General features: G+C 62.6%; 104 protein-coding genes, 1 rRNA gene and 1 riboswitch (1 of these 106 cut by a window edge). Of the genes, 37 read left to right on the top strand and 68 right to left on the bottom strand.

All coding sequences use genetic code 11. The features are described 5' to 3' along the window. The 5 genes from thiC to GCN78_RS21775 form a co-directional block, all read right to left on the bottom strand. Positions 1-738 carry the 5' end (the start) of a phosphomethylpyrimidine synthase ThiC gene (thiC, locus tag GCN78_RS21795; protein WP_152253566.1) on the bottom strand. Its footprint begins 1,176 nt before the window's first position, so the window shows 738 of its 1,914 coding nt (coding positions 1-738); the start codon lies at positions 736-738; its stop codon lies off the left edge, out of view. Between the two features lie 78 nt (positions 739-816). Then, a riboswitch (TPP riboswitch) is annotated at positions 817-932 on the bottom strand. A 105-nt stretch (positions 933-1,037) separates the two neighbouring features. After that, positions 1,038-1,295, bottom strand: coding sequence for a hypothetical protein (locus GCN78_RS21790; RefSeq protein WP_152253565.1), 258 nt, complete (start codon positions 1,293-1,295; stop codon positions 1,038-1,040). Between the two features lie 54 nt (positions 1,296-1,349). Beyond that, positions 1,350-2,156 (bottom strand): response regulator, encoded by an 807-nt coding sequence (locus GCN78_RS21785; protein WP_152253564.1) that lies wholly within the window; start codon positions 2,154-2,156, stop codon positions 1,350-1,352. Positions 2,157-2,183: 27 nt separating this feature from the next. After that, the gene (locus GCN78_RS21780) at positions 2,184-4,427 is read right to left on the bottom strand and encodes a PAS domain-containing hybrid sensor histidine kinase/response regulator (protein ID WP_152253563.1); all 2,244 of its coding nucleotides are present in this window, start codon (positions 4,425-4,427) and stop codon (positions 2,184-2,186) included. Positions 4,428-4,470: 43 nt separating this feature from the next. Then, entirely contained in the window at positions 4,471-5,211 is a 741-nt protein-coding gene (locus GCN78_RS21775; RefSeq protein ID WP_152253562.1) for a Crp/Fnr family transcriptional regulator, read from the bottom strand. A 239-nt stretch (positions 5,212-5,450) separates the two neighbouring features. Between GCN78_RS21775 and GCN78_RS21770 the strand changes: the two genes are divergently transcribed. Then, a complete protein-coding gene (locus GCN78_RS21770) occupies positions 5,451-7,535 on the top strand; it encodes a putative bifunctional diguanylate cyclase/phosphodiesterase (RefSeq protein ID WP_152253561.1) in 2,085 nt (694 codons plus the stop codon). On the opposite strand, the gene GCN78_RS21765 is transcribed toward GCN78_RS21770, so the two are convergent. Together GCN78_RS21765 and GCN78_RS21760 are read right to left on the bottom strand one after the other, a co-directional pair. Beyond that, positions 7,532-8,587, bottom strand: coding sequence for a porin (locus GCN78_RS21765; protein ID WP_152253560.1), 1,056 nt, complete (start codon positions 8,585-8,587; stop codon positions 7,532-7,534). The genes GCN78_RS21770 and GCN78_RS21765 overlap by 4 nt on opposite strands. Before the next feature lie 484 nt (positions 8,588-9,071). Continuing rightward, positions 9,072-12,887, bottom strand: coding sequence for an SEL1-like repeat protein (locus GCN78_RS21760; RefSeq protein ID WP_152253559.1), 3,816 nt, complete (start codon positions 12,885-12,887; stop codon positions 9,072-9,074). 170 nt (positions 12,888-13,057) lie between these two features. Between GCN78_RS21760 and GCN78_RS21755 the strand changes: the two genes are divergently transcribed. The 4 genes from GCN78_RS21755 (at position 13,058) to GCN78_RS21740 (ending at position 19,379) form a co-directional block, all read left to right on the top strand. Then, complete coding sequence (locus GCN78_RS21755; protein ID WP_152253558.1) at positions 13,058-15,865, top strand: valine--tRNA ligase; 2,808 nt, start codon at positions 13,058-13,060, stop codon at positions 15,863-15,865. A gap of 114 nt (positions 15,866-15,979) precedes the next feature. Then, complete coding sequence (locus tag GCN78_RS21750) at positions 15,980-16,435, top strand: DUF2147 domain-containing protein (RefSeq protein ID WP_152253557.1); 456 nt, start codon at positions 15,980-15,982, stop codon at positions 16,433-16,435. A gap of 273 nt (positions 16,436-16,708) precedes the next feature. After that, positions 16,709-18,226, top strand: coding sequence for an ice-binding family protein (locus GCN78_RS21745; protein ID WP_152253556.1), 1,518 nt, complete (start codon positions 16,709-16,711; stop codon positions 18,224-18,226). A gap of 13 nt (positions 18,227-18,239) precedes the next feature. Further along, positions 18,240-19,379, top strand: coding sequence for an OmpA family protein (locus GCN78_RS21740; protein ID WP_152253555.1), 1,140 nt, complete (start codon positions 18,240-18,242; stop codon positions 19,377-19,379). A gap of 68 nt (positions 19,380-19,447) precedes the next feature. Here the strand turns inward: GCN78_RS21740 and GCN78_RS21735 are convergent, their stop codons facing one another. The 11 genes from GCN78_RS21735 to tyrS form a co-directional block, all read right to left on the bottom strand. Beyond that, positions 19,448-19,915 (bottom strand): YaiI/YqxD family protein, encoded by a 468-nt coding sequence (locus GCN78_RS21735; RefSeq protein WP_152253620.1) that lies wholly within the window; start codon positions 19,913-19,915, stop codon positions 19,448-19,450. A gap of 32 nt (positions 19,916-19,947) precedes the next feature. Continuing rightward, a complete protein-coding gene (ruvB, locus tag GCN78_RS21730; protein WP_152253554.1) occupies positions 19,948-21,003 on the bottom strand; it encodes a Holliday junction branch migration DNA helicase RuvB in 1,056 nt (351 codons plus the stop codon). A 6-nt stretch (positions 21,004-21,009) separates the two neighbouring features. Beyond that, positions 21,010-21,588: a Holliday junction branch migration protein RuvA gene (ruvA, locus tag GCN78_RS21725; protein WP_034784779.1), complete on the bottom strand. Its 579-nt coding sequence runs from the start codon at positions 21,586-21,588 to the stop codon at positions 21,010-21,012. Between the two features lie 42 nt (positions 21,589-21,630). Continuing rightward, complete coding sequence (gene ruvC, locus GCN78_RS21720; RefSeq protein ID WP_152253553.1) at positions 21,631-22,170, bottom strand: crossover junction endodeoxyribonuclease RuvC; 540 nt, start codon at positions 22,168-22,170, stop codon at positions 21,631-21,633. 99 nt (positions 22,171-22,269) lie between these two features. Continuing rightward, the gene (purH, locus tag GCN78_RS21715; RefSeq protein ID WP_152253552.1) at positions 22,270-23,856 is read right to left on the bottom strand and encodes a bifunctional phosphoribosylaminoimidazolecarboxamide formyltransferase/IMP cyclohydrolase; all 1,587 of its coding nucleotides are present in this window, start codon (positions 23,854-23,856) and stop codon (positions 22,270-22,272) included. Between the two features lie 102 nt (positions 23,857-23,958). Beyond that, positions 23,959-24,192, bottom strand: a complete 234-nt coding sequence (locus tag GCN78_RS21710; RefSeq protein ID WP_008445162.1) for a helix-turn-helix domain-containing protein — start codon at positions 24,190-24,192, stop codon at positions 23,959-23,961. A 168-nt stretch (positions 24,193-24,360) separates the two neighbouring features. Continuing rightward, on the bottom strand, positions 24,361-25,413 hold the full coding sequence (gene dusB / locus GCN78_RS21705) for a tRNA dihydrouridine synthase DusB (RefSeq protein ID WP_152253551.1): 1,053 nt from the start codon (positions 25,411-25,413) through the stop codon (positions 24,361-24,363). Positions 25,414-25,519: 106 nt separating this feature from the next. Continuing rightward, complete coding sequence (locus tag GCN78_RS21700; RefSeq protein ID WP_152253550.1) at positions 25,520-26,164, bottom strand: histidine phosphatase family protein; 645 nt, start codon at positions 26,162-26,164, stop codon at positions 25,520-25,522. Between the two features lie 3 nt (positions 26,165-26,167). Beyond that, on the bottom strand, positions 26,168-26,800 hold the full coding sequence (locus GCN78_RS21695) for a YbhB/YbcL family Raf kinase inhibitor-like protein (RefSeq protein WP_152253549.1): 633 nt from the start codon (positions 26,798-26,800) through the stop codon (positions 26,168-26,170). Between the two features lie 131 nt (positions 26,801-26,931). Continuing rightward, positions 26,932-27,378: a D-aminoacyl-tRNA deacylase gene (dtd, locus tag GCN78_RS21690; RefSeq protein WP_152253548.1), complete on the bottom strand. Its 447-nt coding sequence runs from the start codon at positions 27,376-27,378 to the stop codon at positions 26,932-26,934. Then, positions 27,375-28,640, bottom strand: a complete 1,266-nt coding sequence (tyrS, locus tag GCN78_RS21685; RefSeq protein WP_152253547.1) for a tyrosine--tRNA ligase — start codon at positions 28,638-28,640, stop codon at positions 27,375-27,377. Before tyrS ends, dtd begins: the two co-directional genes overlap by 4 nt. Before the next feature lie 154 nt (positions 28,641-28,794). Here tyrS and GCN78_RS21680 point away from each other — a divergent pair, with 154 nt between their 5' ends. Further along, positions 28,795-30,162, top strand: coding sequence for a M23 family metallopeptidase (locus GCN78_RS21680; protein WP_152253546.1), 1,368 nt, complete (start codon positions 28,795-28,797; stop codon positions 30,160-30,162). Between the two features lie 151 nt (positions 30,163-30,313). Next, positions 30,314-31,408: an anhydro-N-acetylmuramic acid kinase gene (locus tag GCN78_RS21675; protein ID WP_152253545.1), complete on the top strand. Its 1,095-nt coding sequence runs from the start codon at positions 30,314-30,316 to the stop codon at positions 31,406-31,408. Positions 31,409-31,573: 165 nt separating this feature from the next. On the opposite strand, the gene erpA is transcribed toward GCN78_RS21675, so the two are convergent. The 5 genes from erpA to rplM all read right to left on the bottom strand — a co-directional run bounded on the left by erpA (position 31,574) and on the right by rplM (position 34,553). Continuing rightward, on the bottom strand, positions 31,574-31,936 hold the full coding sequence (gene erpA / locus GCN78_RS21670) for an iron-sulfur cluster insertion protein ErpA (RefSeq protein ID WP_029496047.1): 363 nt from the start codon (positions 31,934-31,936) through the stop codon (positions 31,574-31,576). A gap of 98 nt (positions 31,937-32,034) precedes the next feature. After that, entirely contained in the window at positions 32,035-32,424 is a 390-nt protein-coding gene (locus GCN78_RS21665; RefSeq protein ID WP_131376556.1) for a bactofilin family protein, read from the bottom strand. Between the two features lie 90 nt (positions 32,425-32,514). After that, the gene (gene argC, locus GCN78_RS21660; RefSeq protein ID WP_152253544.1) at positions 32,515-33,552 is read right to left on the bottom strand and encodes an N-acetyl-gamma-glutamyl-phosphate reductase; all 1,038 of its coding nucleotides are present in this window, start codon (positions 33,550-33,552) and stop codon (positions 32,515-32,517) included. A gap of 170 nt (positions 33,553-33,722) precedes the next feature. Continuing rightward, positions 33,723-34,115 (bottom strand): 30S ribosomal protein S9, encoded by a 393-nt coding sequence (rpsI, locus tag GCN78_RS21655; protein WP_010393285.1) that lies wholly within the window; start codon positions 34,113-34,115, stop codon positions 33,723-33,725. A gap of 9 nt (positions 34,116-34,124) precedes the next feature. Continuing rightward, the gene (gene rplM / locus GCN78_RS21650) at positions 34,125-34,553 is read right to left on the bottom strand and encodes a 50S ribosomal protein L13 (protein WP_010393282.1); all 429 of its coding nucleotides are present in this window, start codon (positions 34,551-34,553) and stop codon (positions 34,125-34,127) included. A gap of 225 nt (positions 34,554-34,778) precedes the next feature. On the opposite strand from rplM, the gene GCN78_RS21645 reads away from it, so the two are divergent. Continuing rightward, entirely contained in the window at positions 34,779-35,201 is a 423-nt protein-coding gene (locus GCN78_RS21645; RefSeq protein ID WP_077399527.1) for an OsmC family protein, read from the top strand. Positions 35,202-35,239: 38 nt separating this feature from the next. On the opposite strand, the gene coq7 is transcribed toward GCN78_RS21645, so the two are convergent. Together coq7 and GCN78_RS21635 are read right to left on the bottom strand one after the other, a co-directional pair. Then, entirely contained in the window at positions 35,240-35,884 is a 645-nt protein-coding gene (coq7, locus tag GCN78_RS21640; protein ID WP_152253543.1) for a 2-polyprenyl-3-methyl-6-methoxy-1,4-benzoquinone monooxygenase, read from the bottom strand. Positions 35,885-35,971: 87 nt separating this feature from the next. Then, positions 35,972-36,403 carry a hypothetical protein gene (locus GCN78_RS21635; protein ID WP_152253542.1) on the bottom strand — a complete coding sequence of 144 codons (432 nt, stop codon included), beginning with the start codon at positions 36,401-36,403 and terminating at the stop codon, positions 35,972-35,974. A 148-nt stretch (positions 36,404-36,551) separates the two neighbouring features. Here GCN78_RS21635 and GCN78_RS21630 point away from each other — a divergent pair, with 148 nt between their 5' ends. From GCN78_RS21630 to GCN78_RS21615, 4 genes are all read left to right on the top strand, one after another. Further along, the gene (locus tag GCN78_RS21630; protein WP_152253541.1) at positions 36,552-37,331 is read left to right on the top strand and encodes an ATP-binding cassette domain-containing protein; all 780 of its coding nucleotides are present in this window, start codon (positions 36,552-36,554) and stop codon (positions 37,329-37,331) included. Positions 37,332-37,335: 4 nt separating this feature from the next. Beyond that, positions 37,336-38,532: an ABC transporter permease gene (locus GCN78_RS21625; RefSeq protein ID WP_152253540.1), complete on the top strand. Its 1,197-nt coding sequence runs from the start codon at positions 37,336-37,338 to the stop codon at positions 38,530-38,532. A gap of 192 nt (positions 38,533-38,724) precedes the next feature. After that, positions 38,725-39,618 (top strand): ABC transporter ATP-binding protein, encoded by an 894-nt coding sequence (locus tag GCN78_RS21620; protein ID WP_152253539.1) that lies wholly within the window; start codon positions 38,725-38,727, stop codon positions 39,616-39,618. Positions 39,619-39,628: 10 nt separating this feature from the next. Next, positions 39,629-43,207, top strand: coding sequence for an ABC transporter permease/M1 family aminopeptidase (locus GCN78_RS21615; protein WP_152253538.1), 3,579 nt, complete (start codon positions 39,629-39,631; stop codon positions 43,205-43,207). 53 nt (positions 43,208-43,260) lie between these two features. On the opposite strand, the gene GCN78_RS21610 is transcribed toward GCN78_RS21615, so the two are convergent. From GCN78_RS21610 to GCN78_RS21595, 4 genes are all read right to left on the bottom strand, one after another. Next, positions 43,261-43,644 carry a hypothetical protein gene (locus tag GCN78_RS21610; RefSeq protein ID WP_152253537.1) on the bottom strand — a complete coding sequence of 128 codons (384 nt, stop codon included), beginning with the start codon at positions 43,642-43,644 and terminating at the stop codon, positions 43,261-43,263. Between the two features lie 170 nt (positions 43,645-43,814). Further along, complete coding sequence (locus GCN78_RS21605) at positions 43,815-45,278, bottom strand: catalase (RefSeq protein ID WP_152253536.1); 1,464 nt, start codon at positions 45,276-45,278, stop codon at positions 43,815-43,817. 93 nt (positions 45,279-45,371) lie between these two features. Continuing rightward, positions 45,372-46,028 carry a DsbA family protein gene (locus GCN78_RS21600; RefSeq protein ID WP_152253535.1) on the bottom strand — a complete coding sequence of 219 codons (657 nt, stop codon included), beginning with the start codon at positions 46,026-46,028 and terminating at the stop codon, positions 45,372-45,374. A gap of 135 nt (positions 46,029-46,163) precedes the next feature. Next, positions 46,164-47,033 (bottom strand): MBL fold metallo-hydrolase, encoded by an 870-nt coding sequence (locus tag GCN78_RS21595; protein ID WP_193316821.1) that lies wholly within the window; start codon positions 47,031-47,033, stop codon positions 46,164-46,166. A 212-nt stretch (positions 47,034-47,245) separates the two neighbouring features. Here GCN78_RS21595 and GCN78_RS21590 point away from each other — a divergent pair, with 212 nt between their 5' ends. The 3 genes from GCN78_RS21590 to GCN78_RS21580 all read left to right on the top strand — a co-directional run bounded on the left by GCN78_RS21590 (position 47,246) and on the right by GCN78_RS21580 (position 50,965). Continuing rightward, positions 47,246-48,697 (top strand): alkaline phosphatase, encoded by a 1,452-nt coding sequence (locus GCN78_RS21590; protein ID WP_152253534.1) that lies wholly within the window; start codon positions 47,246-47,248, stop codon positions 48,695-48,697. Between the two features lie 29 nt (positions 48,698-48,726). Continuing rightward, positions 48,727-50,151 (top strand): alkaline phosphatase, encoded by a 1,425-nt coding sequence (locus GCN78_RS21585; RefSeq protein ID WP_413465226.1) that lies wholly within the window; start codon positions 48,727-48,729, stop codon positions 50,149-50,151. A 76-nt stretch (positions 50,152-50,227) separates the two neighbouring features. Beyond that, positions 50,228-50,965, top strand: coding sequence for a hypothetical protein (locus GCN78_RS21580; protein WP_152253533.1), 738 nt, complete (start codon positions 50,228-50,230; stop codon positions 50,963-50,965). Between the two features lie 70 nt (positions 50,966-51,035). On the opposite strand, the gene GCN78_RS21575 is transcribed toward GCN78_RS21580, so the two are convergent. The 3 genes from GCN78_RS21575 to dprA all read right to left on the bottom strand — a co-directional run bounded on the left by GCN78_RS21575 (position 51,036) and on the right by dprA (position 55,658). Then, positions 51,036-53,702 carry a DNA topoisomerase III gene (locus GCN78_RS21575; protein WP_152253532.1) on the bottom strand — a complete coding sequence of 889 codons (2,667 nt, stop codon included), beginning with the start codon at positions 53,700-53,702 and terminating at the stop codon, positions 51,036-51,038. A gap of 293 nt (positions 53,703-53,995) precedes the next feature. Further along, complete coding sequence (locus GCN78_RS21570) at positions 53,996-54,460, bottom strand: Smg family protein (RefSeq protein ID WP_152253531.1); 465 nt, start codon at positions 54,458-54,460, stop codon at positions 53,996-53,998. Between the two features lie 94 nt (positions 54,461-54,554). Continuing rightward, complete coding sequence (dprA, locus tag GCN78_RS21565) at positions 54,555-55,658, bottom strand: DNA-processing protein DprA (RefSeq protein ID WP_152253530.1); 1,104 nt, start codon at positions 55,656-55,658, stop codon at positions 54,555-54,557. 292 nt (positions 55,659-55,950) lie between these two features. Here dprA and def point away from each other — a divergent pair, with 292 nt between their 5' ends. Both def and fmt read left to right on the top strand, forming a co-directional pair. Continuing rightward, on the top strand, positions 55,951-56,493 hold the full coding sequence (def, locus tag GCN78_RS21560; protein ID WP_076568288.1) for a peptide deformylase: 543 nt from the start codon (positions 55,951-55,953) through the stop codon (positions 56,491-56,493). A 107-nt stretch (positions 56,494-56,600) separates the two neighbouring features. Next, a complete protein-coding gene (fmt, locus tag GCN78_RS21555; protein WP_152253529.1) occupies positions 56,601-57,557 on the top strand; it encodes a methionyl-tRNA formyltransferase in 957 nt (318 codons plus the stop codon). 78 nt (positions 57,558-57,635) lie between these two features. Here the strand turns inward: fmt and GCN78_RS21550 are convergent, their stop codons facing one another. Then, positions 57,636-60,113: an IPT/TIG domain-containing protein gene (locus tag GCN78_RS21550; protein WP_152253528.1), complete on the bottom strand. Its 2,478-nt coding sequence runs from the start codon at positions 60,111-60,113 to the stop codon at positions 57,636-57,638. Positions 60,114-60,755: 642 nt separating this feature from the next. Between GCN78_RS21550 and metH the strand changes: the two genes are divergently transcribed. Together metH and GCN78_RS21540 are read left to right on the top strand one after the other, a co-directional pair. Next, the gene (metH, locus tag GCN78_RS21545) at positions 60,756-64,550 is read left to right on the top strand and encodes a methionine synthase (RefSeq protein ID WP_193316820.1); all 3,795 of its coding nucleotides are present in this window, start codon (positions 60,756-60,758) and stop codon (positions 64,548-64,550) included. 120 nt (positions 64,551-64,670) lie between these two features. After that, entirely contained in the window at positions 64,671-65,042 is a 372-nt protein-coding gene (locus GCN78_RS21540) for an SPW repeat protein (protein WP_152253527.1), read from the top strand. 104 nt (positions 65,043-65,146) lie between these two features. Here GCN78_RS21540 and GCN78_RS21535 read toward each other — a convergent pair whose 3' ends face one another. From GCN78_RS21535 to rsmB, 8 genes are all read right to left on the bottom strand, one after another. After that, positions 65,147-66,427 (bottom strand): EAL and HDOD domain-containing protein, encoded by a 1,281-nt coding sequence (locus GCN78_RS21535; RefSeq protein ID WP_152253526.1) that lies wholly within the window; start codon positions 66,425-66,427, stop codon positions 65,147-65,149. A gap of 137 nt (positions 66,428-66,564) precedes the next feature. Next, positions 66,565-67,344: a class II glutamine amidotransferase gene (locus GCN78_RS21530; protein ID WP_152253525.1), complete on the bottom strand. Its 780-nt coding sequence runs from the start codon at positions 67,342-67,344 to the stop codon at positions 66,565-66,567. A 77-nt stretch (positions 67,345-67,421) separates the two neighbouring features. Further along, on the bottom strand, positions 67,422-67,679 hold the full coding sequence (locus GCN78_RS21525) for a BTH_I0359 family protein (protein ID WP_071079509.1): 258 nt from the start codon (positions 67,677-67,679) through the stop codon (positions 67,422-67,424). Positions 67,680-67,832: 153 nt separating this feature from the next. Next, positions 67,833-68,234 (bottom strand): CobW family GTP-binding protein, encoded by a 402-nt coding sequence (locus tag GCN78_RS21520; RefSeq protein WP_152253524.1) that lies wholly within the window; start codon positions 68,232-68,234, stop codon positions 67,833-67,835. Then, a complete protein-coding gene (locus GCN78_RS21515; protein WP_152253523.1) occupies positions 68,231-68,950 on the bottom strand; it encodes a response regulator in 720 nt (239 codons plus the stop codon). The genes GCN78_RS21520 and GCN78_RS21515 overlap by 4 nt, the downstream gene beginning before the upstream one ends. Before the next feature lie 98 nt (positions 68,951-69,048). Then, complete coding sequence (locus tag GCN78_RS21510; protein ID WP_152253522.1) at positions 69,049-71,346, bottom strand: sensor histidine kinase; 2,298 nt, start codon at positions 71,344-71,346, stop codon at positions 69,049-69,051. Next, positions 71,346-71,852 carry a DUF4390 domain-containing protein gene (locus tag GCN78_RS21505; RefSeq protein ID WP_226939765.1) on the bottom strand — a complete coding sequence of 169 codons (507 nt, stop codon included), beginning with the start codon at positions 71,850-71,852 and terminating at the stop codon, positions 71,346-71,348. Before GCN78_RS21505 ends, GCN78_RS21510 begins: the two co-directional genes overlap by 1 nt. A gap of 97 nt (positions 71,853-71,949) precedes the next feature. Further along, positions 71,950-73,371, bottom strand: coding sequence for a 16S rRNA (cytosine(967)-C(5))-methyltransferase RsmB (rsmB, locus tag GCN78_RS21500; protein WP_152253520.1), 1,422 nt, complete (start codon positions 73,369-73,371; stop codon positions 71,950-71,952). A 376-nt stretch (positions 73,372-73,747) separates the two neighbouring features. Here rsmB and argS point away from each other — a divergent pair, with 376 nt between their 5' ends. From argS to GCN78_RS21465, 7 genes are read left to right on the top strand one after another with little or no spacing between them, the layout of a single operon-like run. Continuing rightward, positions 73,748-75,457, top strand: a complete 1,710-nt coding sequence (argS, locus tag GCN78_RS21495; RefSeq protein WP_152253519.1) for an arginine--tRNA ligase — start codon at positions 73,748-73,750, stop codon at positions 75,455-75,457. Positions 75,458-75,477: 20 nt separating this feature from the next. Further along, positions 75,478-76,182 carry an SPOR domain-containing protein gene (locus GCN78_RS21490; protein ID WP_152253518.1) on the top strand — a complete coding sequence of 235 codons (705 nt, stop codon included), beginning with the start codon at positions 75,478-75,480 and terminating at the stop codon, positions 76,180-76,182. Positions 76,183-76,191: 9 nt separating this feature from the next. After that, a complete protein-coding gene (locus GCN78_RS21485; RefSeq protein WP_152253517.1) occupies positions 76,192-76,863 on the top strand; it encodes a thiol:disulfide interchange protein DsbA/DsbL in 672 nt (223 codons plus the stop codon). A gap of 37 nt (positions 76,864-76,900) precedes the next feature. Then, complete coding sequence (locus tag GCN78_RS21480; RefSeq protein WP_152253516.1) at positions 76,901-77,662, top strand: SDR family oxidoreductase; 762 nt, start codon at positions 76,901-76,903, stop codon at positions 77,660-77,662. A 10-nt stretch (positions 77,663-77,672) separates the two neighbouring features. Next, on the top strand, positions 77,673-78,467 hold the full coding sequence (locus GCN78_RS21475) for a biotin--[acetyl-CoA-carboxylase] ligase (RefSeq protein WP_152253515.1): 795 nt from the start codon (positions 77,673-77,675) through the stop codon (positions 78,465-78,467). Between the two features lie 4 nt (positions 78,468-78,471). Further along, positions 78,472-79,230 (top strand): type III pantothenate kinase, encoded by a 759-nt coding sequence (locus tag GCN78_RS21470; RefSeq protein WP_152253514.1) that lies wholly within the window; start codon positions 78,472-78,474, stop codon positions 79,228-79,230. Continuing rightward, entirely contained in the window at positions 79,224-79,922 is a 699-nt protein-coding gene (locus tag GCN78_RS21465; RefSeq protein ID WP_152253513.1) for an SPOR domain-containing protein, read from the top strand. The genes GCN78_RS21470 and GCN78_RS21465 overlap by 7 nt, the downstream gene beginning before the upstream one ends. Here the strand turns inward: GCN78_RS21465 and GCN78_RS21460 are convergent, their stop codons facing one another. The 6 genes from GCN78_RS21460 to GCN78_RS21435 form a co-directional block, all read right to left on the bottom strand. Then, positions 79,923-80,966, bottom strand: coding sequence for a septal ring lytic transglycosylase RlpA family protein (locus GCN78_RS21460; RefSeq protein WP_152253512.1), 1,044 nt, complete (start codon positions 80,964-80,966; stop codon positions 79,923-79,925). Then, on the bottom strand, positions 80,966-82,081 hold the full coding sequence (gene rodA / locus GCN78_RS21455) for a rod shape-determining protein RodA (RefSeq protein WP_152253511.1): 1,116 nt from the start codon (positions 82,079-82,081) through the stop codon (positions 80,966-80,968). The genes GCN78_RS21460 and rodA overlap by 1 nt, the downstream gene beginning before the upstream one ends. 8 nt (positions 82,082-82,089) lie before the next feature. Beyond that, positions 82,090-84,060 carry a penicillin-binding protein 2 gene (gene mrdA / locus GCN78_RS21450; protein ID WP_152253510.1) on the bottom strand — a complete coding sequence of 657 codons (1,971 nt, stop codon included), beginning with the start codon at positions 84,058-84,060 and terminating at the stop codon, positions 82,090-82,092. A 12-nt stretch (positions 84,061-84,072) separates the two neighbouring features. After that, complete coding sequence (gene mreD / locus GCN78_RS21445; RefSeq protein WP_099379984.1) at positions 84,073-84,585, bottom strand: rod shape-determining protein MreD; 513 nt, start codon at positions 84,583-84,585, stop codon at positions 84,073-84,075. Beyond that, positions 84,582-85,652 (bottom strand): rod shape-determining protein MreC, encoded by a 1,071-nt coding sequence (gene mreC / locus GCN78_RS21440; RefSeq protein ID WP_152253509.1) that lies wholly within the window; start codon positions 85,650-85,652, stop codon positions 84,582-84,584. The genes mreD and mreC overlap by 4 nt, the downstream gene beginning before the upstream one ends. A 106-nt stretch (positions 85,653-85,758) precedes the next feature. Then, positions 85,759-86,802, bottom strand: coding sequence for a rod shape-determining protein (locus GCN78_RS21435; protein WP_010393186.1), 1,044 nt, complete (start codon positions 86,800-86,802; stop codon positions 85,759-85,761). 351 nt (positions 86,803-87,153) lie between these two features. On the opposite strand from GCN78_RS21435, the gene gatC reads away from it, so the two are divergent. The 3 genes from gatC to gatB all read left to right on the top strand — a co-directional run bounded on the left by gatC (position 87,154) and on the right by gatB (position 90,529). Then, on the top strand, positions 87,154-87,456 hold the full coding sequence (gene gatC, locus GCN78_RS21430) for an Asp-tRNA(Asn)/Glu-tRNA(Gln) amidotransferase subunit GatC (protein ID WP_152253508.1): 303 nt from the start codon (positions 87,154-87,156) through the stop codon (positions 87,454-87,456). Between the two features lie 63 nt (positions 87,457-87,519). Next, on the top strand, positions 87,520-89,004 hold the full coding sequence (gatA, locus tag GCN78_RS21425) for an Asp-tRNA(Asn)/Glu-tRNA(Gln) amidotransferase subunit GatA (protein ID WP_152253507.1): 1,485 nt from the start codon (positions 87,520-87,522) through the stop codon (positions 89,002-89,004). A 49-nt stretch (positions 89,005-89,053) separates the two neighbouring features. Continuing rightward, positions 89,054-90,529: an Asp-tRNA(Asn)/Glu-tRNA(Gln) amidotransferase subunit GatB gene (gene gatB, locus GCN78_RS21420; RefSeq protein WP_226939771.1), complete on the top strand. Its 1,476-nt coding sequence runs from the start codon at positions 89,054-89,056 to the stop codon at positions 90,527-90,529. Between the two features lie 329 nt (positions 90,530-90,858). Here gatB and GCN78_RS21415 read toward each other — a convergent pair whose 3' ends face one another. Beyond that, positions 90,859-91,353, bottom strand: a complete 495-nt coding sequence (locus tag GCN78_RS21415) for a hypothetical protein (protein WP_152253505.1) — start codon at positions 91,351-91,353, stop codon at positions 90,859-90,861. Positions 91,354-91,589: 236 nt separating this feature from the next. Between GCN78_RS21415 and GCN78_RS21410 the strand changes: the two genes are divergently transcribed. Beyond that, positions 91,590-92,627, top strand: a complete 1,038-nt coding sequence (locus GCN78_RS21410; RefSeq protein WP_152253504.1) for an oxidoreductase — start codon at positions 91,590-91,592, stop codon at positions 92,625-92,627. Positions 92,628-92,648: 21 nt separating this feature from the next. Here the strand turns inward: GCN78_RS21410 and GCN78_RS21405 are convergent, their stop codons facing one another. The 5 genes from GCN78_RS21405 to GCN78_RS21385 form a co-directional block, all read right to left on the bottom strand. Further along, positions 92,649-92,978, bottom strand: coding sequence for a hypothetical protein (locus tag GCN78_RS21405; RefSeq protein ID WP_152253616.1), 330 nt, complete (start codon positions 92,976-92,978; stop codon positions 92,649-92,651). Continuing rightward, positions 92,978-93,442: a carboxypeptidase-like regulatory domain-containing protein gene (locus GCN78_RS21400; protein WP_152253503.1), complete on the bottom strand. Its 465-nt coding sequence runs from the start codon at positions 93,440-93,442 to the stop codon at positions 92,978-92,980. Before GCN78_RS21400 ends, GCN78_RS21405 begins: the two co-directional genes overlap by 1 nt. 65 nt (positions 93,443-93,507) lie before the next feature. Continuing rightward, positions 93,508-93,699, bottom strand: coding sequence for a YqaE/Pmp3 family membrane protein (locus GCN78_RS21395; protein WP_152253502.1), 192 nt, complete (start codon positions 93,697-93,699; stop codon positions 93,508-93,510). 95 nt (positions 93,700-93,794) lie between these two features. Then, positions 93,795-94,661 carry an alpha/beta fold hydrolase gene (locus GCN78_RS21390; RefSeq protein WP_152253501.1) on the bottom strand — a complete coding sequence of 289 codons (867 nt, stop codon included), beginning with the start codon at positions 94,659-94,661 and terminating at the stop codon, positions 93,795-93,797. Between the two features lie 21 nt (positions 94,662-94,682). Next, positions 94,683-95,576 (bottom strand): LysR substrate-binding domain-containing protein, encoded by an 894-nt coding sequence (locus GCN78_RS21385; RefSeq protein WP_152253500.1) that lies wholly within the window; start codon positions 95,574-95,576, stop codon positions 94,683-94,685. A 126-nt stretch (positions 95,577-95,702) separates the two neighbouring features. On the opposite strand from GCN78_RS21385, the gene GCN78_RS21380 reads away from it, so the two are divergent. Both GCN78_RS21380 and GCN78_RS21375 read left to right on the top strand, forming a co-directional pair. After that, complete coding sequence (locus GCN78_RS21380) at positions 95,703-96,446, top strand: sulfite exporter TauE/SafE family protein (RefSeq protein ID WP_152253499.1); 744 nt, start codon at positions 95,703-95,705, stop codon at positions 96,444-96,446. Next, on the top strand, positions 96,434-96,691 hold the full coding sequence (locus tag GCN78_RS21375) for a GNAT family N-acetyltransferase (RefSeq protein ID WP_193316819.1): 258 nt from the start codon (positions 96,434-96,436) through the stop codon (positions 96,689-96,691). Before GCN78_RS21380 ends, GCN78_RS21375 begins: the two co-directional genes overlap by 13 nt. A gap of 75 nt (positions 96,692-96,766) precedes the next feature. On the opposite strand, the gene pyrE is transcribed toward GCN78_RS21375, so the two are convergent. Further along, positions 96,767-97,429, bottom strand: a complete 663-nt coding sequence (pyrE, locus tag GCN78_RS21370) for an orotate phosphoribosyltransferase (RefSeq protein WP_152253497.1) — start codon at positions 97,427-97,429, stop codon at positions 96,767-96,769. A gap of 108 nt (positions 97,430-97,537) precedes the next feature. On the opposite strand from pyrE, the gene GCN78_RS21365 reads away from it, so the two are divergent. After that, positions 97,538-98,314, top strand: a complete 777-nt coding sequence (locus tag GCN78_RS21365) for an exodeoxyribonuclease III (protein ID WP_077399376.1) — start codon at positions 97,538-97,540, stop codon at positions 98,312-98,314. A 6-nt stretch (positions 98,315-98,320) separates the two neighbouring features. On the opposite strand, the gene GCN78_RS21360 is transcribed toward GCN78_RS21365, so the two are convergent. The 13 genes from GCN78_RS21360 to GCN78_RS21300 all read right to left on the bottom strand — a co-directional run bounded on the left by GCN78_RS21360 (position 98,321) and on the right by GCN78_RS21300 (position 111,093). Continuing rightward, complete coding sequence (locus tag GCN78_RS21360) at positions 98,321-99,220, bottom strand: pseudouridine synthase (RefSeq protein ID WP_152253496.1); 900 nt, start codon at positions 99,218-99,220, stop codon at positions 98,321-98,323. A 1-nt stretch (position 99,221) separates the two neighbouring features. Next, positions 99,222-100,124, bottom strand: coding sequence for a M48 family metallopeptidase (locus tag GCN78_RS21355; protein ID WP_152253495.1), 903 nt, complete (start codon positions 100,122-100,124; stop codon positions 99,222-99,224). Continuing rightward, positions 100,105-101,364: an AmpG family muropeptide MFS transporter gene (locus tag GCN78_RS21350; protein ID WP_152253494.1), complete on the bottom strand. Its 1,260-nt coding sequence runs from the start codon at positions 101,362-101,364 to the stop codon at positions 100,105-100,107. Before GCN78_RS21350 ends, GCN78_RS21355 begins: the two co-directional genes overlap by 20 nt. Then, positions 101,364-101,975, bottom strand: a complete 612-nt coding sequence (gene metW / locus GCN78_RS21345) for a methionine biosynthesis protein MetW (RefSeq protein WP_152253493.1) — start codon at positions 101,973-101,975, stop codon at positions 101,364-101,366. The genes GCN78_RS21350 and metW overlap by 1 nt, the downstream gene beginning before the upstream one ends. After that, positions 101,972-103,171, bottom strand: coding sequence for a homoserine O-succinyltransferase MetX (gene metX / locus GCN78_RS21340; protein ID WP_152253492.1), 1,200 nt, complete (start codon positions 103,169-103,171; stop codon positions 101,972-101,974). The genes metW and metX overlap by 4 nt, the downstream gene beginning before the upstream one ends. A gap of 135 nt (positions 103,172-103,306) precedes the next feature. Then, positions 103,307-105,049 carry a phosphoenolpyruvate--protein phosphotransferase gene (gene ptsP, locus GCN78_RS21335; protein ID WP_152253491.1) on the bottom strand — a complete coding sequence of 581 codons (1,743 nt, stop codon included), beginning with the start codon at positions 105,047-105,049 and terminating at the stop codon, positions 103,307-103,309. A gap of 44 nt (positions 105,050-105,093) precedes the next feature. After that, positions 105,094-105,363, bottom strand: a complete 270-nt coding sequence (locus GCN78_RS21330; RefSeq protein ID WP_010393142.1) for an HPr family phosphocarrier protein — start codon at positions 105,361-105,363, stop codon at positions 105,094-105,096. Between the two features lie 92 nt (positions 105,364-105,455). Continuing rightward, positions 105,456-105,860, bottom strand: a complete 405-nt coding sequence (locus GCN78_RS21325) for a PTS sugar transporter subunit IIA (protein WP_029496035.1) — start codon at positions 105,858-105,860, stop codon at positions 105,456-105,458. A gap of 14 nt (positions 105,861-105,874) precedes the next feature. Beyond that, positions 105,875-106,831 (bottom strand): glutathione synthase, encoded by a 957-nt coding sequence (gene gshB / locus GCN78_RS21320; protein ID WP_152253490.1) that lies wholly within the window; start codon positions 106,829-106,831, stop codon positions 105,875-105,877. Positions 106,832-106,928: 97 nt separating this feature from the next. After that, complete coding sequence (gshA, locus tag GCN78_RS21315; RefSeq protein ID WP_077399358.1) at positions 106,929-108,227, bottom strand: glutamate--cysteine ligase; 1,299 nt, start codon at positions 108,225-108,227, stop codon at positions 106,929-106,931. A gap of 204 nt (positions 108,228-108,431) precedes the next feature. Next, the gene (locus GCN78_RS21310) at positions 108,432-109,967 is read right to left on the bottom strand and encodes an ammonium transporter (RefSeq protein WP_152253489.1); all 1,536 of its coding nucleotides are present in this window, start codon (positions 109,965-109,967) and stop codon (positions 108,432-108,434) included. An 11-nt stretch (positions 109,968-109,978) separates the two neighbouring features. Beyond that, positions 109,979-110,317, bottom strand: coding sequence for a P-II family nitrogen regulator (locus GCN78_RS21305; protein WP_010393464.1), 339 nt, complete (start codon positions 110,315-110,317; stop codon positions 109,979-109,981). 11 nt (positions 110,318-110,328) lie between these two features. Continuing rightward, entirely contained in the window at positions 110,329-111,093 is a 765-nt protein-coding gene (locus GCN78_RS21300) for a TorF family putative porin (protein WP_152253488.1), read from the bottom strand. 269 nt (positions 111,094-111,362) lie between these two features. On the opposite strand from GCN78_RS21300, the gene GCN78_RS21295 reads away from it, so the two are divergent. From GCN78_RS21295 to GCN78_RS21280, 4 genes are all read left to right on the top strand, one after another. Continuing rightward, complete coding sequence (locus GCN78_RS21295; RefSeq protein WP_152253487.1) at positions 111,363-111,611, top strand: accessory factor UbiK family protein; 249 nt, start codon at positions 111,363-111,365, stop codon at positions 111,609-111,611. Between the two features lie 111 nt (positions 111,612-111,722). Beyond that, positions 111,723-113,243, top strand: coding sequence for a YifB family Mg chelatase-like AAA ATPase (locus GCN78_RS21290; protein ID WP_152253486.1), 1,521 nt, complete (start codon positions 111,723-111,725; stop codon positions 113,241-113,243). 74 nt (positions 113,244-113,317) lie between these two features. After that, a complete protein-coding gene (locus GCN78_RS21285; RefSeq protein WP_152253485.1) occupies positions 113,318-113,863 on the top strand; it encodes a hypothetical protein in 546 nt (181 codons plus the stop codon). Between the two features lie 180 nt (positions 113,864-114,043). After that, positions 114,044-114,388, top strand: coding sequence for a DUF1840 domain-containing protein (locus GCN78_RS21280; protein WP_034749443.1), 345 nt, complete (start codon positions 114,044-114,046; stop codon positions 114,386-114,388). Between the two features lie 60 nt (positions 114,389-114,448). Here the strand turns inward: GCN78_RS21280 and rrf are convergent. Further along, positions 114,449-114,561, bottom strand: a 5S ribosomal RNA gene (rrf, locus tag GCN78_RS21275). Between the last annotated feature and the right edge of the window lie 7 nt (positions 114,562-114,568).

Genomic DNA, 114,568 nt, shown 5'->3' with positions numbered 1-114,568 from the left:
CGAATTGCCGATGTTCGCATTGATTTTCACCAGGAAATTGCGGCCGATGATCATCGGTTCGACTTCCGGGTGGTTGATGTTGGCGGGAATGATGGCGCGGCCGCGGGCGATTTCCTCGCGCACGAATTCCGGCGTGATGTCAGCCGGGATGCTGGCGCCGAACGATTGGCCCGGGTGCTGGCGGCCCATCAGGTCGGCCAGGCGTTCGCCCATGGGGCCGGAAGCCTTGAGCTCGCGCAAGTACTCCTGGCGCCGCATGTTTTCGCGGATGGCGACGAATTCCATTTCCGGCGTGATGATGCCTTGGCGCGCGTAATGCATTTGCGTCACGTTCTTGCCGGCGATGGCGCGGCGCGGCTTGCGGTGCAGGTTGAAGCGCAGCTCGGCCAGCTTGGGGTCCGCCAGGCGGGCGATGCCGTAGTCGGAGGTGGGACCGGGCAATTCCTCCGTGTCGGCACGCTCCATGATCCACGGCAGGCGCGGCGTATCGAGGCCCGAGCGGATATCGATCTGCACGTCCGGGTCCGTGTAGGGGCCGGACGTGTCGTACACGTAGATCGGCGGATTCTTTTCGCCGCCGAACGACGCTTCCGTGTCGGACTGGCTGATTTCGCGCATGGGAACGCGGATGTCGGGGCGGCTGCCTTCAACATAGATCTTGCGCGAATTGGGCAGCGGCGCGATGGCGGCTTCGTCGACCGTGGCGGTGGCGGAGAGGAATTTCGGGTTGGCGTTCATTTTGGCTCCTTGGCTAGACTATTTTTAAGCCTGGAGCCAGCTAAGGAGGTTCGGCTGTGCGCACGCGGAAAAGCAGGTGCGTTCATCCTAAAGCTTCCCTTCGCTGGCATTATCCAGATCAGGTTCGGAGGGTATTTCTCACCCGCGCTTGCACTGTGTTTCCACAGCAAAAGGCAGGACCCCTAGCGTTTGCCGCCTTGCGGCAGCGAGCCAATTATACGCGGTTCACGCCGCGTGGCCAGATGATTTCTTGACGATGTCGTGTTTGTGCATCTGCTGCAATGCAGCAGATACGGCGCCTATTTTTTCTTGCCCCAGCGCCAGCCGGTCGGTTCCCCCTTCAGCCAGCACACGCCGACGAGCGCGCCGGCGATGACGACTTCATAGACGATGTACAGCGCCAGCGATTCTTGCGGCGGGAACAGGAAAGCGCCGCAGGCGAACAGCGCCAGCGCGGCCAGGAAGACCAGCCAGCCCTGCCAGGTGATGGGCATGCCCCAGCCCCAGCCATAGGTCTTGGCGGGGAACCAGTATTGCGGTGGTGATTTGTCGGCCATGATGCTTTCCTTGTCGATGTGGAGACCGACAAGTATAAATCAGCCCGTCACAAATCAAATCTTGCGCTGGCGCTCCGTGACGTCGAGGCCGATGCCGCGGTAGCCGATGAAGCGGCTGCCCGTGTCGAACATCGGTTCGCCGCTGACCTGCAGGTACTGCGTGCTGCCGTCGAGGTTGGCACGGCTGTAGATAAAATCGAGAAACGGTTCGCGCGCGGCAATTTTTGCATCGAGCAGCGCGCGCTCGGCCGCATTCCAGCGCTGCGGCTCTTCCTCGCTGCCGATGCCCAGCATTTCAGCCACGGGACCGGAAAAGCGCGTCAGATTGCCTTGCGCATCCTGTTCCCAGTACCAGTCGGACGACAGTTCCGTGAAACGCTGGAAGCGCGCTTCGCTTTCGCGCAACTCCGCCGTGCGCTCTTCCACCATCTGTTCCAGCGACTTGTTGTATTCGGCCAGCTTCTGGTACAGCAGGCGCACTTCCAGCATGTTGTGGATGCGCGTCTTGACTTCCACCAGGTCGAAGGGCTTGCTGACGAAATCCTTGGCGCCGGCCTGCAGCGCGCGCAGCTTGTGTCCGGGCTGGGCCGTGATCACCAGCACCGGCAGATAACTGCCCGCCTCGATGTCGCGCAAGCCTTCCATCACTTCGAAGCCATCCATTTCCGGCATCTGCAAGTCGAGCAGGATCAAATCGTAGCGGTGCTGCTGGTGCAGCGCGTGCACGGCTTGCGGGTCCATGGTGGACGTGATGCGCGTATAGCCGGCATTGCGTAGCACCTGTTCCAACAGCATGACGTTGGCCTCCTGGTCATCGACGATGAGGATGCTGGCGTTGAGGATCTCGGTGGCTTGAAGCATGGCGGTATTCCTAAAATAATTGCTGAATTAGCGTACTGCGTGAGTGTCGTCGGCCAGGCCATGCTCGGCAGCATGGTGCAGGGCCACGTCGAGCGCGTCCATGAATTCGACGACCTTGATCGGCTTGGTCAGGTAGCGGAAGAAACCCGCCTCCAGGCCTTTTTCGATGTCGCGCGGCACGGCGTTGGCCGACAGGGCCATGACGGGAATGTGGCTGGTGAGCGGATCATCATGCAGGATGTGCAGGGCGCCATAGCCGCTGATGCCGGGAAGGTTGATATCCATCAAGATCACGTCCGGCTGGTAGGTGCGCGCCAGGTCGATGCCCAGGTGCGCATCGATGGCCGTCAGCAGTTTCAAGTCGCTGCGGCGGGCGATCAATTGCTCGACCAGCGCCAGGTTGGCGGGATTGTCTTCCACGTACAGCAGAGTGCGCAGGCTTTCCTGGTTCTCTTGCGCCACGGACAGCACTTCGCCCTCGTCCAGATGCAGCTCAGGCGCGCGCGACGCCTTGAATTCCACCCAGAAGGTGGTGCCCACGCCGACCGTGCTGTCGACGCCGATGGTGCCGCCCATCAGTTCGACCAGTTGCTTGGTGACGACCAGGCCGATGCCCGTGCCCTCTTCCGTGCTGCTTTCCTGGCCCAGGCGGTTGAAGGGCTGGAACAGCTGACTCATCTGTTCGGCATTCAGGCCGGCGCCGCTGTCGGTGACACTGGTGCGCACGCGGTCGCCATTGCGGCTGCACTCGACCTTCACGCTGCCGCCGCTCTGGTTGTACTTGATGGCGTTCGACAGCAGGTTGATCATCACCTGCTTCACGCGCGTGCGGTCGGCGTGCACATAATAGGCTTTGCCGCAGCGGGGGAAATGCATGCTGATGCCGCGTTTTTCCGCCTGCGGCGCGATCATCGCCTGGCAATCCTGCAGCACGTCGAGCAAGGACATCGCCTCTTGCGACATGGTGACCTTGCCCGACTCGATCATGGCCAGGTCGAGGATCTCATTGATCAAGCGCAAGAGATACCAGCCGCCCTTGAGTATCTGGTCGATCGAACGCTGTTGCGGCAAGCTCGGCGCCGGCGTCTCGGAGGCCATCAGCTGGGCAAAGCCCAGCACGGCGTTCAAGGGCGTGCGCAATTCATGGCTCATGCTCGACAAGAATTCGGACTTCGCCAGGTTCGCCTTTTCCGCCGCCTGGCGGGCCTTTTCCATTTCGATGTTCGTGTCTTGCAAGGCTTGCTCGAACTGCTTGCGTTCCGTCACGTCGCGTGCGGCGGCAAACACGCCCTGCAGCTTGCGGTCGCGGTCGTGGAAGGTCGAGGCGTTGTACGACACCACCGTCTGCTTGCCGTCGCGCGCCAGGGCCGTCAGTTCGTAATTGGTCAACTTACCTTCGCGCAACACGCGCGCGATGGCTTCCTCGGCCCGTTCCGGTTCCGTAAAGTAGTTCTTGCACGGCGCGCCAATCAATTCGTCGCGCGTGCAGCCCGTCAGCGCTTCCATCTGCTGGTTGACGTCGCTGATGATGCCCCGCGGATCCGTCGTCATCAGGGCGTCGATATTCGATTCGATCAGCGAGCGCGTATAGAACTGCTGCTCGCGCAAGCGCTGGTCCAGCAGCGCCTGTTCCGCCTCGACCTGCTTGCGTGCCGTGTTGTCGGTGCCGATCAGCAAGTAACCGATGACCTTGCTCTGCGCGTCGCGCAGCGCCGTCACGGAGACCATGGCGGGGAAACGGCTGCCATCCTTGCGGATATACGTCAGTTCATAGACGTCGTCGATGCCGCGCGAGGCCTTGAACACGAGCGCTTCCACGCCCGGCGTGATGACGGTGTCGAGTTCCGAACTGAGGGCGGCGGCGCGCGCGATGATTTCTTGCGCATCAGAAATACCGGCCGGCGTCAGCTTGTCGACCACGTCGCTGGCTTCATAGCCGAGCATGCGTTCGGCGCCCACATTGAAAATCTGGATCACGCCTTGCGCATCGGTGGCGATGCACGAGAAATTGGGGCTGTTGAAGATCGCATCCTGCAAGGCGCCCGCCTTGAGCAGCTGGCGCGGCAGGCTGGCCGCCGAGGTGCGCCGGTACAGTGCCGCCAACAGCATCAGCAGCAGGAAGACCAGCGCGTCGATGACGCAGGCCGTCTCGAACGGCGCGCGCCAGGCCAGCACGCCGACGGCCAGCAGCGCAACGGCGCTGAACGAAAATGCCAGTGCCATGGGCCAGCGCGACGGCGCGCGCGGGGGGATGTTTTCGACAGATTGCATGATGAGCCTGGACAATGACAACGATAGGAAGGGGATTGCGGTATTAGGAACCCTGACGCTGGCGCACGTCCGACAGCAGACGCGCGAATTCCTTCTTGACCACGCCATAGCATTCGCACACATGGCCTTCGAGGCCGGCACGGTCCAGCACGGAGATATGGCCGCGCCGGTAACTGATGAAGCCGCGCTGCTGCAGGCGCCCGGCCGCTTCCGTCACGCCCTCGCGACGCACGCCCAGCATGTTGGCAATCAACTCCTGCGTCATGGTCAGCTCGCGATTCGGCAGGCGGTCCATGGTCAGCAGCAGCCAGCGGCACAGTTGCTGTTCCACCGTATGGTGGCGGTTGCACACGGCCGTCTGCGACATTTGCGTGATCAGGGCTTGCGTATAGCGCAGCAGCAAGCGCATGACGGGACCGGCACGGTCGAATTCTTCCATCAGCAGGTGGGCCTTGAGCCGGTAGCCGACGCCGCCCGTCTGCACGACGGCGCGGCTCGGTGTCGAGTTGCCGCCCATGAACAGCGACACGCCCACCATGCCTTCATTGCCGACGCCGGCGATTTCCGACGAGCCGCCGTTTTCCAGCAGGTAGTGAATGGAAACGATGGCCGTGGTGGGGAAGTACACATGCTGCAGCTTGTCGCCAGAATCGTAGATCACGTCACCGAGCAGCATGGAGACTTGCTCCAGGTGGGGGGCCAGGCGCGCGAAATCGGCGTCGAGCATGGCGGCGAGCAAATGGTTTTGATTCGGGTTGTGCAGCTGGGCATGCGGACTCGACATGGGCAGTTTTCCTGGTTTCCAGTCGTCAGCTAGGGGATAGAGGTAAGACGTCCGAACGAGGGGCGCCATATGCAGCAGCGTAACACAGCGACGGCACAATGACGCGACTATATTTCTTGTGGGCATGATTGTCCGTTCGCCAGCGAACGGACGGCCCTGTGCCGCGCGCCCTACAGTCGGCATCACTGCCAGGGCTGCCGGATCATGGATCGGCACCGGCACTGCCACCGGACGCCATCATGCAATCATTCTTCAAACGTATCTCCATTTCCGTTTCCACCTCGGCCCTGATCACTCTGGCGGTCGGACTGTGCCTGACGGCCCTGTGCTATGTCTCGGCGCGCCAGATCGAGTCGGAAAGCACCCGGCTGCTGCTGCAGTACCACGCCAGCGGACAGACGCTGCGCGCCGCCCTGCTGCCAGCCAACGGCATGAGCCTGGATGCGAACCATCGCGGCTCCCTGTACGTGCTGCTGGGCGGCCTGCTGTCGAGCCTGCTTGCAACGGCGTATGTCTTTCAGCTCGTGTCGCGCAATTCCGTGATTGCCCGCATCACGGGCGAGCGCACGGCGGCGCTGCAGTTCGCCAACCTGCGCCTGTCCGAAGACATCGCCGCGCGCATGCACAATGAGAAATCGCTGCGGCTGCGCGAACGCATCATCGAAGTGTCGGCCAATGCCATCATCCTGTGCAGCGCCGACGCGCCAGGCTACCTGATCGAATACGTCAATCCCGCCTTCGAGCGCATCACCGGCTATGCGGCCGAGGAAATCATCGGCCGGCGCCTGGAAGACTTGCAGGGTCCCGAGCAAGGACGGCAAGACATGCACGCCATCACGGCGGCCCTGCGCGAACAGCGCGAAGGCAAGGCCATCGTGCGCAATTTCCGCAAGGATGGCAGCTGCTACTGGAGCGAGCTGTTCGTCGCGCCCGTGCGCGACGATGGCGATGGCCCCGTCAGCCACTTTGTCGTGGCGCAATACGACATCAGCACCGTCATGCGCTTCGAACAAGAGATGGAATTCCAGGCCAGGCACGACATCCTCACGGGCCTGGCCAACCGGGCCCTGCTGCGCGAACGGCTGGAGCAGGCGATGGCCGTGACGCGGCGCAACGGCCTGCCCCTGTGGGTGGTGTTCATCGACCTCGACCGCTTTAAATTCGTCAACGACACGCTGGGCCACGATGCGGGCGACCAGGTACTGAAAAACGTGGCCGAGCGCCTGCGCGACGCCACGCGCGAAGTCGACACGGTGGCGCGACTGGGCGGCGACGAATTCGTGCTGCTGCTGCCCCAGCATGGCAATGGCGAACCGGGCGCCGCCATCCTGCAGCGCATTCAGGACGCCGTGGCGCAGCCGCTGCAACTGGGCGAATATGAATTTTTTCTCAGCTGCTGCATGGGCGTGGCCGTGTATCCCGACGATGGCCAGAATGCCGACACCTTGATCAAGCACGCCGACATCGCCATGTACCGCGCCAAGGAACAGGGACGGGGCCACTGGCAATTCTATGCGTCGGGCATGAATGCGGGCACCCTGGAGCGGCTGGGACTGGAAAGCGAATTGCGCCACGCCCTGGAGCGGGGGCAATTCCACCTCGAATACCAGCCCCAGCTGGACCTGGCCAGCGGCGTGGTGGTGGGCATGGAAGCGCTGCTGCGCTGGCAACATCCGCAACTGGGACGCATTCCACCGGCCAGCTTCATTGGCCTGGCCGAGGAAATGGGCTTGATCACGCAGATCGGCGACTGGGTCCTGCGCACGGCATGTGCCCAGACGCGCGCCTGGCAACTGGCCGGCCACGGTCCGCTGCGCCTGGCCGTCAACCTGTCGGCGCGGCAATTCAAGCAAAGAAATCTGCTGCACGCGGTGGCGCAGGCACTGGCCGAGACGGGCCTCGCCGCCGCCCATCTGGAACTGGAATTGACGGAAAGCATGGTCATGCATAACGTGGAGCAAGCCACGTCCATCATGGCCAAGCTGAAGGGACTGGGCGTGCAACTGTCCATCGACGACTTCGGCACCGGCTATTCCAGCCTGGCCTACCTGCGCCACTTCCCCATCGACGTATTGAAAATCGACAAAACCTTCGTCAGCGACATCACGCACAGCGACGACGATGCGGCCATCGTGCGCGCCATCATTTCGCTGGCGCACAGCTTGCGCCTGAAAGTGATCGCGGAAGGCGTGGAAACGGCGCAGCAGCTGGCCTTCCTGCGCCAGCACGGCTGCGACCAGATGCAGGGCTATTTGTTCAGCCGCCCCCTGGCCGCGCCCGCCTTCGAAGCGCTGCTGCGCGAAGGCAGCATGCTGCCCGCTTAAAACGCGTGGCGCAGACCGACGTTGAAGGCGCGGTTGCCGCTGCCCACTTCCGTCGCATTGCCCACCATATAGGCGGCGTCGTTGCGGTTACGGATGTGCGCGTAGGCGACATACACCTTGCTGCGCTTGGACAAGGCATACGTGGCGCCGATGGCCAGCTGCTGCGCATCGCGGTTGGCCGCATCGCGGTCATCCTTGCGCACATACGAGGCCAGCAGGGTCGTCGCGCCCAGCGGCACGGAGACGCCGACGATGGCGTCGCGGCTGTCGGTGGACTGGGCCGGCGCCTGCGCCGCGCCGTACGGATTTTCCGCAAAGAACATGGTGCTGCCATCGCCCGTGTTGCGGCCATAGCCGGCAAACGCCGTGGCCACGCCAAAGTTGTAGTTACCGGCCAGAATGGTGTTGTTGACGTCGGCCTTGCCCGGCTCGCCGGCACGGCTCTGGCGCGCCAGGCGCAAGGTCAGGGGACCGTTGACATAGCCGAGGGCCAGGCCCAGCGAACGTTGATCTGCCGCCATCCCCGTGTGCTCGCCGGCACCATACATCACCGTCGCCGTCACGCCGCGCAGCTCGGGCGAAGTGTAGCGCACGGTATTGTCGATGCGCGTGGCCGAATAGCCGGCCAGGTTGGTTGCCGCGCCGGCCAGGCCGCCTTCGAACGGGTCGGCCACGTCGGTCAGCGCCTGGCTTTGCAGGTTGTACTGGCGCCCCACGGTCAGCATGCCCAGCGGGCTGTCGATGCCGACAAAGGCCTGGCGGCCAAACAATTGCCCCGCCTGGTCGGAGCGGCCCGTGTCGCTCAGAACACCCGCTTCCAGGGTGAACACGGCGTGCAAGCCATTGCCCAGGGATTCCGTGCCGCGCAAGCCGAGACGCGAACCGGCCGACACGCCGCTGGTGAGCTTGCTGACGCCGCCTTCCTGCACCAGGCCCGCATCCATCAAGCCATATAGGGTGACGGAAGACGGCTCGACGGACGACTGGGCGTGTGCGGCAGGCAAGGCGCCCAGGGTGGTGGCAAGGCCGGCAACGATGGCGATTTTTTTCATGATGATTTCCTTGTAAAAGCGAAACCAGGAAAGCGGCGGCCACGGCAAAGCCACAAGCGGCAAGGCGCCATGCGGGGGATGCCGTATCAAAAAACGACGCGCCGGACAAAAGATCCTGGCTAAGCTGTGGCGGCAGCGGCGTGCAATGGACGTGCCGCTTTGATTCCGCCGTGAATGGTGCACCGCTGGCGGTGCGCGTGGCTCAGGCGCACCGCCCGAAGGGGACGCGCTGAAGGTGGCTGGCATCGCGGATGCGCTGGCCTTGAGACGCGGACGAGTGTTGGATATGAAACATTGATACCACCGCGTCTGCTGGCGCCGTCCGCAAGGATGAGGCAGGAGGCGCCGAGGCCGGCATTATAGCATCGGCAGCGCCGTCATCCCCGTTCTGTTGCAGTAAAACGACTCGCCAGGCCGCCAAAACACGGGCTTACACCCCCCTCCCGATGCCGGGGCGGCCGCCATGCCCAGGCGACGGTCGCGCTTACTTCACCCTGTCGTACAACAGCATTTGCCCGTCGCGATCCCAGGCCAGTTTGCCATCCTCGATGCCGATGACGGCGTGGAAATCGCGCATGCCCGGGCGCGGCGGATACAGCGCAAAACGCAACAGGCCTTGCCGGGCCGGCAGCACCACCGTGGCCACGCCCGTTTCCGGATGGGACAGCGCCAGATGCCGTAGCGGCCCGGCAAACGGCACCGGCCACGGCTGCTTGCCGCTGACGCCTTTGGCGAACGCGGGCGCATCGCCCAGCGCCGCCAGGCCGATATCGGGCACGGCCTCGTTGCGGTATTCGACGATGATGCGGGCCGGGCCGGTGGTGGCATCGCCCGGGCGCGGCGGCAGCAACGCAAATGGCGCATCGGGCGATGCTCCATCGCCCTGCAGCAGCAGCGCGCCGTCCAGCACCGACCAGCGCCCCTGCGCCGCTTGCTCATCGACGCCATACACCATCCCGTAGCTGAAACGCCCGTCGGCGCGCAGGACGATCTGCGATGCGACCTCGGTCTTGCGCCCCAGCGCATAGCGCCCCGGCAAACGCTGTTGCAGCGCCAGGTCGGCAGCCTTGTCCTTGTGTACGGGCGCGGGCGCAACCGCGGCCGGCGGCACCCGCCAGCCACCGGCCGCCAGGATGACCAGCATGTCGTCGCGCCCGGCGGCGCGCAGCGCGCTCCAGTCCTGCGGCGCGAGCTGCCGCAGGCCGCCGGCCAGGCGCGGCAGGCGCGCGGCAAAGCGCTGGCCCAGCCAGCCGGCCAGTATGCCCCCCGGTTCGTCGGCAAAGGCGGTGATCAGGCGCGGCGCCATGGCGTGCTCGCACTGTTGCGGCGCGACAGCAAAACCCTGCTTGAGCAGCAAGTTCCAATACACGTCCGATGCGTTCATGACGATGTTGACCAGGTTCGACGTATCCGGCAGGCACACCTTGTCCAGCGGCAGCGTCGAGCCGCGCGTGACGAGGGCCAGCATATCGGCGTCGAGGCTGGCGGCGGCCAGGTCCAGCGCGCTGCCCCATGCGTGCTCCGTGCTTTCATCGATCCGCGCGCCGCGCGCGATGAACAGACGCACTGCCTCGGTCTCGCCGCTGACGATGGCCTGCTCCAGCGCGCTCTTCTGATTGGCGCCGCGCCAGTTCGGGTCGAGTCCCAGGTCCAGCAGAGGCAACAGCAGATCGGCGCGCCGCGCCCGCAGCGCCTGGCGCAGCACCGCCGCATCGCCCGGCGCGCGCCGCACGCCGTCGGCGCGCCGCAACATGCCGTGCTCCAGCAACAGCGGCGCCAGTGCGCGCTGCGGCGACGCCACGGCGAACATGGCGGCGCTATTGCTCAACTGGCTGGCCGGCAAGCCGGCCGCCAGCATCAGGCGTACCCGCTCGACGCCGGCCGCATCGCGCACGGAGCGCAGCGCCTCGTCCAGCGGCGACCACTTGAGGTCTGCTGGCGGCTGGCGCGCCGTGACGGCCGCCAGCAGCTGGGTCAGCACGGTATTGTTTTCCGGCGTCGGCTTCAGTTTCAGCGCCATCCGCAAGACGGGGAACTCGCCGCCCAGCGGATCGGCGCCCAGACCCAGCAGCAGCTTGACCATCGCCGCATCGCCATTTTCGACGGCCGCCAGCAAGGGGGGACGATAGCCATCGCTGACGGCGGGCGCGCCCAGCGCGGCCAGGCGGACGACCCAGTCGGGCCGCTGGCTGCGCACGGCATGCCACAGCAGCGTCTCCGTTTCCAGGTGCAGCGTATCGAGCGTCTTCAGTTCTCTCATGTGCCCCCCCTCGGCTGCGGGGCCGACTTGCGTCCACGGCATGCCGGGCATCACCAGTTGGCGCAGCACATCGTCGGACGCCGGCTCGTGCTTGTACATGGCGCGCATCGCGGCATCGAGCCAGCGGTCATTGCCTTTCGCATCATGCCGCGGCACGCGCTGCTTGAGCCAGTCCAGCGCGCCGGCGTTGCCCGCTTCGGCAGCGTAGGCGTACAGCGACTTGCCCTTGTCGTCGATCTCGGGCGTGGTGCCGGTGGCCAGCATTTTATCGAGCACTTCGGTGCCGCGCGTCAGGCCCAGCAAGCGGCTCCACAGCATGTCATCGGCCAGCGGCCGTTCGGCCGGCCTCACCGCGCCGTCTTTCGTCTTCTGAGCCTTGCGCAGCTCTGCCATGCGCTGGTCGCCCACCAGATACGGCAGGCCCGAACCCGCGTCCAGCAAGGCAATCATGTTCGCCGTACGCTCATCCGCGTCGAGCAATTCCGGCAGAACGCCCGCCGCTTCCTGCTGCAGCGCGTATTCCAGCGGCGCCAGCGTCTCGTTTCCGGCACCGTAATGCCGGACGTCGGCGCCATGGGCCAGCAACAGGCGCACCATCGCGGCATTGCCATACATGGCCGCCAGATGCAGGGGCGCGACGCTACTGCCCCCGGTGCCTTCAGCGACCGGCACGCCGCGCTGCAACAGCAGCGTCATCATGCGCAGCTTGGCCGGCAGCAGCGCGGCGTGCCGCTCGCGTTGCGCCTCGCGGTGCGCCCGCCGCTGCATCTGTCGCAGCAACTCATCGTCCAGACGCGGTTGCGCCTTCTGCCACGCCTGTTCCGCTTCGACCAGGCTGTAGGCGGGCAAGATCAAGACGTGCAGCAAGGTATTCTCGCCGCTCCGGTAGGCACCCGGCGAGGCGACGCCGGCGAGCAGCTTGCCAAAAGCGGCTTCATCGCCCTCGCTGGCGGCGTCGAACAGCGCGCTCACCTCGGGCGTCGGCGGCAGCTTGTCGCGCGCCTCGCGCACATAATGGATCACCCGTTCCATGCCGTGCACGGTAAGCTGCGGCAGCGGCATGCCCACCTTCCACGCCCGCGCCAGCTGGTCCGCTTCGGCGTTTTGCGCCGCATTCATCGCCTTTGCCCAGCCGGCCACGGCGGTGGAGGCCCCCGCTTCCCCGCTCGCCGCCGCCAGCTGGCTCAGCATGGAAGCGAGCACATAGTCCTGCGGCACGCCCCGATCCAGGCCGTACATCATGGCCAGCTGCAGCTGGGCCTTGGCATGGCCGCTTTCGGCGGCCTTGCGCAGCCAGCGGGCGGCCTCCTTTTCATCCAGGCCGTCCGCCCCGTTGCAGCACAGCATGCCCAGCTGGTAGGCTGCGTCCATGTCGCCGCCCTCGGCGGCGCGGCGGTACCAGTCCTGCGGCGAGCGCCGTCCCGTCTGCGACGTCGCCGGCAGGGATGCGCCGCGCTTCCAGCGACCGGCCAGGCGCACGGCCTCGTCGACCTGGTCCGGCGACATCGCGCGGCGGCGCGCCGGCAGATACGTCTCCAGTTCGGCCGCGCCCTTCCATTTCTTGTCTTGCAGCGCCAGCAGTCTGAGCGCATACGACACCACCTTGTCGGCCGGCACGCCTTCGCCCCGTTCATACATTTGCGCCAGTTGCGCCATCGGTTCGCCGGCGCCCTGCGACGCCAGACTGCGCAGCCAGGGCAGCGCGCGCGCGGGATTGCGCAGGCTGCCCGACCAGCTCGTATACAGGGAAACCAGTTCGTCCTGCGCAACGCGATCGCCGCCCTTGGCCGCCAGCAGATACCAGCGTCCGGCTTCGGCATCGCTGCGCGCCACGTCCGCACATCGCTCCTCGCCCAGGTAGATATCGCCGAGAACCTTTTGCGCCTTGATATTGCCGCCCAGCGCCGGTCCGCGCAGTTGCGCCACGGCATCGATGCAGCGCCCGCGCTGGAAAGCCGCCATTCCCTCAGGTACGCCGGCGCATGCTTCCCCGGCAGCCAATCCGACGCCGAGCACGGCCAATTGCCACAATTTCTTCATGATCTTCTGGACTTTCAAATAATGTTGCAAAGATGATAGCTTAGAAAAAATACAATGAAGCAATATTGCTCAATCGTGCGCGGCTTTTCAGCCCATCCAGGCCCGCTATTTGCTGCGCATGCTTTATGCACCCCTTATAATGGTTCCTTTTGCCAATCACACGCCAAATCATGGAATTAGCCAAGTCTTTCGAGCCCGCCGACATTGAACAATTCTGGCGCACCGAGTGGGAACAGCGCGGTTACTTCACCGCCACCCTCGATGCCGGAAAACCTTCCTTCAGCATCCAGTTGCCGCCGCCGAACGTCACCGGCACCCTGCACATGGGCCATGCGTTCAACCAGACCATCATGGATGGCCTGACCCGCTACCACCGCATGCTGGGCCACAACACGGCCTGGATTCCCGGCACCGACCACGCGGGTATCGCCACGCAAATCGTCGTGCAACGCCAGCTGGACGCGCAAAAGATTTCGCGCCATGACCTGGGCCGCGAGAAATTCGTGGAAAAAGTGTGGGAATGGAAAGAAAAATCCGGTTCCATCATCACCGGCCAGATGCGCCGCCTGGGCGCCTCGGCCGACTGGCAGCGCGAATACTTCACGATGGATGAACCGCGCTCGAAAGTCGTCACCGACGTCTTCGTGCGCCTGTTCGAGCAAGGCCTGATCTACCGCGGCAAACGCCTCGTCAACTGGGACCCCGTGCTGGGCACGGCTGTCTCGGACCTGGAAGTGGTGTCCGAGGAAGAAGACGGCTCCATGTGGTACATCAAGTACCCGCTGGCCGACGGCAGCGGCTTCCTGACGGTGGCCACCACCCGTCCTGAAACCATGCTGGGCGACGTGGCCGTGGCCGTCGATCCGACGGACGAGCGCTACACGGCGCTGGTGGGCAAGATGCTCAAACTGCCGCTGACGGACCGCGAAATCCCCATCATCGCCGACGAATACGTCGACAAGGAATTCGGCACGGGCTGCGTGAAGATTACGCCTGCGCACGACATGAACGATTACGCCGTGGGCCAACGCCATAAACTGGCGCAAATCGTCATCCTGACGCTGGACGCGAAGATCACGGACGACGCGCCGGCAGCGTACCGCGGCATGGACCGCTTCGCCGCGCGCAAGCAGATCGTCGCCGACCTGGACGCGCAAGGCTTGCTGGAGCAAGTCAAGCCGCACAAACTGATGGTGCCGCGCGGCGACCGCACGGGCGTCGTCATCGAGCCGATGCTGACGGACCAGTGGTTCGTCGCCATGAGCAAGCCGGCCCCGGAAGGCACTTTCTTCCCCGGCAAATCGATCGCGGAAACGGCGCTGGATAAAGTGGCCAGCGGCGAAATCAAGTTCGTGCCGGAAAACTGGAGCACCACCTACAACCAGTGGCTCAACAACATCCAGGACTGGTGCATCTCGCGCCAACTGTGGTGGGGCCATCAAATCCCGGCGTGGTACGACGACAAGGGCAATATCTTTGTTGCGAAAACGCAAGCCGAAGCGGAAGCCAAGGCGCTGGCCGCCGGCAGCACGGGCCCCTTGAAGCGCGACGACGACGTGCTCGACACGTGGTTCTCGTCCGCCCTGGTGCCGTTCTCGACCATGGGTTGGCCTGAAGAAACGCCGGACATGAAGGCCTTCCTGCCGTCGTCCGTGCTGGTGACGGGTTTCGACATCATCTTCTTCTGGGTCGCGCGCATGGTCATGATGACGGCGCACTTCACGGGCAAGGTGCCGTTTGAAACCGTCTACGTGCACGGCCTCGTGCGCGATTCGACAGGGCAGAAGATGTCCAAGTCGAAGGGCAACACGCTGGACCCGATCGACCTGATCGACGGCATCGACCTGGAAGGCTTGATCGTCAAGCGCACGACGGGCCTGATGAACCCGCGCGACGCGGAAAAGATCACCAAGGCGACGCGCAAGGAATTCCCGGAAGGCATTTCGGCCTACGGCACGGACGCCGTGCGCTTCACCATGGCCAGCTATGCCTCGCTGGGCCGCAACATCAATTTCGACCTGGGCCGCTGCGAAGGCTACCGCAACTTCTGCAACAAGATGTGGAACGCCACCCGTTTCGTCATGATGAATACGGAAGGCAAGGACTGCTCGCCGAACGAGGCCGACCTGTCGCAAGCGGACAAGTGGATCATCTCCCTGCTGCAAAAGGCGGAGCTGGACGTGGCCAAGGGCTTTGAAGACTTCCGTTTCGACAATATCGCCGCCACCATCTACAAATTCGTCTGGGACGAGTATTGCGACTGGTACCTGGAAGTGGCCAAGGTGCAAGTACAGCAAGGCACGGAAGGCCAGCAGCGCGCCACCCGCCACACCCTGCTGCGCGTGCTGGAAGTGGTGTTGCGCCTGGCCCATCCGATCATCCCCTTCGTCACGGAAGCGCTGTGGCAAACGGTGGCGCCGCTGGCCGGCAAGACGCTCAAGCCAGAGGGTGATTCGATCATGATGCAGCCGTACCCGATCGCCAACACCGACAAGATCGACGAGTCGGCCGAAGCGTGGATGCAGCAGCTGAAAGCGTTGACGGACGCGACGCGCAACCTGCGCGGCGAAATGCAGATCTCGCCTTCCGTGCGCGTGCCCCTGATCGTCGAGGCAGGCAATGCCAGCGAGAAAGAAGCGCTGGCGTCGTACGCACCGTACATCCAGTCGCTGGGCAAGCTGGCGGAAGTGCAGATCGTCGATGCGCTGCCGGACTCGCCAGCGGCCGTCGCCATCGTCGGCACCACCAAGCTGATGCTGAAAGTGGAAATCGACGTGGCCGCCGAACGCGAGCGTCTGGGCAAGGAAATCGCCCGCATTGAAGCGGAAATTGCCAAGGTCAACAGCAAATTGGGCAATGAAAGTTTCGTCGCGCGCGCCCCTGCCGCCATCGTTGCGCAAGAAAACGAGCGTTTGCTCAGTTTTTCGGCGACAATTGAAAAACTGCGCGAACAGTTTGCTAAACTAGCCAGCGCATAAGGCAAGTTTGGAAGGATTGCGCGGCGTCATCCGTGACGCCGCGCAGGATGGCTGGTCTTGCCTTGGTATATACACTGTTCGTGACCCGATCAAGAAAACCATTGGAGACTAGCAATGCATAAAATTTTCAAAGCAAGCGTACTGGTGGCCGCCCTGGCCATCGCCGGCAGCGCCGCCGCGCGCGATGACAACCACACCCCCGTCGGCACGTGGAAAACCATCGACGACGCCAGCGGCAAGCCGAAATCCCTCGTCGTCATCACGGAAAGCAACGGCGTCTTGCAAGGCAAGATCGACAAGCTGTTCCGTGGCCCGAACGAAGAGCAAAATCCCAAGTGCGACAAGTGCACGGGCGCCAACAAGGACCAGCCCATCGTCGGCCTGGTGATCCTGTCCGGCCTGAAATATGACGGCAAGGAATGGACCGGCGGCGAAATCATGGACCCGGCCAATGGCAAGACCTACAAGAGCAAGGCCGAACTGATTGAAGGCGGCACCAAGCTGAAAGTGCGCGGCTATGTCGGCGTGCCGATGTTTGGCCGCTCGCAGACGTGGGTGCGCGAAGAGTAAGCACCGTCCGCCCTGCCCTGTCGAAGCCGGCCCTGCGCCGGCTTTTTTGCGCCCTGCTGCGGCAAACCTGTTGTTTTCCAGGCCGAATTCCGCGCATTCGCGCGTATTTCCACATGCGGGCAAGCTAAGCGCGCCAGCGTACATACCTCCAGTTTCCTAAATGAAATAGTGCATGCCTGTGACGCCATCGCCTGTAGCGAAAAGCGGCATGGCTCTGCCGGATGACCTCATCCGCGGATGCCCGGCAATGATTGCCATGCACAAAGGAACTATATGAACCTCTTCAAGCGATATCTGAATCCGCTGCTCGTCTCGGCAGGTTTTCTGGCCCTGACCGCCCTGGCCGGTTGCGGCGGCGGCGACCAGGGACGCGATCCCATCCTCGGCTTGCCGGGCGCCACCCTGTCCAGTCTGGCCGTCACGCCAGCCACGGCCACGGTCGCCATCGGTGCCGGCCAGCAATTTACGGCCATCGCCACGTATAGCGACGGCTCCTCGCAAGACGTCAGCGCCAAGGCGGCCTGGACATCGGCCACGCCGGCCAATGCCACCGTCAATGCCGCCACGGGCTTGAGCAGCGGCATCGCTGTCGGCACTTCGAACGTTGCTGCCGCGTTCGGCGGCAAGAGCGCCAGCGCCGTGCTGACCGTCACGCCGGCAACCTTGCTGACTATCGCCGTTACGCCGCAAAACCCCGTCATTCCCGTCGCCGCGACGCGCCAGCTGGCCGTCCTTGCCACGTATTCGGATGGCAGCATTGTGAATGTCACGGCCGGCAGCAGCTTCGTTGCCGCCACGCCCGCTTTCGCCAGCGTCGCCAACGGCGGCCTCGTCACCGGCGTTGCCTTCGGTACCAGCGTCATGAATGCCAGCTTCAACGGCAAGACGGCCAGCACCACCGTCACCGTGCCTTCCGCCACCATCGTCAGCATCGCCGTCACGCCGGCCACCGCCAGCATCGCTGTCGGCACCCAGCAACAATTCATTGCCACCGCAACGTATTCGGATAGCTCGAACGCCATCATCACCGGCGGCGCCGCCTGGACCTCGGGCACCGTCGCCAATGCCACGGTATTGAACACGGGCGTCGCCACCGGCATCGCCGTCGGCACCAGCAACATCACGGCCACGGCCGGCGGCCAATCGGGCAGCGCGCTGTTGACCGTCACCGCCGTCGCCATCCCGCCCGTCCTGAACCCGATCGTCCTGGGTCGCGCTGCGCCATTCGGCGTGCTGGCCGGCACCTCGATCACCAACAATTCGGGCGGCACCACCCTGATCACGGGCGACGTCGGTGCGCCTTCGCAAACGGTCGATCCGACCCAGGCGGCAGGTTTTACCAACTACAAGTCGGGTGCCATCCTGGCCGGCGCCATGACGGATTTGCAAGCGGCGATCACGGACGGCAACAGCCGCACTTGCGACGTCAACTTTGCCGGCGGCATCGACCTCGGTGGCCAGACCTTCGGTCCCGGCGTGTATTGCTATGCGGGCGCCATCAGCATCACGGGGACGTTGACGTTGAACGGTCCCGGCGTGTATATCTTCCGCACGGCGCTGACGCTCGATTCGACCGTCAATTCGGTGGTTGCCCTGAACAACGGCGCCACCGCCGACAACGTCAGCTGGCTGCCCGTCGGCCCCACCACCCTGGCCGCGAACAGCGTCTTCAAGGGCAATATCCTGGGCCAGTCGGCCGCCATCACGGTGGGCGACAACACGACCCTGCTCAATGGCCGCGTGCTGACGGCTGCCGCCGTGACCCTGCGCAACAATCAGATCACCAAATAATCGGGACATGACCATGACTATCGCACACACACTGGGCGCCCTGAGCGTGATGACGGCCTCGCTGCTGGCAGCGCAAGCGGCGCAGGCGCAGGACAACACTTTCATCAACCCGGACTGGGCCAACAGCGCCTGGTACATCGGCGCGGGCGTGGGCCAGTCGCGCGCCACCATCGACGAGCCGCGCCTGCGCGCCAGCCTGGCCGCCAACGGTGAAACCGTCACCGGTTTCACCAAAGACCAGCGCGACACGGGCTATAAACTGTTTGTCGGCCGGCAACTGAACCAGTATGTCGCCGTGGAAGGCGGTTACTTCGACCTGGGCAAGTTCAATTTCCAGTCGGCCACCAGCGGCAATGGCGTACTCAACGGTGAAGCGGGCTTTCGCGGCGTGAACCTGGACTTGCTGGGCCAGCTGCCGCTGTCGCAGCGCCTGTCCCTGCTGGGCCGTGTCGGCATGCACTATACCAAGACCAACACGGAGTTCAGCGGCAACCGCCTGCTGGGCTCGACCAATACGCATGCCAGCGAGCGCAAGCTCAATGCCAAGCTGGGCCTGGGCCTGGAATACAAGTTCAGCGAAGCGCTGGCCCTGCGCGGCGAAGTCGAGCGTTATCGCTTGAACGACGCCGTGGGCAACCGTGGCGATGCGGACCTGTATTCCGTCAGCCTCGTGTATAAACTGGGCCGCCCGGCCAGCGCCACGCCGGCCTACCAGCCGGCACCCGAAGTCGCCCCAGTCGTCGCCATGCCGGCGCCGCTGATCGAAGCCAAGCCCGCGCCGGTGCCCGTGGCGGAAAAAGTGTCGTTTGCTTCCGAAGCGCTGTTTGATTTCGATCAATCGACGCTCAAGCCGCAAGGCAAGGCGGCACTGGACCAGCTGCTCGGTCAGTTGACGGGCATGGATCTGGAAGTCATCGTCACGGTCGGTCATACGGATGCCATCGGTTCCGACGCCTACAACCAGAAACTGTCGCAGCGCCGCGCCGAAGCCGTGAAGGCTTACCTGGTGGCGCAAGGCGTGGAAACGAGCCGCGTCTACACGGAAGGCAAGGGAGAAACGCAACCCGTAGCCGACAACACGACTGCCGCCGGCCGCGCCAAGAACCGCCGCGTGACGGTGGAAGTGGTGGGCACGAGAAAAGTCGCGCGTTAAGTTTCATGCGCACAAAAAAACCGGCTTGCGCCGGTTTTTTTTCGTCCACAGTTTTTTTCGTCCACCGCTTACTGCGCCGGGGTCCGCTTGCGGTGGTGCTTGCTCAAATGCCGGTCCAGGCTATTCGCGAACTGCTGCCGGTCGGACTGGCTGAAGGCGGCCGGGCCGCCCGTGTCCACGCCGCCGCTGCGCAATTCCTCCATGAAGGCGCGCATCGTCAGTTGCTGGGCGATATTGTCCTTCGTGTAAAACTCGCCGCGCGGATTGAGCGCATAGCCGCCCTTGGCCAGCACGTCGGCGGCCAGCGGGATGTCGCCCGTGATCACCAGGTCGCCAGGGTTGAGCAGGCGCACGATTTCCTGGTCCGCCACGTCGGCGCCGGACGGCACTTGCACGGTGCGGATGAAGCGCGACGGCGGCACGCGCAAGCCCTGGTTGGCCACCAGGGTGAGCGGCAACTCCAGGCGGTCGGCGACTCTGTACAAAATTTCCTTGATGACGACGGGACAGGCATCGGCGTCGATCCAGATCTGCATGCCCTCGATAGGCTGCTGGCTGCCGTCCGCCATCACAGTTCCCACGCTTCGCCGCTCGGGCCGATGCGCGGCGCGCTGACGCCGAAGTGCAGATAGGCGGCCGGTGTGGCGACCCGGCCACGCGGCGTGCGCTGCAGGAAACCTTGCTGTATCAGATACGGTTCCAGCACGTCTTCGATGGTATCGGCCGCTTCGCCGATGGCCGCCGCCAAATTCCCGATGCCGACGGGGCCGCCGCCGAACTTGAACAGCACGGCTTCGAGCAGCTTGCGGTCCATCACGTCGAAGCCGACGGAATCGACGTCGAGCATGGCCAGCGCGCGGTCGGCCACCACCTTGGTGATCTCGCCATTGCTTTTGACTTCCGCGAAATCGCGTACGCGGCGCAGCAAACGGTTGGCGATGCGGGGCGTGCCACGGGCGCGCTGGGCGATTTCATGCGCGCCTTCCGGGTCGATCGGCGCCTTCAGCAAGGCGGCGCTGCGCGTGACGATCTTCGTCAGCTCGCCCGTGTTGTAGAACTCCAGCCGCGCGACGATGCCGAAACGGTCGCGCAGCGGATTGGTCAGCATGCCGGCGCGCGTGGTGGCGCCCACCAATGTGAACGGTTGCAGGTCGAGCTTGACGGACCGGGCGGCCGGGCCTTCGCCGATCATGATATCGATCTGGTAATCTTCAAGGGCCGGATACAAGATCTCTTCCACGACGGGCGACAGCCGGTGGATTTCATCGATGAACAGGACGTCGTTCGCTTCCAGGTTGGTCAGGATCGCCGCCAGGTCGCCCGGGCGCTCCAGCACGGGGCCGGAGGTCTGGCGCAGATTGACGCCCATTTCGCGCGCGATGATGTGCGCCAGGGTCGTCTTGCCCAGGCCCGGCGGGCCGAACAGCAAGGTGTGGTCGAGCGCTTCCTTGCGCTGGCGCGCGGCCGTGATGAAGATCTCGAGCTGGTCGCGGATCTTTTCCTGCCCCACATACTCGTCGAGTTGCTTCGGGCGCAAGGCCCGTTCGATGGCCTCTTCGTTGTGCGAGATGGGGGCCGCGTCGATGATGCGCTGTTCCGTGAAGCTGTCGGTCTGGATGCTCATGCCCTATCAGCCTTTCGACAGCGCTTTCAGCGCCAGTTTGATGCCGTCCGAGACGCCGCTGCCTGCCGGCACGTTCTTCACGGCGGCCAGCGCTTCCTTGTCCGAATAGCCGAGCGCGACCAGCGCATTCAAGATGTCCGATTGGGCGTCCGGCGCCGCATGCGCGCCCAGCGGGCCAAGATCGGCACCGATCTTGCCCTTCAATTCCAGTAATAAACGTTCGGCCGTCTTCTTGCCGATGCCCGGCACTTTCACGAGGCGGCCGGAATCCTGCAGGGTGATTGCCTGCGCCAGGTCGGCGATCGTCATGCCGGACAGAATCGACAGCGCCATGCGCGCGCCCACGCCCGTGATCTTGATCAACTGGCGGAACACGGCCCGTTCGGCCGCATTGCCGAAGCCAAACAGCAGATGCGCATCTTCGCGGATGGCCTGGTGCGTGAACAGCACGACTTTTTCGCCCACGTGGGGCAAGTTGTAAAAAGTGCTCATCGGCACGTCGACTTCATAGCCGACGCCCTGGCAATCGACCAGCAATTGTGGCGGATTCTTTTCAAGCAAAATACCGGAGAGACGGCCTATCATCGCGTGTTCCTAATGTTGTGTATATATATGAGAGCCATGCAGCTATCCGACCAACCGGCCGCGCTTCATGCGCAGACCCTGCAATTGCGGTGCCAAGGCGCCGAGCATGGCCAGCGCATCGATGCTGTTGGCGTGGCAAATGGCCACGCCCAGGGCATCGGCCGCATCCGTGCCGGGCAAGCCGGGCAGTGACAACAGCCGCGACACCATTTCCTGTACCTGCTCCTTGGCCGCCTTGCCGTGGCCCGTGACGGCCTGTTTGACTTGCAGGGCCGTGTATTCAGCCACCGACAGGTCGGAATTGACCAGCGCGCAAATGGCCGCGCCGCGCGCCTGGCCCAGCAGCAAGGTCGATTGGGGATTGACGTTGACAAACACTTTTTCGATGGCCGCGCAGTCGGGCTGGTAGGTGCCGACGATTTCGCTCACGCCCCGCAAGATGACCTTCAGGCGCGGCGGCAATTCCCCTTCGGAACCCGTCTTGACGGTGCCCGACGCGATATAGCGCAGCTTGTTGCCGTGTTTTTCAATGACCCCAAAGCCGGTCGTGCGCAGGCCAGGATCGATGCCAAGAATAATCATCGCCAGATTCTATAATGAATACGGCAGGCACCGGTGAATAACCGGTGCCTGCCGCTGAGTTACTGCCGGCCGGGGTATTGAATCCCGGCCTGTTCCATATCAATGGCGGAAGTGACGCGTGCCTGTGTACAGCATAACGACACCGCGCTCGTCCGCCGCATCGATCACTTCCTGGTCGCGCATGGAGCCGCCCGGGTGGATGACGCAGGTCGCGCCCGCGTCGACGACGACGTCGAGGCCGTCGCGGAAGGGGAAGAAGGCGTCCGACGCCACCACGGAACCGGTCAGCGACAGGCCGGCGTTTTGCGCCTTGATCGAGGCGATGCGGGCCGAGTCGATGCGGCTCATCTGGCCAGCGCCCACGCCCAGGGTCATGTTATTGCCGCAGAAGACGATGGCGTTCGACTTGACGAATTTCGCCACTTTCCAGGCGAACATCAGGTCGGACAATTGCTGCGGCGTTGGCTGCAGCTTGCTGACGACGCGCAAGTCGCCGATACCGACGTTTTTCGCATCCGGCGATTGCACCAGCAGACCGCCACCGACGCGCTTGAAGTCCATGGCGTTGACGCCATTGCCCAGCGGGATTTCCAGCATGCGCACGTTTTGCTTGCTCGACAGAATCTGTTTCGCTTCCGCCGAGAACGACGGGGCGATCAGCACTTCGACGAACAGCTTGGCGATCTCGCCGGCGGTGGCGCCGTCCAGTTCGGTATTAAACGCGATGATGCCGCCAAAGGCCGAGGTCGGGTCCGTCTGCAGGGCGCGCGCATACGCTTCCGCCGCATTCTTGCCCAGGGCTACGCCGCATGGGTTCGCGTGCTTGACGATGACGCAGGCAGCGCTTTGCTCGAAGCCGCCCATGCTCTTCACGCATTCCCAGGCCGCATCGGCATCGGCGATGTTGTTGTACGACAATTCCTTGCCTTGCAGCTGGCGGTAGTTGGCCAGCGCGCCATCGATGGTGACGAGGTCGCGGTAGAAGGCGGCGCTCTGGTGCGGGTTTTCACCGTAGCGCATGTCTTGCACTTTTTCAAAGGCCACGTTGAGCACTTGCGGATAGGCGCCGCGCTCGGCGTGCACCTTCGTCGGGCCCAGGCTGGTCAGGTAATTGGTGATGGCGCCATCGTATTGCGCCGTGTGCGCAAAGACTTTTTTCGCCAGCATGAACTTGGTGTCGTAGCTGACGTCGCCCGCCTTGCCGTCGACCGAGCGCATTTCCGCCAGCACCGCGTCGTAGTCGCTCGGATCGCAGATGACGACCACGTCCTTGTGGTTCTTGGCAGCCGAACGCAGCATGGTCGGGCCGCCGATATCGATGTTTTCGATCGCATCTTCCAGCGTGCAATCAGCCTTGGCCACCGTGCCCTGGAACGGGTACAGGTTGACCACCACCATGTCGATGGTCGGCATGTCGTGCTCGACCAGTTTCGACATGTGCTCAGGGAAATCGCGGCGCGCCAGGATACCGCCGTGCACTTTCGGGTGCAGGGTCTTCACACGGCCATCGAGCATCTCCGGGAAACCCGTGTAATCGGCAACTTCCGTGACAGGAACACCGTTGTCTGCCAGCAATTTGGCGGTGCCGCCGGTGGACAGGAGGTTGACGCCGAGGGCGGACAGGGCGCGGGCGAATTCGAGAACGCCGGTCTTGTCGGAAACGGAGAGGAGAGCTTGTTTGATCATGGCTGTGGCTAGGTGGTTAAGTGTTCTTGGCGAATGGCGCCGCTCAGTCGTCTGGCTGAGGCGGCGGCGGATTCAAATCTTGGCGTCACTTGCATGCCGGCATTACAGCAAACCGTGCTCCTGCAATTTCTTGCGCAGGGTGTTGCGGTTGATGCCCAGCATCTGCGCGGCGTGCGACTGGTTGCCATCGGCGCGTGTCATCACGACTTCCAGGATGGGTTTTTCCACGGTCAGCACGACCATGTCGTAGATATTCGATGCTTGCTGTTCGCCCAGGTCATTGAAGTAATCTTCTAGACTTTTCTGTACGACTTCCTGAATGCTTTCTTTGCTCATTTGTATGCTTCAACCGGCTGAACACCTGGCAATCCGACGCCGCGCCGCTGATGCGGTCCGCGCGCTGTCCTGCTGCCTCGGTGTTGTAATTAATATTGCATGACGCTCTGTATAGGCGCTCGCCCTTGTACTGCTGGTCACTGACTTATGCTGCTTGTTGCTATCTGCTCATGCTGCCGTGGCCGCAGGTTCGATCACATCGATCAGGCCACTTTCACTGGATTCGGAGAGGCGGTATTGTAACCGTTCGCCAAATTTCCATTGCGACTCAAAAAATTGATCGACGGCCTGCAACTGCGCCTCCGTCGACTCGAGCAAGTTCATTTGCTGCCGGAACGCTTCACCGCCTTCCAGATCCTTGACGTACCAGCCGATGTGCTTGCGCGCCGTGCGCACGCCGAGGAATTCACCGTAAAACGCGTAATGGGCGCGCAAATGCTCGTCCATCAGGGTGCGTACTTCATCCACATACGGCGCCGGCAATAAGGTGCCGGTGCGCAGGAAATGGTCGATCTCGCGGCAAATCCACGGCCTACCCTGCGCCGCGCGACCGATCATGACGGCATCGGCGCCCGTTTGATCGAGCACAAAGCGGGCCTTTTCCGGGCTGGTAATGTCGCCATTGGCCACCACGGGGATGCCCACCGATGCTTTCACAGCGGCAATAGTTTCATATTCGGCATCGCCCTTGTAGCCATCGGCGCGCGTGCGGCCGTGCAAAGTCAGCATCTGGATGCCGGCTTGCTCGGCGATGCGGGCAATTTTCAGAGCGTTCTTGTTTTCACGGTTCCAGCCCGTGCGAAATTTCAGGGTGACGGGCACGTCGACGGCATTGACGACGGCGTGCAAAATCTTTTCGACCAGGCTTTCGTTTTGCAACAGGGCCGAACCGCACCAGCTGTTGCACACCTTCTTCACGGGGCAACCCATGTTGATGTCGATGATCTGCGCGCCCCGGTCCACGTTGAACTTGGCGCAATCGGCCAGGTCTTGCGGATCGGCGCCGGCGATCTGCACGGCCTTCGGCTCCATTTCACCGTCGTGGTCCGTGCGGCGCGTGCTTTTTTCCGTCGCCCACAGGCGCGGATTCGACGCCGCCATCTCCGACACGGCATAGCCTGCCCCCAATTGTTTGCACAACTGGCGGAAAGGCCGATCCGTCACGCCGGCCATGGGAGCGACGAAAACGTTGTTGCGCAGAATGTGAGGGCCGATTTGCACTGAAGAACCTGGACGGGACGGAGGAACCTGCTATTTTAACCGATTCCCTGCCTAATTAATAAGCACTATTTTTTGGCTCAGTGCGTCAGAGCGGCAATCGCGCCGCTTAGCCCAGCTCGTCCATCGCGGGCGCGCTCAGATGTTCGATATTTCCCCAGTGCACTAAATGCAACTTGCCGTCGGCATACGAAAAGCGGTTGACGCTGGCATTTTTCACCTGGAAGTCGCGCGGACTGTCGAGCGTCATGCCGACCGCCTCGCGGTAGGCGCACTCGAGCACGCCGCCATGGGCCACGATGGCGATCGTCTGGCCGTCATATTCCCGGCCCCAGCGGGCGATGGCGCCATTCGCGCGCGCATAGAACTGGCGAAAACTCTCGGCCTCGCGTTCGCCCGACGGCATCACGGCGTCGATCTGACGCGATTGCCACTGCGCATACTCATGCGGGTAGCGCGCCGCGATGTCGGCATACAGCAAGCCTTCGAAAGCGCCATAGCAGCGCTCGCGCAGCAAGGGATCCGTCTGCACGGGCAGCTTGTTCACGTCGGCCACGGCTTGCGCCGTCTGCTGCGCGCGCTGCAGATCGCTGGCGATGATGGCGGCCAGCGGTTCGTCCGCCAGCGCCTGCCCCAGCGCCCCCGCTTGCGCCAGGCCCGCCTCGTTCAGGGCGATGTCGATATGGCCCTGCAGGCGGCGGCCCGCATTCCAGGCCGTCTCGCCATGGCGTATCAGTAAAATCGTGGTGCTCATGCGTTATTTCTTCAGAGTAAGTGCCAACTCGGGATTGAGCGAATAGGCAACGACGAGCTGGGCTTCGTCGAGGATGTGGCCGTACAGGGCGGCATGCGCTTGCTGCCCCGTAAAACGCTCGGGCAAGGCCAGCTGCGGCACGTCGAGCGCATACAGGCGGAAAATGTAGTGGTGGATGCGCTCGTCATTCCACGGCGGGCACGGGCCATCGTAGCCGTAATAGTCGCCAGCCATGTCCGGGTCGGCGGCAAACCAGCCCGTGTAGTCATTGATGCCCTGGCGCAACCCGGTAGCGGCAGGCTTGCCGCGCGGCGTAATGCCGCTGGAAAACTCTCCGGCGGCAATCAGCCGCATGGCCGGCGGCAAGTCAAGCAAGCTCCAGTGATAAAAGTCGCCGCGCAGCGCCGTCAGCGGCAGGGACTGATCGTCGCGGTTGGCCAGGCTGGCGTCTTGCGGCGCATCGGGGTCGATGCAGAACAGGGCCAGCGACTCGGTGCCGTTCGGCACCTCGTCCCAGGCCAGATGGGGATTGCGGTTGCCGGCGAGGCGCACGCGGCTGGCCGGATCGATCTCGGCAAAGGCATACTCGGCCGGCATCAGGCCGCCATCACGAAACGTCTCGCTCCACAATTTCATCGTTTGCTCCTCTTTATAATTATTATTTCAATAATAAACCGTAGCGAGCGGCAACCAGTTGTGGCCGAGAAGCGCAACTGTGCTGAAGCACAGTGAGCATCGCAGGCCGCAAATGGCGACGCGCAGTAGGTTTACTTCGCGTTCACTTGCAGCCAGAACGTGACGGGGCCGTCGTTCGTCAGCGACACCTGCATGTCGGCGCCGAACTGCCCCGTTTGCACGGTCGCATGGCGGCTGCGCGCCTGCTCCACGAAATGCGAAAACAGGCGCAAGCCGTCCTGCGGCGCGGCCGCCGGCGTGAACGACGGTCGCGTGCCGGACTTGGTGTCGGCCGCCAAGGTGAACTGCGGCACCAGCAGCAAGCCGCCAGCCACGTCCGTCACGCTGCGGTTCATCTTGCCGGCGTCATCGGCAAACACGCGGTAGCCGAGCAGCTTGGTCAGCAGGGCGTCCGCTTCCTTCTCCGTATCGCCCCGTTCGGCACACACGAGCACCATCAGGCCGGCGTCGATGGCGCCGACGGTGGCGCCGCCGACGTCGACTTTCGCCTGCGTAACGCGCTGCAGCAGCGCGATCATGCCGTCAAGGTGACGCGCGCGAAACTGCGCTTGCCAACTTGCAACACGAACTGACCGGCTTCCACTTGCAAGCCCTTGTCGCTGATCACGGTGCCGTCGATGCGCACGCCGCCCTGGTCGATCTTGCGCATGGCTTCCGACGTCGATGGGCACAGGCCCGCCTGTTTCAGCAGTTGCGGGATGCCCAGCGGGGCGCCGGCCAAGGTCACTTCCGGGATATCGTCGGGAATGCCACCCTTCGAGCGGTTGACGAAGTCGGCCAGCGCATCTTCGGCCGCCTGCTGCGAGTGGAAACGGGCGACGATTTCTTGCGCCAGCGCAACCTTGGCATCGCGCGGATTGCGGCCTTCCTCGACTTCGCGCTTCAGTTGCGCCAGTTCGGCGATCGAGCGCCACGACAGCAGCTCGTAGTAGCGCCACATCATGACGTCGGAAATGCTCATCAGCTTGGCAAACATGGTGTTGCCCGGTTCCGTGATGCCGATGTAGTTATTCTTCGACTTGGACATTTTTTCCACGCCATCCAAACCTTCCAGCAGAGGCATGGTCAAAATACACTGCTGCTCCTGTCCGTACTGCTTTTGCAGTTCGCGGCCCACCAGCAGGTTGAACTTCTGGTCCGTGCCGCCCAGTTCCAGGTCCGACTTCAGGGCCACCGAGTCATAGCCCTGCATCAGCGGGTACAGGAATTCATGCACGGAAATAGGAATGCCGCCCTGGAAACGCTTGGTGAAGTCGTCGCGCTCGATCATGCGCGCCACCGTGTAGTGGGAAGCGAGCTGGATGATGCCGCGCGCGCCCAGCGGATCGCACCATTCGGAGTTATAGCGGATTTCGGTCTTGCTGGCGTCCAACACTAAAGATGCTTGCGCGAAATACGTCATCGCGTTAATCTCGATCTGTTCCTTGGTCAGGGGCGGACGCGTGACATTGCGGCCCGAAGGGTCGCCGATCATGGACGTGAAGTCGCCAATGAGGAAAATGACTTGATGGCCGAGGTTTTGCAACTGGCGCATCTTGTTCAGCACGACAGTATGGCCCAGATGCAAGTCGGGTGCGGTCGGGTCCAGGCCCAGTTTGATGCGCAGTGGAACACCGGTTTTCTCGGAACGCGCTAATTTTTGCGCAAATTCGCTTTCGATCAAGAGTTCGTCGACGCCACGCTTGGTAATCGCGAGGGCTTCTTGTACTCTGTCCGACAGCGGAAGCGCGGTCTGAGCGGCGTTAGCCTTTGTAGGCGATGCGGTGGTGTTGATTTCCATAAAATTTGACTGTAGATCTCAAAATGGTAGTAGGTTTGCGGAGTTTGCTATAATGCTCGATCCCATCAATCTTGCCGTATGAAAACGAACCAAAATAACAATAACAAAGAGCACTAGTTCACGAATCGTTCAAGGGCAAATTTTAACTGATTGCATGAACCCTATACATAAAATCACAGGCTCACGCTTGTACACACAGCTGACGACGACACGCAAGGCACGCATTATCGGTGCCTCCGCAGTGCTGCTCGCCGTGGCCGCCTTCGGCGCGGTCGCTGTGTCGCCCATGGCGCCCGACGCATCGGACTTGCCGGTGACGTCCATCGCCCAGAACCTGGAAATGCCTGATCTCGCCTCGCAAATTTCCGCGATGGAACAGGTAGACCAGAATTTCACCCACGAAGAAAAAGTCCGCGCTGGCGATACCCTCGCCACCCTGCTGACCCGTCTCGGCGTGGATGATCCGGCGGCCGCCAATTTCATTAAAACCGACAAGATCGCGCGCGGCGTGATGTTGCTGAAATCGGGCAAGCGCGTGCAAGCGCAAACGACCGAAAACGGCGACCTCAACTGGATGCGCGCCACGCTCGTCGACGGCACCGACAAATCGGTCAAGAACATCCTGATCACCCGCAAGGGCGACAAGTTCGTGGCCACGGAAGTGGCAGCCCAGCTGGAACGCCGCGTTGAAATGCACGCGCGCAAGATTACTTCCACCCTGTTCGCCGCCACCGACTCCAGCCTGGACGGCACCCGCCTGCCAGACTCGATTTCCGCGCAAATCGTGGAAATGTTCTCCACCAATATCGACTTCCGCTCCGACCTGAAACGCGGCGACTCGTTCAATGTTGTCTACGAAACATTCTGGCAAGATGGCGAATTTGTCCGAGCGGGCCGCATCCTGGCCGGTGAATTCACCAACCGCGGCACGACTTACCAGTCCGTTTGGTTCGAAGACCCAGCCAGCAAGCAAGGCGGCGGTTACTACAGTTTCGACGGCAAGTCCCTCAAAAAAGCCTTCCTGAAATCCCCCCTCGAATTCTCCCGCATCTCGTCCGGCTTCTCCATGCGCGTGCACCCGATTTCCGGCAACTGGAAAGCGCACAAGGGCATCGATTTCGCCGCAGCAACGGGCACCCCTATCCGCGCCTCGGGCGACGGCGTGGTCGATTCCGTCGGCATGCAAAATGGCTATGGTAATGTTGTTGTCCTGAAACACTGGGCCAACTACACCACCGCCTACGCTCACATGAGCCGCTTCGCTTCGGGCCTGAAAAAAGGTCAAAAAGTGAGCCAGGGCGATGTGATCGGCTACGTCGGCACCACCGGCTGGTCGACGGGCGCCCATTTGCACTATGAATTCCGCGTTGGCGGCGTGGCGCAAGACCCAAGCAAACTGAACGTACAAGCCCAGGCGCCATTGACGGCCGCCGAGCTGAGCCGCTTCCGCATGGTGTCGGCTGACATGATGCACCGCTTCACCCTGCTGCGTCCGAACGACACGGCACTGGCGTCGCGCTAAGCAACTCTGCCTTCGGGCAACAGGCACCGCCCATGCAGATGGCCGGTGCCTTTGTTTTGTCCCGCGCGCTTTTGTTTTTTCTGCGCGCTTTTGCGTACGGCACAAATGCGGCACAATGCACTTCTTCACTGACGCATTCAAGGAACACCCCATGCTGTATATCGGTTTGATGTCGGGCACCAGCCTGGACGGCGTTGACGGCGCGCTGGTCGACTTTTCCGACGATGGCGGCACGCGCAGCCTGGGCGATGCGTACATTCCCTTTCCCGCCAGCCTGCGCGACGACCTGATGGACTTGCAAAGTGCCGGCCAGAATGAAATCGAACGCGAAGCACTGGCGGCCAATCAACTCGTGCGCCATTATGCCGACTGCGTCGCCCTGCTATTGAACAATGCGGGCATCGGTGCCGACGCCATCACCGCCATCGGCGCGCATGGCCAGACCATCCGCCACCGCCCCGAACTGGGCTTTACGCGCCAGCTGAACAACCCGGCCCTGCTGGCGGAACTGACGGGCATCGACGTCATCGCCGACTTGCGCAGCCGCGACGTGGCGGCCGGCGGCCAGGGCGCGCCGCTGGTGCCCGCTTTTCACCAGGCCATCTTCAATTTGCCCGGCCACACGCGCGTGCTGGCCAATATCGGCGGCATCGGCAATATCAGCGTGCTGCACGCGGACGGCACGGTGACCGGCTACGACACGGGCCCCGGCAATGCGCTGATGGATGGCTGGGTCTTGCAACACCTGGGTCAGCCGTACGACGCCAACGGCGCCTGGGCCGCCACGGGCCAAGTCATCCCCGCCCTGCTGGCGGAGTTGCTCAATGAAGCGTATTTTGACTTGCCGGCACCGAAAAGCACGGGGCGCGACCTGTTCCATGCCGACTGGCTGAGCACCAAGCTGGCCAGGCATCCGGGCGCCCAGCCTGCCGACGTGCAGGCGACGCTGACGCAGCTGACGGCCGCCAGCCTGGCGCAGGCCATCCTGCGCGATGGCGCGCAGGCGGAAACCGTGTATGTGTGTGGCGGGGGAGCGCGGAACGCCAGCCTGATGGCGGCGCTGGCCGCTGAATTGCCGGGCATGGCGGTGGAATCTACCGCAGCGCTGGGCGTGGCGCCCAGCCAGGTCGAAGCCTTGGCATTCGCCTGGCTGGCCTGGCGTTTTAACCAGCGCAAGCCGGGCAACTTGCCGGCCGTGACGGGTGCGCAGGGCTTACGCGTACTGGGCGCGCTGTACCCGCGCTGAGCCGGCGTAGAAACACAAATAGCGGATCAACGATCCGCTATTCTTATATTACGCCTGCAAACTGGCGCGCGTAAAAAACGTTCAGGGCAAGGCGCATTGCCGAAGACAGTACGAATAGTACGGCGAGGCAATGCAACGCCGCCATGGACGTTTTCTCAGGTGTGCTTATACCGAGAAAGACGAACCGCAACCGCAGGTCGACGTCGCTGTCGGATTCTTGATCACGAACTGCGCACCTTCCAGGTCATCCTTGTAGTCGATTTCCGCGCCGACCAGGTACTGGTAGCTCATGGAATCGATCAACAGCTGGACGCCGTTCTTGACCATGGTGGTGTCATCTTCGTTGACGATTTCGTCGAAGGTGAAACCGTACTGGAAGCCGGAACAGCCGCCGCCCTGCACGAAGACGCGCAATTTCAGGTCGGGATTGCCTTCTTCTTCGATCAGCTGCGCGACTTTTTCGGCAGCGCTATCGGTAAAGATAATAGGGGAAGGGATCACATCTTGCATTTCAGCGACGGCATTCATATCAGGCACTCCTACTAGAAAACATTAAGTCATTATAGACTGTTGGCGCAACTCGCGCTGCGGCCGCCGCTGGCGCGGCTGGCCGGTGTTGTTCCTGCTCACATTTCCGATACGGCCAGGTGCAGCACGGGGTCGGCACTGTCGTGCCGGCTGAGCTTGCCTTGCACCAGGGCGCCGCTGTGCATTTCCAGCACCTTGTAATAGACCTCTCCTACAATGCGGGCTTTTGGCTGGATTTCAAGCATTTCGGACACATACACGGGGCCGTTGATCTCGCCGCTGACGACCAGGCTGGAGCAGCGCACTTCGCCATCGATGCGGCCCGCCTCGCCCAGCACCACATACGTGGGGTCGCCCGGCTCGCCCGTGACGTTGCCGCGCACATGGCCATCGATGCGCAAACCGCCGCAAAACAGCAAGTCGCCCTCGATCCGCGTGGAAGCGCCGATCAGGGTGTCGATGGGATTTTTCGCGTTGCGCTCGAACATGAACGTCATCCTGTCGGGGTACGTGGCAATCCAATTTATCACAGGTCCAGCAAAAAGGCGCCGGACCTGCGCAAACGCTCGTGCCTATATTTAAGGCATCACGGCGATGTGTTGCAAACCGGCCGTTTCTTTCAAGCCAAACATCAAGTTCATGCATTGCACGGCCTGGCCCGCAGCGCCCTTGACCAGGTTGTCCTGCACCACCAGCACGATGACGGTATTGCCGCCTTCGGGGCGGTGCAAGGCCAGGCGCAGCATGTTCGAGCCGCGCGTGGAGCGGGTTTCCGGGTGCGAGCCGAACGGCATCACATCAACGAAAGCCTCATCCTTGTATTGCTCTTCGAACAAGGCTTGCAATTCTTCATTGCTGACGTCCTTGTTCAGCTGCGCGTACAGGGTCGAATGCATGCCGCGGATCATCGGCACCAGGTGCGGCGTGAAGGTCAGCCCCACTTTGTCATCCGTGAAACGCTGCAGTTGCGCCGTCGTTTCCGGCAAGTGGCGGTGACCGGCCACGCCGTAGGCCTTGAAACTGTCGCTCGCCTCCGAGAACAGGATGCCGATTTCCGCCTTGCGGCCGGCGCCGGACACGCCCGACTTGCAGTCGGCGATCAAGCCGCCCGCGTTGACCAGGCCAGCCTTGAGCAGCGGATAAAAGCCCAGCTGCATGGTGGTCGGGTAGCAACCTGGGTTGGCGATCAGCGCGGCTTGCTTGATGTCTTCGCGGTTCAGCTCCGGCAAGCCGTACACGGCTTGCTCGATCAGCTCGGGGGCCGTATGGGGAATCTTGTACCACTGCTCGAACTTGGCCTGGTCTTTCAGGCGGAAGTCGGCGGCCAGGTCGATGACTTTCACGCCGGCGGCCAGCAGCGCTGGTGCTTGCGCCATGGCAACGCCATGTGGCGTGGCAAAGAAGACCACGTCGCACTGCTCCAGGTTCGCCTTGTCCGGCGAGGAAAATGCCAGTTTTACATGGCCACGCAGGGAAGGATACATGTCAGCCACGGGCAAGCCATCTTCCTTGCGCGAGGTAATCGCCGTCAACTCGACATCTGGATGGGTAGCGAGCAAGCGCAGCAATTCCACGCCCGTGTATCCAGTGCCGCCGACGATGCCAACTTTGATCATGTTCTTTCCTTGTGTATAGATTGCATAAAGATAAAGGGAAACGCTACCCCAGCGGGATTTCCGCGTATTTTACAGCGCAACGGCGCATCCCGCTGAAATGCAAAAAAGCCGCGGAACCGAAGTCCAGCGGCTTTTCGACCAGCACCCCGGAAGGTGCTGTAGCGTAGAAATTAACGCTTCGAGAATTGCTTTGCGCGACGTGCTTTGCGCAGACCAACTTTTTTACGCTCGACTTCACGTGCATCGCGGGTCACGAAGCCGGCTTTCGCCAGTTCCGGTTTCAACGCTGCATCGTAGTCGATCAGAGCGCGGGTGATGCCGTGACGAACTGCACCAGCCTGGCCCGACTCACCGCCGCCATGGACGTTGACTTTGATGTCGAAACGCTCGACATTGCCGGTCAGTTCCAGTGGTTGACGGATGACCATCAGACCCGTTTCGCGCGAAAAGTATTCGTTTGCTGGTTTGCCGTTAACAACGATCAAGCCTGTGCCAACTTTGATAAAAACCCGAGCCACTGCACTTTTGCGACGGCCGGTTCCATAATTGTAATTACCGATCATGTCAGTTCCTTAGAGAACAAGTGCTTTAGGTTGCTGAGCAGCGTGCGGATGGGAACCTTCCGCGTACACTTTCAGCTTCTTGATCATTGCGTAGCCGAGTGGGCCTTTAGGCAGCATGCCTTTGACCGCTTTCTCAAGCGCGCGACCTGGAAAACGCTGTTGCATTTTCTGGAAGTTGGTTTCGTAGATGCCGCCTGGATAGCCAGAGTGACGGTAGTAAATTTTCTCAGTAGCTTTGGTACCGGTCACACGCAGTTTGCCTGCGTTGATGACGACGATGAAGTCGCCGGTATCGACGTGAGGAGTAAATTCTGGTTTGTGTTTGCCGCGCAGTCGGAGTGCCACTTCGCTGGCAACACGTCCGAGGACTTTGTCCGTCGCGTCAACCACGAACCAATCGCGCTGGACTTCATGTCCTTTAGCGGAAAATGTTTTCATGTTGACTTCCTAATAGATTACACGCTCAAATGGTGGTTCCGCCGATGTTGCTGTGCGGACTCTGCCTTATTTACTTTTCCTGAGCGAACGGAAAGCCGACAAGTATAAGCGGCTTTGCCTTGCCGCGTCAAGCCGCAATGCAGGCCGGCTGCGGCCCGGCGGGCGGCACATGGATGGGCATTCCTCTATTACAATACAAAACGCTTACAATTTTCGGAGAGTACGATGGAATGCAAAGTCAGCTGGAATGGCCCGTCGGGCATGAGTTTTCGGGCAGAAACCGGTTCCGGCCACCTGGTGACCATGGATGGCGCGCCCGATGGCGGCGGCCACAACCTGGCGCCACGCCCGATGGAAATGGTCTTGCTGGGCACGGGCGGCTGCACCGCCTATGACGTGGTGCTGATCCTGAAACGGGGCCGCGAAGCCGTCAGCGGCTGCGAAGTGACCCTGAAGGCCGAGCGCGCCGACACCGACCCGAAAGTGTTTACCAAGATCCACTTCCACTTCACCGTGCGCGGCAAGGCCCTGAAACCCACCGCAGTCGAACGGGCCGTGGCCTTGTCGCATGACAAATATTGCTCGGCGTCGATCATGCTGGCCAAGACGGCAGAGATTACACATTCCTTTGAAATCATCGAGGAATAATCCAAGGCGCTCCACGGAGCGCCTTTTTTATCGCTTATTTATACGTAGTAGGCGGTTTTCGTCATCACTTTACCCATCAGCCCCATTAGCGCCTTCACTGGCGCCGGGGTATCGATGGCGCCCAGTCGCTGGGCCGCGGCGCCGTGCTCCACCTCGTCGATGGCCATCTGCCTGACGATGGCGCGCGATTTCGCGTCCTGCGGCGGCAATTCCTGCAAGTGGCTGGCCAGGTGCGCTTCCACCTGGCGTTCCGTTTCCACCACAAAACCCAGGCTGCGGCCGTCGCCCATGCGCGCGGCGATGGTGCCCAGGGCAAACGAACCCGCGTACCAGAGGGGATTGAGCAGGCTCAGACGCGAGCCCAGCTCCGTCAGGCGCTGCGCCGTCCAGGCCAGGTGGTCTTCCTCTTCGCGTCCCGCCTCGTCGAACTGGGCGCGGATGGCCGGGCTGTGCGCATAGCGCGCCTGCGAGTTGTACAGCGCTTGCGCGCACACTTCGCCCACATGGTTGACGCGCATCAGGCCGGCGCTGTGGCGCTGCTCGGCCGGGCTCAGTTCCGCATCGGGCGCATGCGCGGCCGGCGTGGGGCGCGAGGCCGAGGCCACGCCCGCCATGACGCGCAGGGCCTTGTCGGCGCCAACAATCAAACGATCCAGGGGGTCAAAATGGCGGTGCGCGGTCATCGTGGCTATGCTCATGAGTAGTAAAGCATGAATTATAGGACCATCGGGGCCAGCCGTCCCCACGCCGCGCGCAGGGTGAGCGGGGCTTTATTGACTTGTGCGCGCTTTTTCCTGTTCGATCCAGTCCACCACGGGGCCGACGGCGTCCAGGCCGGACAGGCTTTTCGCCACGCCCAGGTTCAATGAAATCAGGAAGAAAATACTGTCGACGGGAATGTCCGGGCAATGCTCGGCAAACGCGGTGCGAAAACGCTCCGATTGCAGCACGCGCAAGACTTTCTCGCCGCTCATGAATTGCAGCACGCTGGCGATGCTGTGCCCGCCACCAATCGAGTGGTAAATGAAGCGGTTGTACTGCGCGTCGATCTGCTTGAAATCGAGGGTTTCTTCCGTCATCAGGCCGGCCAGATAATACAGGCCCAGGCTGACGCGGAAGAAACCGATGGCTTCGGCGCTGGTCATGCCGGCTCGCGCCACGGCCAGTACCTTGTCCTGCATCGCCTGATCGATCGTTTGCATTGCGCTCTCCCGCGCCGTCCGCCGGCGCCCACCGGGCCAGCTTGCATGAAGATGCTGTTTTTTTCAATAGACCAAACGATATTTCCACCTTGCAAGTTACATTTTTTGCATGCTACTCTCGTTCTTCACCGTTAAATGGATGAAGCACATGATTGAGGTCAAGCACTTGGCAAAACGTTTCCGCATGCCGCCCCACAAGGGCAAGGCCATGCACGTCAGCGATCCGCGCGAATACGAGGGCTGGTTTCACGCCGTGCGCGACGTCAGTTTCAGTTGCGCCCCCGGCGAAGTGCTGGGCCTGCTGGGGCCGAATGGCGCCGGCAAGACCACCACGCTGCGCCTGCTGTCGACGGCCTTGCAGGCGGACGCGGGCAGCGCCCTCGTGAACGGCGTCGATGTCTTGCAGCAACCGCTGGTGGCGCGCCAGAGCATCGGTTTCCTGTCTGGCTCGACGGGCTTGTACGGCCGCCTGACGGCGCGCGAGAACGTGGAATACTTTGGCCGCCTGCATGGCATGTCGGCCGACAAGCTGAAACGCCGCTGCGACGAATTATTTTCCCTGCTGCAAATGGAAGAGTACGGCGGCAAGCGGGCCGATCAGTTATCGACGGGCATGAAACAGAAGTGCGCCATCGCCCGCACCGTCGTGCACGAGCCGCAAGTGGTGATCCTCGACGAGCCGACGACGGGCCTGGACGTGATGTCGGCCAAGATCCTGCTCGACTTCATCGCCAGCTACAAGGCGCTGCGCGTGCCGCTGATCTTTTCCACGCACCACCTGCACGAGGTGGAAAAGCTGTGCGACCGCGTCTGCATCATCAACCGCGGCACGACCGCCTTCAACGGCACCATCGACGAGCTGCGCCATCTGGGCGGCAGCGCGGACTTGTACGACGCCTTCGTCAGCGTCATCAACCAGGGAGCGTGATGCCATGTGGACCATTTATCTGAAAGAGTTGCTGGAACTCACGCGCGACCGCAAGACGCTGATCTTCACCATCCTCATCCCCATCTTTGCCATGCCGCTGATCTTTGGCGGCTTCGCTTATGTTTCAAACAATATGTTCAAGAACGCCAAGACGGCGGAAATGCGCTACGCGCTGTTCGGCAAGGACCATTCGCCGGGCCTGAGCGCGCGTTTTGCACAGCAGCACAACCTGCGCGAAGTGCCGCTGGCCAGCGAGGCGGATATCCGCCGCGCCATCGGCGACGACACCATCAAGTTCGCCGTGGTCATCCCGTCGCATTTTGAAGATACGTTGAAGCAACAAGAACAGGCCAAGGTCACGCTGCACTACAACAGCGCCAGCTCCGTGGACGTGACGCACCAGCGCGTGCGCGAAATCGTCGATGCCTACAACACGGGACTGCGCGAAGGTGCCCTCTCGACCTTGAACCTGAGTCCTGCCCAGCTGGCCTTTGCCCTCAATCCCATCGTGCTCGACAAGCAATCGACGGCCAACGAGCGCGAGCAGATGGGCGCCATCATCGGCGGCATGGTGCCGTACCTGCTGCTGATGGTGTGCCTGACGGCGGCCATGTACCCGGCCATCGACCTGGGCGCGGGCGAAAAGGAGCGGGGCACGCTGGAAACCCTGCTGCTGGCACCCGTGCCGCGCAGCGCCATCGTGCTGGCCAAGTTCCTCGTGCTGTTTACGGTCGGCATGACGTCCGCCGTGCTGATGGTGGGCAGCATGGGCATCCTGCTGGCCATCTTCGGCAGTTCGCTGGAAGGCCACATGGCCATCCTGGTGCACAGCATCGGCTTGCCGGACCTGGCCATGGTCACGTTGATGCTGGTGCCGACGGCCGCCATCTTCGCCTCGCTGCTGCTGTCGATCTCGATCTATGCGAAAAGCTACAAGGAAGCGGCCGGCATGATCACGCCGCTGATGCTGTTCGTCATCCTGCCCACGGTGGCGGCCATGCTGCCCGGCGTCGAACTGAACTGGATGTGGGCCATGGTGCCGCTGACGAATGTGTCGCTGGCCATGAAGGAACTGGTCAAGGGCACCATGGATTACCGCATGTTCGGCGTGATCCTCGCCTCGACCACGGTGATCGCCGGCGCCCTGCTGGCCCTGTGCCGCTGGTGGTTCAACCGCGAATCGGTGCTATTCCGTAATTGATCGTCACGCGGCGCGCCAGCGGGGAAAACAGTTCCCCCGGGATGGCGCGCCGTCCACCCCCGCCAACTGCACTCTGGGCACGCGAAAATGCCGTGTATCGCATGCAGCTGCCCAGTACGTCTTAAATTCAATACAATGCCAGCATAGAGTAGCCCTGTCGCATCGGGCAGCAACGCATGAGTTAGGAGTTGTATGGAATTGCAGATTCGCAAATTGTCGAAGACCTACGCGAATGGCGTGGTGGCGCTGGATAACGTGTCGCTGACGATACCGCCCGGGATGTTTGGCTTGCTGGGCCCGAATGGCGCCGGCAAGTCGACCCTGATGCGCACCCTGGCCACCTTGCAGGAATGCGATTCGGGCTCCGTCTTCTTCGGCGACTACGACGTGCTCGACGACAAGGACGAGATCCGCCGCATGCTGGGCTACCTGCCGCAAGACTTCGGCCTGTACCCGAAAGTGACGGCCTACGAGCTGCTCGACCACTTCGCCACCTTGAAAGGGCTGTCGCAACGGACGCGCCGGCGCGAAGTCGTCGATGGCCTGTTGCAGCAAACTAATCTGTTCGACGTGCGCCACCAGCGCCTGGGCGGCTTTTCCGGCGGCATGCGCCAGCGCTTCGGCATCGCGCAAGCCCTGCTGGGCGACCCGAAACTGATCATCGTCGACGAGCCGACGGCCGGCCTCGACCCGCAGGAGCGGGTGCGCTTCCACAATCTGCTGTCCGACATCGGCGAGGACAAGACGGTGATCCTGTCGACCCACATCGTGTCCGACGTGGCCGACCTGTGCGCCAACATGGCCATCATCAACAAGGGCCATTTGCTGCTGTGCGGCAAGACCCAGGAACTGATCGACGAAGTCAGCTGCAAGATCTGGGCGCGCTTTGTCGAGAAAAAGGAGCTGGCCAGCTTCCAGCAGCGCCACGCCGTCATTTCCACGCGCCTGCTGTCGGGCCGCACCCTGATCCACGTCTACAGCGACGACGACCCGGGCGATGGCTTCGAGGAAGCCATCGGCGACCTGGAAGACCTGTATTTCGCCACCATTGCCGGGCGCCACCGCGTCGCCCCGCAGTGCGACTGAGGGGACGGCCATGTTTGCCATCGCCCGCTTCGAAGCGCGACAGCGGCTCAAGCTGCTGTCCACCTGGGTGTATTTCGCCATGTTTTTGGCGCTGGCCATGCTGTGGATGGCCGCCGCCGGCGGCGTCTTCAAGGAAGCGAGCATCAGTTTCGGCGGCAAGTTCCTGATCAACGCCCCGCGCTCGCTGGCGTTCACGTGCAGCCTGCTGGGCTGCTTCGGCGCCGTCGTGGTGGCCGCCATGATGGGCCGCTCGGTGCAGCAGGATTTCGAATACGGCATGCAGCATTTCTTCTTCAGCGCGCCGATCAAGAAATACCAGTACGTATTCGGCCGCTTCCTCGGCGCTTATCTGGTGCTGGCGGTGGTGTTTTCCAGCATCCTCATCGGCGCCTGGCTGGGCGCCTGGCTGCCCGGCATCGATCCGGAACGGCTGGGGCCGCAACGGGCGCTGGCCTATTTGATGCCGTATGTGTTTACCCTGCTGCCCAATCTGTTCATCTTCGGCGCCATCTTCTTCGTCATCGCGGCCCTGACGCGGCGCATGCTGCCCGTGTATATCAGCTCGGTGGTCATGCTGATCGGCTACCTGGTGGCGCCGTCCTTGGCGCGCGACCTCGACTACAAGACCCTGGCCGCCCTGATCGATCCCTTCGGCACCACGGCGCTGATACGCCTGACGGAATACTGGCCGAACGCGGAACGCAACACGCGCCTGGTGACCCTGGAGGGCGTGTACCTGCTGAACCGCGCCATCTGGTCCGGCTTCGCCCTGGTGGCCTTGCTGCTCGGCTACTGGCGCTTCCAGTTCCACGCCACGACGGACGCGGGCGCCAGCAAGCGCCGCAGCGAAGGCGACGTGCCGCTGCGCCTGTCGAACGCCTCGCTGTCCACGCAGGAAACACCGGACTTCGCGCAGCGCAACCTGGCCGCCCTGCTCGTCAAGATGAGCTGGCTGAACCTGCGCGAAACCATCAAGAACGTCTATTTTGTCGTCATCGTGCTGGCCGGCGTGCTGACCATGTATGCGGGCGCGCTGGACATGGGCTCCCTCTACGGCACGAATACCTATCCGGTGACGGAAAAAGTGCTGGACATGGTCAGCGCCTCGTTCGCCCTGTTCATGCTGATCATTACCACCTTTTACGCGGGCGAACTGGTGTGGCGCGAACGGGAAACGGGCACCCATCTGATGCTCGACGCCCTGCCCGTGCCGAACTGGCTGCCCCTGCTGTCGAAACTGTTTGCGCTGATCGGCCTGCAAGCCTTGCTGAGCTTGGTCATCATGCTGTGCGGCATGTCGATCCAGGTCTTCAAGGGCTATTACCAACTCGCCCCCGGCCTGTACCTGGAATCGCTGTTCCTGTCGCACCTGCCGTCGTACGCGCTGATCGCCGTGCTGGCCATCTTCTTGCAGGTGGTCATCAATCACAAGTACCTGGCGTATTTCGCCATGATTCTGTACCACATCGCCAGCATCAGCTTTTCCTCGCTGGGCCTGGGCGACCCGCTGCTGCTGTACGGCAGCACGCCGGACTTCGTGTATTCGGCCATGAACGGCGCCGGCCACTACTTGTTGCGCGAACGCTGGTACTTGCTGTACTGGAGCGGCGCGGCCGTCATGCTGACGGTGCTGTCGCTGCTGTTCTGGCCCCGCGGCGCGCAGGACAGCTGGCGCATCCGCCTGCGCCTGGCGCGCCACGGCCTGACGCAAGGCGTGCTGGCCAGCTTTGCCGGCGGCGCCGTGATCTTCCTCGGCGCCGGCGCCGTGCTGTTCTACGTCTTCCACGTGGCCAACGATTACCAGTCCGATTTTTCCCGCGACGCGGACCGCGCCAGCGTCGAGCGCCAGTACCGCAAGTTTGCCGCCACGCCGCAGCCGAGAATCACCGACGTGAAACTCGACGTGGCCATCTACCCGGCGCAGCGCACCCTGACCGTGACGGGCCGCTATGTGCTGCAAAACAAGACCAGCCTGCCGATCAGCCACATTTTTGTGCAGCAAGATCCGACCTCCACGATGCGCCTGCGTTTCGATACGCGCGTGCATCCCGGCCTCGATGACGGCAAGCTGGGCTTTTACAGCTACCGCCTGGCCGCGCCGCTGGCGCCGGGCGCCACCCTGGGCCTCGATTTCGACATCCGCTACGCGCCGCGCGGCGTCTTCGGCCTGGGCCAGGACACGCCCGTGGTGGCCAACGGCACCTTCTTCACGAATGCCGTGCTGCCGCATATCGGTTACCAGCCACAACAGGAATTGACGGACCCGCGCGACCGCAAGAAACACGGCTTGCCCGCGCGCGAACGGGCCTTGCCGCGCGACGATGCGCGCGGACTGGCCGACAATTACATCAGCAACGACGCCGACCGCATCCGCTTTGACGCCACCGTCAGCACCGTCGACGGCCAGACAGCCATCGCGCCGGGCATGCTGGACAACGACTGGATCGCCAAGGGCCGCCATTACTTCCATTACACGATGGAACAGCCGATCCTCAATTTCTATGCCTTCCAGTCGGCCCGCTACGCCGTCAGGCACGAGCGCTGGCAAGACGTGGCCATCGACGTGTATTACCACCCGGGCCATGAATACAACCTCGATCGTTTCGTGCGCGGCAGCAAGGAGGCGCTCGAGTATTACACGAAGAACTTCGGCCCCTTCCAGCACAAGATCCTGCGCATCGTCGAGTTCCCCCGCTACGCCACGTTTGCGCAATCGTTCCCGAACACGATTCCGTACTCGGAAGGCCTGGGCTTCATCGCCAGGGTGGACGACAAGAACCCGAAGGACATCGACTATCCGTTCTACGTCACGGCGCATGAAGTGGCGCACCAATGGTGGGCGCACCAATTGGTCGGCGGCAATACACGAGGCGCCACCGTGCTCAGCGAAACCCTGGCCGAATATTCGGCCCTGATGGTGATGAAGAAAACCGTGGGGCCGGCCAAGATGCGCCGCTTCCTGCGCTATGACCTGAATCAATACCTGATGGGACGCAGCGAGGAGCGCAAGAAGGAATTGCCGCTGGCCGAGAATGAAAACCAGCCCTACATCCACTACCACAAGGGCAGCCTGGCCATGTACTTGCTGCAAGACATCATCGGCGAAGACAAGGTCAACGGCGTGCTGCGCGACTTGCTCAAGACACATGGCCAGAAAGGCCCGCCGTACCCCAGCGTGACGGCGCTGGTCCAGGGCTTGCGCCAGGTCACGCCGCCCGAGCAGGCTTATCTGATCGACGACCTGTTCGAGAAAATCGTGCTGTTCGACAACCGCGCCCTGTCGGCCACGGCTGTCAAGCGCAGCGATGGCAAGTACGCCGTCACCATGAAGGTGCAGGCGGGCAAATTGACGGCCGGCGAACAGGGGGAGGAGCACGACGCGCCCCTGCACGACTGGATCGAGATCGGCGTCGACGATGCGAACGGCCATCCGCTGCTGCGCGAACGCCTGCGCATGACGGCGCGCGAAGCGAGCTATACCGTCATCGTCGGCAGCCGGCCCGGCAAGGCCGGCATCGATCCCGACAACAAGCTGATCGACCGCAAGCCGGACGACAATATGCTCACCGTCGAACTCGAAGAACCGTGACGAAAAATGGCCGCCTGTTCAGGGCGGCCATTTTTTTGGACATCACACGGGAATCAGGCCGCGGCGCAGCGCGTCACCAGGCTCAGGCTGATGCCCATTTCCGTCAGGTGCTGCATGTCGCCCAGCGACAGGTCGAGCGGCGCATCGACCGTGTCGTCGCCGTTCAATTCCAGTTGCAGCTCGGCCACGATACGCGGCATGGTGAACGTGACGCCGCGCGAGCGGCATTCGGCCAGGTAGCTGCGTATGCGCGATGGCAACACTTGCGACTTGGGTGCCTGCGCGATCAGCACTTCGAAGCCGGAATCGAGATGCACGCGATTCGCGCCCTTCGCCTCGCCCTTGCGCCATTGCCGCTCCGGATCGGTGGGCAAGACTTCGAGGATGGATTTGAGCGTGGGGTCATCCCCATGCACCGACAGCTTCGCCATATTCATATTGCAAGACTTTCTAGTCAGGACGCCGCCAGGAAGACGGTGCGATCATCAGACCGACAAGTCTACGCATGGACGGCAAATATGTCCATACGGCAATATTTGATATCAAGCTTTAATTTGTGCTATGTCAACAACAGGCGGAACAGGATTGTTCCGCCTGCCACACACACTTACAGGGTCACGCCACGCGCCTGCAAGGCGGCCCGCACGCCGGCGCCGTAGGCGGGATCGGCCCGGTCGAAGTGTCCCAGCTGACGCTGCAGGGTTTCCGGCCGCACCTGGCCCAAGGGACCGGCCAGGTTGTCGAACAGATTTTGTTTCGCCTGCGCCGACATCAAACGGAACAGATTCCCGGCCTGCGTGTAATCGTCTTCCACGCCGCGTCCATCGTAGCGCGCCGCGCCCCCATCGAGCGCCAGCGCCGCCTCGCCATGGCCCAGGCCTTGCGGCTGCGTGCCTGCCGCCGCCACGTTCGCATAATTTTGCGCCGCGCCGCCATTGTGGATGGCCATGCCGCCGTCGCGCTGCTGGTTGTGGAAGGGGCAGCGGGCCGCGTTCACGGGCAGATGCTGGTGGTTCGTGCCGACCCGGTACAGCTGGGCGTCGTGGTAGGCAAACAAGCGGCCTTGCAGCATCTTGTCCGGCGAATATCCCATGCCGGGCACGGCGTTGGCCGGCGAAAAGGCCGCCTGCTCGACTTCCGCGTGGTAATTATCCGGGTTGCGGTTCAGCTCGAAAATACCCACCGGCAGCAGCGGGAAGTCCGCATGCGGCCACACTTTCGTCAGGTCGAACGGGTTCCAGCCCGTGCGCTGCTCCCATGCATCGAGTTGCTCCTGCGTCGCCACCTGCAGCTTGACTTCCCACTGGGGGAAATCGCCGCGTGCGATGGCACCGAACAGGTCGCGCTGGGCGTAGTCGGGGTCGGCACCGGCCAGGCGGCCCGCTGCCGTCGCAGGCAGGTTCTTGATGCCCTGGCGCGTCTTGAAGTGCCATTTCACGTACACGCGCTGGCCGTCGGCATTGATCAGGCTATACGTGTGGCTGCCGAAGCCATCCATGTGGCGGTAGCCGTCCGGCGTGCCGCGGTCCGAGAACAGCATGGTGACCTGGTGCAAGCTTTCCGGCGCATGGCTCCAGAAGTCGAACATCATCTCGGCCGATTTCAAGTTGCTCTGCGGATCGCGCTTCTGCGTGTGGACAAAATCGGGGAACTTGATCGGGTCCTTGATGAAGAACATCGGCGTGTTGTTGCCAACGAGGTCCCAGTTGCCCTCTTCCGTATAGAAACGCACGGCGAAGCCGCGCGGGTCGCGTTCCGTATCGGCACTGCCGCGTTCGCCACCCACGGTGGAAAAGCGCGCGAAGGTGGCCGTCTGCTTGCCTACCTCACTGAACAGCTTGGCCTTGGTGTAGCGCGAAATGTCGTGCGTGACGGTAAACGTGCCGTAGGCGCCCGAGCCTTTCGCGTGCACCACGCGCTCGGGGATGCGCTCGCGGTTGAAATGCTGGAGCTTTTCGATCAGGTGGAAGTCTTGCAGCAGCAGCGGGCCGCGGGGGCCGGCGCTGAGGGAATTCTGGTTGTCGGCGACGGGGATGCCCGAGGCGGTACTGAATGGCGGCTGTTGGCTCATGGCTGCTTTTCCTTCGTTGTTGACTAATGAAGCCAGTGTAGCGAAGTCAACAACAAAGGAAAAGATAATTGATTTTATCGAATCGATAGATATTTACAATGAACAACCGTGGGCATCGCACGCGCCGCTCAGTTGCGCCTGCAACTTCGCCGGCTGGCCCAAAAACTCCCCGATATCGATCACGGACAGCTTGCCGCCGCCATCGTCGAGCACGAAGGTGGGAAAGCCCTGCCCGCCCACCTGCGCCAGCAAGGCGCGGCTGGCGTCGATGTGCCGTTGCGTGGCGGCGCCCGCCTGGCGCGCATACGCGGCCTGGAATGCCGTCCCGTCCATGCCCAGCGCTTGCGCCAAGGTCACCAGCACGGGCAGGTCGGCGATGCGCAAGCCGTCCACGTAATGGGCGCGCTGCACGCGCTGCAGCATGTCCAGGCCCTTGCCGGCCAACACTTCCGCCGCCAGGATGGCCGTGATCGGCGGTTCGGAATCCATCATGGCCGTGGTGTCGTTCAGCAAGCCGTCAATATAGGCGTCGCCGAAGGGCTGGTCGGACAATTGCTCGATGCGCCGGTCGTGCGGCAAGACGTAGCCGCGCCAGGCGGGCGTGATCTGGCGGCGATTGCTGCCCGTCATCATGCCGCCGCCGTGAAACGCCACCGTCAGGCCCGGCACGGCGCGCGCCGCCTCGACCAGCGGCGCGGCGCCGTAGCACCAGCCGCACAGGGGATCGAAAATGTAGTGCAGTGTGGGCATGCCCCTATCCTTTACAAAACTAAAACAGATGACTTGAAAAACCGTAGCGAGCGGCGCTAGTTCTGGCTGAGAAGCGCAACTGTGCTAAAGCACAGTGAGCATCGCAGGCCGGAAATCGCGTCGCGCAGTAGGTTTTTACCATTTCATTTCACCCTTGGCCACCTTCGCGCTGGTCTCCAGGGCGCCATCGAGGCCCAGCTTCGGGTAATGCTGTTTCATGGCCTCGATCAGGGCGGCCGAATTGGCGGCCTTGGCCGTTTCCGCTTCAAACGTCACCAGATAGTCGCGCGTAAAACCGATGCTGTCCGGCGTCAGGGGCGAACCCACCTTGAAGTGGCCGGGCACGACGGTGACGGGTTTCAACGCGGCGATGCCGTCCAGCGTCTTGAGCCAGTCCTGGCGCGATTGCAGGCTTTGCGTATCGGCCGTCCACACGTGCAAGTTACCAAACAACACCACGCCGCCGACGACGGCCTTGATCGAGGGAATCCACACATAAGTGCGCGCTGGCGTCGGGCCGGCGATGTCCAGCGACTGGCCTTCCAGGCTGATGCGCTTGCCCTTCAGCGCGTCGGGAATGACGATGGCGTGCGGCGCATTGTCCTTCAGGATCGGGCCCCAGTAAGCGACCTTGGCATCGGCCTTGCGGCGGATTTCCGCCACGGTTTCCGGCGTGGCGACGATTTTTGCCTGCGGGAAGGCGGCCTTGATCACGTCGAGGCCAAAGTAAAAATCGGGATCGCTGTGGCTGATGTACACGGTCGTCAGTTTCTTGCCGCTGGCGCGGATCTTTTCCACCAGTTTTTGCGCTTCGGCGCGCGAGAATTGCGCATCGATCAGCACGGCGTCATGCTTGCCCGCGACCAGCACGGAAGCGACGGGGAAGATGGCCGCTTCGCCCGGATTGAAGACTTCCAGGGTCAGGGGCGCGCTGGCGGCGGCCGAGGCGGCGCCGGCGGCGAACAGGGTGGAAACAAGAATGCTGCCGAGGGATTTGGAGAACATGATGCGCCTTCACAAGATGATTGGGATGCATGCATCTTACGTTGCTCAATCCGGTAGAAAAACCCATTAAATCGCAATAGTTTGTTGCTTAATTCGATGCAATACGCGATAGCGCCCCGCCCGGCGCCTTGCGAACCGTGTCATAGCGTCATGAGGGCGTCACATTGGATTGCTATCTTGCTAGCTCTTTCAAACCTAGCCGGATGAACCACATGACACGCAGAAAAATTTCCGTCGCTGGCTGCAGCGTCGCCATCACCCTGATGCTGGCCGCCTGCGGCAGCGATGCCAAAAAAGAAGAGGTAGTGGCTGAAGCGCCACCGAAAAACGTCATCTTCTTCCTCGGCGATGGCATGGGCCTGACCACCATGACGGCCGCGCGCATCTATTCCGTGGGCGAAGAGGGTTCGCTGACCATGGACACGCTGCCGGAAACGGCCTTCGTCAAGACGTTCTCGAACGACGCACAAGTGACGGACAGCGCGCCATCGATGGCCGCCTACATGACCGGCGTCAAAATGAACAATGAAGTCATCTCGATGTCGGCCAATACGGTCGCCATCGATCCGGGCATGGATGCGAACGGCAACAAGCTGGTCAACAAATGCGGCACCGGCAACGGTACGCCCGCCACCACCTTGCTGGAACTGGCCAAGGCCAAGGGCTTTGCCGCCGGCGTCGTCAGCACGGCGCGCGTGACGCACGCCACGCCGGCCGCAACCTACGCGCACATCTGCCACCGCGACCTGGAAAACGATATCGCCGCGGCCCTGGTGCCGGGCGGCACCGGCTACAACAGCGCGCTGGGCACCACCGGCCTGGAAGTGGTTCTCGGTGGCGGCGCGCAATTCTTCAAGCAATTCAAGGATGGCGGCAAGCGTTCCGACGGCCGCGACCTGATCGCCGAACTGAAAGCGAAGAGCTATACGGTCGCCAACAACGCCACCGACTTCAAGGCCGTCGATGCGGCCAAGACGGAACGCCTGTTCGGCGTGTTCACGTCCAGCCACATGAGCTATGACCTGGATCGCGATGCGGCCAAGGAACCTAGCTTGGCGGAAATGACCACCAAGGCCATGGACGTGCTGGCCAAGAACAAGAAGGGTTATTTCCTGATGGTCGAAGGCGGCCGCATCGACCATGCGCTGCACGAAACGACGGCCAAGAAAGCGCTGCAAGACACCGTCGCGTTCGATAACGCCATCAAGGCCGCCATCGAGAAAGCCAAGCTCACCGATCCGACCCTGGCCAATACCCTGATCGTCGTCACGGCCGACCATGACCACACGCTGGTGCTGAACGGCTACGCCAAGCGCACGGGCAAGACGGCTGCCGGCAATCCTGGCGTGCTGGGCGTGGTGAAGAACTACGTGACCGGCGCGGTCGAGAAAGACCTGGACGGCGCACCGTATTCGATCATCGGCTTCGGCAATGGCGAAAACCGCACGCAATCAAGCCGCGCCGCCATGGCCAGCCTCGATGAAACCGTCACCAGCGCCAACACCTACCACCAGGAAGCGGTAATCCGCACGGCGGCAGGCAATGAAACCCACGGCGGCACCGACGTCTTCCTGGGCGCCATCGGCAAGGGTTCGGAAACCTTCCTCGGCACCATCGACAACACCAAAGTATTCGGCCTGGTCAAGACCGCCGGCGGTCTGTAATCCCCAAGAGACAAGAACTGGACAAGCACATGAAACTTGCATCGACACCCGCCGCACTGAAGTCGGCTCTGAAAATCTCCTTGCTGACCACGCTCGTGGCGGCCAGCGTCGCCAGCGCCTACGCCGCCGACGCCAAGAACGTCATCTTCTTCCTCGGCGACGGCATGGGCCCGTCCGTCGTGACGGCGTCGCGCATCTACAAATACGGCGAAGACGGCAGCCTGACGATGGACACGCTGGAACGCACGGCGCGCATCAAGACGTTCTCGAACGATGCGCAAACGACGGACAGCGCGCCATCGATGGCCGCCTACATGACCGGCGTCAAGATGAACAATGAAGTCATCTCGATGGCGCAGGACACGATCGCCAAAGAACCCGGCCGCGACGCCAACGGCAACCTGGGCGTGGACAACTGCCCGGCCGGCGGCAAGAGCGTGCCGACCATCCTGGAACTGGCGAAAGCCAAGGGCAAGGCCGTGGGCGCCATCACCACCACGGAATTGACGCACGCCACGCCGGCGACGACGTTCTCGCACATTTGCAACCGCAATGCGCAGTACGCGATCGCCGCGCAAGCGACGCCAGGCGGCGCGGGCTACAACGCGGCGCTGGGCGACGGCGTCGATGTACTGATGGGTGGCGGCCGCAACCACTTCACCCCATGGTCGGCCAGCAACAAGTATGGCCGCGTCGATGGCCGCAACCTGTTGACGGAATTTGCCGCCAAGGGTTACACCGTGGCCGCGACGAAGGCGGAAATGGCGGCAGCGCCGAGCGGCAAGAAATTCATCGGCCTGTACAGCACCCGCAGCCATCTGGAATATGAACTGGACCGCACGGCCACGCCGCCGCTGGGCGAAGGCGCGACCCAGCCTAGCCTGTCGGAAATGACGCTCAAAGCCATCGACCTGTTGTCGAAAAACGCGAACGGCTACTTCCTGATGGTTGAAGGCGGCCGCATCGACCACGCCCTGCACGGCATCAACGCCAAGCGCGCGCTGACGGACACCATCGCCTTCGACGACGCCATCAAGGCCGCCATCGCCAAGATCAAGGAAAGCGATCCAAAGCTGGAGAACACCCTGATCGTCGTCACGGCCGACCATGACCACACGCTGGCCTTCAACGGCTACGGCAAGCGCGGCAACCATATCCTCGACATCAACCGCGGCTACAAGGATAACCAGCCGAGCAAGGATGCCGATGGCAATACCTACACCACCCTGGTGTTCGGCAACGGCCCGAACCGCCCTGACCTGCGCAGCAACGTCGACAGCGCCACGGCCCTGAAAGACAACTACCTGCAAGAAACAGGCGTGCGTCTGGCCAGCGAAACCCACGGCGGCGGCGACGTCAAGTTGCTGGCCACGGGCGCCGGCGCCAAGGCCTTCAAGGGCACCCTGGACAACACCAAGGTGTTTGACTTGCTGAAGGCGGCCTTCGGCTTCTGATCCACTTCAACACGGTAACCCCACCGGGGCGGATGGCAGCGTTGCCCTCCGCCCCTCTGCACGTAAAGGCAACACCATGAAATCATCCCTGATCGCCGTCCTCCTCGCCGCCGGCTTTGCCGCCAGCGCGCAAGCCGCGCCTGCCACGCCTTCCGCTCCTGCCGACCTGGACCTGGGCATCACCTATTACAGCCGCGTGCTGACGCCGGAAGGCGTGACGCGCGAAAGCCGCTACGAAGAAAAGATGCTGCGCCGTCCCGGCCACGTATGGGTCGAGCGCGTGCTGGCGCCGTCGACCGATGCGCATGCGGGCCACAGCCACGGCGAGAACAGGAAAGTGGCGTTGAAGACGTCGACCGCGGCCACGCAACATGAGCACAAGCACTTCAATCCCGTGCTGATACCGCGCCACGTGATGCTGGAAAAGAACACCGTGCGCGTGGAATACATCGATGCGCACGACAAGATCGTCGTCGCCATCCCGAAAGCCGAGTACGAAAACGTCAATTTCGATGGTTCCTGGGAAAACAGTTTCTATCTGCTGGACCCGAAACTGGTAGCCGCCATGCCGCTGTCGAAACAGGCATCGACCGTGACGGGCGCACGCTGGCGCGAAGTGGAAAAGAATGGCGTGTTCCAGCGCATCCTGTGGGATGAGCAAAAGCAGATTCCCCTGATCATCGAAAGCGGCGACCGCGCGAACACCTTCTATCGCCGGGTCGACGTCAAGCTGCAGCCGACCGTCAGCAAGGCGCAGCCGTGGGCCAACTTGCAGAACTACGCGCAGCGCGAGTATTCCGACTACCTGGACTAAGAGCCTCGGGACGTAAAAAAAGCCAGGGAGCGATCCCTGGCTTTTGTCTGCCTGCCTGGCTGGCGCCGGATTACTCCGCCGCCGCCGCTTTCTTCGCCGGCGCCTTCTTGGCGGCCGGCTTTTTCACGGCCGTCGCTTTCTTGGCCGGCGCCTTTTTGACGGCTGCCGCTTTCTTGACGGCCGTTTTCTTCGCTGGCGCCGCGCCTTCTTCGCCTTCGGCCTCGACGGCTGCCGCCTTCGTCTTGGCGCCCGGCTTGGCCTTGCGCTCTTCAAACTCGAAGCTCACCTTGCCATCCTTGCCGCGCACGAGGAATGCCTTGAACGGACGACGGGTACGCTGGGAAACAAAGCCCGGCAGCAAGTCCGTCTTGCCATCGTTGAGCAGTTTTGCCATTTGTTCCGGCAAGATTTCCTGCTGCAAGATGATGCGGCCGCTGCGGAAGTCGCACGTCTTCGGCTTGGCCACGCTGTGCTCGCACACATAGGCCAGGCCCATTTCATACACGCCGGCGTTGCACTTGGGGCAAGGTCCCACGGGCGTCTGGCCCGTGAAATCGACGCCTTCGCCATCTTCGCTCTCGTCGTTCTGGCCGAAATCGAATTCCAGCTTGAAGTTCTTGATCTCTTCATCGCGCACGATGCGCAGGATGGCGGCGAACGGACGGCCCATCTTCGAGCGGAAACCTTGCAGCGGGCCGATGGTGCGGTCCTTCAGCAATTGTTCCACTTCGGCGATTTCGAACTGGCGCGAACCCGGCGTCTTGCTCATCGAGAATTCGCACTTGGTGCAGGCGAAACGACGATAGTTTTCCTTTACCACGCCGCCGCAGTTCGGGCATGGCGTTTCCAGGGTGGCGTAATCGCCGGGAATGGTGTCGTTGTCGTATTCCTTGGCGCGCTTGACGATGATTTGCGTCATCTGTGCAATTTCACGCATGAACTCTTCGCGCGAAATCTTGCCTTTTTCCATCTGCGACAGCTTGTATTCCCACTCGCCCGTCAGTTCCGGCGCCGTCAATTCGTTGACGCCCAGGCCTTTGAGCAAAGTCATCAGCTGCGATGCCTTGGCCGTCGGAATCAGTTCGCGGCCTTCGCGGATCAGATAGCGTTCCGTCAGCAAGCCCTCGATGGTGGCCGCGCGCGTCGCCGGCGTGCCGAGCCCCTTGCCGGCCATCGCATCGCGCAGCTCGTCGTCATCGATCAGCTTGCCAGCGCCTTCCATGGCCGACAGCAAGGTCGCCTCCGTGAAGCGCGCGGGCGGCTTCGTCACCAGGCCATTCGCGCTGACGCTTTCCGTCTGCACTTTTTCGCCCTTGGCGACCGGCACCAGGTTGCCGTTGCCATTGCTTTCCTTGTCGGCGTCCGTCGATGCTTCCTTGCCGTAGATGGCCAGCCAGCCCGGATTGGTCATGACCTTGCCTTCAGTCTTGAACTGATGGCCGGACACTTCCGTGTAACGCGTGGTGACCTGGAATTCCGCAGGCGGGAAGAACACGGCCATGAAGCGGCGCGTGACCAGGTCGTACAGCTTCTGTTCCGGCTCGGACAGGTTCTTCGGCGCGATCGTCGTCGGGATGATCGCGAAGTGATCCGAGATCTTCGTGTTGTCGAAGATACGCTTGTTCGGCTTGACCCAGCCCTTGTCGATGATCTGCTTGGCGAACTGGTGGTAGTTGCTGTTTTCCTTGACCGTTTCCAGCGCCTGCAGCACGGTCGGCATGTAGTCTTCCGGCAGGTGGCGCGAATCGGTACGCGGATACGTCAGCACCTTGTGCTTTTCATACAGCGCCTGGGCCAGGCCCAGGGTGTTCTTGGCCGAGAAGCCGAAACGCGAGTTCGCTTCTCGCTGCAGGCTGGTCAGGTCGAACAGGCCCGGCGCCATCGAGGTGGTCGGTTTCGACTCTTCCGTGACGATGCCTTGGCGGCCGCGGCAGGCGGTGGCGATCGAGTCGGCAGCCGTCTTGCTCCACAGGCGCTCGGCGCGCTTCTCGGGATCGTTCTCGTCCTTCTTGAACTTCGTGTCGAGCCAGCGGCCTTCATAGATGCCGGCCGCGCAGACGAATTCGGCGCGTACTTCCCAGAAGTCGCGCGGCACGAATTTCTTGATCTTGTCTTCGCGTTCGACGACGATGGACAGGGTCGGCGTCTGCACGCGGCCCACGGTGGTCAGGTAGAAGCCGCCTTCTTTCGAATTAAACGCCGTCATGGCGCGCGTGCCATTGATACCGATCAACCAATCGGCTTCCGAACGGCAGCGGGCCGCGTCCGCCAGCGGCAGCATTTCTTCGTCGCTGCGCAGGTGCGAGAAACCGTCGCGGATGGCGCCCGGCGTCATCGACTGCAGCCACAGGCGCTTGACCGGTTGCTTGGCTTTCGCGTTTTGCGCGATCAGGCGGAAAATCAGCTCGCCTTCGCGCCCCGCATCGCATGCGTTGATGAGGGTGGTGACGTCTTTACGTTTGATCAGCTTGTTTAATACTTTGAGGCGCGCTTCCGTCTTGGCGATCGGGTTCAGCGCGAAATACGGTGGAATCATCGGCAAGTGCGCGAAACTCCATTTGCCGCGCTTCACGTCGAATTCTTCCGGTACGGCGATCTCCAGCAGGTGGCCGACCGCCGACGACAGGACGTATTCATCCGATTCAAAGTACTCATCGTGCTTGGTGAAGCCGCCAAGCGTCTTCGCGATATCGTTCGCGACAGAAGGCTTCTCGGCGATGATGAGGGTTTTTGTCATATTTTTTAGTCTCGAAAAATGCTCTAGGATAGTTTCAGCATGCGCATCATACAGTGCATTGCCAGGCGCCGACGCTTTTGTCTGCGCAAGGCCTTGTGACTTGTGGTCTTGTCAAGCGGCCAATGATAAGCGCCTATTGAAGAATTCGGCAAGTTATCTGCAAGCAAGAATGCGCAGGCGCAAACGCGATTGTCAAGCGTGCGCGCCGGTGCAGCACATGGTAAAGGGGATGGCGCGGCGGCGGCGCGAGGATCGGGCAGGCAGCGACAGCGGCCGCCGGCGACGTCTATATATTAGTGCAATAGGCGCGGGGGCAGGTCTTCGTCGTCGACGAACAGGTCGTCGAACATGAGGGCGTCCGGTTCCTTGCCCTGGCTCCACAGCAGCATCAGCACGATGACTTTCAGCTTGCCCAGCGAAACGGGTGCCTCGTCGAGCGCCAGCGCCCGCTCGATGACGATTTCGCGCTGCAGCGGCGAGAGCACCTTGGCGCTTTCGAGGAACTGGATGAAGCCGATGGCGGCCGTGCCCAGCACGTCGCTTTCCTGCTGCACATAGAAACGCGTGCCCGTGGAGGCGGCCGTCAGGGTTTGCTCGACGCCGGCCATGGCGTTCAAATCCGTCAGCCAGACGAGCGCCTCGGAAATCTCCACGTCGTCGAAACCGACGGCCGACAGTTTGCGCGCCAGGACTGCCGGCTCGGGGCAGGCATCGGGGCGATAGTAAGTCTCGTAGAGGTACACCAGGATATCGAACATGGCTCTACTCTATCAGCTAAGTTCGCTGCGACACAAGGGTGCGCACAGACAAAGCGCCCCCGTGCGGCAAGGCCGCCACACAAGTAACAAGCTGTCATTTGCAGCGTTGAAACAGTCCTCCCGGCAAGCGTTCGACCCGGCCCGCCAGCTCCAGCGCCAGCAATTCGCCCATCAGCGCGCCCATGGCCAGGCCGCTGCGCGCGGCCAGGGTATCGGCATCGACGGGATCGTGGCCCAGCGCGGCCAGCAGCGGCGTCTCGTCTTCCACCACTGCCGGCATGCTGGGGATGCCGCCCAGCCATTGCAGCTCTTGCAGCACGTCATCGGCCGACTCGACCAGCTTGGCGCCTTGCTTGATGAGCGCATGGCAGCCCTTGGCCAACGTCGCATGGATGGAGCCGGGCAAGGCATACACGTCGCGCCCCTGCTCGCCGGCCAGGCGCGCCGTGATCAGGGAACCCGACTGGGCGGCCGCCTCGATCACCAGCACGCCGCGCGCCAGGCCGCTGATCAGGCGGTTGCGACGCGGAAAGTTTGCCGGCATGGCGGGCAGGCCCAGCGCATACTCGCTGACGATGCAGCCCTGTTCCGCGATTCTTTGCGCCAGATCAAGGTTGCGTCGCGGATACACCAGATCGGCGCCCGTGCCGATCACGGCCACGGTGGCGCCCGCGCCGCGCAGGCCCCCCTCGTGCGCGTGCGTATCAATGCCCAGCGCCAGCCCGGAAATGATGGTCAAACCCGCCGCGCTGAGGGCCTGTGCGAAGGCGGCCGCATTCTGCATGCCTTGCGCGCTGGCATTGCGACTGCCGATGATGGCCACGCCGGGACGCGACAGCAGTTCCGCCCGCCCCCGCACATATAACAACAGCGGCGGATCGGCGATTTCCAGCAGCAGCGGCGGATACGCGGCGTCGGCCAGGGTCAGCACGGCATTGCCGGGCCGCTGCAGCCATTGCAGCGTGAGTTCCAGCTGGCTGTTGGCCACGGGCTTGGGCGGCTGCACGATGGCGCGCGCCACGCCGGCCGGCACGACTTCGCGCAAGGCCTCGAACGGCGCGGCGAAGACCTGGGGCGGCAAGCCGAAGCGGGCCAGCAAGGCGCGCGCCGCCACCGGCCCCACGCCGGGCAGATGCTGCAGGCGCAGCCAGCCCGCCAGTTCCGTGGCCGCGTCTGCCGTCGTTGCAAGTGCATGCATGACAACCTCACTGTGTACCATGCCCCCATGCTAGCGCCATGGCGCGCACGCGCTACCGACGCGCGCAAGGATGCGTGCAATGGCCGCTACCCCGCCATCCACAGGAGCATGGGCGTCTGTGATAAAATTTCCCTTTGCAGCAGACGATTAGCGCACTGGCAAACGCATCTGCCGCGCCGTTGCGCCGCACGCGCCCAACCGTCGCGTACTCACCATAGCCCTGCCATCGTCCGCATGGCCCAGGCATGAATAATCCGGCGCACCGGCGCCCACCTTAACCAGTCGAATCCGTATGTCCATATTAAATATCCTGCGTTACCCCGATCCGCGCCTGCACACGGTCGCCAAGCCCGTCACCGAATTTGATGCGCGCCTGCAAACCCTGATCGACGACATGGCTGAAACCATGTACGACGCCCCGGGCGTCGGCCTGGCCGCGTCGCAAGTGGACGAGCATATCCAGATGATGGTGATCGACATCACCGAAGAGAAAAACCAGCTGCAAGTATTCATCAACCCGGAAATCACCTGGGCCAGCGAAGAAAAGCAGGTCTACGACGAAGGCTGTTTGTCCGTGCCTGGCGTCTACGATGGCGTCGAGCGTCCGGCCCGCATCAAGGTGCGCGCCCTGGACCGCCACGGCAAGCAGTTCGAGCTGGAAGCCGATGGCTTGCTGGCCGTCTGCATCCAGCATGAGATGGATCATCTGCTGGGCAAGGTATTCGTCGAATACCTGTCGCCGCTCAAGCGCAACCGCATCAAGACCAAGATGATCAAGGAAATCCGTGGTCTCGAGCGCGAAGCGAGCCTGCGCGCACAGAATCGCCGTTTCTAAGCCGCTTTTGCGATACTGCTGATAGACTAAGCAGCAACAGTAGTCGTTACACCACGCCAGCCTGGCGCCTCCGGCGCGGGCCTGCGCACCTCACGTCAAGGAACCATATGAAAGTGATCTTCGCAGGCACGCCTGAATTCGCCGCCACGGCCCTGAAAGACTTGCACGAAGCGGGATTCGAGATTCCGCTGGTGCTGACCCAGCCCGACCGCCCGGCCGGACGCGGCATGCAGCTGCACGCCTCGGCCGTCAAGCAGTATGCGCAGCAGCATGGCATCGAGGTGCTGCAGCCGCTGTCCCTGCGCATGGACAGCAAGGACCCGCAGCGCGCCGCCGAGGCAAAGGCGGCCCACGAGCGCCTGCTGGCCACCGACTACGACGTGATGGTGGTGGCGGCCTACGGCTTGATCTTGCCGCGCAGCACGCTCGACATCAAACCCTGCATCAATATCCACGGTTCATTGCTGCCGCGCTGGCGCGGCGCCGCGCCGATTCACCGCGCCATCGAGGCGGGCGACGATGAAACGGGCGTGACCATCATGCAGATGGAAGAAGGCCTCGATACGGGCCCCATGCTGGCCATCGAGCGCACGCCCATCGAAGCGGGCGACTCCACCGCCACCCTGCACGACAAGCTGGCCGCCCTGGGCGGCAAGATGATCGTCGAGACCCTGCGCAAGATGCAGCAGCAGCCGCTCGAAGCCGTGCCGCAGCCGGAAGCGGGCGTCACGTATGCGGCGAAAATCGCCAAGGAAGAGGCGGCACTCGATTTCAGTCTGCCGGCGCTGGAACTGGGCCTGAAAATCCGCGCCTTCAATCCGTTTCCCGGCGCCTGCGGCCAGGTCGATGGCGTTACCATCAAGATCTGGGCCGCCGAGGTACTCGAAGCGGACAGCAAGGAAGCGCCGGGCCAGGTGCTGGCGGCCGACGCCCAGCACGGCATCGTCGTGGCCTGCGGCAACGGCTCCCTGCGCCTGACGGAACTGCAAAAACCGGGCGGCAAGCGCCTGCCCGCGGCCGAGTTCATCAAGGGCTTCCCGCTCGAAGGCAAACGCTTTACGTGATGGCACGGCGGCGTCCTGTCGACGGCGATAAAAAAAGGGCTTGCCGCGGCAAGCCCTTGTTGTTTCCGCCACCCTTGTTTAGCGGCGCGCCACCTTCATCATGCGCCCACCCACGGACGACGACAGGCTGACCTCGAAGCGGCCGCCGGCCGGCAAGGCGCTCACGTCGACGCTGGCTTTGCCACCCGTCAAGTCACTGGCGACCACCGTCTTGCGGCCATCGGCAGCAACGTGCAGCACGGCGGCGTAGGGTTCCGCCTGGGCATTCCAGGTCAGCGCCAGCTGGCCGCCGCTTTGCGTCGCATCAAACGTGGCATCGTTGGCGGCAGCCTTGCCGCGACGCGCCGAGCGTTCCAGCTTGGCCAAGGCCTTGCCATTTGCCAGCACTTGCACGTCGCTGATGTCGCCCGGGTTGGCGAAGCTGACGCGGAAGTGGCTCATGGCGTTGCCGCCATGGTCGGCCACGGAAACGCCATCGAAGGGCAAGTCGATAGTCTGTCCCGACGCCGTCAACACGCGCAAGGTATAAGCATGGCCGCTGCCGCTGGCGGCGGCGCCGATGCGCGTCGACGAGGCGACGGCCGGGCGCAGGGCCACGCCGCCAGGCGTGATGCGGCCGGAAATGGTCAGGTAGCCGTTCTCGGCCACGGACATGCTGGCGGCCAGCACATTGCTGCCCGTCACCTGCGTGCTGCGTTTTTCCAGGAATTGCTGCACCCGCGCATAGCTGTAATCGGAGAACCAGGCGCCGCTGCAATAGCTCATCACGTCCTTCATCGGCGTGCTGCCATAGACTGCCTTGCTCAGCTGGCCGATGCTGCCGTCATAACTACTGTTGTACAGCGGTTGCGGGCCCAGTGCGCCTTGCGCATATGGATAGTCGTTCACTGCTCCGGCCGGACCGCCGCAGGGAACGTGCTGCAGCGAGTGGTTGTGGCCCAGCTCATGCACAAGGGTGGTCAGCCATAGAGGCCATTGATTGGAGAAGGGGTCGACCGCCGCGATGCTCTTGGACTGGGCATCGAGGCCGATGGCCGACGTGAAGTCGTTGCCGCTGCTGCGCTCATTGATGTAGGCCAGGCCGGCTGCATTGGTGACGGACATCTTCGGCACGAAACCATAATAGTAGGCACCGCTGTCTTCCAGCGCGCGCCGGTTTTCCAGCTTGCCCAGGGCATCGCTCCACCAGCTGTCGGCCGTGCTGCTGCCCGGCATGCTCAGTGCGACGCGCGTCGTGATGCTGATATTTTCCGCCGCATACGGATACACGCGCAGCAGCGCGGCACGGATCACCTCGGCATCAGGCAGTTGCGCCACGCCATCATCCGTACTCAGTGGCACCAGCACCAGACGGATTCTGGCCAGGCTGGCCACTGCGGGCGCCGCTTCCTGGCTCACTTGCACGCCATCATTGCCGACGGCCGTCACGCGCACGCGCACGCCGGGCAAGATCCAGCTGGCCGGCAGCACGGCGCTGAAATTGCCGTTGAAACTGTCATCGTTCTTCGTCGTCGGCAAGAGCGCCGGACCCGTCATCGCGATGCTGCCCAGGTTGCTGCCATTGGCGGCGGTCGCGTTCAAGGTGACGGCCGGGCTGGACTGGCCCGCCTGCGCGGCCAGCACGGACACGCGCACGGCGGCCGGCTTGCCGCGCGTCAGGCGCAAGGCCATATTGCTGGCGTTCAAATTCAGTACTTGCGCGAAATCAATGCTACCCAAGGTAAAGGCCGACACCGTGCCCGCATTGACGGCGATGCGCGACGCGGCCGACAACATCACGTTGCCCGTTGCCGATCCTGGCGCGGACAACACCAGTTGGCTGGCACTGGCGCTGACGATGACGGCTGGCGTCGTGCCCACCGACGCCGAAGTGACCTGGTCGAGATTGCTGCCCTGCAGCGTCACGGACAAGCTCCCGCCGTTGACGACCGAGCTGATCGACGTCACCGCCACGCTCGCCAAGACCGTGTACGTATCGCTGCTGGCCACATCGTTGTAGGGACCGCGCACCGTCAGCACGCCTGTCGCTGCGCCCGCAGGCACCACCACGGTCACGCTGCTGGCCGTCTGGCTTTGCGGCGTCGCCGCCGCGCCATTGCCAAACTGCACCGCCGTCACTGCACCCATGCCGCCGCCCGCGATCGTCACGCTGGAACCGACGCCGCCCGTCGCCGGTGCGACGCTGCCCACGCTCAAGGGCAGGTACACATTGACGTTATAGCTGGTGGCCGCCGTGCCGCTGGCGCTGACCAGGCTCAAGGCGCCTGTTACAGGCACGCCAGGCATGGCCAAGGTAACGCTCGTGTCGCTGGCGACACTGGCGGTAACGGTCACGCCGCCCACCTTGAAGGCCGTCACGCGGCTCAGATTCGTGCCCGTCACCACCAGGCTGCCGCCAACGGCGACATTCGCCGCCGAGACGGCCGTCACGGCAGGAACCAGGACGGGCGTACCCGACGTGGTCGCCACCACGGTCTCGCCACCACCACCGCCACCGCCGCCGCAGGCGGACAGGCCCAGCATGACAAACAATGCGACTAGCAGATGGTTTTTCATGGCTGGCAACCATGTTGATGCAGCGCGGTGCCGGGGAGGACACAAGATAAATGTGACATATTGGTGACTTTTGGTGAGAATTTAATTTCCAGGAACCAATATTATGGTTAATTCGATTCCCGAAGACAACTATTAATGCTTTTGATTCAAATTGTTTTGATAATAATTAAAATATCTGCTTGGCAAACTTTATTTTGAGCATTATTCGTCTCCCTCTGCATTGACCGAAATCACGTTTATTTTCCTTTACAGCTATTGCCATTCAATTCATTAAAAATATGCTGATACGGCACAAATAATGTGGAAATTTTTCCACAGCCTAGACGACGTACCTTTCCAGCAACTTTGGCGGAAAAATTAACATTTTAAGTAAGATTTTCAGGAGTGCCATTTTCAGGAGCAGGCGCGACGGAAGGCAATGTGTTGCAAGAACGCCAGCCTTGGGGGGGGAACGGCCGCTTTTGCTTAAAACCAAAGCAGCCTGATGCCGTATAATTTTAGACCCGGTGAAATCAGGCGATTGCCACCCTCTGCCTGCCCTACCCGGCCGGCAACTTTCCGTCGGCTGATCCTGCTGGCCCGCACCCGCCTCGTAACGTCCTGCCGCCGCGCCGCCGCCCGTTTGCCTATTGAAAGCATGAAATGAACGATACCGTGATCCCCGCCATGTCCCCGACCGAAGCCACCTTGCGCGCCATCCTGGCGCAGCGGATCATGATCCTCGACGGCGCCATGGGCACGATCATCCAGCAATACAAGCTCGACGAAGAAGCATATCGTGGCGGTCCCGCCGGCCGCTTCATCGATTTCGCCGCGCCGGCCGACAGTGGCGCGCGCGAACTGTTCGTCAAGGGCAATAACGAGCTGCTGACCCTGACGCAGCCGCACATCATCCAGGAAATCCACGAGCGCTACCTGGCGGCCGGCGCCGACCTGATCGAAACGAATACCTTCGGCGCCACGACGATCGCGCAAGACGATTACCACATGGCCCACCTGGCCTATGAAATGAACGTGCAGGCCGCCAAGCTGGCGCGCGCCGCCTGCGACAAGTATTCCACGCCGGACAAGCCGCGCTTCGTCGCCGGCGCCCTGGGCCCCACGCCGAAGACGGCGTCGATCTCGCCCGACGTCAACGACCCGGCCGCGCGCAACGTCAGTTTCGACCAGTTGGTGGCCGCCTACCTGCAGCAGACCCAGGGCCTGGTGGAAGGCGGCGCGGACGTGCTGCTGGTGGAAACCATTTTCGATACCTTGAACTGCAAGGCGGCCCTGTTCGCCATCGACCTGTTCTACGAGCAAAATCCCGACGTCGTGCGCCTGCCTTTGATGATTTCCGGCACCGTCACGGACGCCTCGGGCCGCATCCTGTCGGGCCAGACCGTGCCTGCCTTCTGGAATTCCGTGCGCCACGCGAAACCGCTGACCATCGGCCTGAACTGTGCGCTGGGCGCCGCCCTGATGCGTCCGTACGCGGAAGAGCTGGCCAAGATCGCCGACACCTTCGTCTGCATCTACCCGAACGCGGGCTTGCCCAACCCCATGAGCGACACGGGTTTCGACGAGTTGCCAGCCGACACGTCCGCCCTGCTGCGCGAATTCGCCGACGCGGGCTTCCTGAACATGGCGGGCGGCTGCTGCGGCACCACGCCCGAGCACATCGCCGCCATCGGCAAATTGCTGTCGAAAAACACGCCGCGCACGGTGCCGGCCCCATCGCACGACCTGCGCCTGGCCGGCCTGGAACCGTTCGTCGTCAACGATGAATCGCTGTTCGTCAACGTGGGCGAGCGCACCAACGTCACGGGCTCGAAGGCGTTCGCGCGCATGATTCTCAACGAGCAATATGACGAGGCCCTGTCCGTGGCGCGCCAGCAAGTGGAAAACGGCGCGCAAGTGATCGACATCAACATGGATGAGGCGATGCTCGACTCGCTGGCGGCCATGACGCGCTTCCTGAACCTGATCGCCTCGGAACCGGACATTTCACGCGTGCCCATCATGGTTGACTCGTCGAAATGGTCGGTCATCGAAGCGGGCTTGAAATGCGTGCAGGGCAAGGCCATCGTCAACTCGATTTCCATGAAGGAAGGCGAAGAGGAATTCCTGCGCCAGGCCAAGCTGTGCCGCCGCTATGGCGCCGCCGTCATCGTCATGGCCTTCGATGAAAAGGGGCAAGCCGACACCTTCGAGCGCAAGATCGAAATATGCGCCCGCGCATATCACCTGTTGATCGATGCGCTGGACTTCCCGCCGGAAGACATCATTTTCGATCCGAACATCTTTGCCGTCGCCACCGGTATCGAAGAGCACAACAACTACGCCGTCGACTTCATCAACGCCACGCGCTGGATCAAGGAAAACTTGCCGTACGCGAAGATCTCGGGCGGCGTGTCGAACGTGTCGTTCAGTTTCCGCGGCAACGATCCCGCCCGCGAAGCCATCCATACCGTCTTCCTGTACCACGCCATCAAGGCCGGCATGACCATGGGCATCGTCAACGCCGGCATGGTGGGCGTGTACGACAACCTGGACCCGGAATTGCGTGAGCGCGTGGAAGACGTGGTGTTGAACCGCCGCGAAGACTCGACCGAACGCATGATCGAATTTGCCGGCACCCTGAAGGCGGGCGGCAAGGCCGAGGCACAAACCCTGGCCTGGCGCGAAGGCACGGTGCAGGAGCGCCTGTCGCACGCGCTGGTGCACGGCATCACGCAATTCATCGTGGAAGACACGGAAGAAGCGCGCCAGCAGCTGCTGCACAACGGCGGACGCCCGATTCACGTGATCGAGGGCCCGCTGATGGCCGGCATGGACGTGGTCGGCGACCTGTTTGGCCAAGGCAAGATGTTCCTGCCGCAAGTGGTGAAATCGGCGCGCGTCATGAAGCAGGCCGTGGCCCATCTGATTCCGTTCATCGAGGAAGAAAAGCTGCTGGAAGAGCAACGCACGGGCATCGTCGCCAAGCCGAAGGGCAAGATCATCATGGCGACCGTGAAGGGCGACGTGCATGACATCGGCAAGAATATCGTCACGGTCGTTCTGCAATGCAATAACTTCGAAGTGGTCAACATGGGCGTGATGGTGCCGTGTTCGGAAATCCTGGCGCGCGCCAAGGTGGAAAACGCGGACATCATCGGTCTGTCGGGCCTGATCACGCCGTCGCTGGAAGAAATGGCGTATGTCGCCAAGGAAATGCAGCGCGACGAACACTTCCGCATGCTGAAGATTCCCCTGCTGATCGGCGGCGCCACCACCAGCCGCGCCCACACGGCCGTGAAAATCGCGCACAACTACGACGGCCCCGTCATCTACGTGCCGGACGCCTCGCGTTCCGTGTCCGTGGCGCAATCACTGCTGACGCCGGAACAGCGCGACAAGTACGTGGAAGACATCGAACTCGATTACGCGCGCATCCGCGAGCAGCACGCCAACAAGAAGGCGCTGCCGATTTTGCCGCTGGCGCAGGCCCGCGCCAACAAGATGCTCGTGCCCTTCGACGGCCCCTGCACGCCCGTCAAACCGAAGTTCATCGGCCGCCGCGTGTTTAAAAACGTCGACCTGGCCACCCTGGCCAACTACATCGACTGGGGCCCATTCTTCCAGACCTGGGACCTGGCCGGCCCCTTCCCCGCCATCCTGACGGATGAGGTGGTGGGCGACGCGGCCACCAAGGTCTACGCGGAAGGCCAGGCCTTGCTGAAAAAACTCATCGATGGACGCTGGCTGACGGCAAACGGCGTCGTGTCCTTGCTGCCGGCCAACAGCGTCAATGACGACGATATCGAGGTGTACACGGACGATACGCGCAGTAGCGTGGCGTTCACGTATTACGGCATGCGCCAGCAGGGCGTCAAGCCCGTGGTCGACGGCGTGCAGCGTCCGAACCAGTGCCTGGCCGACTTCATCGCGCCGAAGGCATCGGGCGTGAAGGATTACATCGGCATGTTCGCCGTGACGTCCGGCCTGGGCATCGAAAAGTACGAAAAACGCTTCGAGGATGCGCACGACGATTACTCGTCCATCATGCTGAAATCCCTGGCCGATCGCCTGGCCGAGGCGTTTGCCGAATACCTGCACGAGCGCGTGCGCAAGGACTTGTGGGGCTATGTGCCGGACGAGCACTTGAGCAACGACGACATGATCACCGAGAAATACGTGGGTATCCGCCCGGCGCCCGGCTACCCTGCCTGCCCCGAGCACACGGTCAAGAAACAGATGTTCGAGGTCATGCAGGCCGAGGAAATCGGCATGCAGCTGACGGAATCGTATGCCATGTTCCCCGGCGCGGCCGTCTCCGGCTTCTATTTTGCCCACCCGGAGTCGAAATACTTCGTCGTCGGCAAGATCGGCATGGACCAGGTGGACGACATGGCCAAGCGCCGTGGCGCCAGCATCGAGGACGTGGAGCGCTGGCTGGCGCCGAACCTGTCGTAGTGCCATAATATAAGCACAAGGCGCGCGGAACTTATCGCGCGCCGAAGCGCACTAACGCAGTATGCCGGCCGGCATGCTGCATGCCCGCTCCGGTCCGTTCCCAACTGGCAAGGAGGTAATATGGCAACCAACTTCAAACTGAAACGCTGGCAGGACCAAGTGATCCTGTTGCTGGGCCTGTGGCTCGTCGTCTCGCCCTGGGCCTTTTCCTATCCCGAAGGTTCGCCGCAGATGATCAACGCCTTTGTCTCGGGTCTCGTGATCGCCGTGCTGGCCGCCTTCGACCTGTACAAGACCTATTTCTGGGCCGTCGTCGTCAACCTGCTGGTGGGCGTCTGGGTCGCCGCCTCGCCGTGGGTCTTGCGGCTGGCCGAACAGCGTGTCGTCATGTGGAACGAGCTGATCGTCGGTATCGCCGTCGTCGTGCTGGCCCTGTGGGAACTACGCACCGACCCCGAACTGCACAAGCACTGGCCCGGTGCGGCCGCGTAGCGGCGTAAAAAAACCATGCCACGGCGATGCCGTGCAGGGTTTTTAAAGAGCGCGCCAACAATGTTGTCGGATTACGCGCGGCCGGGAGGTCGCGCTAATCCGACCTACAGCGCGTATCGTACGACGTTGTCGCTCCATTCGTAGGCGGCCATTTCCAGCTCCACCAGGTCGTCCGGCGACATGGCCAGGTCGCGCAAGGTCGGCACGATCTCGCCTTCCATGTCTTCGATGCGCTCGATGCATTCGGCCAGGCGCAGCAGGTCGCCATAGAAGCCTTCGCGCGACAGCAGCGCTTCGGCCACTTCGTCGATCACTTCAATCTGGCTGAGAATTTCCGACATCGGCACGCCGAACAGGGTATCCATCAGGGACATGATGCCGACCGTAAAGGCGATATCAGCCGAATGGGCGTGGTTCGGGCGCAGTTTGTGCGCGAGCAATTCCAGCAGGCGGCCGCGCGTGGTGGCCAGCATCAGCAATGGCGTCATGCTATGGCCGCGCTTGCTTGGCTCCGCGTACAGCATGATTTGCAGCCAGCGTTGCAACTGGCGGCGGCCCAGCACGGTCACGGCCTGGCTCAGCGAGTCGATGCGCTGGCGCGCACCCACGGCCGGCGTATTGACCAGACGCAGCAGGTTCAGGGCCAGCGACACGTCGCGCTTGATGGCGCGCTCGATGTCCATATTGTCGGCGTCCGACGTCACCAGGGTCATCAGTTCCATGACGGCCAGTTGCGACGGCGACAGCTTCTTGCCCGTCATGATGGCGGGCTTGGCAAAATAATAACCCTGGAAGTAATCGAAGCCCAGGTCCAGGCCCGACTTGAATTCTTCGCGCGTCTCGACCTTTTCCGCCACCAGTTTCTTGTTTTCCTGCTTGAAACGGGGCGCCAGGGCGGCCAGCACTTTCGGGTCGACCGTGCTCATGTCCATCTTGACGTATTGCACCAGCGGCAGCAGCTCCTGCACCTGTGGCGTGTCGGACACGACGTTTTCCAGCGCGAAGGTGAAGCCATGGCCCACCAGCTCGCTGATCCGCGCACGCACTTCGGGCGTGACGGGCATCGATTCGACGATTTCCAGCACGACTTTTTCACGCGGCAGGAACACGAAGATGTCGCTCATGATCACGTCGGCATCGACATTGACGAAACCGAGCGCGTCGCCGATGACCTTTTCCATGCCCAGCTGCGACGCATGGGCGATGACGGACGCCGTGGCGGACAGGTCGCTGGTAATGTTGGCGGGACCGACCGGAGCGTTGCGGAATAGCAACTCATAGCCAAACAGGGCTTGATTGCGGTCAAGGATAGGTTGTCGCCCCAGATAGAACTCGCGCACGCGCAAGGGTTTCGGGGTGATGTCGTTGCTGGAAATATCGATCATTAACTCTTCATCAATCACGTCGAGTGACACCGGCCGCGCCGCGCCCGCATCAAGGTTCACTATTGACAATACTTTAGCTGAATTCCGCCCGCGCTGTGGGTATTTTGGCAGCAATCCGGCGTATTGTCGTCAACAAATTAGGCGACTGGCGTGTCTTGCACCATCCCGTCGACAAATAATTTCAATTCACCGGGCGCAAACGCCGTCCATTGCTCATTTGTCGTCAGCGGCTGGGTAACGATCACGGCCACGCGGTCCTGCGGCGTCGTCACCTGGGAAAAGTCCACACTCAGGTCTTCATCGGAGAGTTTAGCAGTTGGAAACGGATGTTGTCGCACCAGATAGTGCAAGCTGGTCGAGCAATGGGCAAACAGCGCCGCGCCGCTCGACAGCATCATGTTGAAGGTGCCGTGCGCCGCGATGCCGGGCAACAGCTCAGCCAGCGCCAGGTGCAGGGCCGGCAAGGCCGGCGGCGCGTCGCCAAAGCGCGCGTGCAATTCCTGCAGCAGGTAGCAGAAGGCCAGTTCGCTGTCCGTGCAGCCGACGGGGCGGTAACTGCCCGTCAGCACGGGATGGAATTCCTTCAAATCGCCATTATGGGCAAAGACCCAGTAGCGGCCCCACAGTTCGCGCACGAAAGGGTGGCAGTTTTCCAGCGCCACCTGGCCTTGCGTAGCCTTGCGGATATGCGCGATGACATTGCGCGACTTGATGGGATAGCGTTTGATCAGCTCGGCCACGGGCGAGGCGATGGCCGCCTGGTGGTCGACGAAATGGCGCACGCCGGCGCCCTCGAAAAAGGCGATGCCCCAACCGTCATGGTGGGTATCGGTATGGCCGCCACGCATGGCGAAGCCGGTAAAACTAAAGACAATGTCCGTGGGGACATTGCAATTCATTCCGAGAAGTTGGCACATGGTCTGTTTGCAGCTGGATAACACAACCACCATACCATGCCGTCAGACGGATTGGTATGGTGGCGATAGCCATCCGGTCAGTGCAACAGGACGGGCTGGCTCATGAGGGAATCATAGCTGCCCAAAAATTCATCGATCTCTTCCATGCTGGGTTCGCTGGCGATCAGCTCCGTGACGTCGCGGCGGAAGTTTTGCGCAAGGATGCCGGCGATAAAGGTTTCCCGCTTGCCGCCCTTGTCGACGATTTCATAGCCGCCAAAGCGCAGGGCTTCCAGGTCGACGTCGGCGCCGAATTCCACGACGCTGTATTGTTCGCTGTTATAGATCAGGTTCATTTTGCATCCTTCGCTCAAGCAGGAGAAACTCCTGCGGTTTCAGGACAGAGGTGGGGTCCACACGGCGCCATTTCAAGCGGCCATGCCACCCTGCGGGCTACAGAGTTGTAACGAGATGCAAACTGCGCTTGCGATGAGTCGAACGGGAAATCGTCAGGCAACCACCATGTCTGCTTGCAGCGCCAGCAGGGCATCGTAGGGACTGGCGGTGAGCCAGGTGCGCAGTTGTTCGATGTGCGAGGCGTCGGCCAGGCTGATGAACAAGTGTGCGGGTGGATGGCGCAGCAGACGATTCAATGTTACACGCAATACGAGATTGCCGCTGCAGCACAGGCAACCGGGCGCGATGCGCAACAGTTGCAATGGAAATGGTGGAGAAGGGGAAACTTGCTCGGCCAGTTCGGCCAGCATGGGGTTGCCGTCGGCGAGGCCCTCGAGGATCACGGCGACCGGCTGGCCAGGCGGCAAGGCTTGCGCGATGGCCGCTTCGCGCCCGGCGGCACGTCCACCGCTGACCAAGGTCAGCGGCGTCGGACGCCGCACGGCTGCCGTCACAGGCTTTTCTTGGCCAGCTTGCCCGGTTCGACGCCCAGCTGCTTCAGCTTGCGGTACAAATGGGTGCGCTCGAGGCCCGTTTTTTCCGCCACGCGGGTCATGCTGCCGCCTTCGCGTCCCAGGTGGTGTTCGAAATACATGCGCTCGAACGCGTCGCGCGCCTCGCGCAGGGGCAAGTCGAACGACAGGTTGTAGCCATGGCCTTCAGCCACCGCCGGTACCGCGATGCCTGGGCGCACCATCAGCTGTTGCGGCGCGCTGCCGCCAAAGCTGGGCACGGGATGGCTGCTTTCCTCGGGCACCACCGGGGCCACGGGACGCGGCGCCACGCTCGGCGCTCGCACGGTTTCCTGTGCCCGCGTCAAGCCTTGCTGGACTGCCTTCAGCAGTTTTTGCAGGGCAATCGGTTTTTCCAGGAAATTCATGGCGCCGATGCGCGTCGCCTCGACCGCCGTATCGATGGTGGCGTGGCCCGACATCATGATCACCGGCATGGTCAGCAAGCCATCGCGCTGCCATTCCTTGAGCAAGGTGACGCCATCGGTGTCGGGCATCCAGATATCGAGCAATACCAGATCCGGCGCACCGGCGGCACGCGCTTCACGCGCCTGCTGCGCATTTTCGGCCAGCTGGATAGCATGTCCTTCGTCGCCCAAAATTTCCGAGAGCAACTCACGGATACCCATTTCATCATCCACTACGAGTATGTTTGCCATTCGTGTCTTGCCTTCCTCATTTCGCCGGCCGTCGCGCACAAGATGTACACGGCGGACAACTATGATTTTATTAGTGTTTTAAATACTAAACCAGACCCTCACGCCAGGAATTCCTGGGCAGGAGTGTCGGGAGCTAACTTTAACAGCAAAATGACCACCGAAGCGCCATTGCCGTCGACCCGGTTCTCGATATCGATGCGTCCGCCGTGTTCATCGATAATTTTCTTGACCATCGCCAGGCCCAAGCCCGTGCCGCGCGCCTTCGAGGTCACATACGGCTCGAAGGCGCGCGCCAGGATTTTTGGCGCGAAACCAGGACCATTGTCGCTGATGGCCAGCCGCACGGCGACATTCACGCCACCGTCCGCACTGCGATAATGAATTGCTTCCGTCCTTACGTCAATCCGCGGATGCGGCGAGTCCGGCGGCAAGTCGGCCATGGCGTCCTGCGCGTTCTGCAGCAGGTTATGGATCACCTGGCGCAACTGGGTCGGATCGCCCATCACCATCGGCAGATTCGGCGCCAGTTGCGGGTGGATGATGTCGCCATCGTCGCCGCGCAGGTACAGGTTCAGGATCTCTTCGATCAACTCGTTCAAGCGCAGCGGCGTGAGCACGGCCGGCGGCGTGCGCGCATAGTCGCGGAAGTCGTCGACCATGCGCTTCATCGCATCGACCTGCTTGACGATGGTGGTGGTGGCGCGGCTGAGCAGGTCGGCGTCCGGCTGCTCCAGCTTGCCTTCCAGCTTCATCTGCAGGCGCTCGGCCGACAGCTGGATCGGCGTGAGCGGGTTCTTGATTTCATGCGCCAGGCGGCGCGCCACCTCGCCCCAGGCGATCGAGCGCTGCGCGGAAATCACGTCGGAAATATCATCGAAGACGACGATGTAGCCGCTGCCGGACTCGAGCGGCAGGCGCGAACCGCGCGCCAGCAAGGTGATGTCATGCTCGTCGGCACTGCTGCCCAGGCGGCGTGGAATCTCGATCTGCCGCTGCCAGTGCAGGCGCTGCTGGCTGCGGCCCGACGCCGATTGCGCGCTTTGCGCCGTGAAAGCGCTGATGATAGCGCCGCCAAACTCTTCCATTCCGGCAATATGCGCCAGCGGCTGGCCGACCATGCTCATGCCCGAATGCTGGAGGATGCGCTCGACCGACTCATTGCAGGTCACCAGCTTGAAATCGCCGTCGAGCACCATCACGCCGGCCGACATGTTCGCCAGCACCGATTCCAGGTGGGCCTTGGCGTTCTGCAAGGCGGCGCGGTTGCTTTCCACGGCCGTGCGCGCATCGAGCAACTGGCGCGTCATGATATTGAACGACTGCGTCAGGGTGCCCAGTTCATCCTTGGTGGCGACGATGGGGCGCGGCGACAAGTCGCCCTCGGCCACGGCGCGCGTGCCTTCGGCCAGCAGCAGCAGGGGCTGGGCCAGATTGCTGGCGATCAGGAAAGCGCTGCCGATGGCGCCGAAAATGGCCAGCAGCAGGGTCAAGGTGAGGATTTCCATGTACATCTTGCGCAAGCCCACGCGCGCGACGAAACGTTCCTTGTATTCGCTGTAGGCGGCGCGCAGCACTTCGCCATTCGTCGCCAGCTTGGGCGGCACCGATTGCAGCAGTTGCAAATAGCGGGGCGAGACGGAAGGCCCCGGCACGGCCACCAGCACGCGCAGGCGCAGGCTGGCCGCCGAGTCCAGAGACGCCGGCAGGCCCGAGCGGAAACCGCCGCCGCCCGACTCCGTGCCATCGTCGTGCAATTCCAGGCCCCCTTCGGCGGAGGCATAGCCGGCCGGCAAGGCCGCCTGCACCAGCATGGCGGCAGTCGGCAAGTCGGCCGCGCTATGCGGCCCGGCGCTGGCCAGCAGCACGCCGTCTCCGCTGACGAGCATGACATTTTGCATGCCCTCGTCGCGCAGCAGGCTGGTCAGCACGGCAGGGCCGGCCACCGGGTCGGCGCCCAGTTCTTCGACGGCCTTGTGGCCCCGGTGGTCGAGCTCGACCAAGGCCGCGTCGAGGCCGGCACGGCCCAGCTCAATCCCCGATTCCAGCGCCGCTTCGATCTTGACGTTGAACCAGGATTCGATCGAGTGGGAGACGAATTGCACTGACACAAGGAAAATCACCAGGCCGGGCAGGATGCCGACGGCGGCGAACAGCATCACCAGGCGCGTCATCAGCTTGGAGCCGAACTTGCCGCTCTTGTAGCGTGCGTACAGGCGCGCCAGGGAAATGCCCACCAGCGCCAGCAGGGACACGGCCACGGCCGCATTCAGGCCCAACAGCCAGGTGTAGTAACGGTCGAAAAAGCCGGAATTGTCGGAAGCCGACGCCAGCAGGAACAGCAGGATACTGACAATGCCGCCGCCCACCACCAGCAGATAGCGCAATGCTTGACTCACTACTCCGCCGTATACAAGAAGGTTTTTTTATTCGAAGCCAGGCGCCAGTCGCTGTTATTGAAGGCATTGACCTGTATCGGCTTGGGCAGATAGTCGCGGTCCATGCCCATGCGCAAGGTGACGTTGTACGTCTGCCCCACTTTCAGCTCGCCGCGCCGCGCCACCAGCCAGCGGCTGGGACGGCGGATCAGGAACAGCGCGTCGTCGAGGGTGGGGAAGCTTTGCTGCAAGCCACCGCCCGACACGTGATACTGGCGCGTCAGCACGTTGTAGGACAGCTTGCTGGTCTGGCGCGCGACGATGGCTTTTTCATCGAACCAGTACCAGCGGGGCCGGGTCAGTTCGATTTCCGTCGTGAAATACAGCGGCACGCCATGCTGTACCGCGTCATCGAGGTCGTGATTGAGCTCGAAGGAATACGTGGCGGCCAGCTTGTAACCCTCTTCGCTAGCCTCGATGTAGGCACGGGTGATCTCGACCATGTCGGCGGCATGCGCGCGTGGCATGGTACATGCCAGCATCAGCAGCAGGGCCAGGAGTCGGAAGAGTCGTGTTGTCACAAGTGCGCCAGTAGTGTCCGTAAGAAAAGGTTCGACGAATCGCTCAAGCCGCATTTTTTTGGAAGAGCGCATAGAACAAACCGTCGTGGTCCTGCTCCGCGCTGCCAGTCGGCAACAGTTGGCCAGGCGCTGTCAATCGGGTCGCGTTATTGCGTACCGCAAATGCCGCCGCCTGTGCCTCGGACTCTTGCGGCCACAATGAACATGTCACGAATAGCAATTTACCATCGGGGCGCAGCATCTGCCACAGGTTGTCCAGAATTTTGGAGGAAAGTGTTGCAAGTTGGAACGCGTCGCCCTTGCGGCGCAACCAGCGGATGTCGGGATGGCGGCGCACGATGCCCGAGGCCGTGCACGGCACGTCGGCCAGGATGCGGTCGTACTGCTGACCGTCCCACCATGCGCTCGATTGCGCATCCTGCGCCTTCAGGGTGGCTTCCAGACCCAGGCGCTCGAGGTTTTCCGCGATGCGCGGCAGGCGCTTGGCGTCCGCGTCGATGGCCGTCACTTGCACGTCGGCCAGTTCGAGGATGTGGCACGTCTTGCCGCCGGGCGCCGCGCAGGCGTCCAGCACACGCATGCCATCCTGCAAATCGAGCAAGGGCGCGGCCAATTGCGCGCCAGCATCCTGCACGGAGACGACGCCCTGCTCGAAGCCGGGGATCAGCGCCACGCCGATCGGCTTGTCCAGGCGCACGGCGAACGGCCCCACCTGGCGCGCGGCGATGCCTGCCTCCTGCAGCACGGCCAGGTAGGCTTCGACCGTGCTCTTGCGGCGATTCACGCGCAAGGTCAGCGGCGGCACGGCATTGCCGGCCGTCAAAATGGCTTGCCAGTCGCGCGGGTAAGCCAGGCGCAGCGAGTCGATCCACCACTGCGGATAATTCCATTGCGCCAAAGGTTGCTGCAGTGCCGCTTCCAGCAAGGACTTGCGCTCGCGCAAGAAGCGGCGCAAGACGGCATTCACCATGCCCTTGGCGTGCGCCAGGTCCGGGTGCGAGGTGGCAACCGTGACGGCCTGGTCGACCACCGTGAATTCTTCGTACGGCTGTTCGCCCGGCTCGGCCGACATCAAGGACAGCGCGCAGCACAGCAGCGCGGCCAGCATCGGCGGCTCGGGCGCCTTCGACGTCATCAGGCCGACCAGGGTTTCGCTGCGGCCCAGTTGGCGCATGGTGCGGTAGGAAATATCCTGGATGGCGCCGCGCGCCTGCGGGCTGGCGTTCGATTGCGTAAACACCTTGGCCAGCGCCTGCGGCAGGGCCGTGCCCGTGCGCACTTGCGCCACGGCATTGGCCGCGCCCAGCAGGCAAAACGCCAGCGAGTCGGCGCGCAAATCGGGTTGGAAGCCTGGCTGCAAGACCGGTTTCAGGTCGGGATGGTAGCTGGGACGCAATTTCGGTGCGGCTGGAGCCTGGCCTGGCGCCGGCTTGGTTTTCAATTTCAGCGTGGGGCGCTTGTTCATAGTTATCCGGTGTGGCTGCGCGCGGCGGGCTGCATGGTGGCAAAGGCGTGGCCGCGCGTCATCAATAAAGGGTCGATTGTAGCGTTTGTGGCGCCCTCTGGCCCAAGCGATTGCAGCGATACCTGTAAATTGCGGCAAAAAACTGCATATATACAAGCAGAATGCGCCATGCTGATGTTTTCATGCACCAACATAAGCATGCTGTCCCGATAATATCGTGAAACGCGCCGGCACGGGGACACTGCCCGCTGGCGTATTGTTCCCGGCAGCAAACCAGTATAATTAAGGCAGTCTGGGCGGCTTGGGTACTTGCCGTCCGTTTTGCTTTTTGATTCATTCTATTCATTCTTAACGCGGTTCCGCCGCCATCCTGCTCATGCTCGCCCAACAGAAACAAGAAATCATCGCCCTGTTCCAGGCCGCCCTCGCTCCCGTCCTGGCCGGCACTTCGCTCGCGCCTACCGTGGTGCTCGAGCGACCACGCGACGCATCGCATGGCGACGTCGCCTGCAATATCGCCATGCAGCTGGCCAAGCAGCTGAAACAGAATCCGCGCGAACTGGCGCAAACCATCGTCAGCGCCGTGCTGGCCAATCCGGCCGGCAAGGGCCTGATCGAGGCAGTGGAAATCGCCGGTCCCGGCTTCATCAACGTGCGCGTCTCCGCCGCCGCCAAGCAGGCCGTCGTAAAAACCATCCTGAGCGAGGCCGACAGCTATGGCCGCAGCACGGCAGGCGCCGGCAAGCAAGTCATCCTGGAATTCGTCTCGGCCAACCCGACCGGCCCGCTGCATGTGGGCCACGGCCGCCAGGCAGCCCTGGGCGACGCCCTGTCCTCGCTGTTCGACGCGCAAGGCTACAAAGTGACGCGCGAGTTCTACTATAACGACGCGGGCGTGCAGATCCAGACCCTGGCCAACTCCGTGCAGGCGCGCGCGCGCGGCTTCAAGCCGGGCGACGCCGAATGGCCCGAGTCCGCCTACAACGGCGACTACATCGCCGATATCGCCAACGACTTCAAGGCCGGCAAGACCGTCTCGGCCAGCGATGGCTTGCCCGCCACGGCCAACGGCAACGTGGACGACATCGATTCGATCCGCCCGTTCGCCGTCACCTACCTGCGCAACGAGCAGGACATCGACTTGCAGGCGTTTGGCGTGAAGTTCGACAATTACTACTTGGAATCGTCGCTGTACGCGGACGGCAAGGTCAACAGCGCCGTGGAAACCCTGATCAAGGCGGGCCACACCTACGAGCAGGATGGCGCGCTGTGGCTGCGCACCACCGACTTCGGCGACGACAAGGACCGCGTCATGCGCAAGACCGACGGCACCTACACGTATTTCGTGCCGGACGTCGCGTATCACCTGGTGAAATGGCAGCGCGGCTTCGTGCAAGCCATCAATATCCAGGGCAGCGACCACCACGGCACCATCGCGCGCGTGCGCGCCGGCCTGCAAGCGGTCGACATGGGCATCCCGCAAGGCTACCCCGACTACGTGCTGCACAAGATGGTCACCGTCATGAAGGACGGCGAAGAGGTGAAAATTTCGAAACGCGCCGGCTCCTACGTGACCGTGCGCGACCTGATCGAATGGTCGGGCGGCGGCGACATCGCCAAGGGCCGCGATGCCGTGCGCTTCTTCCTGATCTCGCGCAAGGCCGACACGGAATTCGTCTTCGACGTCGACGTGGCGCTGAAAACCACCGATGAAAACCCGGTCTATTACGTGCAGTACGCGCATGCGCGCATCTGCCGCATCCTGGAAAACTGGGGCGGCGATGCAAGCGCGATTGCCGGCGTTGATTTGTCCCCACTGACGGCGCCGACCGAGGCGACCCTGCTGGCGACCCTGGCCGCCTACCCGGAAATGCTGGCGCGCGCGCAAGCCGAACTGGGACCGCACCAAGTCGCCTTCTACCTGCGCGACTTGGCCGCCAACCTGCACAGCTTCTACTTCGCCGAAAAAGTGCTGGTCGAGGACGAAGCCGTCAAGCTGGCCCGCCTGGCCCTCGTCATCGCCGCGCGCCAGGTGCTGCGCAACGGCCTGGCACTGATCGGCGTGTCCGCGCCAAACAAAATGTAATCGCGAAGGTCAAACCGTCAATGAATCACGCTTCCCGCTACTCTTCGACCCGGCGCCAGCAGGGCAATACCCTGGTCGGCATCATCATCGGCCTGGTCATCGGCCTGGGCATCGCCGTGGTGGTCGCCCTGGTGATCACCAAGGGCGCCTCGCCATTCACCGACAAATCGGGCAAGGCCGGCAAATCGGCCGAACCGACGGCCGGCCAGATCGCCGACCCGAACAAGCCGATGTACGGCAACAAGGAAGCGGCCAAGGAAGCGGCGCGCGACTTCTCCAAGGAGCCGCGCGAAATCACCACGCCGACGCAGCCGGCCGCACCGGCGCCCGCGCCCGCCACCGCGCAGCAGCCGAAGGCGCCGCCGCCGGACGCGCTGCAGGAATTGATCGGTACCTTGAAGGACAAACCGGCGCCGAAAACGCCGGCGGCACCCGCGCCGCAAGCCAAGGCCGACGTGAAAGAGGCCAAGGCCGATGCTGCGAGCGACAAATGGATTTATTATCTGCAGGCCGGCGCCTTCCATGACATGTCGGACGCCGAAAGCACGCGCGGCAAACTGGCGCTGCTCGGCTTCGAAGCGGCCATCAGCGACCGCAGCACCGACGCCGGCGTGCTGCACCGCGTGCGCGTCGGACCGTTCAACCAGCTCGAGGCGATGAACCGCGCGCGTACCAAACTGTCTGAAAACGGTATCGACGTCGCCGTCGTCCGCAACCAAAAATAAGGAACCAGCATGCGTTTTCTGAAGAAGATCCTGTTCGCCGCCGCCCTGTGCACCATCGCCATCGGGGCGTCGGCCTCGCCGGCCGAGCCGAAGAACGGCGTCGAATACGAAACCCTGCCTGCACCGCAGGCGACGGAAGCGGGCAAGAAAATCGAAGTGACGGAATTCTTCGCCTATTACTGCCCGCATTGCAACGTGCTCGAGCCGCAACTGGCGGCCTGGGTCAAAAAACAGGGCGACAACATCGTCTTCAAGCGCGTGCACGTGTCGCGCGATGACAGCGTGGCGCCGCAGCAGCGGCTGTTCTTCACCCTGCAAGCCATGGGCCTGGTCGACAAACTGCACACCAGCGTCTTCCACGCCATGCACGTGGAGCGCAACCGCCTGAACACCGACGACGCCGTCTTCGACTTCGTCGCCAAGCAGGGCGTGGACCGCCAGAAATTCATCGACACCTACCGTTCGATGGGCGTCTCGGCCCGCGTGCGCCGCGCGGACGCCATGATGCAAGGCTATAACGTCACGTTCTGGCCCATGATCGCCATCGACGGCCGCTACATCACCTCGCCTTCGCAGGCCGACCAGGGCAGCAAGTCGGCCAAGAACGAAGAGCAGCTGAACGCCCAGGCGCTAACGGTGATGGACGTGCTGGTCGCGAAAGCCAAAGCGGAAAAGAAATAAGCATGGCCACTTCCCTGGCGCGCCCGGGCATCGCCTGATGCAACGCGTTTTCATCACGGGCGCGTCGAGCGGACTGGGCGCCGCCCTGGCGCTGCAGTACGCGCGCCAGGGCGCGCAACTGGGCTTGCTGGCCCGTCGCGGCGACACCCTGCGGCAACTGATCGCATCCCTGCCCCACCCCGAACGCCACCGCGCCTACGCCGTCGACGTGTGCGACCACGCCGCCCTGAAAAACGCGGCCGCTGACTTCATCGCCCATGCCGGCGGCATCGACGTCGTCATCGCCAGCGCCGGCGTGTCCTACGGCACCCTCACCGAACACGCGGAAGACCTCGACGCCTTCGCGCGCCTCATCGCCATCAACGTCACGGCCACCGTCGCCACCTTCGCGCCCTTCATCGCCACCATGAAAAGCCAGGGCAACGGACGCCTGGTGGGCATCGGCAGCGTGGCCGGCATCCGCGGCCTGCCCGGCGCCGAAGCCTACAGCGCCTCGAAGGCGGCCGTCATCAGCTACTGCGAATCGCTGCGCCTGGAATTGAAACCGGCCGGCGTCAAGGTCGTCACCATCACGCCCGGCTACATCGACACGCCGATGACGCGCCACAACGCCTACCGCATGCCCTTCCTGATGCCGGCCGATAAATTCGCCGCACGCGCCGCGCGCGCCATCGCCGACGGCGACAGCTACCGCGTGATACCGTGGCAGATGGGTGTCGTCGCCAAGCTGCTGCGCGCACTGCCCAATGCCGTCTACGACGTGGCCTTCGCGAATGCGCCGCACAAGGCGCGCAACTGAACTGATCACCATGACGAAGCACTCAGACTTGAACAGCGCGACCATCGCCGCCCATTGCGCCACGGGCGCCTCCCACGTGGCCATCGAAGTGGTCGACGAAACGGGATCGACCAACGCCGACCTGCTGGCGCGCTGCGCCACCCTGGCCGGCCCTACCCTGCGCATCGCCGGCCAGCAGACGGCCGGGCGGGGGCGCGCCGGACGGCCGTGGGTGTCGCAGCCGGACGCCAGCCTGATGTTCTCGCTGGCCTGGCGCTTCAAGGGGCCGCTGCATCAACTGGTCGGCCTGCCGCTGGCCGTCGGCGTGGCGCTGGCCGAAAGCATGACGGCGCTGGGCGTGCCGGTGCAGCTGAAGTGGCCGAACGACATGCTCAAGGATGGCCACAAGCTGGCGGGCATCCTCGTCGAGACGCAGCAGGCGGCCGATGGCGGCGTGTGGGCCGTGATCGGCTGCGGCATCAATCTGCTGATGCCCGATGCGCTGGAACGACAGATCGGCCGCAGCGTCTCGGCCGTGCCCTGGCTGGCGCAGATGGAGCGCAACACCCTGGTGGCGGCGCTCTTGAGCCGCCTGGCCGGCGTGCTGGCAGAATTCGACGACACGGGCTTCGCGCCGTTTACGGAGCGCTGGAACGCGCTGCATGCGTGGCAGGGCCAGCACGTGAAAATCCTCGACAACGGCCAGCTGCTGCAGCAAGGCGTGGCGGCCGGCGTGGACCAGCTGGGCCGTTTGCTGCTGCGCACCGATGGCGGCCTGCAGGAAATCATGTCCGGCGACGTGTCCTTGCGCCTGAGCGGGGAGTAAGCGCATGCTGCTGCTGATCGACGCCGGCAATACGCGCATCAAATGGGCACTCGTGGCCGCCGACAGTGCCGCCGGCGTCTGGCTGGCCAGCGGCGCCGTCACGCATGCGCAGATCGATACGCTGGCCGCGCAGTGGAAGACACTCGCAATCAGCGAGGTGCTGCTGTCGAACGTGGCGGGCGCCGTCATCGGCACGCGCCTGCGCGCCATGCTGCCGGTGGCGGCGCATGACTTTGTCTCGCTGCCGCGGCTGGCCGGACTGACGAACGGCTACCGCGTGCCGTCGCAGCTGGGCTGCGACCGCTTTGCCGCCGCCATCGGCGCGCAGGCGCTGGCGCCTGGCCAGGCCGTCATCGTCGCCAATTGCGGCACCGCCACCACCATCGACGCCATCACGGCCGATGGCGTTTTCCTTGGCGGGATGATCTTGCCGGGACTGGGATTGATGGCCAGCTCGCTGGCACGCAACACGGCGCAGCTGCCGCAAATCGCCGGCGACGCCATGCTGCCGGCCGGCTTTGCCGACAACACGGACGACGCCATCCTCTCCGGCTGCCTGGCGGCGCAGGCGGGCGCCATCGAACGGGCCGTGCGCATGCACGGCGCCAGCGCCTGCCTGCTGTCGGGCGGCGCCGCACCGCGCATCGCACCGGCCCTGGCGCTGGCCGTGCCGCTGCAGCTGGTCGACAATATCGTCATGCTCGGCTTGCAGGCGGTCGCGCGCGCCGGGGCCGCAGGAACACAAGGAAACCACGTATGCTGAAATTCGTCTTCTGGCTGCTGGCCGGCGTCAACCTGCTGGTGCTGGCCATCGGCCAGGGTTATCTGGGCAGTTTTCGCACCGAGACGCGCGAACCGGCACGCCTGAAAAACCAGCTGCAGGCGGGCAAGCTCACCTTGCTGACGCAGGAACAGGCCACGGCACCGGCCGCACCGCCGGCCGCCGAAGAGGGCGCGACGCCGGCGGCGACCGTGCCGGCGCCGCCGACGACGTATGCCTGCACGGAAGTGGGCAATTTCCTGCTGGCCGACGGGCGCCGCTTCGAAGCGCAAGTGGCCGCACTGGACCTGGGCGACCGCCAGTCGCGCCGCAACGTGGCCGGCCAGGACATTTCCAGTTACATGGTGTACATCCCGCCGCAGGGCAGCAAGGAAGGCGCCGACCGCAAGGCCGGCGAATTGAAGCAGCTGGGCGTGACGAATTACTTCATCATGAACGAAAGTAGCCCGCTGCGCTGGGGCATTTCACTGGGCGTATTCAAGTCGGAAACCAGCGCGCAAAGCCAGCTGGCATCGCTCAACAAACAGGGCGTGCACAGCGCCCGCGTCGCGCCGCGCTACAGCGCCAGCAAGCAGCTCGCCTACCAGTTCCGCGACCTCGACGCCGCCACGCGCGCGCGTCTGGAGAAAATCAAGGCGCAGTTCCCGGAGCAGGAACTGCGTAGTTGTAAATAACTATCGTTGAATCACGATCGGCTTGATACCCGTCGATTCCGGCAAATTCGCCGCCGCGCGTGCCGCCTCGGCGCGGCTGGAGAATGGTCCGCCGTAAAGGCGGAACAGGTTCCCGGCCTGCACCACGCCCAGGGTCCCCAGGGCTGCCGCGTATGGCGCCAGGCGCGAACGTCCCGATTCCGCATTGTCGGCGCGCGAGTAGGCGCCCAGCTGCAGATAGAAGCCGCTGGCCAGCGCCTCCGGGGCCGGCATGGCCACCGTCGCATCGACGGGCAGCATCTGCGTCGACACTTCCGGCTGCGCCACGGCGCCCGTCTCCACGGGCGTATCGATGGAGATGGCCACCACGGAAGGCACCGGCTTGGGCGCCGCGCGGGCCGCCAGGATGGCGTCGATATCGGCCGGCAGCAGCCGCTCGACCACCACCTGGTGGCTGCCCTTGCCCAGGAAGCCCAGCTTCAGCGCCGCCGTATAGGACACGTCGATGACGCGCGTGGCGTGAAAGGGACCGCGGTCATTGATGCGCACGATCACCTGCTCGCCGCTGTCGATGCTCGTCACGCGCGCATACGACGGAATCGGCAAGGTGGGATGGGCCGCCGTCATCTTGTACATATCGTAGATTTCACCCGACGAGGTGCGCTGGCCATGGAATTTCTTGCCATACCAGGTGCCCGTGCCCTTCTGCTTGAATGGTTCATTGTCGGTGATCGGCGTGTACGTCTTGCCGAAAACAACATACGGGCGGTTCGAACGCGTCGAATACGGCTCGTTGCGCACTTCCGCGTCGGGCACGTCGCGCAGGTTGGCCGGCGGATTGTCGCCGGGGCCATCGTCCTTGTAGTAGCCGCCGCGCCCGGAACCGGCCGCCGGCAATACCGGCAGGGTGGGATCCTGGCGTACGGGCACCTTGACCTTGCCGCCGGATGGCAGCGGCACGTTATTCGATGCGGGCTTGTGCGGCGTGGTGCCGCAAGCGGCCAGGGTCAGCAAGACCGTCAGGCTCAGCCCGCGCATGGCGAAGGTATCGAAAGGCGCGCGCATCAGGTCTGCACCAGCTTGCGGTGGCGCTGAATGCTCATCAGGATACCGGTGGCCACGCCCAGGGTCAGCAGCGCGGTGCCGCCATAGCTGAGGAATGGCAAGGGGACGCCGACCACCGGCACGATGCCGCTGACCATGCCCATGTTGACGAAGGCGTAAGTAAAGAAAATCATAGTGATCGCTCCTGCCAGCAGGCGAGTGAAAAAACTGGGGGCGTTGGCGGCGATCATCAGCCCCCGTCCCACCAGCAGCAAATACATCAGCATCAAGATCAAGTTACCGACCAGGCCGAATTCCTCGGAATATACGGCAAAAATAAAATCGGTCGTGCGTTCCGGAACAAACTCCAGGTGGGCTTGCGTGCCGTGCGTCCAGCCCTTGCCTGTCATGCCGCCGGAACCGATGGCGATGATGGACTGGATGATATGGAAACCCTTGCCCAGCGGGTCCTTGGTCGGGTCGATCAGCATCATCACGCGGTCGCGCTGATAATCATGCAGGTGCGACCAGGCGATCGGCAGGCAGGAAACAAAGGTGATCAGCAAGCCGGCCAGCACCTTCCACGACAGGCCGGCCAGGAAGATGACGGTAAAGCCGGCCGCCACCACCAGCAGCGCCGTGCCCAGGTCGGGCTGGCGCGCGATCAGGTAGACGGGCGCCAGCAACAGCACGGCCGCCATCAGGAACGATTTCCAGCGCAGGGCGCCCGCATTGTGCTGGAAGAACCAGGCCAGCATCAGCGGTGTGGCGATCTTCAGGAATTCGGAGGGCTGGATGTCGATCACGCCGATATGCAGCCAGCGCCGCGCACCGAGCTTGATGGTGCCGAACAGCGCCACGGCCACCAGCAGGATCACCGACACCGTATAGGCGGGCACGGCGATGCGCATCATCATCTGCGGCGTGACATTGGCCGCCAACCACATGACGAAAAAGCACAGCAGGATGTTGCGCAAATGGTCTTCGATCTTGCCGGGGATGCCGATGCTGGCCGAATACAGGGTCAGCAAACTGGTGCTGAGCAGCATCAGGATGATGATCATCAGCGGCGGATCGAACACCGCCAGATAGGGTTTGGCGCGCCGCCACAGCGAGCGCCTCTCGTTAATGGGCATGTGCTTCCTTATTGTCTGGCAGGTGCCGTCGGGGCTGCTTGCTCGTCCGTGATTTCTTCCAGGGTGCGCACTTCGTCGACATCTTCCTTGGGCACCTTGGTGGTGTCCTTTTCCTTGTCGCTCGGACGCTTGCCCAGCAGGTAGTAGTCGAGCGCCTTGCGCGCGATCGGCGCGGCCACGCCGGCGCCGAAGCCCGCGTTTTCCACCACGATGGCAATCGCGATGCGCGGCTTGTCGGCCGGCGCGAAGGCCGTGAACAGGGCGTTGTCGCGCAGGCGTTCGGCCAGCAGCTTGGCATTGTACTTCTCGTTTTTCTTGATGCCCACCACCTGCGCCGTCCCCGTCTTGCCGCCCACCGTGTACTGCACGCCGGTGAAGATGCGCGCGGCCGTGCCGCCCTGCTCGCTGGTCACGCCCACCATGGCGCGCTTGATGGTGTCGATGTTTTCCTGCTTGAGCGCGATGCGGTAGCTTTCCTTGGGCACCGTCAGCGTGCGCGCGCGCGTGGCGGCGTCTTCGATGATCTTCACCAGATGCGGTTTCATCACCACGCCGTTGTTGGCCAGGTTGGCCGTCGCGTGGGCGATCTGCAGCGGCGTGTAGGAATTGTAGCCGGAGCCGTTACTCACCGAAATCGTGTCGCCGCCCACCCATTTCTTCTGCTGCGGCGTCTTGAAGCGGTTGCGCTTCCATTCCGTCGACGGCAGCACGCCCGTCTTTTCGTTATTCAGGTCGATGCCCGTCAGCTGGCCGAAACCGAACGGCTTCATGAAGTCGTGGATGGCGTCGATGCCCATGTCGCGCCCCAGTTGATAGTAATAGGTGTTGCACGAGACGACGATGGACTTGTGCATGTCCACCGTGCCATGGCCGCCCACCTTGTCGTCGCGGAAGGTATGGCCGCCGAGGATAAAGAAACCGGGGTCGGAAATCGACTGGCTCGGCGTGCGCTTGCCCAATTCGAGCGCGGCCAGCGCCATGAAGGGCTTGAAGGTCGAGCCGGGCGCGTAGGTGCCGGACAGGGGACGGTTGACCATCGGCCGGTCCAGCGAAGTATTGAGTTCGTTCCAGCTTTGCTGGTCGATGCCGTCGACGAACAGGTTCGGGTCGTAGCCTGGCTTGGACACGTAGGCGAGGATGTCGCCCGTGGCCGGGTCGATGGCCACGGCCGCGCCGCGCCATTCGCCGAACGCTTCCTCGACCACTTTTTGCAGTTCGATGTCGATCGACAGGATCAGGTTATTGCCTGGGGTGGCCGCAGTGCGCGACAGGGTGCGCATGGCGCGCCCACCGGCCGACACTTCCACCTCTTCGTAGCCGGTGGTGCCATGCAGCTGCTTCTCGTAGCTTTTTTCCAGGCCTTCCTTGCCGATATGGTCGGTGCCGTTGTAGTTGGCCGCGTCCTCGCCCTCTTCCAGCGCCTTGGCTTCATTGCGGTTGATGCGGCCGATGAAGCCCACCACGTGCGAGGCGATTTCGCCCATCGGATACTGGCGGAACAGGCGCGCCTGCACCTCGACGCCAGGGAAGCGGAAGCGCTGCGCCGTGAAGCGCGCCACTTCCTCGTCCGTCAGGCGCGTGCGCAGCGGCACGCTGACGAAGTTCTTCGACTCTTCCAGCAGCTTCTTGAAGCGGCGGCGGTCCTTGATGTCGATCTGCACCAGGGTCGACAGCTCGTCGATCACGGAATCGAGGCTGGCGCTCAATTTCGATGGCGTGATTTCCAGCGTATAGGCCGAGTAATTGCGCGCCAATACCACGCCGTTGCGGTCGAGGATCAGGCCGCGCGTGGGCACGATGGGCACCACGGCGATGCGGTTGTCCTCGGCCTTGGTCGCATAGTCCTCGTGCTTGATCACCTGCAGCCAGATGAAGCGCGCCAGCAGCAGCGAAAAGCAGACGAAGACGAGCGCGCCCAGGATGGTCAGGCGCATGCGGAAAAAATGCAGTTCGCGCTCGGTGTTCTTGAGTTCAGTCATGGCAGGCGCTCGTCAGATCGGCCGGTTATGGTCGCGGTCCACGGCGCGGCGCTGCGGCGCCAGCAGGATCCACGTGACGATCGGCCACAGGGCAACGGCGACGAAGCTCTCGATGAAATTGAGCCAGCCGGGGAAGCGGCCCGAGACGATCAGCCGCGTCAGCAATTGCAGCGCCTGCGTCAGCAGCAGCAGCGGCAGCACGTGCAGCGCCTGCGTCAGGATGGGGAACCACAGCACGCGGCGGTGCATCATGATGGCGAAGTACGACAGCAAGGTGTAGGCCAGCGCATTCTCGCCCAGCAGGGTCGAATCGTGCACGTCCATCATCAGGCCCATGAAGAACGCCACGCCGATGCCGACCTTGCGCGGCTGGTGGATGCCCCAGAAGACCAGCACCAGGGCAACGAAATCAGGCACGCCGACGAACTGCCCCCATGGCAGCAGGTTCAGCAGAAAAGCGCACAGCAGGGAAAAACCGATGAACAGGGGGCTGACCGGCAGCAGGATGTAATGCGGGCGGTTCATCGTGTCGCTTCCTTCGGTGGCACGGCGGCAGGTGCGGGCGCAGGTACCGGCGTCGCCGGCTTCGGCGCCGGTGCGGTGCCAGCCGGCGGTTTCGCGGCAGGTGCGGCGGCCGCATGGGCGGCCGGTGCTGTCGCGGCGGCGGCGGGTTCCTTGGCCGGGTCCTTGATCGGCGCCATCTTTCCGGCGATCTTGCGGCCCGTCTTGACGTCTTCAGCGGGCGGGCGCGGTGGAATCTCCGGCGACGTCATCAAGATGAGCAGCTGGGTGTTGCGTTCGATGCCGGCCAGCGGCTGGCACACGACACGGCCGAACGGGCCATGCGCATTGCGCTCGACCAGGGTCACGCGCGCCACGGCCAGGCCGGCCGGGTACAGGCCGTCGAGGCCCGAGGTAATGACGATATCGCCGATCTGGATGTCGGCGCTGGGGGCCGTGAAACGCAGCTCCATGGTGCCGGACTTGCCGCGGCCGATGGCCACGCTGCGCACGCCATTGCGCAGCAGCTGCACGGGAATGGCCTGTTCTTCATCGGTCAAGAGGGTCACTTCGGAGGTAAACGGGAACACGCGCGTGACTTGCCCGACCACGCCCAGGTTGTCGATCACGGGGCGGCCCAGTTCGACGCCATGCTGAATGCCCCGGTCCAGCACGATCTTGCGCGTGGCCGAGTCGCGCGTGTCATACAGCACTTCGGCCATCATGGTCTTGACGGGGACGCGCTCGCGCGCTTCCATCAGCTTGCGTAAATGGTTGTTTTCAACGATGTTAAGCTGCGCCTGCTGCATGATCTGCGCCGAGGCGATCTGTTCGTGCTTCAGGTCGCGCACCTGTTTTTCCAGGGCGGACAGCGAAGAGAAGTAATTGCCGACACCAAGCGCCACGTCGCGCGGCACCAGGGCCGCCATCTGCACCGGATACAGCACGGTGCCGACTGCCTGGCGCACGGCCGTCAGCGCGTGCATGCGCGAATCGACCAGCAGCAGGGCGATAGAAATGCCGGCGAACACCATCATCTTGACGCGGGCGGAGGCGCCTTGTTTGAAAAGTGGCGGAGGACTGTATTCCATGACTTCCAATAATCAGGCCAGGCGCAGTGCGCCAACGTGCAGGCCCCGGTCAGACGCCGGCGCCAAAACCAAAGCCGGAGACCCGCTCTCCGGCCCGTTGATCAGATTATTCGTAGGAGAAGATCGAGCCGAGCTTGTCCATACGTTCCAGTGCCATCCCGGAACCGCGCACCACGCAGGTGAGCGGGTCCTCGGCCACCAGCACCGGCAGGCCGGTTTCCTCCATCAGCAGGCGGTCCAGGTCGCGCAGCAGTGCGCCGCCGCCCGTCAGCATCATGCCTTTTTCGGCGATGTCTGCGCCCAGTTCCGGCGGCGTCTGTTCCAGCGCGTTCTTCACGGCCGAGACGATGTTGTTCAGCGGGTCGGTCAGCGCTTCGAGGATCTCGTTGCTGGAGATGGTGAACGAGCGCGGGATGCCTTCGGACAGGTTGCGGCCCTTGACTTCCATTTCCTTCACTTCCGAACCAGGGAAAGCCGAACCGATGGCCTTCTTGATGGCTTCAGCCGTCTGTTCGCCGATCAGCATGCCGTAGTTGCGGCGGATGTAGTTGACGATGGCTTCATCGAACTTGTCGCCGCCCACGCGCACGGAACCCTTGTAGACCATGCCGCCCAGCGAAATGATGCCCACTTCGGTGGTGCCGCCGCCGATGTCGACCACCATCGAGCCGGTCGCTTCCGACACGGGCAAGCCCGCGCCGATGGCCGCAGCCATCGGTTCTTCGATCAGGTACACCTGCGAGGCGCCGGCGCCCAGGGCCGATTCGCGGATGGCGCGGCGCTCGACCTGGGTCGAACCGCACGGCACGCAAATGATGATGCGCGGCGATGGGCGGAAGAATTTCGAGTCGTGCACCATGCGGATGAATTGCTTGAGCATCTGCTCGGTCACGGTGAAGTCGGCGATCACGCCATCTTTCATCGGACGAATCGCTTCGATATTGCCCGGCACCTTGCCCAGCATCTGCTTGGCTTCCTTGCCGACTGCCTGAATGGTCTTCTTGCCATTCGGACCGCCTTCCTGGCGGATGGCGACAACGGATGGCTCGTCCAGGACGATACCGAGGCCGCGTACATAAATAAGGGTGTTGGCCGTGCCCAAGTCAATGGCCAGATCGGTGGAGATATACCTGCGTAAAAAACCAAACATGAGTGTCCTGTAGCGCATCGAGCTGCGCAAAAGCTGTTTATGGGGAGTTTCAAAGCGGGCGCTTTCAGGCACCCTGAAAATCCATGAAGGCGATTTTCCCGGGTTTCGCTTGGCGCTTGCGCAATCTTTTCTATGCTGCGGCAGCAGTCCATCAGCGCCGACAACGCATTAACCCGCCATTCTACCTTATAATTTGAATGCGATTTGCTCAAAAACCATGGAAAAGTGCGACTCTTGCAGCCGCGAGTTACGCGGCATTCCTCGATTTTTGTGAGCAAAATAGCAGTAAATACTCGCGTTTTATCAAAACGCCAACTTAATACTAATGCGCGGCACTCCGCGCCATTCGCCATGTCCCTGACACTCTCCGACGTAAAACGCATCGCCCACCTGGCACAACTCGAAATGGCCGACGATCAGGCCGTCACGTCATTGTCCCAATTGAACAAGATTTTTGCACTGGCCGAGCAAATGCAAGCCGTCAATACCGATGGCGTGGCGCCCCTGAGCCATCCGCTGGCCGCCCACATGGACAATATCGCCCTGCGCCTGCGCGAGGACGTCGCCACGGAACAGAATCGCCGCGACGCCTACCAGGCCGTGGCGCCAAAGGTACAGGACGGACTCTACCTCGTGCCAAAAGTGATCGAATAAGCATCTTTCGCGTTCTCGCTGAGTACGCTCGTCTTCCGCCGAATAAAATCAAATAGAAACGCCATGCATACAAAATCCATCAAACAGCTGTCCACGCTTTTGCAGAACAAGGAAATTTCCGCCGTTGCCCTGGCGACGCATTTCCTCGACCGCATCGAAGCGGACAACTCGAACGCCTTTTTGCACGTTGACCGTGCCCTGACCCTGGCGCAAGCTGCCGCAGCGGATGCACGCATCGCCGCCGGCACGGCCACGCCATTGACGGGCGTGCCGATCGCGCACAAGGACCTGTTCGTCACCCAAGGCTGGCGCACGACGGCCGGCTCGAAAATGCTGGCCAACTACGCCAGCCCGTTTGACGCCACCGTGGTGGAAAAATTCCTGGCGGCCGGCATGGTCACCCTGGGCAAGGTCAATTGCGATGAATTCGCCATGGGTTCCGGCAACGAGAACTCGGCCTTCGGCGCCGTGCGCAATCCGTGGGACAACACCGCCGTGCCGGGCGGCTCCTCGGGCGGCTCGGCCGCCGCCGTCGCCGCCGGCCTGACGCCGGCGGCCACCGGCACCGACACGGGCGGCTCGATCCGCCAGCCGGCCGCGTTTTGCGGCATCACCGGCATCAAGCCGACCTACGGCCGCGTCTCGCGCTTCGGCATGATCGCCTTCGCCTCGTCGCTGGACCAGGGTGGCCCGATGGCCCGCTCGGCCGAGGACTGCGCCCTGCTCTTGAGCGCCATGGCCGGCTTCGACGAACGCGATTCGACCAGCCTGTCGCCGGAACAGGGCGGCGTGGCGGAAGATTTTTCGCGCAACCTGGATGCCCCCCTCACGGGCTTGCGCATCGGCGTGCCGCGCGAGTATTTCGGCGAGGGCCTGGCCAAGGACGTGGAAGCGGCCGTGCGCGGCGCGCTGGCGCAGTATGAAAAGCTGGGCGCCACCCTGGTCGACATCTCGCTGCCGAATACGGCCCTGTCGATTCCCGCCTATTACATGATCGCCCCGGCCGAAGCGTCGTCGAACCTGTCGCGCTACGATGGCGTGCGCTACGGCCACCGCGCCGCCGAGTACAAGGACTTGCAGGACATGTACAAGAAGTCGCGCGCGCAGGGCTTCGGCCCGGAAGTGCAGCGCCGCATCATGGTCGGCACCTATGTGCTGTGCCACGGCTACTACGACGCCTACTACCTGAAGGCGCAAAAGATCCGCCGCCTGATCGCGCAGGATTTCGAAGCCGTGCTGAATGGCCCGAACGCCGTATGCGACGTCATCATGGGCCCCGTCGCGCCGACCGTCGCCTGGGACCTGGGCGACAAGACGGACGACCCGGTGGCGAACTACCTGGCCGACATCTACACCCTGTCGACCAGCCTGGCCGGTCTGCCCGGCATGTCGATACCGTGCGGTTTCGGCGCCGGAGACAAGAATGGCAAGCGCCCCGTCGGCCTGCAAATCATCGGCAATTATTTTGGCGAAGCCAAATTGCTGAACGTGGCCCACCAGTTCCAGCAAGTGACGGACTGGCATACGCGCAGCCCTGCCGGCGTTTAAGAGCAGACCAAGAACAGATTTGCGCCGCGGCTAGCGGCGCCACCAAAAAATAAGCGAGAACACTATGCAATGGGAAGTCGTCATCGGTCTTGAGAACCACGTGCAGCTCACGACCGAATCCAAAATTTTCAGCGGTTCGCCGATCAAGTACGGCGCCGAAGCCAACACGCAAGCGAGCCCCGTCGACCTGGCGCTGCCAGGCGTGCTGCCGGTGATGAACAAGCAGGCCGTCGACCGCGCGATCCGCTTCGGCCTGGCCGTCGGCGCCACCGTGGCGCCGCACTCGGTCTTCGCGCGCAAAAACTATTTTTATCCGGATTCGCCCAAGGGTTACCAGATCAGCCAGTTCGAAGACCCCGTCGTCATCGGCGGCGCCCTGACCTTCGGCTACGAAAAGGATGGCGAATTCGTCACCAAGACGGTCAACCTGACACGCGCCCACCTGGAAGAAGACGCCGGCAAATCGCTGCACGAAGACTATGCGGGCATGAGCGGCATCGACTTGAACCGCGCCGGCACGCCGCTGCTGGAAATCGTTTCGGAGCCGGAAATCCGCAGCGCCGCCGAAGCTGTGGCCTATGCCAAGGCACTGCACTCGCTGGTCATGTGGCTGGGCGTTTGCGACGGCAACATGCAGGAAGGCTCGTTCCGCTGCGACGTCAACGTTTCCGTGCGTCCAGTCGGCCAGAAGGAATTTGGCACCCGCTGCGAGATCAAGAACCTGAACTCCTTCCGCTTCATCGAAGAAGCCGTGCACGTCGAAGTGCGCCGCCAGATCGAACTGATCGAAGACGGCGGCAAGGTCGTGCAGGCGACGCGCCTGTACGATCCGGACCGCAAGGAAACACGCGAAATGCGCAGCAAGGAAGACGCCCAGGATTACCGCTACTTCCCGGACCCTGACCTGCCGCCGCTGGTCATCTCGCCCGAGTGGATCGCCACGGTCAAGGCCTCGATGCCGGAACTGCCGGCCGCCATGCGTGCCCGCTTCATCAGCGAATACGCGCTGCCGGACTACGATGCGCTGGTGCTGACGCAGTCGAAAGCCATGGCCACCTATTTCGTCGCCGTGGTGGACAAGGCTGGCAAGGAAAACGCCAAGGCCGCCGCCAACTGGCTGATGGGCGACGTCTCGTCGACCCTGAACCGCGAAGGCGTGGACCTGGACGACGCGCCCGTCTCGGCCGCACAGCTGGCCGCCATGCTCAAGCGCATCGCCGACGGCACGATCTCGAACAAGGCGGCGAAGGAAGTCTTCGCCGGCATGTGGGAAGCCAAGTCCAGCGACGAGAATCTGGTCGACGCCATCATCGATGCCAAGGGTCTGAAGCAAATCTCGGATAGCGGTGCCTTGGCGTCCATCGTCGATGAAGTGCTGGCGGCGAACGCCAAGTCGGTGGAACAGTACCGCGCCGGCAAGGAAGCGGCCATCAACGCGCTGATCGGCCAGGCCATGAAAGCGTCCAAGGGCAAGGCCAACCCGGCCCAGCTGACGGAACTGCTGAAGGCCAAGCTGGCGGGGTAAGCTCCCCCGTTCCAAAATCCAATAAAAAAGACGCCGCGGCGTCTTTTTTATTGGAAGATATACTATTTCATTAATCAAATAATGCTCACGATCATCATATGCGCAAGATGAATTATTGACAAATAATTGGGACAAAGGAAAATACAGATCTAAGATTTGGCAAACTCAAAAAAGCAAGATAAAGTGTAAAAAATATTCCATAAAAAACCAGAAAATTAAAAAAATTATCTTTACCGACAATCAAAACAATTTTTGCGGAAAATATAATCCCACGAAGATATGCAATTGCAGCAAGTGCAGGTGCGAATATAAAAAACACAGAAAGCGTGTTAGCAGTTATCACTGCTAAAAACAACAACGACGACTGCAAGAAAAGAATATACCATAAACATAGGAATACTTGACAGCTCATTGATGCTTAAGAAATAACAATAGGAAATGAAAGCCACATTCAAAATAACAAAAAATGCAGCAATATACTTTACCGCCCTCCCTACATCACGTTTAGTATCAGAAATAAATTTTTCAAATATTTCAGTTCGTTTATACGCCCAAGCACCTATGGATCCTGCTGTATAAAAAAACATCAAAAATGTAATGACAGATACCTGTTTGGCTGTTTTAAAATCAATTTTATCGAAAAAAACGTAAAGAATGAAAGAAAAAAAGGCGCCTCCTAAGAAGTAATTTTTAAATCCTTTCAATGCATCCGCATCAGAGAGTTGTGCCACATCTATCAAACCATTCTTTGTTGAACTTTGTATTCTATCAATCCATTGAATCATTGATGGACTTAACTTAAAAAGTGCAAGACTAGTCATCATTAGACTAACAGCATAAATGAAATACAAAGCCAGACAAAAAATCATAAAGTTCCCAATATCAACGTCAAAAGTCGGATAAATCCATTAAATAATTTTAAAACATTACCATAGTCAGTCAAAAAAATCACAGAACGGATTTGACAAAAATTAAATAATATGATTTTTATCAATTCAGTACAAGAACAGTGGAAATGATATACTTTGAAAAGCATATCCAATAATTTTAATTATTTGCCATGAAAAAAATTAAAACCGGCCTGGTCGGCTACGGCTTCGCCGGCTCCACCTTCCACGCTCCCGTGCTCTCCACCATCGATGCCCTGGAACTGGCCGCCGTCGCCTCCAGCAAACCTGAACTCGTGCACAAGGATTGGCCGCACGCCACCGTCTATGCGGACGCGGCGCAGCTGTTTGCCGACCCGTCGATCGAACTGGTCGTCATCGCCGCGCCCAACGAGGCCCATTTCAGCCTGGCGCAAGCGGCCCTGCAGGCGGGCAAGCACGTGGTGGTCGACAAGCCCTTCACCATTTCCAGCGTTGAAGCGCAGAGCCTGATCGCGCTGGCGAAAGAACGCAAGCTGGTGCTCAGCGTGTATCACAACCGGCGCTGGGATGGCGACTTCCTGACTCTGAAAGCGCTGCTGGCAAAAGGCACCCTGGGGCGCATCGCCAGCGTCGAATCGCACTTCGACCGTTTCCGCCCCGAGATCCGCCAGCGCTGGCGCGAGTCGAACGCACCCGGCGGCGGCCTGCTGTACGACCTGGGTCCGCACATGCTGGACCAGGCCATGCAGCTGTTCGGCATGCCGGAAAAGCTATACGCCGATATCGCCCTGCAGCGCGATGGCGCGCAAGCCGTCGACTACATGCACATCGTCCTGTACTACGACCGGCTGCGCGTGGTGCTGCAAGCAGGCTGCCTGGTGAAGGCGCCGACGGCGCGCTTCGCCGTGCACGGAGACAAGGGCAGTTTCGTGAAGTTCGGCCTCGACCCGCAGGAAGACGCCCTGAAGGCGGGCGGCAGGCCGGACCAGCCCGGCTGGGGTGCTGACCCCGTGCGCGGCGCGCTGCACCTGGGCGCGCAGCCGGACGGGCATTGCGAACACCTCGAGATGCAGGCGGGCCGCTACCAGGACTTTTACCAGGGCATGGCCGACGCCATCCGCAACGACGCACCGGCGCCCGTGGCGGCGGAAGACGCTGCGGCGACGATACGCCTGATCGAACTGGCGCTGCAAAGTAGCGCCGAAGGACGCGTGCTCGCGGTCAGCTGATTCGCTGTCAACTGGCCTGGGTCAGTTGATGACGAAGGCCAGGACCACGGCGCCCAGCGCCAGCAGGGCCAGGCCGCAGATGAACAGCAGCTCACCCCACCATTCGTAGCGCAAGCGCGATTGGCCGGGGCGCAGCGACATGAACGAGAGCACGGCGCTGACGAGAAAGACGATGGCATCAACGGCGAGCAGCTTGTCGATGGCCACGCGCACCTCGCCGCGCGGCGCCAGGTGCCCGAGCGACAGCACCGTCATGCACACGCCGACCATCGTCGCCGAGGTGGGCAGGATATGCGCCGACAAACCCCGCGCCGACAAGTCCCGTTCAGGCGCCTTGCCGTCACCCGGCATCAAGGCCGGCCCTGATTCGTTCCCGCCGGCCAGACCAGCTCCACGCGCGCGGACGATCCCGCCTTGACCTGCACCTTGCGTTCCAAGGTCTTGCCGGCCAGCGTGGCGCGCAAGCTGTAGCTGCCTGGCGCCAGTTTCGCCAGCAGGAACGGTCCGCTGGCCGTCGCGTCCAGCACCGGCGCGCCCTTGGCGTCGCGTATTTCCAGCTTCACGTCGGAGGCAAATTCCGCCTTGCCCGCCGCCTGCACGGAAAACACCAGGCTCAAAGGCCAATGCCGGCTGGCGCTCTGGATGGCCGTCGACTCGTCGAGGCCGATGCCGCCGCTCAGGTATTCCACCGCCCCGCTCTTTTGCACGGGCGGCAGTGCGCTGTCGGCTTGGGCCTGCGCCGCACTTCCCAGCAACAGCCCGGCGGCCAGCATCGCCGCCGCCAGGCTCAGGGTACCGCGTCTGTCTGATGCCATCTCACTCTCCTCATGTCGGTTGAATCAAGATAGGAAGCGCAGCTTAGGCCAGCCTTAGAACACGGTTAGCGCCGACGCATGGCCTCGGCGATCTTCTGGTCCGTCTTGTACTGGCTCAGCGCGTACACGGCCCAGATCGTCGCTGGCAGCCAGCCGATCAAGGTGATTTGCAGGATCAGGCAAATGATGCCGGCGATCGGACGGCCGATCGTGAAAAAGGTCAGCCACGGGAATATCAGGGCAATCAGCAAGCGCATTGTTCGTTCCTTGTGTATTCCCCTGTGCCGCGGGGACCGGGCCGGCATGCGCCGACGGTAAATTCAGTCAAGCCGATTATAACGATACTGGCGCCTCACGCCGGCACGGGTGAGAGCAGCTTTTCCATCCAGGCCAGGATGGCGGCAAAGATCACGTCGCGGTTCACTTCATTGAAATTCTCGTGGTAATTGGCCGGATAGTAGTGATAGTCGAGCAAGCCATCGGGCACGCTGCGCAGCAGGCTTTCCGTGGCGCGGCTGTTGGCCAGCTTGTCGTCGCCCGCCACCACGGCGAACAGGGGGAAGCGCCAGTCCGACAAGCCACCCGCCAGTTCCTTTTGCGCCGACGTGAGCGCATGGGCGAAGCGCACCGAGGCGGCGCTGGCGCGGATGCCGTCGCGCTCGTCCTGGAAATGGCGCGCGGTGATGGTCTGGTCGTGCGTGAGCAGCATGGTCAGATTCCCCAGAGGTACCTTCATCATGGGGAAGCGCTGCGCCAGCCAGCCCGACAGCATCTGCAGCACCTTCGGCACGGGAATCGCATTCACGTAATACGGCGAGGAGATGATGAAGCCCTTGATCGCCGGGTCGCCCGCGAAACGCCGCAGTCCCAGATGCGTGGCGATCAGGCCGCCCATCGAGTGGCCCATGACGAAGATCGGCAAGCCCGGATACGTCTGCTTGACCCAGGCTAGGAACAGTTCCTCGTCGTCGAGGAAGGCGTCGAACGAGGGGATATCGACCTTGCGCTTGCCATCGTGGCCCACCATGTCGAAGCTGACGGTGGCGATGCCGTGCTGGCGGAAGGTCAGCGCCGGCGTGACGTAGTCGCCCGCGTGCGCCATGCCGCCGTGGATCGCCAGGATCACGGCACGGGGATGCTCCGGCTGCCAGATGTGAATCGGCCGCTCGACCTGGTCGCTGCACCGCAGGCTGGCCATCTTGTCTTCTGAAAAACGCATCGCTGCTCCTGTCATGCCCTGTCACGCCTTCAGATGATCGATCAACTGGCGCGCATACAGGGGTAATTCACTGAACTGGCGCACGCAAATCGTCAGATTGCGTACCGACCAGGGATCGGATAATTCCAGGCAGCGCAGCGCCATCGTCTGCTGGCAGCGGCTGGCCGCCGCCAGCGGCACCACGCTGATGCCCACGCCGCTGGCCACCATGCGGCACACGGCATCGAAGCTGCGCAGGCGCACGCGCACCTTCAACGGGCGGCCCAGGCGCGCCGCATGCATGCCCAGGTACTGCTGCATCGCGCTGTCGTCGGCCAGGCCGATGAAATCGTGATCCAGTACGCTGGCAAAGTCGACGACGCCATCCTGGCCCAGCGCGCGGTGATGCACGCCGTCGGCCGCGGCGATGACCACCAGCCGGTCGGGGCGAAACAAAAACGTCTGCAAGCCGCGCATGTCGACGGAATCGGACACGATGCCCATGTCGGCCAGTCCTTCCGAGACGGCCTTGACGATATCGTAACTGAGGCGCTCTTCCAGGTCGATGGTCAGGTTCGGATGGCGGTCGAGAAAAGCGCCCAGCGCTTCGGGCAAGAATTCGCTGAGCGCGGCCGTATTGCACAGCAGCCGCAACTGCCCTTTCAAGCCGCGCGCAAATTCACCGAGCTCGCCGCGCATTTTCTCCATTTGCAGCAGCACCAGGCGCGCGTGATGCAGCAGGGTCTGGCCCACGGGGGTCGGCTCCACGCCGCGCCGCCCGCGCAGCAGCAGCGGCATGCCCAGCATCTCTTCCATGCCGCGCACGCGCGCGCTGCTCGAGGCCAATGCGAGATGGCTGCGCGCGGCGCCCGCCGTCAGGCTGCCCGCCTCCATCACGTTGACAAACAGCTGCAAATCGACCAGATCAAAGCGCATGGCGGCTCTCCTTTCCGCCATCTTATCAGCCTTCGTCCATTCCTTAGGCTGACTCAAAATAATCCACCTTGGCGAAAGTCACGGGCAAGCGCAGAATCCACGCAAAATCACTGCGGAATAGAAAAGATGGAGACGTCATTCCTGCTGGCCGTCGGCGCCAGCTTCCTCGTCGCTGGCTTCGTCAAGGGCGTAGTCGGTCTGGGACTGCCAACGGTGGCCATGGGTACGCTGAGCCTCGTCATGCCGCCCGTGCAGGCGGCGGCCCTCTTGATCGTGCCTTCGATGGTGACGAACGTATGGCAACTGGCGGCCGGCCCCGGCCTGCGCGCACTGCTGCCGCGTTTGTGGCCCATGCTGGCCACCGTCATGGCGGGCACCCTGGCCGGCGGCGCCCTGCTGCCGAGCGACAGCGGCGCCTGGGCCGTCGTCACGCTGGGCGTGGCGCTGATGTTGTATGCGCTGGCGGGATTGTTCTCGCTGCAGTTGCGCGTGCCGGCGCGGCACGAAGCGTGGCTGGGGCCCGTGGCGGGCGCGGTGACGGGACTGGTGACGGCCGCCACGGGCGTCTTCGTGATCCCCGCCGTGCCGTATCTGCAGGGACTGGGCCTGGCGCGCGATGCGCTGGTGCAGGCGCTGGGACTGGCATTTACGGCGTCGACCGTGGCGCTGGCGGCCAGCCTGGCCCTGCACGGCGACTTCAGCCTCGGTGCGGCCGGCGCTTCCGCGTATGCGCTGCTGCCGGCGCTGGCCGGCATGCTGGCCGGTCAATGGTTGCGCGGGCGCATCGCGCAGCTGGTATTCAAGCGCTGCTTTTTTATCGGCCTGTTCGCCCTGGGCCTGCATGCGGCGCTCACACCATGGCTGGCGTGATGCGAATAGACTGGCAAGGGGACAGCGCGCTGTGCGCGTGGATCGACGGCCAGCAGGTGGCCATGCTCGACATCAGCCGACACGCCGATGACGTGACGGTGAACATGCTGTTCGTGAAACCGCCGTTCCGGCGGCGCGGCATCGGCGGCGCGCTGCTGCGCAGGCTGTTGCAATGTCATCCGCAAGCTGGCGCCGCCTGCAGCGACCCGCGGTTGCGGGCGCTGCTGGAAGACAAAACGATTTAAAGTGCTCAGGGCAAGGCGCGGCGCGGCAGACAGCACGCTAGTGCGGCAACGCGCCGCAACGCCGCCATGGGCGCTTTAAATGCCATACTTGGCGCGATACGCGGAAACTGCATCCTTATATTGCAGCAGTTCCGGATCGGCGCCGGCGCCGTTCAGGTAGCCGAACAAGTCGTCCAGGTTGCCGATCGAGATGACGGGAATGCCATACTGTTTCGACACTTCCTGCACGGCCGAACTTGGCGACAGCTGGCCGTCCGGGCCCGAGCGCTCCATGCGGTCCAGCGCGATCAGCACGGCGCATGGCTCGGCGCCGGCGGCGCGGATCATGTCCACCGATTCGCGCACCGAGGTGCCGGCCGAGATCACATCATCAATGATGACGACTTTGCCATGCAATTTGGCGCCGACGATGGTGCCGCCTTCGCCATGATCCTTGGCTTCCTTGCGGTTGAAGGCGAACGAGGTGTTGCGGCCCTTGCCGGCCAGCGCCACGGCGGTGGCCGACGCCAGGGTGATGCCCTTGTAGGCGGGACCGAACAGCATGTCGAATTCGACGCCCGAGTCGAGCAGGGTCTGCGCGTAGAACTGCGCCAGCTCGGCCAGGGTGGCGCCGTCATGGAACAGGCCCGCATTGAAGAAGTACGGCGACTGGCGCCCGGCCTTGGTGGTGAACTCGCCGAACCGCAAGACTCCCTTGGATACTGAAAACGCGATAAACTGCTGGCGTAAATTATTCACATTAGCCTCATTTTTTAAAAGTGCCTGTATTTTAATCCGCGCGCACCGGCGAGACAATCGCCATGCCGCGCCTGTCGGCCCCGGCCAGCGCCCTTTCACTCTAGACCTATGCCAAAAATTATCTCCGCCAACCTGAACGGCATCCGTTCCGCCGCCAAAAAAGGCTTCTTCAACTGGATGGGCACGCAGACGGCCGATTTCATCTGCGTGCAGGAATTGAAGGCGCAGTTGCCCGACATGACGCCGGAATTCCTCAACCCGCACGGCTATCACGGCCATTTCCACTACGCCGAGAAAAAAGGCTATTCCGGCACGGGCGTGTACAGCAAGGTCGAACCGGACGCCGTGCATATCGGCTTCGGCAGCCCCGAATTCGATGCCGAAGGCCGCTACGTGCGCTGTGATTTTGGCAACCTGTCCGTCATTTCCGTGTACTGCCCGTCCGGTTCGTCCGGCCCGGAGCGCCAGGAAGCCAAGTTCCGCTTCATGGAACTGTTCCTGCCGCATTTGCTGGAATTGAAGGCGCTGGGCCGCGAAGTGGTCATCTGCGGCGACTGGAACATCGCCCACCACGAAATCGACCTGAAAAACTGGAAGGGCAACAAGAAGAATTCCGGCTTCCTGCCGGAAGAGCGCGCGTGGCTGACGCGCGTCTTCGACGAAGTGGGCTTCGTCGACGTGCACCGCGGCCTGGACAAGCGCGAAGACCAGTACACGTGGTGGAGCAACCGCGGACAAGCCTACGCGAAGAACGTGGGCTGGCGCATCGACTACCACGTCGCCACGCCCGGCATCGCGGCCCAGGCGCACACGGTCAGCGTCTACAAGGACGAGCGCTTCTCCGACCATGCGCCTCTGATCATCGATTACACGCTCAAGGCCTAAGCACCGTTACAGGCTGCGCCGGCTTTCAAAATGGCGCGGCGCGCCGCTCAACGGGTCCGTGAAATCGATGGCGCGCGCCAGCAACTGCAGCGGGTGCGCCATGTCGTCTTCCTTGCACGGCAGGGCCACCGGATAAAACGCATCGTTGACAATGGGGATGCCCAGCGCGGCCAGGTGCACGCGCAGCTGGTGCTTGCGCCCCGTGTGCGGCTGCAGCCGATACAGGCACACGTCGCCGCGTTCTTCGATCACGTCGATGATGGTTTCCGAGTTCGGCTCGCCCTCTTCCTCGCGCATGAGAAAAAACTGCGCTCCCTCGACCATGCGGCTGCGATAGGTGAATGGAAAATCGCGGCCAGTCAGGCGCGGCGCCAGCGCCTCGTACGTCTTGCGCACTTCGCGGCGCTGGAACAGCGACTGGTAGGCGCCACGGCTGGCGACCTGGCGCGAGAAAATCACCACGCCGGCCGTCTCGCGGTCGAGGCGGTGGATGGGCGTCAGCTCGGCGCAGTCCAGGTTTTTCTTCAAACGCGTCAGCAGGGTCTCCTGCACGAAGCGCCCGCCCGGCGTCATGGGCAGAAAGTGCGGCTTGTCGACCACCACCAGGTGCTCGTCCTGGAACAGTATCTCTTCCTGGAACGGGATCGGCGTTTCGCGTTCCAGCTCGCGGTAGTAAAAAATGCGCATGCCGCGCCGGTATGCGCTGTCGGGCGCCAGCACGGCACCGTCGCCGTTCACCACTTCGCCGCGCGCCATGCGGTCCTGCCATTGCGCGGCGCTGATCTGCGGATAGCGTTCGAGCAGAAACGACAGCATGTCGGGCCACTGCCCTTCCGGCAGCCACAGGTAGCTTGGCGCCACGCCGTCGCGCATGGGCAAGGGTGCGGCAAGGTGACGGCTGGACATCCTAGCGCTGCGCGACGGCGTTGCTGCGGTAAGGCGGCAAAGCCTCGACGCTGACGCCCTTGCTGCGCGCGTACAGGGGCAGCACTTGTGCCATATGGCTGTTCATCTGCGAGATGCGGTCGCTGCCCGACGGGTGCGTCGAGAGGAATTCCGGCGGCGCGCCCTTGCTGACCGCCGCCATCTTCTGCCATAGCACCACGCCGGCGCGCGGGTCGAAACCGGCGCGCGCGGCCAGGTCCATGCCGATCAGGTCCGCCTCGCGTTCATCGTCGCGCGAGAACTTCAGCATCACGCCCTTGGCCGCCATATTCGTGGCGGTGCTGGTCAGATTCGGATCGACGCCGAGCCAGGCCGACAGGCCGGCGCCGGCCAGCTTGGCGCCAACGGCGGCCAGATTGCCCTTGCCTGCCTGCGCCTGCGAGTGCTCGCGCAAGGCGTGCGAGATTTCATGGCCCATGACGACGGCCACTTCATCGTCGGTCAGATTCAGCTTGGTGATGATGCCGCTATAAAAAGCGATCTGCCCGCCCGGCATGCAGAAGGCGTTGACCTCGTCCGAGTTGAGCAGGTTGATCTGCCAGTTCCAGCTGGCCGCCGCCTCGTTCCAGCGCGTGGCGAACGGGATGATGCGCTGGGCGATGGCGCGCAGGCGTTTCACTTGCGGGTCGCTGTCGGGCACCAGCGCATTTTTTTCCTTCGCTTCGTTGACCAGCTGCGTATATTGCTGCTTCGATTGTGCATTGAAATCGGCGCCGCCGGCAAAGATGCGCGTGGTCGACAAGGGACGCACCTTGATGCCATCCTGTACCGTCGCCTGCTGGGCGTGGACGGACAGCGGCGCCAGCGCGGTGGCCGCGCACAGGCTGGCCAGGACGGTGTAACGTTTAAGGGATATTGGTGCCATTGGCAGACCTCCATGGAGCGATTTTAGGCAGCATCATCATGGCCGGGAAAGCCAGGAAGAAGCACACGATGAAAAACGAAAACCAGCCCAGCTCCGCGACCAAGAAGCCCACCGAGGCGTTGATCAGGGTGCGCGGCACGGCGCTCAGGCTGGAAAACAAGGCATATTGCGTGGCCGTGTAGCGCGGGTCCGTGGTGCGCGACAGGAACGCGACAAAGGCGGCCGCACCCAGGCCCAGGCTGGCGAAGGCTTCAAAACCGATCACGGCGCTCAATAGCATGGTGTTCGGTCCCACCTGCGCCAGCCAGGCAAAGCCGAGAATCGCGATCGCCTGCAGCGCGCCGAACACCCACAGGCCCCGGTTGATGCCCAGCTTGAGCATCCACACGCCGCCCACCACGCCGCCGGCCAGGCTGGCCCAGAAACCCGTGGTATTGGCGGCCAGGCCGATCTGCGTCATGCTAAAACCCAGGTCGAGATAAAACTTCGTCGCCAGCGCCGTGGCCATGCTGTCGCCGATTTTGTAGAGTAATACAAAGGCGAGGATCCACATTGCGTTACGCCAACCATCGCGCGCGATGAACTCCTGGAACGGCAGAATGATCGCTTCGCGCATGGTCTTCGGTGGCGAGCCGTACACGGTGGGTTCCCTGATCAGCAGGGTGCAGACGAGGCCCGGCAGCATGAAGGCGGCCGTGATCCAGAACACGGGCTGCCATGGCATGCGGTCGGCCAGGATCAGCGACAGCGCGCCCGGCACCATGCCCGCCACCTTGTACGCGTTGACGATGACGGCGGCGCCCAGGCCCTGCTCGTTGTCACTGAGGATTTCGCGCCGGTAGGCGTCGATGACGATGTCCTGGCTGGCCGACAGGAAGGCGACGCCGCCGGCGGCCGCCGCGATCAGGCCGATCTGCGTGAGCGGATCGAGCATGCCCATGGCGCCGATGGAAAAGAACAGCGCCACTTGCGTAGCCGCCATCCAGCCGCGCCGGCGTCCCAGGCCCAGTATGCGGTAGCGGTCCATCAGGGGCGCCCACAGGAATTTCCAGATATACGGGAACTGCACCAGGGCGAACAGCCCCAGCGCCTTGACGTTCAGGCCCGACTTGGCCAGCCATGCCTGCAGCAGGTACAGCAGGATGAACAGGGGCAGGCCGGAACTGAAGCCCAGCACCAGCACGGCCAGCATGCGGCCGTTGGCATAGGAGCGCCAGCCAGGCGCCGGGCTTGTGCTCATCAATGCACCGCTTTTTTACGCAGGCGGAAGACGGCCAGGTCGCCGCGCAGGTTGGGCAGCACGGAGACCATCTTGCCTTCGGCCAGGGCCACGCATTCGATCACTTCCAGGCCGCATTCCTCGGCCAGCTCGCGGAAGTCGTTGATGGTGGCGCAGCGCACGTTGGGCGTGTCGTACCATTGGTAGGGCAGCGATTTCGACACGGGCATGCGGCCTTTCAGCAGCGCCACGCGGTGCGGCCAGTAGGCGAAGTTGGGGAACGAGACGATGGCCTCGGCACCCACGCGCACGATGTCGCGCAGCAGCGGCTCGACCTGTTTCATCATCTGCAGCGACGACAGGCACAGCACCGTGTCGAAGCTGTTGTCGCCAAAGATGGCCAGGCCCTTTTCCATGTCCTGCTGGATCACGTTCACGCCGCGCTGGGTGCTGGCCAGCACCTTGTCGTCGGCGATCTCGATGCCATAGCCGCTGCACTCCTTGTCGCTTTGCAGGTACTGCAGCATCACGCCTTCGCCGCAGCCCACGTCCAGCACGTGCGCGTTGTTCGGCACCCAGTGGGCGATGAAGGCCAGGTCGGGGCGCAGCGCGCTCAATTCGTCAAAAGTCATGCGGTCTCCTTCGCGCCCTGGTGGACGGCGGTGTGCTGTGCAGGAGCGGGCAAGCCCGCCCCGATGTCGTTCCATACCTGGCCATAATAGGCGCGCACCATGTTCATGTAGCGCGCATCTTCCAGCAGGAAGGCGTCGTGGCCGTGCGGCGCGTCGATTTCCGCATACGTGACCTGGCGGCGGTTGCAGACGAGCGCCTCAACGATTTCGCGGCTGCGCTCGGGCGAGAAGCGCCAGTCGGTGGAGAACGAGGCGAGGAAGAACTTGGCCTTCGTGCCCGACAGGGCCTTGGCCAGGTCGCCGCCATGCGCGCGCGCCGGATCGAAATAATCGAGCGCCTTGGTGATCAATAAATACGTGTTGGCGTCGAAGTATTCGGAGAACTTGTCGCCCTGGTAGCGCAGGTACGATTCGATCTCGAAATCGATGCCGAAGCCGAATTTGTAATCGCCCGTCTGCGCCGCGTCGCGCAGCTTGCGGCCGAATTTTTCGGCCATGTCGTCATTCGACAGATACGTGATGTGGCCCACCATGCGCGCCACGCGCAAGCCGTTCTTCGGCACCACGCCATGGGCATAGAAGTCGCCGCCATGGTAATCGGGGTCGGACAGGATGGCCTGGCGCGCCACGTCGTTGAAGGCGATGTTTTGCGCCGACAGCTTGGCCGTCGAGGCGATCACCACGCAGTGGCGCAAGCGCTCGGGGAACATGATGCTCCACGCCAGCGCCTGCATGCCGCCCAGCGAGCCTCCCATCACGGCGGCGAACTGGGTGATGCCCAGTTCATCGGCCAGGCGCGCCTGCGCGCTGACCCAGTCTTCCACCGTGACGACGGGGAAAGAGGCGCCATACGGCTTGCCGGTGGCCGGATTGGTGTGCATGGGGCCCGTCGAGCCGAAGCAGGAGCCCAGGTTGTTGACGCCGATGACGAAGAATTTGTTGGTGTCGAGCGGCTTGCCGGGACCGACCATATTGTCCCACCAGCCCGTGCTTTTCGGCTCGTCGGCATACACGCCGGCCACGTGGTGCGAGGCGTTCAGGGCGTGGCAGACCAGCACCGCGTTCGATTTGTCGGCGTTCAGGGTGCCGTAGGTTTCATACATCAACATATAGTCCCGCAGCGATGCTCCGCTTTGCAGCTGCAGGGGTTGCGCAAAATACATGGTTTGCGGCGAAACGATTCCAATGGATGACATGTGTGTCGGTTTATAAAAGGGGGGCGGCCCCACGGGCCATGGTCGATGCAGCGCCGCGATGATAGGTGCTGCAACTTTAGCATCAGGACACATCTTGCCGCGCGCGATGTGTCCTGATGCCGATAAGGTGACAGTTTACATGAGCTGCAGTTGCCGGACAGCTTCCGCGATCACATTTGGTTCCATGGAACGCATAATTTTGCGCATTTGTGGCGCAATCAGGCCCAGATCGCTGTTCAGGATCTCTTGCTTGACCGCCAACAGCTGGGCCGGATGCATGGAAAACTCGCGCAGTCCCATACCCAGCAGCAAGCGCGTGAGCTTCACGTCGCCCGCCATTTCGCCGCACACGGCCACGTCGATGCCCGCCTTGTGGCCGGCGGCGATCGTCATGGAGATCAGTTGCAGCACGGCCGGATGCAGCGGATTGTACAAATGCGCCACCTCATAATCGACGCGGTCGATGGCCAAGGTGTACTGGATCAGGTCATTCGTGCCGATCGACAGGAAATCCATGCGCTTGACGAACATGGGCAGGGCCAGCGCGGCGGCGGGAATCTCGATCATGGCGCCCACTTCAACGGCGTCGTCGAACTTGACGCCGTCCTCGCGCAGGCTGGCCTTCGCTTGCGCGATCATGGCCAGCGACTGGTCGATCTCGAACGCGTGCGCCAGCATGGGAATCAGGATGCGCACCTTGCCGAAGGCCGAGGCGCGCAAAATGGCACGCAGCTGCGTCAGAAACAGCTGCGGCTCGGCCAGGCAGTAACGGATGGCGCGCAAACCCAGGGCGGGATTCAAGGCCGTATGGTCGGATTGGTCGAGCGGCTTGTCGGCGCCGATGTCGAGCGTGCGGATGGTCACCACGCGCCCTTTCATCGACTGCACCGTGTTGCGGTAAGCCTCGAACTGCTCGTCCTCGGTGGGTATCTTGTGGGCGCGGCCCATGAACAGGAATTCGGAGCGGAACAGGCCCACGCCGCTGGCGCCCGACTCCAGCGCGAACGCGCAATCCTCGGGCAATTCGATATTCGCCAGCAAAGTGATCGGGGTGCCGCATTTGGTGACGGCCGGCGTCTTTTTCAGCTTGCCCAGCTTCTTGCGCGCGCGCTGCATGGCCGTCTGGCGCTCGCGGTACTGTTCCAGCACCAGGGGACTGGGGTTGGCGATGACCACGCCGGCGTCGCCGTCGATGATCAGCCAGTCGTCCTGCTCGATCAGCATCGACGCCTGCGACATGCCGACGGCGGCCGGGATATCGAGGCTGCGCGCGACGATGGCCGTGTGCGAGTTCTGCCCGCCCACGTCGGTGATGAAGCCGATGAAGGAGCGGTCGCGGAACTGCAGCATGTCGGCCGGCGAGATGTCGTGCGCGACGACGATCATCTGCGCCATCAATTCATCTTCGGCGGCCGCCTTGGGCAACAGCTGCTCGGTGCCCAGCAAGACTTTCAAGACGCGTTCGGCAACCTGCTGGATGTCAGCCTTGCGCTCGCGCAGGTACGGGTCTTCGATTTCGTCGAACTGGGCCGACAATTCATCGATCTGTGTGAGCAGCGCCCATTCGGCGTTGTAGTGGCGCTTGCGGATGATGTCAAGCGGCGCTTCGGAAATCATCGGATCGGACAGGATCAGCGCGTGGACGTCGATGAACGCGCCCAGTTCCGTGGGCGCATCCTTCGGCAGCTCGTTCCACAGGGTTTGCAGTTCCTTGTGAACGGTGGCGATGGCGCTTTGCAGGCGCTGGACTTCGGCTTCGATCTGTTCCTGGGCGACCAGGTAATGTTTGACGTCAAGGGCGGCCGGCGCCAGCAGATGCGCGCGGCCAATGGCGATGCCGCGGGAGACCGGGATGCCGTGGAGCGTGAAAGATGCCATGGGGTGACCTGTCGGAAGGCGGCTGCGGCTGCGTTCGGCGGGCATTACTCGCCTTCGCCAAACCTGTCATTAATCAGGGCGGTGAGGGCATCGACGCATGCCTGCTCATCATCGCCCTCGGCTTCCAGGGTCACTTTCGCGCCCTTGCCGGCGGCCAGCATCATCACGCCCATGATGGACTTGGCGTTGATGCGGCGCGCGTTGCGGGTCAGCCAGACGTCGCTCTTGAACTTGGCGGCGAGCTGGGTAAATTTGGCGGAGGCGCGTGCGTGCAGTCCCAGCTTGTTGATGATTTCGAGTTCTTTTTGAATCATTTTTGTATGGTCTCTATCCCTGAATGCACTACGCTGATGACAATCTTGGCCTATAAAACCCGCCGCCTTCAGGGCGGCGGCCTTGCACTTCCCTATTCGCCCACGCGGATGCGGTTATCGACGCGCACGGCGCCGCTTTGCGCACCGGCCAGCGCCATCTCCACCACCACGTCGAGCGTGTCGCGGCGATACGTGATGGCGCGCAGCAGCATCGGCAGGCTGATGCCGGCGATGACTTCCACCCTGCCCGCATCGGCCAGCTTGTTGCAGCAGTTCGACGGCGTGCCGCCCTTCACGTCGGTAATCACCAGCACGCCGGAGCCGTCATCGAGGCGGCAGATGGCTTCCGACGCCAGCTTCTGCACTTCCGCCAGGTCCTGGTCGGCGACGACGTCGATGGCTTCAAACCGTTCCGTTGGCCCGCGAAACACATGCGCGCAGGCGGCGATGAAGGCCTGTCCCAGCGGTGCATGTGTCATGAGCAAAATCCCTACCATAATCGTTTCACCTTCTAGCGCTGCTGCGCTTGCGCAACGCCATGCTCGACGGCGTCGACAAACATGGCCGCCACGTCAAAGCCGGTCTGCTGCATGATTTCCTGGAAGCAGGTCGGGCTGGTGACATTGACTTCCGTCAGGTAGTCGCCGATCACGTCCAATCCTACCAGCATCAGGCCACGCGCGGCCAGGATGGGGCCCAGCTTTTCCGCGATTTCCAGGTCGCGCGCCGTCAATGGCTGCGCCACGCCGGTGCCGCCGGCCGCCAGGTTGCCGCGCACTTCGCCCGCCTGCGGGATGCGCGCCAGCGAAAACGGCACCGGCTTGCCGCCGATGACGAGGATGCGCTTGTCGCCCTTGACGATGTCGGCGATGAAGCGCTGCGCCATGATGGTCTGCGCGCCATTGTCCGTCAGGGTCTCGATGATGGCGCCCAGGTTCAGGCCATCGGCCTTGACGCGGAAGATGCCCGTGCCGCCCATGCCGTCGAGCGGCTTGAAGATGACGTCCTGGTGCTTGGCGTGGAAGGCGCGCAGGCGCGCTTCGTTCGACGTCACCAGGGTCGGCGAGGTGAATTCGGAAAACTGGGCGATGGCCAGCTTTTCATTGTTGTCGCGGATGGCGGACGGCTTGTTGAATACGTGCGCGCCCTGCTTTTCCGCCAGTTCCAGCAGATACGTGCCGTACACGTATTCCATGTCGAAGGGCGGGTCCTTACGCTCGATGATGGCGTCCAGGGTCGACAGGCGCACTTCCTCTGTGGAGACGACCTTGTACCAGTCGTGTTCGTCGCCCGTCAGCTCGATATGCTGTACCCGCGCCGTGACGATGCCCTCTTCCAGCGCCATGTCCTTCTGTTCGAAGGCGTACACGGCGTGGCCGCGTCTGGCCGCCTCGCGCATCATGGCGAAGGTGGAATCTTTGTAAGTCTTGAAGCCTGCCAGCGGGTCGGCAAGGAATGCAATTTTCATGGTGCGTCCAATCGGGGAGCCTGGATAAGGAATGCTTGATTCTAGCCGAGATCGCCAGGCGCGGTGGTCGCCGCGCCCGGCAAGCTGCAGGGGTGGATCAATACACCTCGGGATTCGGGTCCGTGCGCTCCATTTCCAGCGACGCGGCCAGCAAGGCCAGGCGCGCCACCACGCCATACACATAGAAGCGGTTCGGCGCGGCCGTGCCCGGCTTGGCCTTCAAGTCTGGCACCGCATGCTGCTGGGCAAATGCCAGCGGCACGTACTGCGAACCGGGCGCGTTCAGGTTCTGGTCCACGCCCTTTTCCGCGTGCACGCGGTAGAAACCGCCCACCACATAGCGGTCGATCATGTAGACGACAGGCTCGGCCACCGCATCCTTGATGCTTTCAAAGGTCGGCACGCCTTCCTGGATGATGACGTCGGTGACAACCTTGCCGTCCTTGACGATGGACATCTTGTCGCGCTGCTTGCGCGACAGGTCGCGCACTTCGCTGGCGTCGCGCACCGTCATGATGCCCGTGCCATACGTGCCCGCGTCGGGCTTGACGATGACGAAGGGCTTTTCCTTGATGCCGTATTCCTTGTATTTCTTGCGGATCTTGGCCAGCAGCACGTCGACGCTGGCGGCCAGCGCGTCTTCGCCCTCGCCTTCCTGGAAGTTCACGTCGCTGCACTTGGCGTGGAAGGGGTTGAGCATCCACGGGTCGACATCGATCATCTTGCCGAATTTTTTCACCACCTCATCGTAGGCCGTGTAGTGGTTGCTCTTGCGGCGCAAGGCCCAGCCCGCATGCAAAGGCGGCAGCAGGCTTTGCTCATGGATGTTTTGCAGGATGTCGGGAATGCCGTCCGACAAGTCGTTATTCAGCAGAATCGTGCACGGATCGAAATCCTTCAAGCCCAGGCGACGGCCATTGTTCAGGCGCACGAGCGGCTCGATGACGAGCATGTTGCCATCTGGCAACGCCAACGGTGTCGGCTGGGTGATGTCGGGCGACCAGGAGCCGAAGCGCACGTGCAGCCCCGTCTGGCGGAAGATCTGCATCAAGCGCGCCACGTTCTGCAGGTATTGCGGCGTCGTGTTGTGCAATTCCGGCACGATCAGCAGGTTGCGGGCGTCCGGGCAATACTTGTCGATGGCGGCCATGGCCGCCTGCACGGACAGGGGCAGCATTTCCGTGGCCAGGTTATGAAAACCGCCAGGGAACAGATTGGTATCGACGGGCGCCAGCTTGTAGCCCGCATTACGCAAGTCTACCGAGCAATAGAAGGGCGGCGTGTGTTCTTGCCACTCCATGCGAAACCAGCGCTCAATGGCCGGCGTCGCGGCCAGAATCTTTTTTTCGAGGTCGAGCAGCGGTCCGGTCAGGGCCGTGACGAGATGGGGAACCATAGTTACATCCTTAAATTATGTGCAGTATTCAAAAAAGCACACAGAACTGCCGACTATATTACCGTGTAAGTAGCCCAAATCGGGGCAAAACCCTTGTTTTAAAGACCTTTTCCATTCCCACAACGAAAAAAAGGCACCTCGATGAGGCGCCTTTTCCAGCCGGACATGCCGCGCCGGGGCGCTGGCATGCCAGATAATGACTATTTAACCATGATATGCCTGCTCGCCGTGGCTGGTGATATCGAGGCCTTCGCGCTCTTCTTCTTCCGGTACGCGCAGGCCGATGACGATGTCGACCAGTTTGTAGGCGACGACGGAGACGATGGCCGACCAGAGGATGGTCGTGCCGACCGCTTGCGCCTGCACCCACACCTGATGGCCGATCGAATACGGATCCGCCGACATCTTGTTGGTGACATAGTCGAAGATGCCCTGGCCGCCCAATTGTGGTGCAGCAAACACACCCGTCAGCAAGGCGCCGAGGATACCGCCCACGCCATGCACGCCGAACACGTCGAGCGAATCGTCGGCGCCGATCAGGCGTTTCAGGCCATTCACGCCCCACAGGCAGACGATGCCGGCCAGCAAGCCGATGACCAGGCCGCCCATCGGGCCGACGAAACCGGCCGCCGGGGTGATCGCCACCAGGCCTGCCACGGCGCCGGACGCGCCGCCGAGCATGGATGGCTTGCCTTTGCTGATCCATTCGCCAAACACCCACGACAGGGTCGCGGCGGCGGTCGCCAGCAAGGTGTTGACGAAGGCCAGGGCAGCCACGTCGCCCGCTTCCAGCGAGGAACCGGCATTGAAACCGAACCAGCCCACCCACAGCAAGGATGCGCCTATCATCGTCATCGTCAGCGAGTGCGGTGCCATCGATTCGCGGCCGTAGCCGACGCGCTTGCCGATCATGATGGCGCCCACCAGGCCGGCGACGGCGGCGTTGATGTGCACCACGGTGCCGCCGGCGAAGTCGAGCGCGCCTTTTTGCCAGATCCAGCCAGCCTTCAAGGCTTCGCTGGCCGAGGTGGCGGCGTTGGTGATCAGGTCAGGACCGGTCCAGAACCACACCATGTGGGCCGCTGGCAGGTAGGCGAACGTGAACCACAGCACGACGAAGGCCAGCACGGCGGCAAACTTGGCGCGCTCGGCAAAGGCGCCGACGATCAGCGCGCAGGTGATGGCGGCAAACGTGCCCTGGAAGGCGACAAAGACGAACTCGGGAATGACGACGCCCTTGCTGAAGGTGGCGGCGGCGGCGAACGTGCCCTTGGCCGGATCCCAGATGCCGTTCAGGAACAGGCGGTCGAAGCCACCGAAGAAGGCGGTTTTTTCCGTGAAGGCGATCGAATAGCCATAAATGCACCACAACACGATCACCAGCGCGAACACCATGAACACTTGCATCAGCACCGACAGCATGTTCTTCGAGCGCACCAGGCCGCCGTAGAACAGGGCCAGGCCGGGAATCGTCATCAAGATCACCAGCAAGGTGCTGATCATCATGAAACTGGTGTCGCCCTTGTTGGCGACGGGCGCGGCTGGCGCGGCAGCAGCCGGGGCCGGCGCGGCGGCAGCCGGAGCCGCAGCGTCAGCAAGCGGCGTGACGGCCGGGGCGGCGACGGCTGTGGTCGTGGCCGCCTCCGTCTTGGCGGGCGCATCGGCAAAGCTCGGCGCGGCGATGCCAAACGCACACAGACAGGCAAACCCAGCTAGCAATTTTGTTATATTTTTACGCATCAATATTCCCCTTAGAGCGCTTCGTTGCCGGTTTCACCGGTACGGATGCGGATGACCTGTTCCAGGTTGTAGACGAAAATCTTGCCATCGCCGATTTTACCGGTACGCGCGGCGCCTTCGATCGCTTCGATGGCCTGGTCGACAATGGCGTCATCGACGGCCGCTTCAATTTTGGTTTTTGGCAAGAAATCGACGACATACTCGGCGCCACGGTAGAGTTCCGTGTGACCTTTCTGGCGGCCGAAACCTTTCACTTCCGTGACGGTAATGCCTTGCACATTGATAGCCGACAAAGCTTCGCGTACTTCGTCCAGTTTGAACGGCTTAATGATCGCAGTAATCATTTTCATGGCAGTCTCGCTTAAAAGGTTTTCGATACGGTCAGCACGAGACCGGATTTCGCCAGGTTCTTGCCGTTCGGTGCCAACGACGTGATGTTGGCCTTGACGTAGGCCAGGGCGACCGTTGCCATGCCAAAATCCTTGGTGACACCCAGTTTGTAATCGGTATAGCTGAGGGCATCGTTATGTTCGACCTTCTGGCGGCCCACGTGCAGGTTCAGCAGATAGCCTTCGTACATATCGATATTCGCGCCCACGTCGAGGTAGCCGCTGTTCTTGCTGTCGGCAACGCCGAACAGATTGGTGGTCGAATGCGAGTACTTGATATACATCGGACCGTAGCCGAGCTGGCCGTACAGCTCGAAGGTATTGGCATTGGTGCTCAGTCCATTCGATGGATAGAAATAGTACAGTCCGCCCACGTCATAGGTAAAATCCTTGCTGATCTCGCCCCGCTTGCCGCCGTAGATATCCCATTCCAGATTGGTATCGCCGCCGCCATCCTTGATCCATTTGATGCTCGACAGCCAGGTGCCCACATACAGGCCCGTTGGGTTATGGGTATAGTCGGCACCGCCGCTGATGGCCGGGTCCAAGCGGCTTTGCGAGATGCCGCGATAACGGTAATCGCTGGTCAGCGCCACGTTGTAGCTCACCACATTGTCGGGTACAGCCTCGGCCGCAGCGGGCGCCGCCGCATCCTGGGCCATGGCGCTACCGCACAAGGCGCTCATGGCCAACGTCAATGCGGCTGCTAAAGTCATGTTCTTGGACAGATTCTTCATGGCGATTCCCTTTTATTGAACTTTTAAAGCGGTTGAGGTTTAAAATCTTGGCTGGAGATCACAAAGCGTTCATCCTTTCTTTAGCAGAATACGTGCCAGCTCTCTTGCCACCTTGACAGGGGCGTTTCCGGCCACACATACCCTGCAAGCCCCTGGACATGCGGGCATGGGCGACTAAAGCAGCATGAACCGCCCAGTTTCGCACCAGATTAACGCCGCTGTGCACCGCAATGGTGCGATGCACAGGCCGCACCATAAAAGGACAGACCATGGACATGAATACCTTCTTTAACGACTTGCAGGGCAAGATCCATCAAGCCATCGAAAACTCGCCGGCCAAGGATATCGAGAAAAACGTGAAATCGATGATGACCCAGGGCTTCGCCCGCCTCGATCTCGTCACGCGCGAGGAATTCGATATCCAGGCGCAAGTGCTGGCCAAGACCCGCGCCAAACTGGACGCACTGGAATTGCGCCTGATCGAGCTGGAAACGCGCCTGAACGAGTCGAAGACCTGAGGTGCCGCCAGCGAGGCTCCGTTATTGACGGCCTTGCTGGCATAGCTCAAGCCTGATGGCGTTGCACGCGCTAGACTGATCCTGCCCGCGTCCGCGCTACAGGGGAGTCTGATGAGCCTGGCCGTCCTGAAAAGCCGCGCCTTGGCCGGCATGGAGGCGCCAGAGGTAAGTGTCGAAGTCCACCTTGCCAATGGCTTGCCCTCGTTTACGATAGTCGGCCTGCCGGATACGGAAGTGAAGGAGTCGCGCGACCGCGTGCGTGCCGCGTTGCAAAACTGCGGCTTCGAAATGCCGGCGCGGCGCATCACGGCCAATCTGGCGCCGGCAGACTTGCCCAAGGAATCGGGCCGCTTCGACTTGCCCATCGCACTGGGCATCCTGGCCGCCTCCGGCCAGTTGCCGGGCGACCAATTACAGCACTATGAATTCGCGGGCGAACTGTCGCTGTCTGGCCAGTTGCGTCCCATCCGCGGCGCCTTGGCCATGACCTTTGCCATGCAGCGCAGTCAGTCGGGCGCGCCACGCGCCTTCATCCTGCCGCAGGCGAACGCGGACGAGGCCGCTCTCGTCGGCAATGCCTGCATCTATCCTGCCCACAGCCTGCTCGAGGTCTGCGCGCATTTTGCCCCCCACGCCAGCCACACTGCCCTGCAACGCCACCGGCCCGTGCTGGCAGCGCACACGTTTCCCTATCCCGACTTCGCCGACGTGCAAGGGCAGCAGCAGGCGCGGCGCGCACTGGAAGTGGCGGCGGCGGGCGGTCACAACGTCCTGATGGTGGGGCCGCCGGGCGCAGGCAAGACCACGCTGGCCAGCCGCTTCCCCGGCGTGCTGCCGCCCATGAGCGATGAAGAGGCGCTGGAATCGGCGGCCGTGCATTCGCTGGGCGGCCACTTCAAGGTGGAACACTGGAAACGGCGGCCCTATCGCGCCCCGCACCAGACGGCGTCCGGCGTAGCCCTGGTGGGTGGCGGCAACGTGCCGCGCCCGGGAGAAATCTCGCTGGCACACTGCGGCGTGCTGTTTCTCGATGAAATCGCCGAATTCCAGCGCCGGGTGCTCGATGTGCTGCGCCAGCCCATGGAATCGGGCGTCATCAGCATTTCACGCGCGGCCCGCCAGGCCGAGTTTCCTGCGCGCTTTCAACTGATTGCCGCCATGAATCCCTGCCCGTGCGGCTATCTGGGTCACGCTTCCGGCCGCTGCCGCTGTACGCCAGACGCCGTGCTCCGTTATCACAATCGCCTGTCCGGCCCGCTGCTCGACCGTATCGACCTGCAGATTGAAGTGGCCGCCATGCCGCCGGCGGCGCTGGGGCGACGTGCAGGCGCCGGCGAAAGTACGCAAGCCATCGCCACCCGGGTAGCGGCAGCCTTTGCCTTGCAGCTGGCACGCCAGGGAAAGTCCAACCAGCGCCTGAGCAACATGGAAATCGAACAGCATTGTCGCCTGGAGCCACACGGCGAACAGTTGCTGCATGGCGCCATGACGCGCCTGCACTGGTCGGCGCGCACCTACCACCGGGTACTGCGCGTGGCGCGCAGCATCGCGGATCTGGCGGACAGCTCCGCCATCACGCCGCCGCATGTCGCCGAAGCGATCCAGTACCGGCGCGTGCTGCGCGAGATATAAGGCGGCCCGTAAGCGCCACACGTGCGCGATTGCGCGCGATTGCGCGCGACTGGCGGCGCTGCTACCATCTGCTGATGAAAAAACCATCACTTGCCCTCTTTCTGGCTACGCTCGCGGCCGTCAGCATCCTGTCCGCCTGCAGTCCGAAATTCGACTGGCGCGATTATCGCAGCCCCGACGCCCAGTTCACGGCCTTGTTCCCTGGCAAGCCCGCCGTGCTGACGCGCGAGATCGATCTCGATGGCAAGAAAGTCAGCCTGACCATGACGGCCAGCGAGGTCGATGGCGCTACCTTCGCCATCGGCAGCGCCGTGCTCGACAGTGCGGAACAGGCACGGGCGGCGCTGCCTGCCATGCAGATGGCGCTGCTGAAAAATATCAACGGTACCGTGCGCAGCGAAAAATCCGCATCGGCGGCCAGCAGCACGCCTGCCGGCAGCCATCAACGCAGCTCGCTGAGCGTCGAAGCGACGGGCACGCAGCAAGGCAAGCCCGTCTTGCTGGTCGGTCGTTTTGTGGCGCAGGACAAACGTATCTTCCAGATCATCATTCTTGGGGAGGAAAGCAAGCTGTCGCGTGACACCATCGACACCTTCATGGACTCGGTGAAACTGGATTGAGACTTAACGATCGCTTAAACAGGTGTTTTCACGGTCAGCGAGCCCTTGTAAATACGTGCGTTGTCCAACAGATGGTCATAACCGGCTTGCAAATGTGCAATCCGGGCAATCGGACGGCCTGTGCGACATTTCAAGTCGTGATATTGTTTCGACACTAACAACAAGTTTCAGAAAGCGCTTATGTTGATCTCATTCAAATCCAAATCTTCCCCTGAAGTGCTGATGTACCAGGAACATGCCCAGCGTATCCTCGACATCCTGCACAAGAACCCCACACGCGGCGTCATCACGCCAGCGGAAGCGGGCGATGCCCTGGCGCTGCTGGAAAAAGAAGTCGCGGAAAGCAAACTGCATCCGGAAAATGACATCGAACATGATGCGCATACGCCGGAAACGCTGGAAGATGGTGAAACGGGTGCCCATGCGCGCGCGCAAAAAGTGCATTTTTCACAGCGCGCCTATCCTTTGATGGAGATGCTGCGCTCGGCCAAAGCAGAAAATGAAAGCATCACCTGGGGCATCTGATCCCATGAATGCTGCAGACGAAAAAAAACCCCGCACCTAGCGGGGTTTTTTATATAACAAGCCTGACGATAACCTACTTTCACACTGGTTGCAGCACTATCATCGGCGCAAAGTTGTTTCACGGTCCTGTTCGGGATGGGAAGGGGTGGGACCAACTTGCTATGGTCATCAGGCATAACT

The organism is Janthinobacterium rivuli, from assembly GCF_009208735.1.
GTDB lineage: Bacteria > Pseudomonadota > Gammaproteobacteria > Burkholderiales > Burkholderiaceae_D > Janthinobacterium.
This window is presented reverse-complemented; position numbering and strand designations above follow the sequence as displayed.

Excerpts from the sequence above, each read along its gene's own strand:
- GCN78_RS21790 (WP_152253565.1), bottom strand. The coding sequence starts at position 1,295 with ATGGCCGACAAATCACCACCGCAATACTGGTTCCCCGCCAAGACCTAT.
- GCN78_RS21785 (WP_152253564.1), bottom strand. The coding sequence starts at position 2,156 with ATGCTTCAAGCCACCGAGATCCTCAACGCCAGCATCCTCATCGTCGAT.
- GCN78_RS21780 (WP_152253563.1), bottom strand. The coding sequence starts at position 4,427 with ATGCAATCTGTCGAAAACATCCCCCCGCGCGCGCCGTCGCGCTGGCCC.
- GCN78_RS21775 (WP_152253562.1), bottom strand. The coding sequence starts at position 5,211 with ATGTCGAGTCCGCATGCCCAGCTGCACAACCCGAATCAAAACCATTTG.
- GCN78_RS21770 (WP_152253561.1), top strand. The coding sequence starts at position 5,451 with ATGCAATCATTCTTCAAACGTATCTCCATTTCCGTTTCCACCTCGGCC.
- GCN78_RS21765 (WP_152253560.1), bottom strand. The coding sequence starts at position 8,587 with ATGAAAAAAATCGCCATCGTTGCCGGCCTTGCCACCACCCTGGGCGCC.
- GCN78_RS21760 (WP_152253559.1), bottom strand. The coding sequence starts at position 12,887 with ATGAAGAAATTGTGGCAATTGGCCGTGCTCGGCGTCGGATTGGCTGCC.
- GCN78_RS21755 (WP_152253558.1), top strand. The coding sequence starts at position 13,058 with ATGGAATTAGCCAAGTCTTTCGAGCCCGCCGACATTGAACAATTCTGG.
- GCN78_RS21750 (WP_152253557.1), top strand. The coding sequence starts at position 15,980 with ATGCATAAAATTTTCAAAGCAAGCGTACTGGTGGCCGCCCTGGCCATC.
- GCN78_RS21745 (WP_152253556.1), top strand. The coding sequence starts at position 16,709 with ATGAACCTCTTCAAGCGATATCTGAATCCGCTGCTCGTCTCGGCAGGT.
- GCN78_RS21740 (WP_152253555.1), top strand. The coding sequence starts at position 18,240 with ATGACTATCGCACACACACTGGGCGCCCTGAGCGTGATGACGGCCTCG.
- GCN78_RS21735 (WP_152253620.1), bottom strand. The coding sequence starts at position 19,915 with ATGCAGATCTGGATCGACGCCGATGCCTGTCCCGTCGTCATCAAGGAA.
- ruvB (WP_152253554.1), bottom strand. The coding sequence starts at position 21,003 with ATGAGCATCCAGACCGACAGCTTCACGGAACAGCGCATCATCGACGCG.
- ruvA (WP_034784779.1), bottom strand. The coding sequence starts at position 21,588 with ATGATAGGCCGTCTCTCCGGTATTTTGCTTGAAAAGAATCCGCCACAA.
- ruvC (WP_152253553.1), bottom strand. The coding sequence starts at position 22,170 with ATGATTATTCTTGGCATCGATCCTGGCCTGCGCACGACCGGCTTTGGG.
- purH (WP_152253552.1), bottom strand. The coding sequence starts at position 23,856 with ATGATCAAACAAGCTCTCCTCTCCGTTTCCGACAAGACCGGCGTTCTC.
- GCN78_RS21710 (WP_008445162.1), bottom strand. The coding sequence starts at position 24,192 with ATGAGCAAAGAAAGCATTCAGGAAGTCGTACAGAAAAGTCTAGAAGAT.
- GCN78_RS21700 (WP_152253550.1), bottom strand. The coding sequence starts at position 26,164 with ATGAGCACCACGATTTTACTGATACGCCATGGCGAGACGGCCTGGAAT.
- GCN78_RS21695 (WP_152253549.1), bottom strand. The coding sequence starts at position 26,800 with ATGAAATTGTGGAGCGAGACGTTTCGTGATGGCGGCCTGATGCCGGCC.
- dtd (WP_152253548.1), bottom strand. The coding sequence starts at position 27,378 with ATGATCGCGCTGCTGCAGCGCGTTACGCAGGCGAAAGTCGACGTCGGC.
- tyrS (WP_152253547.1), bottom strand. The coding sequence starts at position 28,640 with ATGGAAATCAACACCACCGCATCGCCTACAAAGGCTAACGCCGCTCAG.
- GCN78_RS21680 (WP_152253546.1), top strand. The coding sequence starts at position 28,795 with ATGAACCCTATACATAAAATCACAGGCTCACGCTTGTACACACAGCTG.
- GCN78_RS21675 (WP_152253545.1), top strand. The coding sequence starts at position 30,314 with ATGCTGTATATCGGTTTGATGTCGGGCACCAGCCTGGACGGCGTTGAC.
- erpA (WP_029496047.1), bottom strand. The coding sequence starts at position 31,936 with ATGAATGCCGTCGCTGAAATGCAAGATGTGATCCCTTCCCCTATTATC.
- GCN78_RS21665 (WP_131376556.1), bottom strand. The coding sequence starts at position 32,424 with ATGTTCGAGCGCAACGCGAAAAATCCCATCGACACCCTGATCGGCGCT.
- argC (WP_152253544.1), bottom strand. The coding sequence starts at position 33,552 with ATGATCAAAGTTGGCATCGTCGGCGGCACTGGATACACGGGCGTGGAA.
- rpsI (WP_010393285.1), bottom strand. The coding sequence starts at position 34,115 with ATGATCGGTAATTACAATTATGGAACCGGCCGTCGCAAAAGTGCAGTG.
- rplM (WP_010393282.1), bottom strand. The coding sequence starts at position 34,553 with ATGAAAACATTTTCCGCTAAAGGACATGAAGTCCAGCGCGATTGGTTC.
- GCN78_RS21645 (WP_077399527.1), top strand. The coding sequence starts at position 34,779 with ATGGAATGCAAAGTCAGCTGGAATGGCCCGTCGGGCATGAGTTTTCGG.
- coq7 (WP_152253543.1), bottom strand. The coding sequence starts at position 35,884 with ATGACCGCGCACCGCCATTTTGACCCCCTGGATCGTTTGATTGTTGGC.
- GCN78_RS21635 (WP_152253542.1), bottom strand. The coding sequence starts at position 36,403 with ATGCAAACGATCGATCAGGCGATGCAGGACAAGGTACTGGCCGTGGCG.
- GCN78_RS21630 (WP_152253541.1), top strand. The coding sequence starts at position 36,552 with ATGATTGAGGTCAAGCACTTGGCAAAACGTTTCCGCATGCCGCCCCAC.
- GCN78_RS21625 (WP_152253540.1), top strand. The coding sequence starts at position 37,336 with ATGTGGACCATTTATCTGAAAGAGTTGCTGGAACTCACGCGCGACCGC.
- GCN78_RS21620 (WP_152253539.1), top strand. The coding sequence starts at position 38,725 with ATGGAATTGCAGATTCGCAAATTGTCGAAGACCTACGCGAATGGCGTG.
- GCN78_RS21615 (WP_152253538.1), top strand. The coding sequence starts at position 39,629 with ATGTTTGCCATCGCCCGCTTCGAAGCGCGACAGCGGCTCAAGCTGCTG.
- GCN78_RS21610 (WP_152253537.1), bottom strand. The coding sequence starts at position 43,644 with ATGAATATGGCGAAGCTGTCGGTGCATGGGGATGACCCCACGCTCAAA.
- GCN78_RS21605 (WP_152253536.1), bottom strand. The coding sequence starts at position 45,278 with ATGAGCCAACAGCCGCCATTCAGTACCGCCTCGGGCATCCCCGTCGCC.
- GCN78_RS21600 (WP_152253535.1), bottom strand. The coding sequence starts at position 46,028 with ATGCCCACACTGCACTACATTTTCGATCCCCTGTGCGGCTGGTGCTAC.
- GCN78_RS21595 (WP_193316821.1), bottom strand. The coding sequence starts at position 47,033 with ATGTTCTCCAAATCCCTCGGCAGCATTCTTGTTTCCACCCTGTTCGCC.
- GCN78_RS21590 (WP_152253534.1), top strand. The coding sequence starts at position 47,246 with ATGACACGCAGAAAAATTTCCGTCGCTGGCTGCAGCGTCGCCATCACC.
- GCN78_RS21585 (WP_413465226.1), top strand. The coding sequence starts at position 48,727 with ATGAAACTTGCATCGACACCCGCCGCACTGAAGTCGGCTCTGAAAATC.
- GCN78_RS21580 (WP_152253533.1), top strand. The coding sequence starts at position 50,228 with ATGAAATCATCCCTGATCGCCGTCCTCCTCGCCGCCGGCTTTGCCGCC.
- GCN78_RS21575 (WP_152253532.1), bottom strand. The coding sequence starts at position 53,702 with ATGACAAAAACCCTCATCATCGCCGAGAAGCCTTCTGTCGCGAACGAT.
- GCN78_RS21570 (WP_152253531.1), bottom strand. The coding sequence starts at position 54,460 with ATGTTCGATATCCTGGTGTACCTCTACGAGACTTACTATCGCCCCGAT.
- dprA (WP_152253530.1), bottom strand. The coding sequence starts at position 55,658 with ATGCATGCACTTGCAACGACGGCAGACGCGGCCACGGAACTGGCGGGC.
- def (WP_076568288.1), top strand. The coding sequence starts at position 55,951 with ATGTCCATATTAAATATCCTGCGTTACCCCGATCCGCGCCTGCACACG.
- fmt (WP_152253529.1), top strand. The coding sequence starts at position 56,601 with ATGAAAGTGATCTTCGCAGGCACGCCTGAATTCGCCGCCACGGCCCTG.
- GCN78_RS21550 (WP_152253528.1), bottom strand. The coding sequence starts at position 60,113 with ATGAAAAACCATCTGCTAGTCGCATTGTTTGTCATGCTGGGCCTGTCC.
- metH (WP_193316820.1), top strand. The coding sequence starts at position 60,756 with ATGAACGATACCGTGATCCCCGCCATGTCCCCGACCGAAGCCACCTTG.
- GCN78_RS21540 (WP_152253527.1), top strand. The coding sequence starts at position 64,671 with ATGGCAACCAACTTCAAACTGAAACGCTGGCAGGACCAAGTGATCCTG.
- GCN78_RS21535 (WP_152253526.1), bottom strand. The coding sequence starts at position 66,427 with ATGATCGATATTTCCAGCAACGACATCACCCCGAAACCCTTGCGCGTG.
- GCN78_RS21530 (WP_152253525.1), bottom strand. The coding sequence starts at position 67,344 with ATGTGCCAACTTCTCGGAATGAATTGCAATGTCCCCACGGACATTGTC.
- GCN78_RS21525 (WP_071079509.1), bottom strand. The coding sequence starts at position 67,679 with ATGAACCTGATCTATAACAGCGAACAATACAGCGTCGTGGAATTCGGC.
- GCN78_RS21515 (WP_152253523.1), bottom strand. The coding sequence starts at position 68,950 with ATGGCAAACATACTCGTAGTGGATGATGAAATGGGTATCCGTGAGTTG.
- GCN78_RS21505 (WP_226939765.1), bottom strand. The coding sequence starts at position 71,852 with ATGCCACGCGCGCATGCCGCCGACATGGTCGAGATCACCCGTGCCTAC.
- rsmB (WP_152253520.1), bottom strand. The coding sequence starts at position 73,371 with ATGAACAAGCGCCCCACGCTGAAATTGAAAACCAAGCCGGCGCCAGGC.
- argS (WP_152253519.1), top strand. The coding sequence starts at position 73,748 with ATGCTCGCCCAACAGAAACAAGAAATCATCGCCCTGTTCCAGGCCGCC.
- GCN78_RS21490 (WP_152253518.1), top strand. The coding sequence starts at position 75,478 with ATGAATCACGCTTCCCGCTACTCTTCGACCCGGCGCCAGCAGGGCAAT.
- GCN78_RS21485 (WP_152253517.1), top strand. The coding sequence starts at position 76,192 with ATGCGTTTTCTGAAGAAGATCCTGTTCGCCGCCGCCCTGTGCACCATC.
- GCN78_RS21480 (WP_152253516.1), top strand. The coding sequence starts at position 76,901 with ATGCAACGCGTTTTCATCACGGGCGCGTCGAGCGGACTGGGCGCCGCC.
- GCN78_RS21475 (WP_152253515.1), top strand. The coding sequence starts at position 77,673 with ATGACGAAGCACTCAGACTTGAACAGCGCGACCATCGCCGCCCATTGC.
- GCN78_RS21470 (WP_152253514.1), top strand. The coding sequence starts at position 78,472 with ATGCTGCTGCTGATCGACGCCGGCAATACGCGCATCAAATGGGCACTC.
- GCN78_RS21465 (WP_152253513.1), top strand. The coding sequence starts at position 79,224 with ATGCTGAAATTCGTCTTCTGGCTGCTGGCCGGCGTCAACCTGCTGGTG.
- GCN78_RS21460 (WP_152253512.1), bottom strand. The coding sequence starts at position 80,966 with ATGCGCGCGCCTTTCGATACCTTCGCCATGCGCGGGCTGAGCCTGACG.
- rodA (WP_152253511.1), bottom strand. The coding sequence starts at position 82,081 with ATGCCCATTAACGAGAGGCGCTCGCTGTGGCGGCGCGCCAAACCCTAT.
- mrdA (WP_152253510.1), bottom strand. The coding sequence starts at position 84,060 with ATGACTGAACTCAAGAACACCGAGCGCGAACTGCATTTTTTCCGCATG.
- mreD (WP_099379984.1), bottom strand. The coding sequence starts at position 84,585 with ATGAACCGCCCGCATTACATCCTGCTGCCGGTCAGCCCCCTGTTCATC.
- mreC (WP_152253509.1), bottom strand. The coding sequence starts at position 85,652 with ATGGAATACAGTCCTCCGCCACTTTTCAAACAAGGCGCCTCCGCCCGC.
- GCN78_RS21435 (WP_010393186.1), bottom strand. The coding sequence starts at position 86,802 with ATGTTTGGTTTTTTACGCAGGTATATCTCCACCGATCTGGCCATTGAC.
- gatC (WP_152253508.1), top strand. The coding sequence starts at position 87,154 with ATGTCCCTGACACTCTCCGACGTAAAACGCATCGCCCACCTGGCACAA.
- gatA (WP_152253507.1), top strand. The coding sequence starts at position 87,520 with ATGCATACAAAATCCATCAAACAGCTGTCCACGCTTTTGCAGAACAAG.
- GCN78_RS21415 (WP_152253505.1), bottom strand. The coding sequence starts at position 91,353 with ATGATGACTAGTCTTGCACTTTTTAAGTTAAGTCCATCAATGATTCAA.
- GCN78_RS21410 (WP_152253504.1), top strand. The coding sequence starts at position 91,590 with ATGAAAAAAATTAAAACCGGCCTGGTCGGCTACGGCTTCGCCGGCTCC.
- GCN78_RS21405 (WP_152253616.1), bottom strand. The coding sequence starts at position 92,978 with ATGCCGGGTGACGGCAAGGCGCCTGAACGGGACTTGTCGGCGCGGGGT.
- GCN78_RS21400 (WP_152253503.1), bottom strand. The coding sequence starts at position 93,442 with ATGGCATCAGACAGACGCGGTACCCTGAGCCTGGCGGCGGCGATGCTG.
- GCN78_RS21395 (WP_152253502.1), bottom strand. The coding sequence starts at position 93,699 with ATGCGCTTGCTGATTGCCCTGATATTCCCGTGGCTGACCTTTTTCACG.
- GCN78_RS21390 (WP_152253501.1), bottom strand. The coding sequence starts at position 94,661 with ATGCGTTTTTCAGAAGACAAGATGGCCAGCCTGCGGTGCAGCGACCAG.
- GCN78_RS21385 (WP_152253500.1), bottom strand. The coding sequence starts at position 95,576 with ATGCGCTTTGATCTGGTCGATTTGCAGCTGTTTGTCAACGTGATGGAG.
- GCN78_RS21380 (WP_152253499.1), top strand. The coding sequence starts at position 95,703 with ATGGAGACGTCATTCCTGCTGGCCGTCGGCGCCAGCTTCCTCGTCGCT.
- GCN78_RS21375 (WP_193316819.1), top strand. The coding sequence starts at position 96,434 with ATGGCTGGCGTGATGCGAATAGACTGGCAAGGGGACAGCGCGCTGTGC.
- GCN78_RS21365 (WP_077399376.1), top strand. The coding sequence starts at position 97,538 with ATGCCAAAAATTATCTCCGCCAACCTGAACGGCATCCGTTCCGCCGCC.
- GCN78_RS21360 (WP_152253496.1), bottom strand. The coding sequence starts at position 99,220 with ATGTCCAGCCGTCACCTTGCCGCACCCTTGCCCATGCGCGACGGCGTG.
- GCN78_RS21355 (WP_152253495.1), bottom strand. The coding sequence starts at position 100,124 with ATGGCACCAATATCCCTTAAACGTTACACCGTCCTGGCCAGCCTGTGC.
- GCN78_RS21350 (WP_152253494.1), bottom strand. The coding sequence starts at position 101,364 with ATGAGCACAAGCCCGGCGCCTGGCTGGCGCTCCTATGCCAACGGCCGC.
- metW (WP_152253493.1), bottom strand. The coding sequence starts at position 101,975 with ATGACTTTTGACGAATTGAGCGCGCTGCGCCCCGACCTGGCCTTCATC.
- metX (WP_152253492.1), bottom strand. The coding sequence starts at position 103,171 with ATGTCATCCATTGGAATCGTTTCGCCGCAAACCATGTATTTTGCGCAA.
- ptsP (WP_152253491.1), bottom strand. The coding sequence starts at position 105,049 with ATGGCATCTTTCACGCTCCACGGCATCCCGGTCTCCCGCGGCATCGCC.
- GCN78_RS21330 (WP_010393142.1), bottom strand. The coding sequence starts at position 105,363 with ATGATTCAAAAAGAACTCGAAATCATCAACAAGCTGGGACTGCACGCA.
- GCN78_RS21325 (WP_029496035.1), bottom strand. The coding sequence starts at position 105,860 with ATGGTAGGGATTTTGCTCATGACACATGCACCGCTGGGACAGGCCTTC.
- gshB (WP_152253490.1), bottom strand. The coding sequence starts at position 106,831 with ATGAAAATTGCATTCCTTGCCGACCCGCTGGCAGGCTTCAAGACTTAC.
- gshA (WP_077399358.1), bottom strand. The coding sequence starts at position 108,227 with ATGGTTCCCCATCTCGTCACGGCCCTGACCGGACCGCTGCTCGACCTC.
- GCN78_RS21310 (WP_152253489.1), bottom strand. The coding sequence starts at position 109,967 with ATGCGTAAAAATATAACAAAATTGCTAGCTGGGTTTGCCTGTCTGTGT.
- GCN78_RS21305 (WP_010393464.1), bottom strand. The coding sequence starts at position 110,317 with ATGAAAATGATTACTGCGATCATTAAGCCGTTCAAACTGGACGAAGTA.
- GCN78_RS21300 (WP_152253488.1), bottom strand. The coding sequence starts at position 111,093 with ATGAAGAATCTGTCCAAGAACATGACTTTAGCAGCCGCATTGACGTTG.
- GCN78_RS21295 (WP_152253487.1), top strand. The coding sequence starts at position 111,363 with ATGGACATGAATACCTTCTTTAACGACTTGCAGGGCAAGATCCATCAA.
- GCN78_RS21290 (WP_152253486.1), top strand. The coding sequence starts at position 111,723 with ATGAGCCTGGCCGTCCTGAAAAGCCGCGCCTTGGCCGGCATGGAGGCG.
- GCN78_RS21285 (WP_152253485.1), top strand. The coding sequence starts at position 113,318 with ATGAAAAAACCATCACTTGCCCTCTTTCTGGCTACGCTCGCGGCCGTC.
- GCN78_RS21280 (WP_034749443.1), top strand. The coding sequence starts at position 114,044 with ATGTTGATCTCATTCAAATCCAAATCTTCCCCTGAAGTGCTGATGTAC.